General features: G+C 70.2%; 88 protein-coding genes and 2 pseudogenes (2 of these 90 cut by a window edge). 32 read left to right on the top strand and 58 right to left on the bottom strand.

Features of this window, described 5'->3' with window-relative positions; genetic code table 11:
• On the bottom strand, positions 1 to 647 hold the beginning of the coding sequence (locus tag ACFYP5_RS30925) for an LVIVD repeat-containing protein (RefSeq protein WP_389042072.1). It extends 844 nt beyond the left edge of the window; only the first 647 of its 1,491 coding nucleotides appear in the window; it begins with the start codon at positions 645 to 647; the stop codon falls past the left edge of the window.
• Between the two features lie 203 nt (positions 648 to 850).
• Here ACFYP5_RS30925 and ACFYP5_RS30920 point away from each other — a divergent pair, with 203 nt between their 5' ends.
• Both ACFYP5_RS30920 and ACFYP5_RS30915 read left to right on the top strand, forming a co-directional pair.
• Positions 851 to 1,489 carry a DUF305 domain-containing protein gene (locus ACFYP5_RS30920; RefSeq protein WP_389042092.1) on the top strand — a complete coding sequence of 213 codons (639 nt, stop codon included), beginning with the start codon at positions 851 to 853 and terminating at the stop codon, positions 1,487 to 1,489.
• A gap of 78 nt (positions 1,490 to 1,567) precedes the next feature.
• Positions 1,568 to 2,950, top strand: a complete 1,383-nt coding sequence (locus tag ACFYP5_RS30915; protein WP_389042071.1) for an FAD-dependent oxidoreductase — start codon at positions 1,568 to 1,570, stop codon at positions 2,948 to 2,950.
• A gap of 30 nt (positions 2,951 to 2,980) precedes the next feature.
• Here the strand turns inward: ACFYP5_RS30915 and ACFYP5_RS30910 are convergent, their stop codons facing one another.
• Together ACFYP5_RS30910 and ACFYP5_RS30905 are read right to left on the bottom strand one after the other, a co-directional pair.
• Positions 2,981 to 3,367 (bottom strand): ArsR/SmtB family transcription factor, encoded by a 387-nt coding sequence (locus tag ACFYP5_RS30910; RefSeq protein WP_389042070.1) that lies wholly within the window; start codon positions 3,365 to 3,367, stop codon positions 2,981 to 2,983.
• 197 nt (positions 3,368 to 3,564) lie between these two features.
• Positions 3,565 to 3,981, bottom strand: a complete 417-nt coding sequence (locus tag ACFYP5_RS30905) for an acyl-CoA thioesterase (RefSeq protein WP_389042091.1) — start codon at positions 3,979 to 3,981, stop codon at positions 3,565 to 3,567.
• 305 nt (positions 3,982 to 4,286) lie between these two features.
• Here ACFYP5_RS30905 and ACFYP5_RS30900 point away from each other — a divergent pair, with 305 nt between their 5' ends.
• The 4 genes from ACFYP5_RS30900 (at position 4,287) to ACFYP5_RS30885 (ending at position 9,195) form a co-directional block, all read left to right on the top strand.
• Positions 4,287 to 6,047, top strand: coding sequence for a glycoside hydrolase domain-containing protein (locus ACFYP5_RS30900; protein WP_389042069.1), 1,761 nt, complete (start codon positions 4,287 to 4,289; stop codon positions 6,045 to 6,047).
• A gap of 37 nt (positions 6,048 to 6,084) precedes the next feature.
• Positions 6,085 to 7,164, top strand: coding sequence for a peptidoglycan-binding protein (locus ACFYP5_RS30895; protein WP_389042068.1), 1,080 nt, complete (start codon positions 6,085 to 6,087; stop codon positions 7,162 to 7,164).
• 214 nt (positions 7,165 to 7,378) lie between these two features.
• A complete protein-coding gene (locus ACFYP5_RS30890) occupies positions 7,379 to 7,741 on the top strand; it encodes a hypothetical protein (protein WP_389042067.1) in 363 nt (120 codons plus the stop codon).
• 8 nt (positions 7,742 to 7,749) lie between these two features.
• Positions 7,750 to 9,195, top strand: a complete 1,446-nt coding sequence (locus ACFYP5_RS30885) for an ABC transporter substrate-binding protein (RefSeq protein ID WP_389042066.1) — start codon at positions 7,750 to 7,752, stop codon at positions 9,193 to 9,195.
• Between the two features lie 133 nt (positions 9,196 to 9,328).
• Here the strand turns inward: ACFYP5_RS30885 and ACFYP5_RS30880 are convergent, their stop codons facing one another.
• From ACFYP5_RS30880 to ACFYP5_RS30790, 19 genes are all read right to left on the bottom strand, one after another.
• Entirely contained in the window at positions 9,329 to 10,768 is a 1,440-nt protein-coding gene (locus ACFYP5_RS30880) for an aldehyde dehydrogenase family protein (protein ID WP_389042065.1), read from the bottom strand.
• A 36-nt stretch (positions 10,769 to 10,804) separates the two neighbouring features.
• Positions 10,805 to 11,584, bottom strand: coding sequence for an SDR family oxidoreductase (locus ACFYP5_RS30875; RefSeq protein ID WP_389042064.1), 780 nt, complete (start codon positions 11,582 to 11,584; stop codon positions 10,805 to 10,807).
• Positions 11,584 to 12,489 carry a dihydrodipicolinate synthase family protein gene (locus ACFYP5_RS30870; protein WP_389042063.1) on the bottom strand — a complete coding sequence of 302 codons (906 nt, stop codon included), beginning with the start codon at positions 12,487 to 12,489 and terminating at the stop codon, positions 11,584 to 11,586. The genes ACFYP5_RS30875 and ACFYP5_RS30870 overlap by 1 nt, the downstream gene beginning before the upstream one ends.
• A gap of 13 nt (positions 12,490 to 12,502) precedes the next feature.
• Positions 12,503 to 13,300 (bottom strand): enoyl-CoA hydratase-related protein, encoded by a 798-nt coding sequence (locus tag ACFYP5_RS30865; RefSeq protein ID WP_389042062.1) that lies wholly within the window; start codon positions 13,298 to 13,300, stop codon positions 12,503 to 12,505.
• Positions 13,297 to 14,484 carry a CaiB/BaiF CoA transferase family protein gene (locus ACFYP5_RS30860; protein WP_389042061.1) on the bottom strand — a complete coding sequence of 396 codons (1,188 nt, stop codon included), beginning with the start codon at positions 14,482 to 14,484 and terminating at the stop codon, positions 13,297 to 13,299. Before ACFYP5_RS30860 ends, ACFYP5_RS30865 begins: the two co-directional genes overlap by 4 nt.
• Positions 14,481 to 15,872, bottom strand: coding sequence for an FAD-dependent oxidoreductase (locus tag ACFYP5_RS30855; RefSeq protein WP_389042060.1), 1,392 nt, complete (start codon positions 15,870 to 15,872; stop codon positions 14,481 to 14,483). Before ACFYP5_RS30855 ends, ACFYP5_RS30860 begins: the two co-directional genes overlap by 4 nt.
• A 13-nt stretch (positions 15,873 to 15,885) precedes the next feature.
• Positions 15,886 to 17,202 carry an MFS transporter gene (locus tag ACFYP5_RS30850; protein ID WP_389042059.1) on the bottom strand — a complete coding sequence of 439 codons (1,317 nt, stop codon included), beginning with the start codon at positions 17,200 to 17,202 and terminating at the stop codon, positions 15,886 to 15,888.
• A 107-nt stretch (positions 17,203 to 17,309) separates the two neighbouring features.
• Positions 17,310 to 17,918: a helix-turn-helix domain-containing protein gene (locus ACFYP5_RS30845; protein WP_052189904.1), complete on the bottom strand. Its 609-nt coding sequence runs from the start codon at positions 17,916 to 17,918 to the stop codon at positions 17,310 to 17,312.
• A gap of 327 nt (positions 17,919 to 18,245) precedes the next feature.
• Entirely contained in the window at positions 18,246 to 19,184 is a 939-nt protein-coding gene (locus ACFYP5_RS30840) for an LD-carboxypeptidase (RefSeq protein WP_389042058.1), read from the bottom strand.
• Positions 19,181 to 20,320, bottom strand: coding sequence for a M20/M25/M40 family metallo-hydrolase (locus tag ACFYP5_RS30835; protein ID WP_389042057.1), 1,140 nt, complete (start codon positions 20,318 to 20,320; stop codon positions 19,181 to 19,183). Before ACFYP5_RS30835 ends, ACFYP5_RS30840 begins: the two co-directional genes overlap by 4 nt.
• Positions 20,321 to 20,324: 4 nt before the next feature.
• Entirely contained in the window at positions 20,325 to 21,455 is a 1,131-nt protein-coding gene (gene menC, locus ACFYP5_RS30830; protein WP_389042056.1) for an o-succinylbenzoate synthase, read from the bottom strand.
• Positions 21,452 to 22,252 (bottom strand): hypothetical protein, encoded by an 801-nt coding sequence (locus tag ACFYP5_RS30825; protein WP_389042055.1) that lies wholly within the window; start codon positions 22,250 to 22,252, stop codon positions 21,452 to 21,454. Before ACFYP5_RS30825 ends, menC begins: the two co-directional genes overlap by 4 nt.
• A complete protein-coding gene (locus ACFYP5_RS30820) occupies positions 22,242 to 23,228 on the bottom strand; it encodes an ABC transporter ATP-binding protein (protein WP_389042054.1) in 987 nt (328 codons plus the stop codon). The genes ACFYP5_RS30825 and ACFYP5_RS30820 overlap by 11 nt, the downstream gene beginning before the upstream one ends.
• Complete coding sequence (locus ACFYP5_RS30815) at positions 23,225 to 24,217, bottom strand: ABC transporter ATP-binding protein (RefSeq protein WP_327123314.1); 993 nt, start codon at positions 24,215 to 24,217, stop codon at positions 23,225 to 23,227. Before ACFYP5_RS30815 ends, ACFYP5_RS30820 begins: the two co-directional genes overlap by 4 nt.
• A 2-nt stretch (positions 24,218 to 24,219) precedes the next feature.
• Positions 24,220 to 25,134 (bottom strand): ABC transporter permease, encoded by a 915-nt coding sequence (locus ACFYP5_RS30810; protein WP_030925471.1) that lies wholly within the window; start codon positions 25,132 to 25,134, stop codon positions 24,220 to 24,222.
• Positions 25,131 to 26,201 carry an ABC transporter permease gene (locus ACFYP5_RS30805; RefSeq protein WP_078878987.1) on the bottom strand — a complete coding sequence of 357 codons (1,071 nt, stop codon included), beginning with the start codon at positions 26,199 to 26,201 and terminating at the stop codon, positions 25,131 to 25,133. The genes ACFYP5_RS30810 and ACFYP5_RS30805 overlap by 4 nt, the downstream gene beginning before the upstream one ends.
• Positions 26,202 to 26,277: 76 nt before the next feature.
• Entirely contained in the window at positions 26,278 to 28,122 is a 1,845-nt protein-coding gene (locus tag ACFYP5_RS30800) for an ABC transporter substrate-binding protein (RefSeq protein ID WP_389042053.1), read from the bottom strand.
• 145 nt (positions 28,123 to 28,267) lie between these two features.
• Positions 28,268 to 29,632: a M20/M25/M40 family metallo-hydrolase gene (locus ACFYP5_RS30795; RefSeq protein WP_389042052.1), complete on the bottom strand. Its 1,365-nt coding sequence runs from the start codon at positions 29,630 to 29,632 to the stop codon at positions 28,268 to 28,270.
• Positions 29,629 to 30,531, bottom strand: coding sequence for a MurR/RpiR family transcriptional regulator (locus ACFYP5_RS30790; protein WP_389042051.1), 903 nt, complete (start codon positions 30,529 to 30,531; stop codon positions 29,629 to 29,631). The genes ACFYP5_RS30795 and ACFYP5_RS30790 overlap by 4 nt, the downstream gene beginning before the upstream one ends.
• 114 nt (positions 30,532 to 30,645) lie before the next feature.
• On the opposite strand from ACFYP5_RS30790, the gene ACFYP5_RS30785 reads away from it, so the two are divergent.
• From ACFYP5_RS30785 to ACFYP5_RS30775, 3 genes are read left to right on the top strand one after another with little or no spacing between them, the layout of a single operon-like run.
• On the top strand, positions 30,646 to 31,269 hold the full coding sequence (locus ACFYP5_RS30785; protein WP_389042050.1) for a helix-turn-helix domain-containing protein: 624 nt from the start codon (positions 30,646 to 30,648) through the stop codon (positions 31,267 to 31,269).
• 5 nt (positions 31,270 to 31,274) lie between these two features.
• A complete protein-coding gene (gene lysA, locus ACFYP5_RS30780; protein WP_389042049.1) occupies positions 31,275 to 32,648 on the top strand; it encodes a diaminopimelate decarboxylase in 1,374 nt (457 codons plus the stop codon).
• Complete coding sequence (locus ACFYP5_RS30775) at positions 32,645 to 34,675, top strand: prolyl oligopeptidase family serine peptidase (RefSeq protein ID WP_389042048.1); 2,031 nt, start codon at positions 32,645 to 32,647, stop codon at positions 34,673 to 34,675. Before lysA ends, ACFYP5_RS30775 begins: the two co-directional genes overlap by 4 nt.
• 88 nt (positions 34,676 to 34,763) lie before the next feature.
• Here ACFYP5_RS30775 and ACFYP5_RS30770 read toward each other — a convergent pair whose 3' ends face one another.
• The 6 genes from ACFYP5_RS30770 to ACFYP5_RS30745 form a co-directional block, all read right to left on the bottom strand.
• Positions 34,764 to 35,918, bottom strand: a complete 1,155-nt coding sequence (locus ACFYP5_RS30770) for an anhydro-N-acetylmuramic acid kinase (RefSeq protein ID WP_389042047.1) — start codon at positions 35,916 to 35,918, stop codon at positions 34,764 to 34,766.
• 79 nt (positions 35,919 to 35,997) lie between these two features.
• The gene (locus ACFYP5_RS30765; protein WP_389042046.1) at positions 35,998 to 37,020 is read right to left on the bottom strand and encodes an ABC transporter ATP-binding protein; all 1,023 of its coding nucleotides are present in this window, start codon (positions 37,018 to 37,020) and stop codon (positions 35,998 to 36,000) included.
• Positions 37,017 to 38,057: an ABC transporter ATP-binding protein gene (locus tag ACFYP5_RS30760; RefSeq protein ID WP_389042045.1), complete on the bottom strand. Its 1,041-nt coding sequence runs from the start codon at positions 38,055 to 38,057 to the stop codon at positions 37,017 to 37,019. Before ACFYP5_RS30760 ends, ACFYP5_RS30765 begins: the two co-directional genes overlap by 4 nt.
• Complete coding sequence (locus tag ACFYP5_RS30755) at positions 38,057 to 38,968, bottom strand: ABC transporter permease (RefSeq protein WP_389042044.1); 912 nt, start codon at positions 38,966 to 38,968, stop codon at positions 38,057 to 38,059. The genes ACFYP5_RS30760 and ACFYP5_RS30755 overlap by 1 nt, the downstream gene beginning before the upstream one ends.
• A gap of 2 nt (positions 38,969 to 38,970) precedes the next feature.
• Positions 38,971 to 39,969, bottom strand: coding sequence for an ABC transporter permease (locus ACFYP5_RS30750; RefSeq protein WP_389042043.1), 999 nt, complete (start codon positions 39,967 to 39,969; stop codon positions 38,971 to 38,973).
• Between the two features lie 132 nt (positions 39,970 to 40,101).
• Positions 40,102 to 41,934 (bottom strand): ABC transporter substrate-binding protein, encoded by a 1,833-nt coding sequence (locus tag ACFYP5_RS30745; RefSeq protein WP_389042042.1) that lies wholly within the window; start codon positions 41,932 to 41,934, stop codon positions 40,102 to 40,104.
• Between the two features lie 282 nt (positions 41,935 to 42,216).
• Here ACFYP5_RS30745 and murQ point away from each other — a divergent pair, with 282 nt between their 5' ends.
• Positions 42,217 to 43,125 carry an N-acetylmuramic acid 6-phosphate etherase gene (murQ, locus tag ACFYP5_RS30740; protein WP_389042041.1) on the top strand — a complete coding sequence of 303 codons (909 nt, stop codon included), beginning with the start codon at positions 42,217 to 42,219 and terminating at the stop codon, positions 43,123 to 43,125.
• Between the two features lie 62 nt (positions 43,126 to 43,187).
• On the opposite strand, the gene ACFYP5_RS30735 is transcribed toward murQ, so the two are convergent.
• Positions 43,188 to 44,135, bottom strand: a complete 948-nt coding sequence (locus ACFYP5_RS30735; RefSeq protein WP_389042040.1) for a MurR/RpiR family transcriptional regulator — start codon at positions 44,133 to 44,135, stop codon at positions 43,188 to 43,190.
• An 86-nt stretch (positions 44,136 to 44,221) separates the two neighbouring features.
• Positions 44,222 to 45,298: a serine hydrolase domain-containing protein gene (locus tag ACFYP5_RS30730; RefSeq protein ID WP_389042039.1), complete on the bottom strand. Its 1,077-nt coding sequence runs from the start codon at positions 45,296 to 45,298 to the stop codon at positions 44,222 to 44,224.
• A gap of 136 nt (positions 45,299 to 45,434) precedes the next feature.
• Here ACFYP5_RS30730 and ACFYP5_RS30725 point away from each other — a divergent pair, with 136 nt between their 5' ends.
• The 3 genes from ACFYP5_RS30725 to ACFYP5_RS30715 all read left to right on the top strand — a co-directional run bounded on the left by ACFYP5_RS30725 (position 45,435) and on the right by ACFYP5_RS30715 (position 51,275).
• Positions 45,435 to 46,355 (top strand): GNAT family N-acetyltransferase, encoded by a 921-nt coding sequence (locus ACFYP5_RS30725; protein ID WP_389042038.1) that lies wholly within the window; start codon positions 45,435 to 45,437, stop codon positions 46,353 to 46,355.
• A 67-nt stretch (positions 46,356 to 46,422) separates the two neighbouring features.
• The gene (locus ACFYP5_RS30720) at positions 46,423 to 47,955 is read left to right on the top strand and encodes a glycoside hydrolase family 3 N-terminal domain-containing protein (protein WP_389042037.1); all 1,533 of its coding nucleotides are present in this window, start codon (positions 46,423 to 46,425) and stop codon (positions 47,953 to 47,955) included.
• 293 nt (positions 47,956 to 48,248) lie between these two features.
• Positions 48,249 to 51,275 (top strand): carbohydrate binding domain-containing protein, encoded by a 3,027-nt coding sequence (locus ACFYP5_RS30715; RefSeq protein ID WP_389042036.1) that lies wholly within the window; start codon positions 48,249 to 48,251, stop codon positions 51,273 to 51,275.
• Between the two features lie 62 nt (positions 51,276 to 51,337).
• Here the strand turns inward: ACFYP5_RS30715 and ACFYP5_RS30710 are convergent, their stop codons facing one another.
• The 6 genes from ACFYP5_RS30710 to ACFYP5_RS30685 form a co-directional block, all read right to left on the bottom strand.
• Positions 51,338 to 52,420 (bottom strand): aldose epimerase family protein, encoded by a 1,083-nt coding sequence (locus ACFYP5_RS30710; RefSeq protein ID WP_389042035.1) that lies wholly within the window; start codon positions 52,418 to 52,420, stop codon positions 51,338 to 51,340.
• Positions 52,421 to 52,544: 124 nt separating this feature from the next.
• Positions 52,545 to 53,579: a LacI family DNA-binding transcriptional regulator gene (locus ACFYP5_RS30705; protein WP_389042034.1), complete on the bottom strand. Its 1,035-nt coding sequence runs from the start codon at positions 53,577 to 53,579 to the stop codon at positions 52,545 to 52,547.
• Positions 53,580 to 53,667: 88 nt separating this feature from the next.
• Positions 53,668 to 54,732 (bottom strand): ABC transporter permease, encoded by a 1,065-nt coding sequence (locus ACFYP5_RS30700; protein WP_389042033.1) that lies wholly within the window; start codon positions 54,730 to 54,732, stop codon positions 53,668 to 53,670.
• On the bottom strand, positions 54,729 to 55,703 hold the full coding sequence (locus ACFYP5_RS30695; protein WP_376268052.1) for an ABC transporter permease: 975 nt from the start codon (positions 55,701 to 55,703) through the stop codon (positions 54,729 to 54,731). Before ACFYP5_RS30695 ends, ACFYP5_RS30700 begins: the two co-directional genes overlap by 4 nt.
• On the bottom strand, positions 55,700 to 57,340 hold the full coding sequence (locus tag ACFYP5_RS30690) for a sugar ABC transporter ATP-binding protein (protein WP_389042032.1): 1,641 nt from the start codon (positions 57,338 to 57,340) through the stop codon (positions 55,700 to 55,702). The genes ACFYP5_RS30695 and ACFYP5_RS30690 overlap by 4 nt, the downstream gene beginning before the upstream one ends.
• 108 nt (positions 57,341 to 57,448) lie before the next feature.
• Positions 57,449 to 58,534: an ABC transporter substrate-binding protein gene (locus ACFYP5_RS30685; RefSeq protein WP_389042031.1), complete on the bottom strand. Its 1,086-nt coding sequence runs from the start codon at positions 58,532 to 58,534 to the stop codon at positions 57,449 to 57,451.
• 521 nt (positions 58,535 to 59,055) lie between these two features.
• Between ACFYP5_RS30685 and ACFYP5_RS30680 the strand changes: the two genes are divergently transcribed.
• The gene (locus ACFYP5_RS30680) at positions 59,056 to 61,506 is read left to right on the top strand and encodes an RICIN domain-containing protein (RefSeq protein ID WP_389042030.1); all 2,451 of its coding nucleotides are present in this window, start codon (positions 59,056 to 59,058) and stop codon (positions 61,504 to 61,506) included.
• 76 nt (positions 61,507 to 61,582) lie between these two features.
• Here the strand turns inward: ACFYP5_RS30680 and ACFYP5_RS30675 are convergent, their stop codons facing one another.
• Positions 61,583 to 64,864, bottom strand: a complete 3,282-nt coding sequence (locus ACFYP5_RS30675; protein ID WP_389042029.1) for a LamG-like jellyroll fold domain-containing protein — start codon at positions 64,862 to 64,864, stop codon at positions 61,583 to 61,585.
• 196 nt (positions 64,865 to 65,060) lie between these two features.
• The gene (locus tag ACFYP5_RS30670) at positions 65,061 to 67,502 is read right to left on the bottom strand and encodes a GH92 family glycosyl hydrolase (RefSeq protein ID WP_389042028.1); all 2,442 of its coding nucleotides are present in this window, start codon (positions 67,500 to 67,502) and stop codon (positions 65,061 to 65,063) included.
• A gap of 294 nt (positions 67,503 to 67,796) precedes the next feature.
• Here ACFYP5_RS30670 and ACFYP5_RS30665 point away from each other — a divergent pair.
• A pseudogene (locus ACFYP5_RS30665) lies at positions 67,797 to 67,940 on the top strand (DinB family protein); the annotation flags it as partial.
• Positions 67,941 to 68,035: 95 nt separating this feature from the next.
• Here ACFYP5_RS30665 and ACFYP5_RS30660 read toward each other — a convergent pair.
• The 10 genes from ACFYP5_RS30660 to ACFYP5_RS30615 all read right to left on the bottom strand — a co-directional run bounded on the left by ACFYP5_RS30660 (position 68,036) and on the right by ACFYP5_RS30615 (position 82,596).
• Complete coding sequence (locus tag ACFYP5_RS30660; RefSeq protein ID WP_389042027.1) at positions 68,036 to 69,133, bottom strand: NADH:flavin oxidoreductase/NADH oxidase; 1,098 nt, start codon at positions 69,131 to 69,133, stop codon at positions 68,036 to 68,038.
• Between the two features lie 156 nt (positions 69,134 to 69,289).
• Positions 69,290 to 69,670 carry a hypothetical protein gene (locus ACFYP5_RS30655; RefSeq protein WP_389042026.1) on the bottom strand — a complete coding sequence of 127 codons (381 nt, stop codon included), beginning with the start codon at positions 69,668 to 69,670 and terminating at the stop codon, positions 69,290 to 69,292.
• 29 nt (positions 69,671 to 69,699) lie between these two features.
• A complete protein-coding gene (locus ACFYP5_RS30650; protein WP_389042025.1) occupies positions 69,700 to 72,882 on the bottom strand; it encodes a glycosyl hydrolase 115 family protein in 3,183 nt (1,060 codons plus the stop codon).
• Positions 72,883 to 72,976: 94 nt separating this feature from the next.
• Positions 72,977 to 74,512, bottom strand: coding sequence for a sodium:solute symporter family protein (locus tag ACFYP5_RS30645; protein WP_389042024.1), 1,536 nt, complete (start codon positions 74,510 to 74,512; stop codon positions 72,977 to 72,979).
• Between the two features lie 62 nt (positions 74,513 to 74,574).
• Positions 74,575 to 75,843 carry a glucarate dehydratase family protein gene (locus tag ACFYP5_RS30640; RefSeq protein WP_389042023.1) on the bottom strand — a complete coding sequence of 423 codons (1,269 nt, stop codon included), beginning with the start codon at positions 75,841 to 75,843 and terminating at the stop codon, positions 74,575 to 74,577.
• A gap of 37 nt (positions 75,844 to 75,880) precedes the next feature.
• Positions 75,881 to 76,981: an endo-1,4-beta-xylanase gene (locus ACFYP5_RS30635; protein WP_389042022.1), complete on the bottom strand. Its 1,101-nt coding sequence runs from the start codon at positions 76,979 to 76,981 to the stop codon at positions 75,881 to 75,883.
• Between the two features lie 95 nt (positions 76,982 to 77,076).
• Positions 77,077 to 79,467, bottom strand: coding sequence for a glycoside hydrolase family 3 N-terminal domain-containing protein (locus tag ACFYP5_RS30630; protein ID WP_389042021.1), 2,391 nt, complete (start codon positions 79,465 to 79,467; stop codon positions 77,077 to 77,079).
• Positions 79,468 to 79,518: 51 nt separating this feature from the next.
• Positions 79,519 to 80,412, bottom strand: a complete 894-nt coding sequence (locus ACFYP5_RS30625) for a carbohydrate ABC transporter permease (RefSeq protein WP_389042020.1) — start codon at positions 80,410 to 80,412, stop codon at positions 79,519 to 79,521.
• 4 nt (positions 80,413 to 80,416) lie between these two features.
• Positions 80,417 to 81,346 carry a carbohydrate ABC transporter permease gene (locus ACFYP5_RS30620; RefSeq protein ID WP_389042019.1) on the bottom strand — a complete coding sequence of 310 codons (930 nt, stop codon included), beginning with the start codon at positions 81,344 to 81,346 and terminating at the stop codon, positions 80,417 to 80,419.
• Between the two features lie 2 nt (positions 81,347 to 81,348).
• Complete coding sequence (locus ACFYP5_RS30615; RefSeq protein WP_389042090.1) at positions 81,349 to 82,596, bottom strand: extracellular solute-binding protein; 1,248 nt, start codon at positions 82,594 to 82,596, stop codon at positions 81,349 to 81,351.
• A 213-nt stretch (positions 82,597 to 82,809) separates the two neighbouring features.
• On the opposite strand from ACFYP5_RS30615, the gene ACFYP5_RS30610 reads away from it, so the two are divergent.
• Entirely contained in the window at positions 82,810 to 83,868 is a 1,059-nt protein-coding gene (locus tag ACFYP5_RS30610) for a LacI family DNA-binding transcriptional regulator (RefSeq protein WP_326602125.1), read from the top strand.
• 368 nt (positions 83,869 to 84,236) lie between these two features.
• Positions 84,237 to 86,909, top strand: coding sequence for a SpoIIE family protein phosphatase (locus ACFYP5_RS30605; protein ID WP_389042018.1), 2,673 nt, complete (start codon positions 84,237 to 84,239; stop codon positions 86,907 to 86,909).
• A 102-nt stretch (positions 86,910 to 87,011) separates the two neighbouring features.
• Here the strand turns inward: ACFYP5_RS30605 and ACFYP5_RS30600 are convergent, their stop codons facing one another.
• Positions 87,012 to 87,728 carry a cupin domain-containing protein gene (locus ACFYP5_RS30600; protein ID WP_389042017.1) on the bottom strand — a complete coding sequence of 239 codons (717 nt, stop codon included), beginning with the start codon at positions 87,726 to 87,728 and terminating at the stop codon, positions 87,012 to 87,014.
• Between the two features lie 240 nt (positions 87,729 to 87,968).
• Here ACFYP5_RS30600 and ACFYP5_RS30595 point away from each other — a divergent pair, with 240 nt between their 5' ends.
• From ACFYP5_RS30595 to ACFYP5_RS30580, 4 genes are all read left to right on the top strand, one after another.
• Complete coding sequence (locus tag ACFYP5_RS30595; RefSeq protein WP_389042016.1) at positions 87,969 to 89,057, top strand: WD40/YVTN/BNR-like repeat-containing protein; 1,089 nt, start codon at positions 87,969 to 87,971, stop codon at positions 89,055 to 89,057.
• A 34-nt stretch (positions 89,058 to 89,091) separates the two neighbouring features.
• Entirely contained in the window at positions 89,092 to 89,769 is a 678-nt protein-coding gene (locus tag ACFYP5_RS30590) for a uracil-DNA glycosylase (protein ID WP_389042015.1), read from the top strand.
• 50 nt (positions 89,770 to 89,819) lie between these two features.
• Positions 89,820 to 90,797, top strand: a complete 978-nt coding sequence (locus ACFYP5_RS30585) for an N-acetylglucosamine kinase (protein ID WP_389042089.1) — start codon at positions 89,820 to 89,822, stop codon at positions 90,795 to 90,797.
• Positions 90,798 to 90,916: 119 nt separating this feature from the next.
• Entirely contained in the window at positions 90,917 to 91,840 is a 924-nt protein-coding gene (locus tag ACFYP5_RS30580) for a sirohydrochlorin chelatase (protein WP_389042014.1), read from the top strand.
• A gap of 126 nt (positions 91,841 to 91,966) precedes the next feature.
• Here the strand turns inward: ACFYP5_RS30580 and ACFYP5_RS30575 are convergent, their stop codons facing one another.
• On the bottom strand, positions 91,967 to 93,034 hold the full coding sequence (locus ACFYP5_RS30575; protein ID WP_389042013.1) for a lactonase family protein: 1,068 nt from the start codon (positions 93,032 to 93,034) through the stop codon (positions 91,967 to 91,969).
• A gap of 134 nt (positions 93,035 to 93,168) precedes the next feature.
• Positions 93,169 to 94,683, bottom strand: coding sequence for an FUSC family protein (locus ACFYP5_RS30570; protein WP_389042012.1), 1,515 nt, complete (start codon positions 94,681 to 94,683; stop codon positions 93,169 to 93,171).
• Between the two features lie 794 nt (positions 94,684 to 95,477).
• Here ACFYP5_RS30570 and ACFYP5_RS30565 point away from each other — a divergent pair.
• Together ACFYP5_RS30565 and ACFYP5_RS30560 are read left to right on the top strand one after the other, a co-directional pair.
• Positions 95,478 to 96,911, top strand: a complete 1,434-nt coding sequence (locus tag ACFYP5_RS30565; RefSeq protein WP_389042011.1) for an APC family permease — start codon at positions 95,478 to 95,480, stop codon at positions 96,909 to 96,911.
• A gap of 87 nt (positions 96,912 to 96,998) precedes the next feature.
• A complete protein-coding gene (locus ACFYP5_RS30560) occupies positions 96,999 to 97,484 on the top strand; it encodes an Lrp/AsnC family transcriptional regulator (protein ID WP_389042010.1) in 486 nt (161 codons plus the stop codon).
• Between the two features lie 32 nt (positions 97,485 to 97,516).
• Here ACFYP5_RS30560 and ACFYP5_RS30555 read toward each other — a convergent pair whose 3' ends face one another.
• Both ACFYP5_RS30555 and ACFYP5_RS30550 read right to left on the bottom strand, forming a co-directional pair.
• A complete protein-coding gene (locus ACFYP5_RS30555) occupies positions 97,517 to 97,717 on the bottom strand; it encodes a hypothetical protein (protein WP_389042009.1) in 201 nt (66 codons plus the stop codon).
• 18 nt (positions 97,718 to 97,735) lie between these two features.
• Positions 97,736 to 98,395 carry a TetR/AcrR family transcriptional regulator gene (locus ACFYP5_RS30550; RefSeq protein WP_389042008.1) on the bottom strand — a complete coding sequence of 220 codons (660 nt, stop codon included), beginning with the start codon at positions 98,393 to 98,395 and terminating at the stop codon, positions 97,736 to 97,738.
• Positions 98,396 to 98,464: 69 nt separating this feature from the next.
• Between ACFYP5_RS30550 and ACFYP5_RS30545 the strand changes: the two genes are divergently transcribed.
• The 5 genes from ACFYP5_RS30545 (at position 98,465) to ACFYP5_RS30525 (ending at position 108,487) form a co-directional block, all read left to right on the top strand.
• Positions 98,465 to 101,671: a carboxyl transferase domain-containing protein gene (locus tag ACFYP5_RS30545; protein WP_389042007.1), complete on the top strand. Its 3,207-nt coding sequence runs from the start codon at positions 98,465 to 98,467 to the stop codon at positions 101,669 to 101,671.
• A gap of 560 nt (positions 101,672 to 102,231) precedes the next feature.
• Positions 102,232 to 102,459, top strand: a complete 228-nt coding sequence (locus ACFYP5_RS30540) for a hypothetical protein (protein WP_030977360.1) — start codon at positions 102,232 to 102,234, stop codon at positions 102,457 to 102,459.
• A gap of 73 nt (positions 102,460 to 102,532) precedes the next feature.
• Positions 102,533 to 103,339: an HlyD family efflux transporter periplasmic adaptor subunit gene (locus tag ACFYP5_RS30535; RefSeq protein ID WP_389042006.1), complete on the top strand. Its 807-nt coding sequence runs from the start codon at positions 102,533 to 102,535 to the stop codon at positions 103,337 to 103,339.
• On the top strand, positions 103,336 to 105,615 hold the full coding sequence (locus ACFYP5_RS30530) for an NHLP family bacteriocin export ABC transporter peptidase/permease/ATPase subunit (protein WP_389042005.1): 2,280 nt from the start codon (positions 103,336 to 103,338) through the stop codon (positions 105,613 to 105,615). Before ACFYP5_RS30535 ends, ACFYP5_RS30530 begins: the two co-directional genes overlap by 4 nt.
• A 1-nt stretch (position 105,616) precedes the next feature.
• Complete coding sequence (locus ACFYP5_RS30525) at positions 105,617 to 108,487, top strand: NHLP bacteriocin export ABC transporter permease/ATPase subunit (RefSeq protein ID WP_389042004.1); 2,871 nt, start codon at positions 105,617 to 105,619, stop codon at positions 108,485 to 108,487.
• A 16-nt stretch (positions 108,488 to 108,503) separates the two neighbouring features.
• Here ACFYP5_RS30525 and ACFYP5_RS30520 read toward each other — a convergent pair.
• A pseudogene (locus tag ACFYP5_RS30520) lies at positions 108,504 to 108,830 on the bottom strand (amino acid permease); the annotation flags it as partial.
• A 221-nt stretch (positions 108,831 to 109,051) separates the two neighbouring features.
• Between ACFYP5_RS30520 and ACFYP5_RS30515 the strand changes: the two are divergent.
• Positions 109,052 to 109,624 carry a hypothetical protein gene (locus tag ACFYP5_RS30515; RefSeq protein ID WP_389042003.1) on the top strand — a complete coding sequence of 191 codons (573 nt, stop codon included), beginning with the start codon at positions 109,052 to 109,054 and terminating at the stop codon, positions 109,622 to 109,624.
• A gap of 162 nt (positions 109,625 to 109,786) precedes the next feature.
• A complete protein-coding gene (lepB, locus tag ACFYP5_RS30510; protein WP_389042001.1) occupies positions 109,787 to 110,404 on the top strand; it encodes a signal peptidase I in 618 nt (205 codons plus the stop codon).
• Positions 110,405 to 110,448: 44 nt separating this feature from the next.
• On the opposite strand, the gene ACFYP5_RS30505 is transcribed toward lepB, so the two are convergent.
• The 3 genes from ACFYP5_RS30505 to ACFYP5_RS30495 are packed head-to-tail and all read right to left on the bottom strand — an operon-like array spanning position 110,449 to position 113,052.
• Entirely contained in the window at positions 110,449 to 111,462 is a 1,014-nt protein-coding gene (locus ACFYP5_RS30505) for an NAD(P)/FAD-dependent oxidoreductase (RefSeq protein WP_389041999.1), read from the bottom strand.
• The gene (locus ACFYP5_RS30500) at positions 111,459 to 111,980 is read right to left on the bottom strand and encodes an isoprenylcysteine carboxyl methyltransferase family protein (RefSeq protein WP_389041997.1); all 522 of its coding nucleotides are present in this window, start codon (positions 111,978 to 111,980) and stop codon (positions 111,459 to 111,461) included. The genes ACFYP5_RS30505 and ACFYP5_RS30500 overlap by 4 nt, the downstream gene beginning before the upstream one ends.
• A gap of 7 nt (positions 111,981 to 111,987) precedes the next feature.
• On the bottom strand, positions 111,988 to 113,052 hold the full coding sequence (locus tag ACFYP5_RS30495) for a type III polyketide synthase (protein WP_389041995.1): 1,065 nt from the start codon (positions 113,050 to 113,052) through the stop codon (positions 111,988 to 111,990).
• 42 nt (positions 113,053 to 113,094) lie between these two features.
• On the opposite strand from ACFYP5_RS30495, the gene ACFYP5_RS30490 reads away from it, so the two are divergent.
• A complete protein-coding gene (locus ACFYP5_RS30490) occupies positions 113,095 to 114,021 on the top strand; it encodes a UbiA family prenyltransferase (protein ID WP_389041993.1) in 927 nt (308 codons plus the stop codon).
• A 124-nt stretch (positions 114,022 to 114,145) separates the two neighbouring features.
• Complete coding sequence (locus ACFYP5_RS30485) at positions 114,146 to 114,541, top strand: nitroreductase family deazaflavin-dependent oxidoreductase (protein ID WP_389041991.1); 396 nt, start codon at positions 114,146 to 114,148, stop codon at positions 114,539 to 114,541.
• A 32-nt stretch (positions 114,542 to 114,573) separates the two neighbouring features.
• Here the strand turns inward: ACFYP5_RS30485 and ACFYP5_RS30480 are convergent, their stop codons facing one another.
• A protein-coding gene (locus ACFYP5_RS30480) for an aldo/keto reductase (protein WP_389041989.1) crosses the window boundary here: on the bottom strand, positions 114,574 to 115,343 show its 3' portion. 223 nt of this gene lie beyond the right edge of the window; only the last 770 of its 993 coding nucleotides appear in the window; its start codon lies off the right edge, out of view — the gene reads right to left on this strand; the stop codon is at positions 114,574 to 114,576.

Here is a 115,343-nt window from a genome sequence, read left to right as displayed (position 1 = left end):
GAGTACGAGGACACGTACACGTACACGCTGCTGCGCTCCGGAACCAGCGTGTGGGTGTGCGAGCCGCACGCGGTCTCGACGGCGGCGACGTACTTCGGGTTGCGCTTGTCACTGATGTCGAAGATCTTCATGCCCTCCCAGGAGGACTTCTCCGTGGCGGGCTGGGTGGTGCTGGCGCACGAGTTGTCGCTGCGCGAGGAGTCGGTGGACAGGAACAGCAGGTTCCCGGAGACCGAGACGTCGTTCTGTGATCCGGGGCAGAGGACCTGGGCGACGGTCTTCGGGGACTTCGGGTTACTGATGTCGAAGATCCGGAAGCCGTCGTAGTTCCCGGCGAAGGCGTACTTCCCCTGGAACGCCAGGTCCGTGTTGAGGCCCTTGAGCGCGTCCTTCGGGATGTTCGCCAGCGGGGTGATGTTGTCGCTGTGGACGATCTCGTCCACGCCGGGTATCTCGCCGTCCTGGATGGCGGCCGCGGCCACAGCTTCCTGGCTCGCGGAGAGACCGGCACCGGTGGCTGGGTGATCACCGGGGTCGGGTGTCGCGGCCGCTGGTCCGGCCATCAGCAGAGTGGCGAAGAGCCCGGCGGCGGCTGCCGCCACACCCAGACGTCTGCGCCGCACTCGGGTGGTGTGCAACGAAGTCACTGCGTCCTCCCCTGTACCAATGCGTGGTTGAACGGTTGACTGACCCCGGCAGTATCGTCCTTCCCATGGGTATCCCAACAGATGGCAACAGGAACGTAATGAAAGTTCCCGCCACCTGAGATCGCGCAAGTGCGCCGAACGATTTGCAACCACCCCATATACCGATGGAGACAACCTTGTTGATATACCGTCAGGTGGAGCAGATGCGCAGATCCCTGGTCGTCGCCGTCGTCGCGGCCGCCACGCTCTCACTCGGCGCGTGCGATGCGGGCGGCGGAGACCATGACGCGAAATCACGGGCAGGCGGGGGCCCTTCGGTCGTGGCACCGGGCAAGCCCGGCGAGCCTGCGCAGACGCTGTCCGCCGAGGAAGCGGCGAAGGCCACCGTCGACGACACCCCCAACTCGGCGGACTTCCGCTACGTACAGCTGATGATCCAGCACCACGCCCAGGCCCTGGAGTTGACGGCGCTGGTGCCGTCCCGTTCCTCGTCCATCCCGGTCAAGCGGCTCGCCGAGCGCATCTCCGCCGCCCAGAAGCCGGAGATCGGTGCCATGGAAGGATGGCTCAAACACAATGGCGGCGAGAAGCGTGCGGGTGGCCACGACCATGCCGGGATGCCCGGCATGGCGTCGCAGGCGCAGCTGAAGCAGTTGCGCGCGGCCGAGGGCAAGGCCTTCGACGAACTCTTCCTGAAGCTCATGATCACCCACCACCAGGGAGCGATCACGATGGCGACCGAGGCCCTCGCGGAGGGGAACAACGTTCTGGTCGAGGAGATGGCGGGCGACGTCGTCGCCCAGCAGACGGTCGAGATCGACCGGATGCGCGCACTGACCTGACGCGCCGCGCGGCCGCGTCTCTCCCCTGCCCCGCCGACCGGTGCGATGCTGGAGGCACACTCCGGGAAGAGGTGCACCGTGCTCCGTGTCGCCGTCGTCGGCTCCGGGCCCAGCGGGGTCTATACCGCGCAGTGTCTGGTCCAGCAGTCCCGGGTGCCCGGTGTCCGGGTGGACGTGCTGGACCGGCTGCCCTGCCCGTACGGCCTCGTGCGTTACGGCGTCGCCCCCGACCACGAGAAGATCAAGTCGCTGCAGAACAGTCTGAGGACCGTCCTGGAGCACGAGCGGATCACCTTTCTCGGCAACGTCCAGGTGGGCGGGGAGGCACTGCCGCCCGATCGGCTGGGCGAGCTCTACCATGCGGTGGTCTACTGCGTCGGGGCGGCGACCGACCGCGGTCTCGGCGTTCCCGGCGAGGATCTGCCCGGCAGCCACTCGGCGACCGAGTTCGTCTCCTGGTACAGCGCGCACCCCGATTCGGCAGCCGGCAACTTTGCTCTGCAGGCCCGTTCGGTCGTGGTGATCGGGGTCGGCAACGTGGCGGTCGACGTGGCGCGGATCCTCGCGCGCAGCGCCGAGGAGCTGCGGCCCACCGATGTCCCGCACCCGGCGCTCGGTGCGCTGGCCGGCAGCCAGGTGCGCGAGGTGCACATGGCGGGCAGGCGCGGACCGTCCCAGGCCAGGTTCACCACCAAGGAGCTGCGCGAGCTGGGCGGGCTGCCGGGAGCGCGGGTCGTGGTGGACAGCGCGGAGCTGGCCCGCGATCCGGCCTACGCCTCCGCCGGGGCGCCGACGGATTCACCGGTGCCGCTGCCGGCGGTGGCGCGGCGCAATATCGAGGTGCTGCGCGGGTGGGCGGAGGCCGATGTCCCTGCCGCCGGGCCTGACCCGGTGCGCACGATCCACCTGCGGTTCTTCCTGCGCCCGGTCGAGCTCCTCGAACGGGACGGGCGGGTCGCCGGGGTGCGGTTCGCGCGTACCGCACCGGACGGCGGCGGGGGCATACAGGACACCGGTACCTACGAGGAGATCGACGCCCAGCTCGTGCTGCGGGCCGTCGGCTACCGCGGGCTGCCGCTGCCCGGTCTGCCGTTCGATCCGGCCCGCGGCACCGTGCCCCATCTCGCGGGGCGGGTGCTGCGCGACGGGGTTCCGTCGCCCGGCGAGTACGTCGCGGGGTGGATCAAGCGGGGGCCGACCGGAGTGATCGGCTCGAACCGGTCGTGCGCGAAGGAGACGGTCGAGTCGCTGCTGGACGACGCGCCACTGCTCGAGGGGCGGCCGGCGGCCCCCGATCCGGTGGCCGCGATGCGGGCGTGGGGACTGCGGCCGGTGGAGTGGGACGGCTGGCAGTCGATCGAGCGGGCGGAAGCGGCACTGGGGCGGTCGCTCGGCCGTGGGCCCGTGAAGATCCCCGACTGGGCGGGACTGCTGGAGGCCGCACACAGCGACCGGCACTGAATCGAGGACCGTGGACGGACCCGCGCGCTGTCAGCCTTCGCCCAGCCGGTCCGCCTGCCGGGTCGCGGCGGCGAGAACGCTGTCGAGCAGTCCGGGGAAGAGTGCGTCCAGGTCGGCGCGGCGCAGCCCGTTCATCTTGGCGGTGCCCCGGTAGGTCTGGCTGATGATGCCGCTCTCCCGCAGCACCCGGAAGTGGTGCGTGGTCGTGGACTTGGACACCGGCAGTTCGATACGGGAGCAGGTGAGCTCGCCCTCGGCGGCGGCCAGCTCGCGGACCACCCGCAGCCGCATCGGGTCGGAGAGCGCGTGGAGCACCGCCTCGATGCGGATCTCCTCACGTGCCGGGTGGGCCAGCACGCGGGCACCGGTGCCCGGGGTGGCGGTGCCACTCGCGGCGGTGGCGCTGGTCGCGATCACGTCGGCTCCTGTCGTCGCTTCGTCCGGAACCCCCATGGTACGAGACTCATCGTACTTTGCCGCGCATCGCACCACGGGCACGGGACCGGCTGAACAGATCCTTCGCCCCTTGAACGAGAGCGGGCGCTCCGCCGACGTCACACATGAGGCGGGGCCACCATGCGCACCGCCTCTCGTACAACCGGGCCACCCTGCGGTCAGCCGCTGAGCAGGTCCGGGTTTCCGGCGAGAGAGGCGAGATGGCCGGCCGGATCGGCGATGAGTCTGCGGGCGGCCAGGTCGAGCATGCCCGCCACGCCCGTCACCTCCGCCGCGACCGTGCCGTCCTCCTTGATGATCTTCTGCATCACCTCGAAGGTCTTCCCGCTGCCGTAGACGAACTGACAGGTCACCCGCACCTGTTCGCCGCCGCGCAGCTCCCGCAGGAACTTCACCGTCACTTCGAGCGCGACCGGACCCACGCCGCTGGCCAGCAGTTTCTCCTGCGGCAGGCCGGCGGCTCGCAGCAGCTCCCACCGGGCGTGCTCGGCGTACTGGAGATAGACGGCCTGGTTCAGATGTCCCTGTGTATCGAGCTCGTAGCCGCGCACCGTCACGTCGACAAAGAAGGTCATGGACATCGCAACATCGCTGCGCAGTCCGTCATTCCCGGGGCGGGGACTTCCGAAACCGCCACACCCGGGAGCTGCGCTCCGTGAGCTTCGGCTCGAACTTCCGGACCGCTAGGCATGGTTGGTGATCGCACGGCTTCGCCAGCTTGGTAAGAAATTTTCGGCAATAGGTAGTGCAGTGCAACTCAATGACGCGCTACCTTTCGCCTGCCTTGCCCACGGCGGCGCCGCACGGCGGTGCGAGCCGACCCCGTGGTCCGGGTGAAAGGCGCATGTCCTGTCCATCCCAGAAGCCGACCTGGAGTGCCATGAGACTGCCCGGACCACCACGAGCACGCCTGCGCGCCGCGACCACGGTGCTCACCGCGCTGGCCGCACTGAGCACCGCCGCCCTGGCCACCGCCGCAGCACCGGCCGACGCCGCCGACGGCGCCAAGGATGTCTCCTACCGGGGCTATCACATACGTGTGCCCAGCAGTTGGCCGGTCATCGACCTGGCCGCGCAGCCGGACACCTGTGTGCGCTTCGATCACCACGCGGTCTACCTCGGCCACGCCACCGACGCCGGTCAGGCCACCTGTCCGGCCGGGCTGGTCGGCCGCACCGAAGCGCTGGTGATCGAGCCCCTGGACGCGACCGGCCGGAAGTCGGTGGACGGCTCCACCCGCATCGCGCCCAAGGGCGCCGCCAGGGCCGCGTCTCCGCGGACCGGCGGTACCCCGTCCGGGCGGATACGCCAGGCTGTGCCGGCAGCCGGAGTGCTGGTCACCGCCTCGGTGGGCACGGACGATACCGCCGCGCAGACCATTCTGGACAGCGCCGACCTGGACGCCGACGCCGAGGCGGTGACCCTGTCCGCAGCCCCGGCGGGCCGGGCCGAGGCCATGTCCGCGTCCGCCGTCGCTGCACAGCCCGGCACGTACACGGGGCTCGGCTTCGATCCGTGCGCCGCACCGTCCGGCGCGCAGATGTCCGCCTGGTCCGCCTCGCCGTTCCGGGCCATCGGGGTGTACATCAGCGGCATCAGCGCCGCCTGCGACCAGCCGAACCTGACCGCGCCGTGGATCCAGACGCAGACCTCGGCGGGCTGGCACATCATCCCCATCCATGTGGGACTCCAGGCGCCGTGCAACTCCTTCAGCCACAAGGTGTCATCCACCCTCGCCACCGCCGCGAGCCAGGGTCACAGCGAGGCGCAGGAAGCCGTCGCCGCCGCTGCCGCGCTGGGGCTGCCGCAGGGCAGTGTGCTCTACGACGACATGGAGGCGTACGACCAGACCAACACCGCATGCAGCAACGCGGTGATGACCTTCCTCAGCGCCTGGACCGAGGAACTGCACACCAGCGGCTACCTCTCCGGCGTCTACACCTCCGCCACTTCCATGGCCGACCTGGCCGGGGAGTACACCACCGGCACCTACACGATGCCGGACCACATCTGGTTCGCCCGCTGGAACGGCAAGGCCGACAACGACGCCACGCCCTACGTACCCGACGAGTACTGGGCCGACCACCAGCGCATCCACCAGCTCAGCGGGGACACCGACGAGACCTGGGGCGGCGTGACCATCAACATCGACCGCGACTACCTGGACGTCGGCGAGGGACCGTTCGCCGGTTCCTGCACGGCGAGCCTCGACTTCTCGGCGTACGGATCGATTTCCGCGGGCGCCTCCGGCGGTCTGGTCAGCGCCGCCCAGTGCCTGCTGACGCGCCAGGGGTACTTCAACGGCACCGTGGACGGAGCCTTCGGCTCGGGCACCACGAGCGCCGTACAGTCCTTCCAGAGCGCCAAGTCGCTGCCGGTCACCGGCACCGTCGACTCGCACACCTGGACCGCCCTGCTGTCCGCGGGCACCAGGCCGACCCTCCAGTCCGGCTCCACCGGCACCGACGTCAAGCGCCTGCAGCGTGCGCTGATCGCGGCCCGCGGTCAGACGCTCTCCATCGACGGCGACTTCGGCCCGGCGACCACCACCGCGGTCAAGGCGTACCAGACCGCCCAGGGCCTGACCTCGGACGGGATCGTCGGCAATCTGTCCTGGTCCGCGCTGCAAGCCGGCAAGTGACCCCCGATCCATGGCGATTCAGACTCCTGGGAGAACCATGCCTGCATACAGAGACCTCCGCCGGGCCGGCCGCGGTCTCGCGGTCGCGGCGGCAGCGGGACTGCTCGCGCTGAGCACCGCGATGCCCGCGGCGGCCGCGACCATTCCCGCACGGACCAATCTGCTCTCCTCCGACTGCCCGAGCACCGTCAAGCAGGGCCAGCTGAGCGGCTGTGTGACCGAGCTTCAGACACTGCTCAACTTCGGCGGCGCCTCGCTGACGGTGGACGGCGACTTCGGCCCGGCGACGACTGCGGCGGTCCAGGCGTACCAGACCTCCAAGGGCCTCACCTCGGACGGTCTGGTGGGCCCGGCGACCAAGTCCGCGCTGTACTACGAGGACCCCACGGTCGCCATCGACCTGCGCACCCTGCGCTGCCCGGTGGACCTGGAGCCCAACGAGAACGACGGCTGCGTCACCGAGCTGCAGAACAAGCTCAACGCCCATGGCGCCTCGCTGACCGTGGACCATGTACTCGGCACCGGAACCACCGGCGCGGTACGCACCTACCAGTCCTCGGTGGGGCTGCCGGCCACCGGTGTGGTGGACCCCGCCACCAAGGCGAAGCTGTACGGCGACCCGGCGCCTCAGCAGCCGACCGACCTCGGCTCGGGCCGCTACGCGGCGGTCGTCAACTTCGGCGAGCAGGCCGCCGGTCAGAACATCCAGTACGTCTGGGGCGGCGGCCACGAGGAGGACTTCGGTCCGTCGATCGGCATCTGTGACGGCTACGGCGGCTCGATCACACCGTGCCCGGCCGACAAGGAGGTGGGCCTGGACTGCTCGGGATTCGCCCGCTGGCTGTACTGGCGGGCGGGGGCCGGCGACATCGGCCAGACCACCAAGGACCAGGTGGTCAACCCGCGCTTCACCAAGGTCACCGCTGCCACCGCGATCCCTGGTGACCTGGTGTTCTTCGGCGGCTCGGCGGCGACCGTGCACCACGTCGGGGTCTACACCGGCACCGTGAACGGGGTGGCGATGATGGTCAACGCCCCGGAGACGGCCTCGTACGTGCGCGACGACACCATCGCTTCGCACAGCGACCTGCTCGGTTACTACCACCTCACCGGCTGACGCTCAGCGCGACTCAGCTCAGGCGGCCGGCTCCGCACGATGGGGGCCGGCCGCCGCGCCTTCGCCAGTGGATCTTCGTAAGTGGATCCCCATAAGTGGATCTTCGTAAATTTCTGCCGTTGCTATGGACTTTGACGCATGTCACTTACGAAGATGCACACCAGCCAATGCGCCTCCGCTGCATTCCCGTCCCCGCCAAAGGGAGTTGCCCCCTGTGAACGTGCGCATCCCGCGCAGAGCCGCCGCCACCCTCGCCGCTCTCGCCCTGCCGATCCTCGCGCTTCCCGTGCCCGCCGCCCAGGCCGACGGCGCCGGCACCACCCTCCGCGTGACGATGGACACCTCCGGAGTGGACACCCTCAACCCCTTCCTCGCGTACTTCGACGGCGCCCTGGACATCTTCGGCCAGGTCTACCCGTCGCTCAACTCGCTCCGCCCGGACGGCAGCGCGGCGCCCTACCTCGCCGACTCCTGGACCACCTCCGCCGACAAGCTCAGCTGGACCTTCAAGATCCACAAAGGTCTGAGTGGTCCGACGGCCGGCCGATCACGGCCGAGGACGCCGCCTGGACGCTGAACCTGATCATGACGAACGAGACCGCCGCCACCGCCAACGGCTCGCTGGTCCGAAACTTCGCCAAGGTCGAGGCCACCGACGCGAACACCCTGGTGATCACCACCAAGGATCCCCAGTCGAACATGCTGTACGTCTCCACCCCCAGCAGCATCCCGATCGTGCCCAAGCACATCTGGGAGAAGCACACCGGTGACCTGAAGAGCTTCAAGAACGACAGCTTCCCGCTCGTCGGTTACGGCCCCTGGAAGCTCGTCACCTACAAGACCGAGCAGTACGCCAAGCTCGACGCGAACAAGGACTTCTTCCTCGGCGCCCCCAAGTTCGACCACCTGCTCGAGCAGCAGTACAAGACCACCGACGCCGCGGTGGCCGCGCTGCGCAGCGGGCAGCTCGACTACGTCACGAAGATGAACTCCACCCAGTTCAAGGCCCTGCAGAGCGAGAAGAGCGTCACGGCCTTCCAGACGCCGGGCCACCACTGGAGCGCCATCGAGATCAACGCGGGGGCGAAGACCCGTAACGGGAAGGCGATCGGCACGGCGAATCCCGTGCTCGCCGACCAGGCTGTGCGCACCGCCATCGCCTACGCGACGGACAAGAAGACGCTGGTCAAGAAGGTACTCAACAACCTGGGCGCGCCTGGCGTGGGTTACCTGCCGCCCGCCTGGAGCCAGTGGGCGTGGACTCCCGAGCCCGGTGAGGCGACGCACTTCGACCCGGCCAAGGCCAACGCGCTGCTCGACGAGGCCGGTTACAAGAAGGGCAAGGACGGCATACGAACGGCCCCGAAGTCCGGCAAGAAACTGAATCTGCGCCTGGGTATCCACTCCGACAGCACCGGCGACGCGCAGATCTCGTCCTACGTCAAGGGCTGGCTCAAGGACATCGGCATCGAGGTCACCATCCAGCCGTTCGGCATGACCAAGCTGAACGACAACCTCGCCAAGGGCGACTGGGACATGCTGATGGACAGCTGGGGCACCGGCCCCGACCCGAGCTACATGCTCGGCATCCAGACCTGCGACACGCGCCCGCAGGACGACGGCACCAGCGGCTCCACCGACGCGTTCCACTGCGACAAGGAGTACGACAGGCTCTTCCAGGAGCAGATCAAGGCCTTCGATCCGGCCGAGCGCGCTCGGATCGTCGGTCAGATGCAGGACATCCTGTACCGGCACAACCAGGACATGATCCTGTACTACGACAACGGCCTGTACGCGGCCCGTACGGACACCGTGAAGGGCCTGGTCTCCGGCAAGGCCGATGCGGCAGGCGTGATGCCCACCCAGCTGACCTTCTGGAACTACGCCAAGGCCGCGCCGGCCGCAAAGAGCGCCGAGTCCTCCATGTCCACCGGGACCGTGGCCGCCGGTGTCGGTGCGGTGGCAGTGCTCGGCGTCGTCGGCGGGCTGGCGGTCCGCCGCCGCAAGGCCGGCGCGGGCGACCGGGAGTAGCCACCGCACCGGGTCGGCACCGAGGCCACCACGGCCTCGGTGCTCCGGCCGACGACAGAACCGCTGCGGTTGCGGGGCCCGAAGGGGCTCCGCAACCGCAGCGGTCCGAGGGATCGTACGGCCCGTCGGTGGCTCAGTCGTCCCAGCCCATGTAGACGGACTTGGACCAGGAGTAGAACTCGGTGGCCACGGCTCCCTGCTCCCGGAAGGTGTTGCTGGACGACTCCTTTACACCTCCGAAGGGCACGTTCAGGTCGAGTCCGGTCGTCGGGCGGTTGACCTTGATCACGCCGGCCCGGACCCGCGCGGCGAACCGCTGGGCGTGGGCGAGGCTCCGGGTGCACACGCCTGCGGCCAGCCCGTACCGGGAGTCGTTGACCAGCTCGATCGCGTCGTCGAGATCCTCGGCGACGAGCACGACCACCACAGGGCCGAAGATCTCGTCACGCGCGACGGCGCTGTCCCGGCCGACACCGGTGAGCACGGTCGGTGCCAGCATCAGACCGTGGGGGGTGTCACCGCCGGCTGCGACGGTCCCTCCCTCGTCGCGGGCTCGCTCGATCGCCGCCGCGATACCGGCGAGCTGTTGCTCGCTGACCACCGGACCCATCAGCGTGCCGTCGTCCAGACCGTTGCCCGGACGGTAGCGCTCCGCCTGCTTGGTGAGCGCCGCGACGAAGGCCTCGTACACGCCCGGAGTACAGATGACCCGGGAGGACGCGGTGCAGGCCTGTCCGGTGAGGGCGAAGCCGCCGGCCGCGGCGATCTGTGCGGCCTGCTCGACGTCCGCGTCGTCGAGCACCACCAAGGCGTTCTTGCCGCCCATCTCGACCTGCACCCGGCCGCGTCGCTCGTGGACGGTGCGCTCGATGTGCATACCCACCGTCGTGGACCCGGTGAACGACACCGCCGCCACCCGGGGGTCGGTCACCAGCGCTTCACCGACGACCGGTCCGGCGCCGTGCACCACGTTCAGCACGCCGGCCGGCAGACCCGCCTGCACCAGCGCATCCGCGAGGTGACGGGTCGACACCGGGGTGAGCTCGGCGGGCTTGAGGACCACCGCGTTGCCCGCGATCAGTGCCGGCGCCGTCTTCCATGCCGGGATGGCGATCGGGAAGTTCCACGGCGTGATCAGTCCGACCACGCCCAGCGCCTCACGGCGGGTGTGCACCAGAGTGTCGGGCTGCGAGCTGGGCAGCGTCGGGCCGCCGAGCCGCCAGCCCTCGGAACCGAAGAAGCGGAACACATCGATCGCCCGGCGGACTTCGCCCCGCGCCTCGGCCAGCGTCTTGCCTTCCTCCCGCACCAGGTCACGGGCGATCTCCTCGTGACGGCCACGCAGAATCTCCGCCGCGTCCATCAGGATGGCGCCGCGCGCGGGTGCGGGCAGTGCCGCCCAGCCCGGCTGGGCATCGCAGGCCGCCGTGACCGCGGCGTCCACGGCATCCGCGCCCGAGGCCGGTGAGACGGACACCAGGTCGGACGGGTCCGCGGGATTGCGACGGGCGAAACCGTCACCGGGGAAGTCCTTGCCACCGATCAGGTTGCTGATCCGATGCACAGTGCTCATGATTTTGTGGTCCTTCATCGGGTGGGTTCCGGCCGGTCACAGGCTGCGGACGAGGCCGCCGTCGCACCGCAGTGCCGTTCCGGTGACGTATGAGGCGGGCGCGCTGCAGAAGAAGGCCGCTGCCGCCGCGAACTCCTCCGGGGTGCCGTACCGGCCGGCGGGGATGGCGGCCCGGGAGTCGGCCGTGACGTCGGCGACCGGCCGCTGCTCCCGCTCGGCGCGCGCGGCGTCGAGCTGCGCGACCCGGTCGGTGGCGATCCGGCCCGGCAGCAGCAGGTTGACGGTGACTCCGTCGCGGGCGACCTCGGCCGCGAGGGTCTTGAGGTAGGCCGCGAGGGCGGCCCGGCCGGCGTTGGACAGCACCAGGCCGGCCAGCGGCTCGGCGACACCGCTGGAGCCGACAGCGAGGATCCGCCCCCAGCCGCGCTCCCGCATGCCGGGCAGCACCTGTGCCACCAGACGTTGTTGGGCGAGCAGGAGCGAGTCCACGGCCGATCCGAGGTCCGTGCCGGCGCCGTCGAGGTCGACGGCGCGGCCGGGTTTCGGGCCCGGGCCGTTGAGCACCAGGATGTCGGGGTCGCCGTACGCCGCGCGGGCGGCTTCGATCAGTTGCCGTGGCCCGTCCGGTGCGGTGAGGTCGGCCTGGACGCCCACGGCCTCGGGCAGCCCGGCGGCGATCTTCTCGGCCAGGTCACCGCGCCGTCCGGCGACGACGACAGCGGCCCCTTCGGCCGCGAGCGCCTCGGCCACCGCGCGGCCCAGGCCACCGGTGGAGGCGGCGACGACAGCGGTACGTCCACGGATTCCGAGATCCATCACCGCACCCCCTTCTGCAGAGCGGTCAGGACGGGCTCCAGGTGCCGCTCCAGTTGCGGGAGGAGCGACTCCGGCATGGCAGCGGCCGGCGGCCTCACGCCGGACTCCATGACCAGCCCGCGACGCCGGATCGCCTCCTTGCGGACGGCCAGTCCGATTCCCGCCTGGGCCTCGAAGTTGACCAGCGGCAGATACGGCAGATACGCCTCGCGGGCGGCGTCGTAACCGCCGCTGCGCCAGGCTTCGACGCAGGCGACCAGGCCCTCCGGGCAGGAGAAACCGGTCATCGCGCCGGCGGCCCCGGCCGCCAGCTCGTCCAGCAGACCGAGCCCCCCGAGGCCGCCGAAGACGGGCACATCGGTCCGGGCGGTCAGGACCGCGACGGCCGCCGGGGTCGGCGGGGCCTCGGCCTTCACACCGACCGCCGAAGGGACTGCCTGTACGGCGAGGACCAGGTCGGCCGTACGGATGGCGACCTTGCTGGCCTCCGGGTAGTCCTGGACGACGATGCCGGCGCCGGTGGCGTCGTGCACGGCGTTCAGGTGCGCGGAGACGACGCGCGGGTCCGGGGAGTTGACCTGAACCATGAGCCCGGCGAGGCGGTCCCCGACCACCTCGCGTACCAGCCGGGCCTCCTCGATCACCGGTGCCGTGGCGAGTCCGGTGACACCGACGACGAGCGGCAGTTCCACGGATGCGGCGACCACCTCCAGCACCGTGCGGCGCTCCTCGGCGGACAGCCGGGCGGCCTCGCCGAAGACGCCGAGCACGGTGAGGCCGGTGACACCGATCCCCTCGTAGTGCTTGACCAGCCGGGACAGGCTGGTCCCGTCGACCTCCAGGGACGGGCCGAGGAACGGTGTGGCGACCACTCCCCAGACGCCGGAGGACAAATTGTCGACCATGAGTTGCTCTCCTTTACCGGCCCGGCCAGACGGGCGCACGCTTCTCCTGGAAGGCGAGCACGCCCTCCTTCCCGTCCTCACTGTCCAGCGCCTCGGTGAGGGCCGGCAGCCTCATCGCATGTGCCTCCCGCGCCGACAGGTGCTCGGTGCGCTGCACCATCTGCTTGATGGCGCGCAGCGAGGTGGGGGCGCAGGCGAGGATGTCGGCGACCCAGCGGTCGACGGCTTCGTCCAGCTCCTCGGCCGGTACCACCTCGTTGACCAGTCCCATACGGTGCAGTTCGGCCGCGGGCACCTTGCGGCCGGTGAGCAGCAGTCCCATGGCCTGAGTGTGCTGCAGCCGGCGGACGAGCCGGAAGACGCCACCGTCGAGCGGAATCCGGCCGACGCGCGGTTCGGTGAGACCGAACCTGGCGTTCTCGGCGGCGACGACGATGTCGCAGCCGAGCACCATCTCCATGCCGCCGCCCAGCGCGTAGCCGTTGACCCGGGCGATGACCGGGACATCGAGGCTGGTGCGCAGGCTCAGGCCGCCGAAGCCGTTGGGATCGAGGTCGGCCCAGTACTGCAGGCCGGTCTTGTCGACCGCGTCGGCGGACATGTCGGCACCGACGCAGAACGCCCGGTCTCCGTCACCGGTGACCACGACGACGCGCACCTCCCGGTCGGCCTCGATCTCGGCCCAGATCTCGTTCAGCCGGGCCAGTGTCTTCGCGTCGACGGCGTTGAGCACCTTGGGGCGGCTGATGGTGACCCGGGCGACGTGCCCGTCGCGGTCGTAGCGCACCTCGTCGGTGTGCGGCTCGCTCATCGCAGGATGCCCTTCTCGCGCAGCACGGCTATCTGCTGCGTGTCGTAGCCGAGTTCGCCGAGGATCTCCTCGCCGTGCTCGCCCAGCTGCGGCGGCACCCGCCTGATGGTGGCCGCGCCCTCGGACAGGTGGATCGGCGCGTTGAGCGCGCGGATGCGGCCCGCGACCGGGTGGTCCATCTCGACGATCATGTTGTTGACCGCGGTCTGTTCGTCGTCCAGCGTCTGCTCCAGACTGCGCACCGGGGCGCAGAGGATGTCCTCCTCCTCCAGGCGCTTGACCCAGTAGTCGGTGGATTTGCCTGCGACCGCCTCGGCGAAGATGCGCTGCAGCTCCGGCCTGTGGGTGAACTGCTTCTCGAGGGTGTCGAACTCGGAGCGTTCGCCCAGGTCCTCGTCGAGCTCCAGGGCACGGCTGATGTGGTGCAGCGGGTTGGCCTTGAAGCCGCCGACCATGATCAGTGCACCGTCGCTGGTGGGAAGCACGGCGGTGAGCGGCATGGCGGCCCAGTTGATCTCGGATCCACGGTTGAGCTGCTGGCACGCCTCCTGCATCTGCATGTGGAGCATGGAGTCGTACATCGACACCTCGACCTTCTGCCCCTCGCCCGTCCGGTCGCGGTGCAGCAGGGCGAGCAGGATGCCCTGGAGCAGGTGCATGCCGGTGGTGTAGTCACACAGCGTGGTCGGGTAGAGCGTCACGGGGTCGTCGTCGGCGACCCGGCGCCACATCACACCGCTGTACGCCTGGGCGATGGCGTCCTGGCCGCCCTTGTGCGCGTAGGGCCCCGAGGTACCGAAGCCGGTTCCGGATGCCCAGATGATCCGCGGGCTCAGCTCCCGAAGCGCCTCGTAACCGAGGCCGAGACGCTCCATGACACCGGCCCGGAAGTTGCTGACCACGACGTCGGCGCCGCGCACCAGCTGCTGGACGGCCTTGAGACCCTCCTCGGTACGGGTGTCGATGCTGATGCTCCGCTTGTTGCGGTTGATCGACAGGAAGATGGGGTTGTCCAGGCCCGCCGGGTCCGGGATGGAGGTACGGGCGATGTCGCCCGTGCCGGGCCGCTCCACCTTGATCACATCTGCGCCGTAGTCGCCGAGCAGCTGCGTGCACGACGGGCCCATGAAGACCTGGGTGAAGTCGACGACGGTGATGCCGCTCAGCGGCTGTACGGTGCTCATGCGTGGGCCTCCACGGTCGCGTCGACGGTAGCGTTCTCGGCGGGGATGTCGCCCGGGTCGGCGCCCTGGTCGCGCATCCGGCTCTGGATCACGGCCGGGTCGACGTCCCGCACCGGCACGCCCTGCTCGACCGCGGTCGCTGCGGCGATACCGGCGGCCTGGCCCATGGCCATGCAGGGCGGAATCTCGCGCGAGATGCGCTGTGCCTCGGGAGTGGCCGAGTAGTGGCGGCCGGCGACCAGCAACTGGTCGACACCGCGCGGCAGAAGCGATCGGTACGGCGTGTAGTAGTCACGGCCGCGCGAGACGCTGTCGGCGAAGTGACGACGGGAGGTGACGTCGTCCTTGGTGACGACGTACTCGCCCTGCAGCAGACGGGTCTGGCGGACACCCATCTGCTCGGCGACATCGAGCAGGTACGCACTCTCGAAGCCCGGCAGGTCCGACCTGATGTGGTCGAGCACGTTGCCGATGCGGTTCCGCGCCTCGAACTCGGCCTCGGTGAGCGACTCCGGGTCGGTGCCGTCGAAGCCGGTCATGTGCGGCGCGTTGCACCACACCACGCCGGGCACGGGCGTCTTGAGCCACCACAGCTCCCAGGCGCCGCCGAGCAGCCGCTTGATCTTGCGATTGATCGCGCGGGCCTCCCGCGGGTTCTCCTGCTCGAAGCGCTCCGCGGCCGCGGTGTCCACGCCGCCGAGCCGGAAGACCAGGGTGACGAGGTAGTTGTCCTTGTCGTACGTGGCGCCGGCGCGGGAGGCCACGTCGATGTCACCTGTGGTGTCGATGACGACGTCGCCCATGACCGCCTGCGGACCGGACTTGGTCTCGCAGACGACACCCTTGACCGCCCCGTCCTGGACGATCGGCCGGGAGAACCAGCTGTGCAGCCGGAGGTCGACCCCGCTCTCGCGGACGAGGTCGTTGGACACGCGCTTCCAGCCGTCGGGGTCGAAGGCGACCGCGTAGCAGATCGGCTTGGGGCTGGTGTGGGAGTGGAAGTCGAATGCCCCCCAGCGGCCCCACTTGTTCCACATCTCCTGGGAGGAGACGCGCTCCTCGGCGGGCGGGTAGACCGCGAGTCCCAGCTTGGCCATCCGCTCGACGTACTCGTCGACGATGCCGGTGACCGTGATCTCGTTGCCGTTGATCATGTCGTCCAGGACGAGGACCATGCCGCCGGAGGCGAGCCCGCCGAGGGCCGAGTAGCGCTCCAGCAGAGTCACGCTGGCCCCGCTGCGGGCGGCGGAGACCGCGGCGCTCACACCGGCGGGGCCTCCGCCGACCACGACCACGTCCGAACGCCGGACGACCGGGGCCTCGATGGCGTCAAGTGTGACGGACTGTCCGTGGCCGAGTGCGCCGGACGGCGCGGCTGTTGTGGACATGGTGAGACTCCTTTCAGCTTCCGGCACGAACGGAACCGCGGCGGAAGGCGAGCATGTAGAGCAGAACGCTGAGCAGGCACAGCACGGCGACGTAGACGGGGAAGGCCCATCCGGCGCCGGCGTCCTGAAGCCACAGCAGGATGTACGGGGCGGTGCCGCCGAAGCCGGCGACGCCGACCGCGTAGCCGAGACCGACGCCGGTGACGCGACAGCTCGTCGGCATCAAGGTGGCGGACACCGTGTTGTAGAGGCCCATCGTGAAGGCCAGTACCGGGGCGCCCACCAGCATCACGAGGGCGAAGGTGGTCATCCCCTTGCCCTGGTAGGCGAGGACGACGAACACCAGCGGGACGACCGCGAGGCGGGTGGCGATGAACGTCCGCGAGATCCGCTTCCGGTCGGCGAGCCGGCCGACCAGAGGGTAGAGCGCGCCGACGACCACGCCCGACAGGGTGGTGACCGCGAACACGGTGCTGGGGTCCTCCGCGTATGCGGAGCGGGCCAGGTTGGGCAGCCCGGTGGTCCAGGTGTAGTTGATCGCCTGGGCGGCTGCGACGACGAAGATGATGGTGAGCAGTGCCAGCTTGTGGTGGGCGACCTCTGCCCACACCTCCCCCGTCTTCCGGGGCTTCCCGGCGGGGTCGGGGTCCGCGGCCTCCGCCGCGGTGTGCAGGGTCTCCGGCAGGGAGCGGCGCAGCCAGAGGAAGAAGAGGCCGCCCAGGGCGCCGATCACGAACGGGATGCGCCAGCCCCAGTCACCCATGGCCTCGGGGCCGACGGCCTCGCTGGTGAGGAAGCAGACCAGTGACGCCGCAACGATGCCGACCTGGACGTAGATGCTGATGATGCTGCCGAAGTGGGCGGTACGGCCCTCCGGCGCCATCTCCACGATGTAGGCGGAGTTGAGCGGTGCCTCGATGCCGGTGGACAGCCCTTGCAGTATCCGGCAGGCGAGGAGGATCACGCCTGCCCACACGCCGATGACGGCGTGGGAGGGCAGCAGTGCGATGACCGTGGTGGTGAGGACCATCGATCCGATGGACAGCAGCATGACCAGCCGCCTGCCCAGCCGGTCGGCCAGCGTGCCGAACACGATGGCGCCCAGTGGCCGGGCGGCGAACCCCACCGCGAAGACGGCCAGGGCGGACATGGTGGATGAGAGGCCGTCGGTGGCGGGGAAGAACTGCGGTCCTATGGAGGACGCGAGCAGGCCGTAGACCATCCAGTCGTACCACTCGACGGCGTTGCCGCCACCGAGGGCCAGCAGTGCGCGCCGCTGGGAGAGGGGAGTACGGACTGCGGGAACTGATCTTTCGTGGAGCGATGCCATAGCGGGGGCACCTCGCGGTGAAAGGCGCACGGCTCAGGCCGTGCGGGACCTGCGCCCGGGCCGACGGCCGGGGCGTTTAGGGAGCGGAGTGCGGCGGAGGCCGGGGCCTACCAGCTGGGCGGGGTGATGACCCAGACGGAAGTGGACGGCTCGTCGCCGGGGTTGGCGTACCAGTGCGGGACGCTCGACGAGTAGGTGATCGAGTCACCGGCCTCGAGCCGGTGCCGGACGCCGTCGAGATAGACGTCCTTGACACCGGAGAGAACGATTCCGAACTCTTCGCCGTTGTGACGGAAGGGGGTGCTGCTGGTGTCGTGCCCCGGCTGGGTCTCGACCCAGAGGACCTCGAGCGCGCCGTTCAGCGTAGGGGTGAGCAGCTCGTAACTGGCGTCGTCGGGGCCGTCGGTGCCGTGGAAATCGAGAGTGCGCCGTTCGGCACGCCGCACCACGGGGCTGATCTGTTCGGTCAGGTGGAAGAGCCTGCCGATGGGGATGTCCAGCCCGTGCGCGATCTGGACCAGGGTGGCGAAGGACGGATTGCCCTTGCCCCGTTCGATCTGACTGATGAGGCCGGTGCTCACACCGGATCCTCGGCTGAGGTCGTCGAGGGTGTAACCGGCTTGCTTGCGCAAGGCCTTGATCTGGATTCCCACTGTGGCGACGAGCGCGTCCAGATCCGGCTGACCGTCCTGGGGTACGTAGGTTGCGTCACTCACAGCTTCGACCTGCCTCAGTGGCGTGGGGACGGAAGGAGCTTCGCCGTTGAAGAACGAGCGCTTCGGCGGAGCGTGTGCGGCCTCGGCGATCCGGGCTTGGTCATATTGAAGAGCTTCACTAGATTGAAAACAACCCTTCAGAGTGAAGAACTTCAACCGAATAGGCGGTGGTCCGTACCGCGTCCCTCGCAGCTGGTCGCCGGCGAATGATCAGACCTGGTCGGAACATGCGGACGCGGCGGGGAACTCCTCCCCGCCGCGTCCGCACTTCTCCATCCGGTGTTCCCGGCCACCGCCCGAAGGGCACCTGACCGGCCGTCGGTCCGTTCAGGCGAGCACCGGTCCGTCGAAGGTGAGCGTGCCGCCGTCCGCGTCGAGACGGGCAGGCACTCCCACCGGGAAGGTCTGCATCGGGACGCCGTGGCCGATGTCGGCGCCGGCCAGCACAGGGGCGCCGAGGTCGCCGAGCCGGTCGATGAGCAGGGCGTCGATCTCGGCCGGGTCACCGCAGCCGGTGAAGGTGCCGCAGAGGATGCCCGCGACCCCGTCGAGGTAGCCGGACCGGCGCAGCTGGGTGAGGATGCGGTCCAGCCGGTACGGCTCCTCGTCGACGTCCTCCAGGAAGAGGATGCCGCCGCGTGCCGGGCGCGAGGTGGGGGTCGCGAGCGAGGAGCAGAGCAGGCTCGCGGTGCCGCCGAGCGTGACGCCCTCGGCCTTGCCGCCCACCAGGGTGCGGGCTGCGGGGAAGGTGAGACGGGTGGCCTCGGCCGGCGTGAAGAGGGTCCTGGCCAGGGAGTCGAAGGCGTACGAACCAGGGGTGAAGTCGTCCGAGACGGGCATCGGGCCGAACAGCGACACCCATCCCAGGTGTACCGAGACCGCCTCGATGAGCGCGGTGACGTCCGAGTAGCCGACGAGCACACGCGGCGTGGGTGTGCCCAGGGAAGCGAAGTCGACTCCCTCCAGGGTGCGTTGGGCGCCGTAGCCGCCGCGGGCCATGAACACGGCGCGGTAGCGGGGGTCGGTGAGAGCGGTGGTGAGGTCGGCGGCGCGGGTGGCGTCGTCGCCTGCCAGATAGTCGAGTGGGACGCCGGCGGCGCGCGCCGAGGGCAGTACGTCGACGATCAGGCCGAGACTCTCCAGGGCCGCGACGCCCTTCTCCAGGTCCTCGGCGCGCGGCGCGCCCGAGGCGGCGGTGACGGCGACCCGGTCACCTGCTCCGAGAGCGGGCGGGCGGAGCAGGCCGGTGTTTTCGGGGGAGGTCATGCGGACTCCTCGGGTGCGATGAGGTAGGCGGCGAGCAGAGCGGCACGGTCCAGCAGTGAGGCGACCGAGGCGCGTTCGGACATGGAGTGGGCGCCCGCACCGTCCGGGCCGAGGCCGTCGGCGGTGGGTATGCCGAGCGAGCCGGTGAGGTTGGTGTCACCGGCGCCGCCCGAGGTGCCGGTGAGCAGATCGGTGCCCCGCTCGGCGGCGAGCGAGGCGAGTCGCGCGGCGAGGCGGTTTGCCGGGTCGCGCTCCCAGGCGGGGCGGTACGACAGCCGGGTGACGGTCACCTTTGCGCCGGGGCGGACCGGGGTGAGGGTGTCGAGGGCGCCGAGTACGGCAGCCTCGGCGGCAGGCGTGGCGAAGCGCAGACCGACCTCGGCCGAAGCGGTCCCTGCGACGACGTTGGCGCGGGTGCCGCCGCTGATGGTGCCGATGTTGAACTCGGCGGCGGGCGACGCCGGGACGGCGTCCCGTACAACCGCGATCTGGTCGATGAGTTCGTCGATCGCGGAGGTGCCTAGTGAGGCGTCGAGCCCGGCGTGCGCCTCCACGCCCTGGACGTCGATGCGCACCCGGGCCACTCCCCGCCTGCCGGTCTTCAGTGTGCCGCCGGGCAGCGGCGGTTCGAAGCCGAGGGCTGCGAAGGCGCCCTCGGCGTGGGCGGCGATGATGCGGCGGCCGTCCGGGGAGCCGATCTCCTCGTCGTTGACGACGACCAGGCGCACCGGGCGGGACGGGGAGAGGCCCTGTTCGCGAAGGAGAGCAAAGGCAAGCTCGATGGCGACGAGAGAGCCCTTCATGTCGTACACGCCGGGGCCGGTGACCGTGTCGCCGTCCTCGTGGAGCGTGAAGGGACGCTCGACGGTGGTGCCGACGGGAAGGACGGTGTCGCTGTGGCCGATGAGGAGTACGTGTGCGTCATCGGGGGCCGTACCCGGCCACTCGCAGACCAGGTGATCGCCGTCCGGTCCCCTCTCGCGGGTGACCCGGGCTCCGAGAGCCCGATAGGCCTGCTCCAGATCGGCGTTCACGATCCGGAGGAGTTCGGGTTCTCCCGACGGGCTCTCGGCCATGACGAGGGTATCCAGGCGGGCGAGTGCCCGCTCGCGCAGCTGCTCGGCGTCGAATCGCATCGTTTCAGCCTTCCTTCAGTACGGCGTGCCGCAGCCGGTTCGCCCGGATCAGGGACTCGTCGATATGGACACCGAGGCCCGGGCGGGCGTCGGGCACCGGAACCAGGCCCTCGGTGGCGCGGATCGGCGGGGTGACGATGTCCTGGCGGTAGTACTTGTCGGAGCCGGAGACGTCCGAGGGCAGGGTGAAGCCCGGCAGCGAGGCGACGGCGAGGTTGGCCGCGCGCCCGATGCCGAACTCGTGCATTCCCCCGCACCACACGGGGACTCCGGCCTCGCGGCACACGTCGTGCACTGCGACGGACGGTCCGATTCCGCCGAGCCGGGACACCTTGATGTTGACGATGTCGGCGGCGCCCAGGTGCAGTGCGGTGGCCAGTACGGCGGGTGAGGTGATCGACTCGTCGAGACAGACCGGGGTGTCGAGCCGGGCGGCGAGGCCGGCGTGGCCGAGCAGGTCGTCCTCGGCGAAGGGCTGCTCGATCATCAGCAGGCCCTGGTCGTCGAGGGCGGTGAGGGCGTCCAGGTGCTCGGCGGAGTCGGCCCGGTAGCCGGTGTTGGCGTCGACCTGGAGGGCGATACCGGGGAAGGCCGCGCGTACTGCCCGTACCGGCTCCAGGTCCCAGCCCGGTCGGCACTTGAGCTTGATGCGGCGGTAGCCGTCGCCGACATGCCGGGCGACCTGATCCAGCAGGGCGTCGACGGTCGGCTCGATGCCGAGACTGACACCCGCGCTGATCCTCTCGGCGGTGCCACCGACGAGGGTCGCGAGGGTCTCGCCGCGGGCCTGCCCGTACAGGTCCCAGCAGGCCATGTCGAGCCCGGCGCGGGCGAAGTGGTTGCCCGAGAGGCGGTTGGTCAGCACCGCCGCGTCGTCGGGGTGCTCCCAGGGGCGGCCGAGGACCATGGGGGCGAGGTGCTCGCTCAGTACATACCAGCAACTCTCGGTGGATTCGCTGCAGTAGTAGGGGTCGCTTGGCGAGGCGCACTCGCCCCAGCCGACCGTGCCGTCGGATGCGGTCGCCCTGACCACGATGTGGTCGAGGTGCGACTTGCGGTGAGAGCTGGTCTCGAACTCATGGATCAAGTCCAGCCGTACAAGGGAGAGTTCGATCTCGGTGATGGTGATCGTCATGAGGCGCCCTCCTGGTCGGTGCCACGCGGAACGAACCGGTAGACCGCGAGGTCGTCGGTGACACGCAGGCAGGAGACCCCGACATGGGTGGTCAGGGCCTCGATGAAAGTTTCCCTGAGCGAGGTGCGCAGCGCGGCGGCCGCGGCCGCCCCTATGACGGTGCGGTGCAGATCCCAGCGGGCGGGTACGGCGATCAGCAGGTCGTCGCCGTGGGCGAAACACTCACCGGGTCGCCAGGCCCGCTCGGGGAGTCCGGGCTGGACCGTGGCCGGTCGCGTCAGGTCCCAGTCGAGGAGGAACCGGTCGGTGGGTTCGCCCGCGTCGTCGCCGAAGCCCTCGCCGCCGTACATCGACGGCTTGAGCACGCGGACCCGCCCGCCGAGCACATCCAGGTTGAAGTGCGCGTTACGGGTCTTCAGGGGGTCGTACGACCAGCGGATCCGGGTCAGTCCCATGGCCAGGGTCCGCTCCCGCTGCGCATGCTTGAGGAGCCGCCCCATCCCCTGCCCCTGGAGGTGGCGGGCGACCACGGCGAGCTGCGAGAACTGGAACAGCTCGCCGCCCCCCTCGCGGGCCAGGAAGCTGTATGCGAATCCGACCGGCCGCGTCGGGTCGCCGTCGTCCTCGTACGCGGCGACGACGATGCCTCCGTTGGACTGGAGCGCGGTCAGCAGGCGGGGGTTGAGGCCCCCGTCCGACGGCCGCAGCCCCATCACCTGGGCATACAGGCCGATACAGGCCGCCATGGCGGCAGGACCTTCGACGTCGCGTACGACGAGTGCGGGCTCAGCGGCCATGGGCGAGATGGCAGGCCGCCTGGGCGGGAGCCGGGTCGGCGGTCAGTACGGGCAGCTCGCGTGTGTCGCAGCCGGCGGCGGCCCGCTCGGCGCCTTTCAGTTCCGGCCAGAGCGGGCAGCGCGGGTGGAAGCGGCAGCCGGACGGGATCCGGGTCGGGTCCGGGGGCTCACCCGTCAGTACGGTCGGCCGCTGGTCACGTCCGGCCTCGGGCAGCACCGAGAGCAGGGCCTTGGTGTACGGGTGCTTGGGGTGCAGCAGCACCTCCTCGACGGTGCCGACCTCGACGATCCGGCCGAGGTACATCACGGCGACCCGGTCGGCGATGTTCCAGGCCAGGCCCAGGTCGTGGCTGACGACGAGGGCGGACAGGCCCAGGCTGTCGCGGAGTTCGAGTATCAGCTTGAGGATCTCGCCGCGCACCGAGGCGTCGAGGGATGCGACCGGCTCGTCGGCGACGATCACCGAGGGGTCCAGGGCCAGGGCTCCCGCGATGACGACGCGCTGCTGCTGGCCGCCGGACATCTCGTGCGGGAACCGGTGCAGGAACCGCTCCGGAGGACGCAGTCCGGCACGTGAAAGAGCCGTGTGCACACGGGAGTTGAGCTCTTCCGTCGTGCCGTGCAACCGGGGCCCCTCGGCGACGGCGTCGTAGACGTTCTGCCGCGGGTTGAGGGCGCCGCCCGGGTCCTGGAGTACCAGCTGGGCGTGGCGGCGGTACTCCTTGAGCGCCCGGGCGGAGTAGGTGAGGGGCTTGCCCCGGTAGCGGATCTCGCCGCTGGTGGGCTTGATGAGGCCGACGAGGGCGCGGGCGAGGGTGGACTTGCCGCAGCCCGACTCGCCGATCAGGGCGACGATCTCGCCCTGGCCGACGGTCAGGTTGGCTCCGTCCACGGCGCGGGCGGGCCCACGGCCCGCGCGCGCCGGGTAGGTGATGCGGAGGTCGCTGACCTCCAGGGCCGGGGCGGCGGTACTCATGCCTGGCTCCCTTCGGTTACGGGTGTGTGGGCGTCCAGAACGCGCAGACAGGCGGCGCTGCGCCGATCGCCCGCGGGCCACAGCTCCACGGCCTTCGTACGGCAGGCGTCGACGGCGTGCACACAGCGCGGGACGAAGGCGCAGCCCGTGCCGAGCGCCGCGACGTCCGGCGGGTCGCCGGGCAGTCCGGACGGTGCGAACCGGGACGCCGGGTCGCCGATGGTGGGGAACGCCCTGGCCAGTGCCTCGGTGTACGGGTGCCGGGGAGCTTCGATGACCTGCTGCGAAGGGCCGGTCTCGACGATCTCGCCGGCGTACATCACGGCGAGCCGGCCGCACATCTCGGAGAGCACCGAGAGGTCGTGACTGATCATGATGACACCGACGCCGGAGTTCCGTACCAGCTCGGTGAAGAGCTCCATGATCTGCGCCTGCACCATCACATCGAGGGCGGTGGTGGGCTCGTCGGCGATGATCAGGTCGGGGCGGCAGGCGAGGGCCATGGCGATCATGATGCGCTGACGCTGGCCGCCGGAGAACTCGTGCGGGTAGCTGCCCATGCGCTGCCGCGATATGCCGACGCTGTCGAGAAGTTCGGCGGCGCGTTCGCGGGCGGTGCGCGGGGACACCTTCTCGTGGAGCAGGATCGGCTCGCAGATCTGCTCACCGATGGGGCGCACGGGATTGAGCGCACTCATTGCGCCCTGGAAGACCACGGACGCGCCGTTCCAGCGCACGGTGCGCAGTGCGGACCACTTGGCGGCGAGCAGGTCCTCGCCTTCGTACAGCACCTGTCCGGTGACCTTGGCGCTCTTGGGCAGCAGCCGCAGCAGGCTGAGCACCATGGTCGACTTGCCGGAGCCGGACTCGCCGGCCACGCCGAGGGTCTCGCCCCGGTCCAGGGTGAAGCTGACACCGCGCACGGCGGGGATGAGGCTGTCGCCGTCGCGGTAGGTGACGGAGAGGTCGCGTACGTCGAGCAAGGTCATGGTCAGCCCACCATCCGCGGGTTGAGGACGTGTTCCACGGCACGCCCGGTGAGGGTGAAGCCGAGGACGACGAGAAGGATCGCGATGCCGGGCGTACCGACGTACCACCAGGCACCGGAGGTCATGGCGCCCTGGTAGAAGGCGGCATTGAGCATGGAGCCCCAGGAAACGCCGGTCGGGTCGCCGAGACCGAGGAAGGTCAGGGTGGCCTCGGAGAGGATCGCCGAGGCGACGGTGAGGGTGGCGGAGACCAGGATCAACGGGGCCACGTTCGGCAGCACATGGCGGACCATCACCTGGCGGTTGCCCGCGCCGAGGACCTTGGCGCGCTCGATGAACGGGCGGGCCTCCACGGCGAGGGTCTGGGCACGGACCAGGCGGGCGGTGGACGTCCAGGAGGTCACCGCGATGGCGATGGTGATGGACGCGGTGCCCTGCCCCAGGACCGCGGCGAGGGAGATGGCCAGCGGCAGGCTGGGCAGCGCGATGAACCAGTCGGTGACGTGCATCAGGGCCTTGCCGAGCTTGCCCGGGTAATGGCCTGCGAGCAGTCCGATCGTGGAGCCGAGCACCATGGTGAGCACGGTCGCGATGACACCGATGGACAGCGACGAGCGCGAACCCCAGATCAGCAGGTCCACCACGGAGCGGCCGGCCTGGTCGGTCCCGAGGAGGTAGCCGGAACCGGGCGCGGAGAGCAGCGGGCCGTCGACCTTGGTGACGTCGAGCTGCTCGGGGCCTATGAAGAGCGGGGCGCAGAGCGCGAGGACCGTGGCGACGAGCAGGATGCCCAGGCCGACGAGACCGGACGGACGCTTGGCGTAGGCGCGCATGAAACGGCCGACGGAGGCCAGCCGGGGAGGTGAACCGGCCGGGGCTGCCGCGGCGGTGATGTCAGTGGTGTCGGAAATCGTCATCGCACACGCACCCGGGGGTCGAGGAAGCGGTAGAGCACGTCGGCGAGGAGGTTCATCAGGATCACACTGGCGCTGAAGATGATGAACGTGCCCTGCAGTACGGGGATGTCGGGCACCTTGAGTGCCTCGATGGTCAGCGAGCCGAGACCCGGCCAGCTGAACACGGTCTCGACCGTGATCGCTCCGCCGACCATCGTGCCCAGGTGAAGAAAGATCACGGTGACCGAGGGAAGCAGCGCGTTGGGCACGGCGTGCTTGCGGCGGACGGCGTCGTCGACAAGTCCCTTGGCCCGGGCCGTCAGCAGATACGGACTGCCCAGCTCATCGATGATCGACGAGCGCATGATCGACACGTACTGGGCGAACACGACGAGCACCATCGTCAGACACGGCAGCACCATGTGGCGGGCCACGTCGAGGACATGGCCGAAGCCGGTGGCACCGAGCGACGGGTCGGACATGCCGCCGGAGGGGAACAGATCGAGGCCGACACTCAGCCAGATCAGCAGGATCATGCCGAGCCAGTAGGTGGGGACCGACCAGAAGGTGAGCGCCGCCGAGGAGGTGATCTTGTCGAAGAGGCTGCCGTGCCGCCATCCGCTGCGCACCCCCAGCCACAGGCCGACCACCACGGATATCGCGGTGGCCGTGCCCATCAGGAGCAGGGTGGGGCCGACGCGTTCGCCGATGAGGGAGGAGACATCCTGCTGGTACTGCCAGGAACGGCCGAGATCCAGGTGGACGATGTCGTTCACGAAGTGCAGGAACCGCTCCCACACCGGCTGGTCCAGGCCCAGCGTCTGGCGCAGATGAGCCATCTGCGCATCGCTGGTGGGCCGGCCGCGGGTCATCGTCTGGACCGGGTCCGAGGGCATCAGCTGGAAGATCACGAAGCCGATGCCCAGGACGATGACGAAGCTCACGGCAGCTGCGGCGAGCTTGCTGCCCAGGAAGCGGAGGAAGTCTGCCCGCCCCGAGCCCGGGCGGGAGGCGGCGTCGGCCGCGTCGCTCCCGGGCACGGGGCCGACGGCGCTCGCGCTGTCGGACGTATCGGACGTAATGGTCATGAGTTCTCGATCTGCTCGGTCTGGTGGACCCCGCGCACCCGGTGCTGCGACCGGGTGCGCGGGGCGGGCGAGGTGGTTACTCCCGCTCGTCGGCCGACGAGCGGCGCTTGATGCCGAAGGCGAGGCCCGCCACGACGAGCACGCCGATGCCGATGCCGGCCCACAGAGTGGTGGAGCCCGACGAGGCTTCCTTCACGGCGGCGACCGGGGTGGCGCTGCGGAACTGGCCGAAGGTGTACTGCATCGGGTAGACGCCCGCGGAGTCCGCCTTGCCGACCGCGAGGTTCTTCACGGTGCGGGCGTTCGTCGCGCTCAGGCCCGTGGCGTAGTACAGGATGACGTTGTTGTCGGCCTTGTAGAGGATGTCCTGCATCTTGCCGACGGTCGCCGCGCGCTGCGCCGGGTCGAACTCGGTGACCTGCTGCTTGAAGAGCTTGTCGAACTCCTTGTCGCAGTGGAAGGAGTCCGTGGAGCCATTCGTGCCGTCGTCCAGCGGCAGCGCGTCGCAGTTCTGGATGGAGAGCAGGTACGTCGGGTCGGGGCCGGTGCCCCAGCCGTCCATCAGCAGGTCCCAGTCGCCCTTGGCGAGATCGTCGTTGAGCTTGGTGGAGCTCAGCGGCTCGGCGGTCAGCTCGACACCGATCTGCTTCATCCACCCGGTGAGGTAGGTGGCGATCTGGGTGTCGGTGGCGGCGTCGGAGTGGGTGCCCAGGCGCAGCTTCAGCGGCTTCTTAGTCTTGGGCGAGACCCGGATACCGTCCTTGCCCTTGGCGTACCCGGCCTCATCCAGCAGGGAGTTGGCCTTGGCGATGTCGTACGACTGCTCGTCGCCCGGGGCGGGCTTCCACGCCCACTGCTTCCAGGTGGGCGGGATGTAGCCGGAGCCGACCTGACCCAGGCCGTCGAGCACCTTGTCGACGAGGGTCTGCTTGTCGGTCGCCAGCGCGACGGCGCGGCGCACGGCGGCGTCGGCGAGAGCCGGGTTACCGGTGCCGATCTTCTTGCCGGAGCGGGTACGGGCACCGGAGTTGATCGCGACGCTCATCCAGCGGCGGCCGGCGTTCTGGAAGGCGGTGGTCCGCTTGTCGCCCTGCAGTGCCTTGAACTGGGTGGAATTCAGATCGGACACGTAGTCGAGCTGGCCGCTGCGCAGTGCGGCGACAGCGCCGTCGACGGCCTTGTACCGCTGCTGGACCAGGTGGTCGAACTTGGGGGCACCGAGGACGAAGTCCTTGTTGGCGTCGTACTTGACGTACTGCTCGGGCTTGTAGGCCGTGAGCGTCCAGGGACCGTAGCCGACGATGTCACCGGAGTCGTTCTTGAAGTCCTTCAGGTCCGTGACGTGCTTCTCCCAGACGTGCTTGGGGACGATCGGCACACCGCTGTAGGGGATGGACACGAACGGGGTGTTCGCCTGGGGCTTCTTGGTCTTGATGACCAGCGTCGTGGCGTCGGGCGCGGTGACCGAGGCGAAGTTCTCGACGAGTGAGCCGTTGGCAGTGCCTGCCACCTCGTTCGTACGGATCAGATTGAGGGTCCAGGCGGCGTCCTCGGCGGTGATCGGCCGGCCGTCCGACCACTTCAGTCCCTTGCGGAGGGTGAAGGTCCAGGTGAGCTTGTCGGCCGACGGCGTCCACTTGGTGGCCAGGTACGGCGCGGGGGTGCCGTCGGTGTTCAGGGAGTTCAGTGAGGGGTAGACGGCGCTGAAGACGTCCAGCGATCCGGCGAAGTACGCCAGGAACGGGTTCAGCGAGTCGATGCCGTTGCCGGTCATCGCGGCGCGCAGGGTGGTGCCCTTGGTGTCGGCTGCGGCCCCGGGGGCCAGGGCGACCGAGCCGAGGGCGAGGGCGCCGGTGAGGGCTGCGGCGGCCAGTGCGGTGGCACGTCGGCCTATCGCGCTGCGGACCATGGTGTGTGTCATTTCGTGCCAATCCAGGAGCGTGGGCTGGACGCGGACCACGAGGGTCCGCGTCGTACCGGTGAACGTGCTGTGTGCTGCCTTGCTGTGGCGAGCCGGGGCAATGCCGCGTGGCCCGCCTGTCGTGCGGCCGGTGACGGCCGTCGAGTCAGTCCGATGCGGGGCCGGCGGGATCCGCCCGGAGGAAGGTGTCCAGGACCCGGACACCGAAGGCGAGGCTGTCGGTGAGGACGTGCTCGTCGACGCCGTGTACGTAGTCCCAGCTGTTGAAGCCGGGCGGGGTGGTGCCCGGGGCGAAGCCGTAGCCGGCGATGCCCAGCCGGGCGAAGGCTTTGGCGTCGGTGCCGCCGGACATGCAGAACGGCAGGACCAGGGCCTGCGGGTCGTGGGCCCGCAGGGCGTCCGCCATGGCCGCGAACTCGGGCGAGGTGTGGTCCGCGGCGACCGGCTCGGTCCAGCTGGCGAACTCGCGGGTCACCTTGGTGCCGAGCACCGCGTCGACGGCAGCGAAGAACTCCTTCTCGGCGCCGGGCAGGACCCGTCCGTCGATGCCGGCGGTGGCTTCGCTGGGGATGACGTTGTGCTTGTATCCGGCGTTCAGTCGGGTCGGGTTGAGGGAGTTGGACATGGTCGACTCCACGAGCCGGGCGGCCTCGCCGAGCTGGGCGACGCTCGCCGGGTCGGCAGGGTCGATCGTGATGCCGAGTTCCGACCCCAGCCCGTCGAGCAGCGCCCGGACCGGCGGGATGAGATGAACCGGCCAGGTGTGCGCGGCCAGTTCGGCCACAATGCGGACCAGAGTGGCCACCGCGTTGTCGGGGTTACGGCGGGAGCCGTGGCCCGCGGTGCCGTGCGCGCGGAGGGTCATCCAGGCACTGCCGCGCTCGCCGGTGGCGACCGGGTAGAGGCGGCGGCCGTTGGGCAGATGGACGCTGTATCCGCCGGATTCACTGATGGCGGCGGTGACGCCCTCGAAGAGTGCGGGATGCTTGTCGACGAGGAACCCCGCTCCGTACGCGCCGGTGTCCTCCTCGTCGGCGACGAACGCCATCACGATGTCGCGCGGCGGGCGGGTTCCGGTCCGGGCGAATCCGGTGGCGCAGGCCAGCATCATCGCGTCCATGTCCTTCATGTCGAGGGCGCCGCGGCCGCGTACCGCGTCGTCGGTGATCTCGCCGCTGAACGGATCGAAGGACCAGTCGGAGGGTTCGGCGGGCACGACGTCCAGATGGCCGTGGACCAGCAGTGCGGGGGCCAGCGGGTCGGCGCCCGGGATCCGGACCACGGTGGAGGCGCGGCGCGGCTCCGACTCCAGGACCTGCGGCGCGTATCCGGCGTCGGCGAGGACTTCGGCCACCCACTCGGCGGCTTCCCGCTCGCCTCGCGACTCGCCGCCGCCGTAGTTGCTGGTGTCGAAGCGGATCAGCCGCGAGCAGTGGTCGATCGTGTCGGTGGCCAGTGTCTCGTGGTGGGAGAACTGTTCTGCGGAAGGGTCGGTGGGCTCCTGGATCACGGAGCAGTCCTCTCAGGAGGGTCGGCGGGAGTGGTGCCCTCGCCGTCGCTCAGGGCCCAGGTGAGCGCGTGACGGCGCTGGGCGCGACGGGCCGCGCCCTTCGCGCCGGCCGCGGCCAGTGAGGCGAGCAGATGGCCGGTGGCGGTGACGGCGGTCGGCGAGTGGGTGCGCGACTCGCTCCGGGTGTTCACCGCGAGGACGTGGGTGGCGTATGCGCACACCGGGCTGTCGTAGCCGTCGGTGATCGCCACGACCGTGCCGCCCAGCGCATGGAACTCACGGGCCACGCGCACGGTGTGGCGGCTGTAACCGCGAAAGCTGAAGGTGATCAGTACGTCCTGGTCGCCGGCGTCCGTGAGGGCGGTGACGGCCGCTCCCACTCCCGGCTGGACCAGCGTGACGTCACGGAGCGCGGCGGAGAGATCGGCCGCGACCAGTGCCGCGTACCCGATGGACTTCATGTCACCGAACACCCAACGGCGGCGGCCCGCGACCACGGCGCGCGCGGCGAGTTCCAGGGCTCCGTTGGCGTGGAGCGCGTCGAGGGTGCCGGCCAGGTTCTCCTGCTCCCGGGCGAGGATCCGGCGCAGCGCGGTGCGATCCCCGGGTTCCCCTTCCCGGTCGGCGATGCGCTGGTCGGGAACGGGCAGCCGGCGGCCCGTCTCACGGGCGGCGCAGGCACGCAGGTCCTCGGTGTCGGCGAAGCCCGCCATGGCGAGCAGTTGGTCGAGATCTTCGGCGTTCGCGTCGGCGGTCCGCAGGAGTTGGGCGGGGCGCCGGGACAGTGCGGCAGGGAAGTCCGCAGCGAGTACGGCGTGCAGGCGGGCTGCCCCGGGGCCGCAGTGCGCGGCGGCGCGTTCCAACAGGCGGAGCACAGGATCGGGTGTCAGGACAGACATCAAAACCTTCCTCCATGCCGTGAACTCCACCGCTGCGACCAGGGATTTCTTCCCTGAGTATCACTTGCTGGCGGATACATTGATCTAAGGTGGCGCGAGTATTACTGTCACCGCATGCCTGAGTCAAGGGATGTTCCAGCCCCCGCCCCGACGACCGTCGACTCACCGGTCGAGGCGTCCGCAGCCGATCGGGCAACCGCCCGACTGGCCAAGGTCGTTGCCTCGGCGCGCAGGACGTCAGGCCTCACCCTGGCCGCCACCGCGGCCGGGTCGGGCCTCTCGCCCGCGTATGTCTCGCAGATCGAATCCGGCTCGGCGAATCCGACCGTCCGCAGCCTCGCGCAGCTCGCCGGAGTGCTGGGTCTCGAACTGCACGAGCTGCTCGGCGCCGGACGTGTCGATATTTCCGACAACAGCCCGTTTCCGGCACGTTTCACCACACTTCCCGGCTTGACCGCGATGTCGGGCGGTCAAGGAATCTGGAACATGACGGCGCATGACGCGACCATGCTCCACTCACGTCTGATAAGGGGCGAACCGGGCGACCACGCCCGACCGATCCGGCACGCCGGAGAGGAACTCGTGGTGGTGCTGGCCGGACAGTGCCGGCTCCGCGTCTCGGACACCGCGCGCGTGCTCAATCCGGCCGACGCCTGTCATTTCGCCGCATCCGAAGAGCATCAGATCACGCAGACCAGCGACGACTTGCTTCTGCTCGTCGTCCTCACGAAGGAGTGACGCAGGTGGTTCCACCCGCCGACAACTCGCCCGACGCCGCCCCCACCCGCGCCGCGGGCCCGGACGAAGCACCGGACATCTGGCCGCTCACCGCGAAGGACATGGACGGCGAACTGCACGTGGGTTCCGTGCCGATGACGGACCTCGCTCAGGCCTGCGGCACTCCGCTCTACGTCGTGGACGAGGCGGACTTCCGCGAGCGGGCCCGCCAGTGGCGGGAGTCCGGCGCGGACCGCGTCCACTACGCGTCCAAGGCCTTCCTCTGCCCGGAGATGGTCCGCTGGGTCGGCGAGGAGGGTCTCCACCTGGACGTGTGCAGTGTCGGCGAGCTCGAACTCGCCGTCGCCGCGGGCTTCGACCCCGCCCGCATCGTGCTCCACGGCAACAACAAGCTCCCCTCCGAGCTCAGGTCGGCCGTGGCACACGGCGTCGGAGTGATCGTGGTCGACTGCGCCGAGGAGATCGACCGGCTCGCCGGCTACGCGGCCGACGCCGGCCGGGTCCAGGACGTGTATCTGCGCATAGCGCCGGGCGTCGCCGCCGACACCCACGACTACATGGCCACCGGCAGCGACGACGTGAAGTTCGGCTTCCCGGTCAACGGTGGGTTCGCCGAACGGGCGGTCCTCACCGTCAGCGCCATCCCCTCGTTGCGCCTGACGGGCATCCACTCCCACCTGGGTTCGCAGATCCTCGACCCGTCCGGCATCCGGCGGGCCGCCTCGCGGGTGGCCGCATTCGTCCACATGCTCGCCGAGCGCCACAGCATCGGCATCGAGGAACTGGATCTCGGCGGCGGCGCCGGGATCGCCTATGTACCCGGCCAGCGACGGCTGGCGCCCGCCGAGTTCGTAGCAGCGCTGCGGGCCGGGGTAGCCGAGGAGCTGGACCCTGCCTCCGTCCGGCTCGCGGTGGAGCCGGGCCGTTCTCTGATCGGCACCGCCGGTGTCACGCTCTACGAGGTCGGTGTGGTCAAGCAGGGACTCGAGCGACGCTTCGTCTCCGTCGACGGCGGTATGAGCGACGCTCTGCGCCCCGCCCTCTACCAGGCCTCGTACACCGCCTGGACCGCCAACCGCAGGCTGACCGGCCGGCCCGTGCACTCACTCGTCGTCGGCCGGCACTGCGAGAGCGGCGACATCGTCGTACCCGACATCGCGCTCCCGGCCGATCTGGCCGTCGGCGATCTCCTGGCGGTGCCCGCGACCGGCGCCTACCACCACGTCATGGCCAGTAACTACAACTTCCAGCCGCGCCCCGCCGTCGTCGCCGTACGTGACGGGCAGGCGCGCCTCCTGGTGCGTCGCGAGACCCCCGCCGACCTGTTGCGACGCGACGGTGCCGGCGCCGCCATAGACCTCTCAGGAGACCATCGATGACCGAGCGCCGCGTCCTCCCCCACGGCGAGTGGCCCTCCCCCTTGACCGCCGATTCGGTGGCGGCAGGATCCGGGGCCACGAGCTGGCCGTCCGGCGTCGGCGAGGAGACCTGGTGGTGCGCCAACGACCCGGCGACCGCCACCGTACGGCTGTTGCGCACCGGACCCGGGCGCGCCCCCGAGCCGGTGCTGCCGGCGGGAGTCAGTGTGCGCAACCGCTCGCTGGGCTACGGCGGCCGCCCGTACACGGTCCGGCCCGGCCAGGACGGCGCCCCGCATCTGCTGGTCTACACCGACCACCGCGACCAGCGGCTGTACGCGGCCGGGACCGCCCCGTCGGGAGCGGGCGGGGCAGGTGACCTGACCCCCCTGACCCCTGCCGACCCGCCCGAGTACGAGACCTGCTGGGCGGACCCGGTGTTCGCGCCAGGCGGTACCGAGGTCTGGCTGGTCCGGGAGGTCACCCGGGCAGCCCGGGAACCGGGCGAGGATCCGGCACCCCGCACCCGTCGCGACATCGTCGCCGTGCCGCTCGACGGCTCGGCCGCCACCGCGCCGGACCGGCTGCGGGTGGTCGGCGGCTCGCATCACTTCCTGTCCACCCCGCGGATCAGCCCGGACGGACGGCACCTGGCCTGGCTCGGCTGGGACCACCCGAAGATGCCTTGGGAGACCACCGAGTTGATGGTCGCGCCGCTGGCCGACGGCGTCGCGGGTGAGCCGGTGCGGGTGCTGGGCGGCGGTGCGGTGTCCGTACCGCAGGCGGCTTGGGCGCCCGACGGCACGCTGTACGCGATGGCCGACCCGGACGGCTGGGCGAACCTCTTCCGGATCACCCGGACGCCCGACGGGGACTGGCTGCCCGAGTGCGTACTTCCCATGGAGCGGGAGTGCGCGGGTGCCCTGTGGCGGGTGGGCGGGAGCTGGTTCGCGGCCACGGCGGCGGGAGTGGTGCTGCGGCACGGCGTCGGTGAACAGCGGTTCGCGCTGTGGGATCCTGCCGACGGCACGCTGCGCGATCTGGCGCCCGGGTGGACGGAGTTCGGCTCCGACCTGTGGGCCGACGACCACGCCGCCGTGGTGCTTGCGGCCTCCCCCACGCTCGGCCACGCCGTGCTGCGGGTGCCGTTCGACGGCGGCGCTCCGGTGCGCTGCAACGGTGAGCGCGACACCACGTACGACGCCTGGCGGGCAGTGCCGGAGCGGCGGGTCGCCAAGGCCGCGAACGGTGGCGAGGTGCAGTACGTCTACTACCCGCCCACCAGCCCGGACTGCACCGGCCCGGCGGGCGAGGCACCGCCACTGCTGATCCACATCCACGGCGGGCCGACCAACTCCAACGGAGCCGCCCCCGATGCGGAGTTCTCGCTCTTCTGCAGCCGCGGCTTCGCCGTCGCCGCCGTCGACTACGGCGGTTCCACCGGCTACGGCCGCGCCTACCGTGACCGGCTGCGGCACACCTGGGGTGTCACCGACGTCGAGGACTCGGTGACGGTCGCCTCGGAACTGGCCTCCGCCGGGCTCGCGGATCCTTCGCGCACCGCGATCCGCGGCGGCTCGGCGGGCGGCTGGACGACACTCGCGGCGCTGACGTCGACCGACGTCTTCTGCTGCGGAGCGGTGTACTACCCCATCAGTGACCCGGAGGCCTGGATCTACGGACAGACCCATGACTTCGAGTCCCGCTACATGGAGTATCTGGTCGGGAAGTTGCCCGAGGACCAGGAGCGGTTCGACCGGGTGTCGCCGATCCGGAAGGCCGGGCAGATCACCCGCCCGCTGGTGATGCTGCAGGGAGCCGATGACTTCATCTGCCGCCCCGACCAGGCCGAACGCATCGTCGACGCAGTGGCCCGACGCGGCCTGTGGCACCGCTACCTGCTCTTCGAGGGCGAGGGACACGGCTTCCGCCAGGCGTCCAGCGTGAGCGCCTCACTGCGCGCCGAGGCAGAGCTGTACGGGCACGCGATGCGCATCCAGGTCGACCTCTCCGACACCAGTGGCGCAGCGGCGGGGGCGCAGGGCTGAGCAGCCTCCCACGCCCGGAGGAGCGTCGCGCTTCGCCCCGCCCGGCCGGCTGGTTCGCCCTCCGGGCCGGGCGGGCACGAGGCCGAAGTCAGCAGCTGAAGCGGGCGGCAGCCGGGGCCACGGTCAACGGCTCCGGCAGCCGCAGCGGCCCGTGGCCCGGGGTGATCCGGCCCAGCAGCCGCCCTCCTGTCGCGCCGGTGCAGCTGGGCAGTGTCCCCGGCAGGCCGTGCGCGGTGAACCAGCCGAGCAATGCGAAGGCCACCGCCTCCTTGGCGGCCGAGGGCAGTCCCAGTGCGTCGGAGCGCAGCAGCTCGACTCCCGGCAGCAGTGCGCCGATCCGCTCGGTCAGCACCGGGTTGTCCGCGCCGCCACCGGACACCACCAGGGTTCGCAGGCCCCGCTCCCGTACCGCGTCCGCGACCGTGCGTGCGGTCAGTTCGGCCAGGGTGGCCAGGAGGTCCTCGGCCCGGAGCGGGAGGCGTCCGGCCAGGTGCCCGGCCAGGTAGTCGGCGTGGAAGAGCTCCTTGCCGGTGCTCTTCGGCGGCTCGCGCCGGTAGTACGGTTCGGCGAGCAGGGCGGCGAGCAGCGCCGGGTCCACCCGTCCGGCGGCGGCGAGCCGGCCGTCCTCGTCGTACGGCCGGCCGGTCCCGGCCAGCGCGGCCGCGTCCATCAGAGCGTTTGCGGGACCGGTGTCGAAGGCGACCGGCGCGCTCTGCCCGACCGCTGTCAGATTGGCGATCCCACCGAGGTTCAGCGCCCCCGCCGGACCCGGCAGTCCGCTGAGCAGCAGCGTGTCCAGCAGCGACACCAGGGGTGCGCCCTGGCCGCCCGCCGCCACGTCCGCGGTGCGTACGTCGGATATCACCGGCACGCCCAGGCGCTCGGCGATCCAGGCGGGCTGGCCGAGTTGCAGGGTGCCGCGCACCGTCCCGTCGTCCACCCAGTGGTAGAGGGTCTGGCCGTGCGAGCACACCAGGTCGACCGGCCCTGCCGCGGCCACTGTCGCCGCCGCGGTGCCGGCGAAGGACTGCCCGATGAGGGTGTCCAGGCGGCACACCGCCGCCAGGGTCACATCCCGCGGGGGCAGCGCGTCCAGGATCTCGGCGCGCAGTTCGGCCGGGTAGGGGTGTGCAGCCGCGTGGACGAGGGTGCCGTGCACGGTGTCGCCGTCGAGGCGGAATTCGACGACGGCCGCGTCGATCGCGTCGTGCGAGGTGCCGGAGCTGAGTCCCAGGACTCTCACAGGCTTCCTTTCTGAACATGGGTGCGGGCGGGCCCGCCCCATGGATGGAGCGGGCCCGCCCGATGCCGGGGGCCGGAGGTCAGACGGCGGCCGACGCGATCTCCACACCGACCACGCGCCGCGCCGTGGGGTGGAAGCAGGCGTGGAGCTGCCCGGACTCCCCCACCGCTTCGAGGACGGGCCGTTCGGTCGTGCAACGTTCGGTGGCGAACGGGCAGCGGGGTGCGAACAGGCAGCCGTCCGTGGTCACCTTCTCGTCCAGCGGGGCCAGTGGCGCCAGCCGGTCGGGGCCGGGCTCCTCCAGACCTCGCATGATCGGGATCGCCGACAACAGGCACTGCGTGTAGGGATGGACGGGCCCCTGGATGACGTCGTCGGTGAGGCCGCTTTCGATGACCTGCCCGCGGTAGATGACGTGCAGCTCGGCGCCCTCGCCGACGTAGCGCGCCGTCGCCACGTCGTGGGTGATGAAGACCAGCGAGATGCCCAGGCGTTCGCGCAGGTCGTGCAGGAGGGCGAGGATGCCCAGGCGCATCGAGACGTCGATCATCGACACGGCTTCGTCGGCGATGAGCACCTCGGGGTCGACGGTGAGCGCGCGGGCGATGACCACACGCTGACGCTGACCGCCCGAGAGCTGGTGCGGGTACTTGGGGAGGACCCCGTCCGGCTCCAGACCCACCAGTTCCAGGAGTTCCGAGGCCCGTGCCCGTACAGCGGACGCCGAGGCGGCGCCGCCCGTCTCCTTCGCCCGCATCCGCAGCGGGTCGCCGAGGATCTGCTCGATCGTACGGGTGGGGTTCAGGGCCGAGTACGGATCCTGGTGGATCATCTGGATGCGGCGGAAGTACGGGGCGCGCTTACGCGGCGAAAGCTTGGAGAGCTCCACGCCGTCGACCACGAGTTCGCCGCCGTCGAAGGTCTCGATCCCCGTGAGGATCTTGCCCAGCGTCGTCTTGCCGCAGCCCGACTCGCCGATGAAGGCGACGGCACCGCCCTTGGGGAGTGTGAAGTCCACGCCGCGCAGGGCGTAGACCGTGCGCTCGCCGGTGAAGGCCCCGCGGGAGTGGTAGGTGCGGGTGATGCCGCGCGCCTCGATCACGACGCGTCTCCCTTCGAGGTGGTGGGGCCGACCACGGCGGCGTCCGCGTGGCACGCCCGCCGGTGGCCGGCCGAGTGCTCCGCGAGCTGCGGCTCGTCCTCGGCACAGATGTCCATCTTGAAGACGCAGCGGTCGCGGAACACGCAACCCGTCCTCGGGATGGTGGTGAGATCCGGCGGGCGGCCCGGCAGGGCGCGGGCCGCTGCCGGGTCGCCGACGATGCGTGCCGTGGCGCCGATCAGAGCCTTGGTGTACGGGTGGGTGGGGTTGCGGAGGAGATCCAGCGTCGGGCCGTGCTCGACGATCCGGCCGCCGTACATCACGGCCAGGTTGTCGGCGAGTTCCGAGACCACACCCATGTCGTGGGTGACGATGAGGGTGCTGAGGTTGTTCTCGTCGTGCACCTGGCGGATGATCTTCAGCACCGCGGACTGGGACAGTACGTCCAGAGCCGTGGTCGGCTCGTCCAGGATGAGGACCTTGGCGTTCAGAACGAGAGCGAAGACGATGCCCAGGCGCTGGCGCATGCCGCCGGACAGCTCGTGCTGATAGGAGTCCAGAACGCGGTTGCCGTCCAGGCCCATCCGCTCGGCGAGCTGCTTGGCGCGGGAGAGCAGGCCCGGGAGGTCCTTGACGTCGTGCGAGCGGCCCAGGTCCAGGATCTGCTTGCCGATGGTCTTCAGCGGGTTCATGGAGTTCTGCGACGCCTGGAAGACGTATCCGAGCGCCGAGCCCCGTACCGCCCGCATCGACTTGGCGCCGAGCGTCGTCACGTCACCGATGCCGTCGACGTGGATGGCGCCTCCTGCGATCCGGCCCGGCTCGGGCACGGCGTTCATCAGGGACAGGGCCAGGGTCGACTTGCCTGAGCCGGACTCCCCCACCAGGCCGGTGATCTCACCGCGACGCAGGTCGAGGGAGGCGTTAGCGACAGCCGGGTACTCCGTGCCGTTGATGCGGTAGTGGACCCTGAGGTCGCGCACGCGGACCTCGGCCTCCCCGGCCTCGGGCGCGGACTTCTCCGTCGTCGTGGTCATCAGCGCTCCCTCAGTCGCGGGTTGAAGAGCTCGTCGATCGCGTCCAGGAACAGCACCACGCCCATGATCAGGAGCAGGATGCAGGTGAGCGGGGCCAGGAGGTAGAAGATTGCCTCGGGACTCTGCAGCGCTCCTCCGGAGAACACCGCCTGGTTGATCATCACGCCCCAGTTGGTGCTGGTGAACGGCACGATGCCGAGGAAGAACAGCCCGACCTGGGCCTCGACGAAGCCGATGACCGACAGGAGCAGGTGCATCGCCACGTACGGGGCGATGTTCGGCAGGAGTTCGCGCACGATGACGTGCCGGCTGGGCAGCCCGAGGCCGCGTGCGGCCTCCAGGAATCCGCGCTCGCGCAGGCTCAGCGCCTGGGAGCGCACGGCGCGGGCGATGCCGCCCCAGCCCACCACGCCGAGCACGAATCCCATCTCCAGCGGGCTGTCGAACTTCCACACCGTGGTGAGCACGACGAGCAGCGGCAGGCCGGGGACCGTGAGCACGAAGTCGGTGACGCGCATCAGCGCGGAGTCGGACAAGCCGCGGTGGAAGCCGGCCAGGAGCCCGACGGCGGTACCGATCGTCGAGGCGAACAGGGCGGCGAGGGAGCAGGTGAGCAGTACATAGCGGCTGCCGACGACAGTGGCCTGGAGCACGTCGGAACCGGCGAAGTCGGTTCCGAGCCAGTGCCCCGCGCTCGGCGGCTGATAGATCGCGTCCGGGTCGATGGCGAGCTGGTCGCCGTAGAGCATCGGCCCGAAGGTGCCCATCAGGACGAAGAACACCAGGATGGACAGGCCGATGATCCGGCCGGGCTTGCGCGTGAGGACGCGCCAGATGCCGGTCCAGCGGCTACGTCTCGCTGAGAGGGCATCAGCCGGACGGGACGGCTCGGTGAGCGTCGCGGTGGTCATGGTCAGCGCCTCACTCGGGGGTCGATCACGGAGTAGAGGAGGTCCGCGACGATGTTCGCGAGCACCACCGCGGTGGTGATCAGCAGGAAGGCACCGGTCATCAGGGGGTAGTCGCGCTTGCCGATGCTGTTCAGCAGCAGCTGCCCGACGCCGGGGTAGTTGAAGGTGGCCTCGATCAAAATCGCTCCGCCGAACAACGTGCCGAACGAGAGGGCGAGGGTGGTGAACAGCGGCAGGATCGCGTTGCGGCCGATGTAGCGCATCCGCGTGCCGGGGGTGATGCCGCGCAGCTCCGAGGCGAGGATGAAGTCGTCACCGAGGACGGACACCACGCTGGAACGCATGCTGAGCATCCAGCCGCCGTAAGAGATGAGGACGTACGTGGCGACCGGGAGGACCGCGTGGTACGCGACGGACGACATGTACTCGACGTTCCATCCGGGGTCCACCAGGAGCGTCTCGGAGACGGTGCCGCCGTACGGCAAGGTCCCCAGGTTGGTGTAGAAGACGGTGATGAGCAGGATCGCGATCACGAACGACGGGATGCCGGCGATCATCGAGGCGGCCAGGCTCAGCCCGCTGCCCAGGCGGGACGACCGCTTCACCGCCGCGACCACACCACTGCTGACACCGATGCAGAAGCTGATCAGCAGGCCGCTCATGATGGGGATGACGGTCCACGGCAGGGCGTCGCCGATGACGTCCCCGACCGGCACTCCGCTGTAGGAGATCGAGATCCCGAGGTGACCGTGGAGCAGGTCGCCGATGTAGTGCGTGTACTGCGTGAACAGCGGGTCCTGCGAGGTGAACCCGTAGATGATCGAGGCCTTGGCCTTGGCATCCTGGGAGTTCATTCCCATGGCGACGTACTTCTCGTACGCCACGTCGCCCGGTTTGCCGGGCAGGGCGTGGACGAGGAAGAACGTAAACGTGGCCACGATCCAGATCATGACCGCGCCGCCGACCAGTCGGATCGCGATGGTGCGCGCCAGTCCCTTCACGTTCCTGCACCTCCTTCCTTGTCGTAGGGGTTGTTGTGGATCAGCGCGCGAGCGGGGCGACGGCCTGGTGCGGCTGCCGCCCCGCGGTGTTGCGCCATACGGAAGTCGCCAGGTGGGGTCACCCGGCCTGGATCACTTGCCCTTGGCCTGGATGTAGCCCTGCATCATCCACACGCCGGGCTGGTTGGCGAGGATGTCGTCCTGCCCGGACTTCGGCCAGTTGGTGAAGTTCTTGTCGTAGGTGAACTTCACGTTGGTGTAGTCCCAGATCGGGATGACGGGAAGTTCCTGGTTGGTGGCCTGGACCAGCTGCGTGATGACCGGCTTCTTGGCCTCGATGCCGAGGCCGGCGAGGCTGGCCGTGAGCTGACCCGGGTTGATGGTCTTCCCGTCGAGCGTGAAGGTCTCGTCGCCGTGCATCCAGTTGCCGTCACCCTTCTTCTCGGTGTGGGTGACCTTGTTGCCGTTGGCGACGAAGCCGTCGCTCTCGCCGTACAGGCGCTGGAAGTTCTGGCGCGGGTCGGCGCCGACGGCGGTCAGCCACCAGCCGACGTCGAACTTCTCGGCGGCCATGTCCGTCTGGTAGGCGCCGAAGTCGGCGGAGAGGGCCGGCTTGGTCTCGATACCGAAGGCGGTGAGCTCGTTGGCGACGACGGTGGAGGCGGCGATCCAGTCACTGAAGCCGTTGACGGTCTGCAGCGTGATCTTCCACTGCTTGCCGTTCGCCAGGTACCACTTGCCGCCCTTCTGCTTCAGGCCTGCGCCCTTCAGCAGCTCGGCGGCCTTCGCCTCGTCGTGGGCGTACGGGTTGAGCTTGCCGACCGCGTCGGCGCCCAGCCACTGCTCGGTCGACTGGCGGATCATGCCGGCGGGCGCGGTGGAGGCCATGCCGCCGACCGGCTGGCCCACCTTGGTGATGGCCTCGCGGTCGAGGATGTACGCCAGGGCCTGGCGCACCTCCTTCTTGTCGTACGGTGCCTTGCTCTGGTTGAAGGCGATGGAGGCGTTGACGTAGGAGGTACCGTCGGCGCGCTTGTAGCCCTTGGCCAGGATCTGGTTCAGGACGTTCGTCGGGATGGCGGTGAAGGGCGCGGCGTCCAGGTCACCGTTCTTCATGAAGCCCCAGATCTGCTCGTTGCCGGAGTAGTGGCGGATGACCACCTGGCTCGGAGCGATCTTGTCGAGGGCGAAGAAGTACTTGTTGCGGACGAGGATGGCCGAGCCGGGGTTGACGCGCTTGACCACGAACGGGCCGGCCGAGACGTCGTTCTTCGGCGCGAAGGCCGCGATGGCCTTGCCGGTCTCGTTCAGCTTGTCGACAGCGGCCTGGGCGTCCTTCGCCTTGGCCGCGTCCACCTGCTGGCTGGCCGCGATGGTGTCCCAGATGTCGGCCGGCACGAGGTGGCCGTAGACCGACTTGGGGACGATGGACTGGCCCAGGATCTGCTTCGCGAAGTTCGCGTTGTTGGTTCCGGCGGCCTGCTTGAACTCGATGTCGTACTTGCCGACAGAGGTCACGGAGGCGACGTTGAGGCCCTCGCTCAGCTGGCCCGAGCCGACCGAGGCGGTGCCCTGGGTGAGCGCGATGGCCATGGACATCTTGATGTCCTCGACGGTGACCGGCTTGCCGTCGGACCACTTGGCGTCCGGCTGCATGTGCGCGACCAGCGTGTCGCCCTTGATCTCCCAGCTCTTGGCAAGGCCCGGGAAGGCGTCGTTCGCGTCCATCGGATTCTTCTTCTCGAACCCGAGGCGCATCGAGTTGTAGCTGAGGAACGTGTTTCCGTTCGGGCTGTACGGGTTCATCGGCGTGCCCGGGGTGATCGGGTTGTTCGCGTCGACCGTGGTGAAGACGCCACCGCCGTTGGCGCCGTTCTTCGCACCGGAATCCGGTGCGCACGCGGCGAGGGAACCGAGGGTCGCGAGGGCGGCGGACGCTGCGACGAAGTGCTTGAACCGGACCATAGCGCGTGGTCTCCGATCGGCAGACAGAAGTGGAGTGTGTGGGACAAGGCCTGGGGGGTGTGCAGACCGTAGGAGCGGCGCCATGGGTATGTCAATGAATTGCGTTGGCTGAATCCAGTTCGTAATTTACCGCCACACGTGCGCGCCGAGATCGCCCGAATCGCGGCGAGAGGTCGACAACAGCCCCTCTCGTGCTGGCGAAAACTTACGCTCAACTTTCAATTGATGTGGCAAAGTTACGCGCGCTCGTCCGCCCCGCCCTCCCACCGAGAGGAAACCGCGATGCACCCGCAGCTTCCGGTACGAATCGACGCCCCCACCGAACGCCGTAACCCCCGCACCCGCGACATCGACGACGTGCCCACCCTGGAGGTGCTGCGTCTGCTCAACGCCGAGGACCGGATCCCGGCCGAGGCAGTCGCCGCAGTACTGCCCGACATGGCCCGGCTGGTCGACGAGACGGCGCGCCGGATCCGGGCCGGCGGCCGGCTGCACTACTTCGGCGCGGGCACATCGGGCCGCCTCGCGGTGATGGACGCCGCCGAGCTGATCCCCACCTACAGCCTCCCGCCCGGCGTCGTGGTCGCCCATCACGCGGGCGGACTGCGCGCCCTGGTCGAACCGGTCGAGGGCGTCGAGGACCAGGAGTCCGCCGGGGCGGCCGACGCCGCCGAGGTGGGGCCGGGCGACGTCGCGGTCGGCGTCGCCGCCAGCGGCCGCACTCCCTACGTCGGCGGCGCCCTGCGTGCCGCTCGGGCGGCGGGCGCCTTCACCGCACTGCTCAGCGCCAACCCCGGGGCCGAACTGGCGGATCAGGTGGACGTCCACCTGGGGGTGGACACCGGTCCGGAGGCGATCGCGGGCTCCACCAGGCTGAAGGCCGCCACCGCGCACAAAATGGTGCTCAACAACCTGTCCACGGCCGTGATGGTGGCGCAGGGTCGTACCTACTCGAACCTGATGGTCGATGTGGCCGCCACCAACGACAAGTTGCGCGGCCGGGTCCTCAACATCGTGGTGGAGGCCACCGGGCTGGACGAGGACCGCTGCGGCGCTGCCCTCGCCGCCTCGGGAGGGGAGCTGAAGACGGCCCTGGTCGGCCTGCTCGCCGACTGCTCCCCGCAGCAGGCGCGCGAGGCGCTGGATGCCGGCGGCGGGAGCGTCCGCGCGGCCCTGCGCACCCTCGTCTGAGAGCGTGCGAGGATGCCCCGCGACCCGGTGGGTCGCGGGGCATCCTGGTCACCGGGGGCCGGTCACTGCGGGGATCGCCGCCGGTGCACCGCCGTGTAAGTGCGCTCCAACGCACGTGTCGTACGGCTGTAGTTGCGCTGGGCCACCCCGACGAACAGGCAGTCCACCAACGTCAGCGCGGCGATCCGGCTGGACATCGCGCCGGACCGGAAGGTGGTCTCACGCCCCGCGGTGGTCAGCACGTGGTCGGCCACGTCGGCGATCGGCGAACGCGGGAAGTTGGTGATCGCGATCGTGGTGGCCCCGTTGTCCCAGGCCTCGCCCAGCGCTGCCACGGTGTCCGTGGTGGCGCCGGTGTGTGAGATGCCGATCGCCAGGTCCCCGCGGCCGAGCAGGGCGGCGGACGTGAGCGCACCGTCGGGGTCGGGCCAGGCCGTCGCCCGGCGCCCGATGCGGTGCAGCTTCTGCTGGAAGTCGAGCGCGATCAACGCGCTCGCGCCGACGCCGTACAGGTCCACCGCGCTCGCCCCGACCACCTCGTCGATGGCCCGCTCCAGGACGTGCAGGTCGAGCTGGGCAATGGTGTCCTCGACCGCGCGGGCGTCGGCGAAGCCCAGCTTGCCGACCACGTCGGCCAGCGAGTCGCCGGGCCCGATGTCGCTTCCGGCGCTGGACCAGGCGGGGCCGCTGTCCTCGCTGCCGGCCGCCGAAGCCAGTTTGATCCGCAGGTCGGGGTAGCCCTTGAGGCCCACGGCCCGGCAGAACCGGACGACGGTGGTCTCGGAGGTACTGCATTCCGCGGCGAGTTCGCTGATGGTCTTCCCGGCCACCCCGACCGGATCGGCGATCGCGGCTTCGGCGACCCGCCGTTCCGAGGGTGGCAGAGAAGGCAGCAGCGCCCGGATCTGCACCAGCACCGTCTGTGGCGGCGTCGCGCGCTCTGCGGTGGGTGCTGCGGAGCGCCGGGGGGCGTCGCCGCCTCCGCGCTGTCGGTCACGTGGGGCAGCCATGTGGGAATCCTACGGGTTCGTTGGGGTACGCGTCGCTGGGTATCCGGGATATGTACGATTCGGGCGCTTGATGCACCACTTGGCGCTCAGCCGCGCACGGGCTCGGCGCGAGCCGCCACGGCGGCGTGCACAGCACGTCGCAACTCCTTCGCCCGCGCCCCGCGTCCGTAGTGCACCGCGTTGGTCAGCAGCACCACCCAGATCCCGGTGACCGGGTCGAGCGCCAGGCTGGTGCCGGTGAAGCCGGTGTGCCCGGCGCCGGTCGCGGGCCAGTGCGGGGACATGTGGTCCCAGACGTCGCCGGGCAGCGTCCAGCCCAGCCCCCGTGCGCCGTCCATCCCCACCGTCTGCAGGCTGAGCGCCTCGGAGCGGGTGCGGGCCGACAGCGGCGACTCGTCGGTCAGCCAGCAGGCACGAAGGTAGTGCGCGAGGTCCGGCGCAGTGCCGAACAGGCCGGCGTGCCCGGCCACGCCGCCCAGGCTCTCGGCGTTCTCGTCGTGCACCACACCACGCTTGGGCTCTCCGCCGGGCGGCGCCTCGGTCGCGGCGGTGACCGCCCGCCAGTCCGCGGGCGGCAGGTAACGGGTGGCGGTCAGGCCCAGCGGGTCGAGCACCAGCTCCCGTACGGCGGTGTCGAGCTGCTGCCCGGCCACCGAGGCGACGATCTCGCCGAGCAGGATGAACCCCAGGTCGGAGTAGTTGACGGCGGTGCCGGGCAAATGATCGAGGGGCTCTGCGAGAACGGCGGCGATCCGGTCGGCCGGGCCGCCGGGAAGCTGCCAGAAGTCCCGGTGCGGAGGCAGTCCGGAGGAGTGCGACAGGAGATGACGGATCGTCACCTCACTCTTGCCCGCCCCGGTGAAACCCGGCAGGTGGCGGCGCACCGGGTCGTCCAGTCGCAACGCCCCGGTGTCGGCGAGCCGCAGCACAGCGGGCGTGGTGGCCACCACCTTGGTGAGGGAGGCCAGGTCGAAGACCGTGTCCGTGGTGACTGGACCCCCCGACGGGCCGTCGGCGGTGGTGCCGAACGCGGCGGTACGGACGGGCCCGTGCGCACCGCGACCGGTGATCAGGACGGCTCCGGGCACGACACCCTGCTCCACCGCGTTCCTGACGAGGCCTGCTGGATCGGGGAGACTTTCGGGATCTTCGCGGTCGGTCATCACGGCCTGCTTTCCGGTGGGGTGCGGGGGGCTGACAGTCCGATCATCCCGCTGGTAAATTTCCACCGCAATACCGAGCCCCGATGTCATTCACTTACAATCCGGTGTCCCCGGAGCTAACTCGAGGTGAGCAGGCATGATGAACCTTCCGGCGGCACGCACCGCGACCGAGCACGACCTGCCCGCCCTGCGAAGCCTCGCCCGCGCAGCCCTCGTTCACGACAGCGACGCCGAGGACGTGTTCGATCTGCTGTGGTCGCAGGCCGCGGGCCACCCGCAGCTGCGGATCGTCGCCGAGGAGGAGGGGCAACCGGCAGGCGTCGCCCTCGCCGCACTCCGCCCCGCCACTGCGAACGCCCCCGCCACGGGCCACGTCGATCTCGTCGCCGTGCACCCCGGGGCACAGAGCCGCGGAATCGGCCGTGCTCTGCTCACCCGTGCGGAGGAGCTCCTCGTCGCCGCCGGGGCCGGCCGGCTGATGATCCGCGGCAGGCCTCCGTACTACGCATGGCCCGGCATCGACATCCGCTACACCCGCGCCGTCTGTCTGGCCGAATCCAGTGGCTACACCCGGGGCCCCGAAGGCCTCAACCTGGGCGTCGACCTGCGCACCGCCCCGCTCGGCACCGCCGAGGACGAGGCGCGCCTGGCCGCTGCCGGGGTGCAGGTCCGCCGCCTCGCACCCGCGGACGAGAAGCCGTTCCTCGCCTGGATGAACCAGTGGGGCGGCTCCTGGGACGGAGAAGCGGCTCGCGCCCTGACGTACTCCCCTCCGCGCGGCCATGTCGCCGTCCGCGAAGGGGCCGACGGCCCGGTCTACGTCGGCTTCGCCTGCCACGGCGTCAACCGCCGCTCCTGGTTCGGCCCGATGGGCACCGAATCCTCGGAACGCGGCCTCGGCGTCGGCACCGTGCTGCTCCGCCGCTGCCTCGCCGACCAGCGCGCGTCCGGACTCGACCAGGCGGAGATCGGCTGGACCGCCCCCATCCACTTCTACGCCCGCGCCGTCGACGCACAGCTCGGCCGGGTCTTCTGGACCTACAGCAAGGACGTCTGACCTCCCGGTGGCCCCGACCGCCCGGGCCGCGCCGAGGAACCGACCGCCCAGCCCGAGAGGAACCACCATGCCGCCCACCCCCGCCCCCCGTCCCGCCCGGGCCGACGGTGAACTCCTCACCCTCGCCGACCGAGTGCTGCAGCCCGGCTTCCGTGGCACCACGGCCCCCGACTGGATCCGCCGCCGACTGGCCGGCGGACTCAGCTCGGTCCTCCTCTTCGGCCCCAACATCCGGGACCGCGCGCAGACCGCCGCGCTCACCGACGCCCTGCGCGCCGAGAACCCCGAGGTACTGATCGCCGTCGACGAGGAGGGCGGCGACATCACCCGGCTGGAGGCCGTGACCGGGTCCTCGTATCCGGGCAACCTCGCCCTCGGCATGGTCGACGACCCCGAACTCACCGCCGCCGTCGCCACCTCCATGGGCGGCGAACTGCGCGCCGTCGGCATCGGCCTCGACTACGCCCCGGACGCCGACGTCAACTCCAACCCCGACAACCCGGTCATCGGCGTCCGCTCCTTCGGCGCCGACCCCACGCTGGTCGCCCGGCACACCGCCGCCTGGGTGCGCGGGCTGCACGACGCGGGGGTCGCCGCCTGCGCCAAGCACTTCCCCGGCCACGGCGACACCGACACCGACTCCCACCTCGACCTGCCCACCGTCGCCATGGACGCCGACCGCATCGCCGAGCTGGCCCTGCCGCCGTTCCGTGCCGCTCTCGCCGCCGGCGCCCGCGCGGTGATGACCGCCCACCTGCTCATCCCCGCCTACGACCCGGATCGCCCCGCCACCGTCAGCCCCTGGGTGATCAACCGACTGCTGCGCGAGGAGCTGGGGTTCGACGGACTCGTCATCAGCGATGCCATCGAGATGCAGGCGGTCCGCGCCCGCTACGGACTGGCGGGCGCGGCCGTCCGCGCACTGTCCGCCGGGGTGGATCTCATCTGCCTCGGTGACCGGTCCGGCGACATGGAGTTCGCCGGCCTGCGGGCCGCCGTCGCGGACGCGGTGCTCTGCGGCGAACTCCGCGAGGAGCGGCTCGCCGAGGCCGCGGCCCGTACCGCCGAGTTCGCCACCTGGCAGCGAGCCCTGGCCGGGTCCGTTCCCGCGCCGTCACCCGATCGGGCGCTCGGACTGGCCGCCGCGCGCCGCGCGCTGCGCGTCAGCGCCGATGACCCTGCCGCGCTGCCGCTGCAAACCCCTGCCCTCCTGGTTGAGTTCGGCGTCCCCGGCACCGTGGTCCAGGGCGACGCGGTGCCGTGGGGTCTGGGTCCCGCCCTCACCGCGCTGATGCCAGGAACCGTCCGCACCACCCTGCCCGCCCTCGCCCCCTTCGACCCGGCACACGCCGACCGGATCCTCGCCGAGGCCGCGGGACGGCCGCTTGTCCTCGCCGTCCGCGACGCCCACCGCCGGCCCGCCGTGCGGGACTGGCTGCGTGTGCTGCTCGCCCGCCGTCCCGACGCGATCACGGTGGAGCTCGGCGTCCCGCACCCCGGCCCGGGCGGCGCCGTCCGTATCGACACCCACGGCGCCGCCCGCGTCTGCGGGCAGGCGGCCGCGGAGGCCCTCGCAGGGCGGACGCTTCCCGGAGTGTGACCTTCGCTGTGCTGTGATGCCGGCCGGCCCGGCCGGCATCACAGCACAGCGTGGTGCCGGCCGGTCGCGACCGGCCGTGCCGCGACTCTTTACGTACCTGTCGTGCACGGGTAATTTCCTGACCGCAAAAGATTGCAGCAAAATTCTGACAGCTCTTGCTGACGGGATGCACTGCTCGCCCGAACCCCGAGGCGCGTCAGGGTTCTCCGGCGGGACCGCGGTTGCTCGATGAGCAGCCGCGCTCTTGGCTGCCGCGGCCCACCGGCCGCTGCCCTCCCCCTGGAGATACGCATATGAGACGCTCCCCCCACCGCCTGCTGAGACGCCCCCTGGCGGCAGCCGTGGTGGCCGCCGGGCTTCTGGGGCTCCTCGCAGCGGTACCGCACCCTGACGGTCCCGCCGCCTCCGTCCCGGCCGCGGCCTCGGAGAACACGGCGACGGTCTTCTACTACACGAAGACCCGCAACTGGTCGGCGTACAACCTCCATCACGCGCCTGACGGCGGTTCGTGGACCACCGTGCCCGGCGTACAGATGGAAGCCGCGTGCACGGACTGGGTGAAGAAGACCGTGAGCCTGGGCGGTGCGAGCGGGCTCGCCGCCACGTTCAACAACGGTTCCGGGGTCTGGGACAACAACGCCGGAAACAACTATGCGTTGGGCACCGGAACCATCACGGTCAAGGACGGGGTCGTGGCCCACAGCGACCCGTGCGCCGACGGCGGCACCGACCCGACGCCCTCGCCCACCCCGGGTGACACACACACCGCGTCGGTCTACTACTCCACCGCGACGGTGGGCTGGACGACCACCAATCTGCACTACCAGCCCGAGGGCGGTTCATGGACCGCAGTCCCGGGCGTCGGCATGGAAGCGGCCTGTACGGGATGGGTGAAGCGCTCCGTCGATCTGGGCACCGCCACCAAGATGCAGGCCGCGTTCAACAACGGCAACGGTGTCTGGGACAACAACAACGGCAGCAACTACACGATCCCCTCAGGCGTTTCCACGGTCGAGAACAAGAAGGTCACCGCCGACGCCGAGGATCCGTGCGCCACCGAGCCGCCGGACACCGAAGCCCCCACCGTGCCGACGAAGGTGACCGCCGACGCCGACGGCGTGTCCGTCGTGCTGTCGTGGGAACCGTCCACCGACGACCGGGGGGTGACGAAGTACCAGGTCACCCGGACGGGCGGAGCCAAGGGCACGATGGTGACGGACGTCGGCTCCACCGTCTTCTCCGATGCGAACCTGGAGGAGAGGACCGCGTACAGCTACACCGTCGAAGCCGTGGACGCGGCGGGCAACACGTCGGCGGCGTCGACCGCCGCCACCGCCACGACCGGGGACAGGCCGGCCGCACCGGCGGCCGGAACACCGCTCGGCACCGACCCGCGCAAGGACCCGATCTATTTCGTCCTCACGGCCCGGTTCGACGACGGCGACAGCTCCAACAACCGGGGCGGCAGCCAGCATGTGAAGTCCGGCAACGCGGCGAACAACGACCCCATGTTCCGAGGTGACTTCAAGGGCCTGGTCGACAAGCTCGACTACATCAAGGGGCTCGGCTTCTCCGCCGTCTGGATCACTCCGGTGGTGCTGAACCGATCCGACTACGACTACCACGGCTATCACGGCTACGACTTCTACAAGGTCGACGCCCGCCTGGAGTCCGCGGGCGCCTCGTACCAGGACCTGATCAACGCCGCCCACGCCAAGGGCATGAAGATCTACCAGGACGTCGTCTACAACCACTCCTCGCGCTGGGGCGCCAAGGGTCTGTTCACCCCGACGGTCTACGGCGTCCGGGACGACCAGTGGAGCTGGTACTACGACGAGCGGAACGAGGGCTTCGAGTACGACGGTCTGAGTGTCGAGTCCAAGTCCGGGAAGTCGTACTACAACGGCGATCTCTGGTCGACCGCGGAACCGTCCGGTAACACCTGTGTCAACTGGGGCAAGCCGACCGGCGGCACCTCCGCCGAGGGATACAGGATCTACAACTGCCAGTGGCCGAGCCCGACTTCCGGCATGTTCCCGAAGGCTTACTACCACAACTGCTGGATCGGGAACTGGGAGGGTGAGGACTCCCGCAGCTGCTGGCTGCACGAGGACCTCGCCGACTTCAACACCGAGAGCGCTCCCGTCCAGAACTACCTGATCGGCGCCTACGACAAGTACATCGACATGGGGGTCGACGGCTTCCGTATCGACACCGCCGTCCACATTCCCCGCACCACCTGGAACCGCCGCTTCCTGCCCGCGATCCAGGAACGCGTCACGTCGCGGTTCGGCGCGGAGGCCGCAAAGAACTTCTTCGTCTTCGGCGAGGTGGCCGCCTTCGTCAACGACAAGTGGAACCGCGGCTCGGTCAACCACTCGGCGCAGTTCTACACCTGGAAGGAGCGCAAGGAGTACGACGCCGACGACGCGAAGGCCGCCCTGGAGATGTACGACTACGAGCAGCAGCAGGGCACCGGGGCCCAGCCCACCTCCACCAACGCCTTCCTGAACGGAAATGCCTACCACACGCCGGACCACAGCCGGTTCTCCGGCATGAACGTCATCGACATGCGGATGCACATGAACTTCGGGGACGCCGCCAACGCGTACAACAACGGCAAGGACTCCGACGACAGTTACACCGACGCCACGTACAACGTGGTGTACGTCGACAGCCACGACTACGGGCCCAACAAGAGCAGCGAACGCTACTCCGGCGGGACCGACGCATGGGCCGAGAACATGTCCCTGATGTGGACGTTCCGCGGCATCCCCACCCTCTACTACGGGTCGGAGATCGAGTTCCAGGCGGGCAAGAAGATCGACTGCGGGCCCACCTGCCCGCTGGCGACCACCGGCCGCGCGTACTACGGCGACCACCTCACGGGCACGGTCGAGGCATCCGACTTCGGCAAGGTCTCCTCGGCGACCGGCGAGGTCGCCAACACGCTCGGCAAGCCGCTGGTCAAGCATCTGCAACGGCTGAACGAGATCCGGCGGGCGGTGCCGGCCCTCCAGATGGGCCAGTACTCCACCGACGGCATCACCGGCTCGATGGCCTACAAGCGCCGCTACACCGACACGGCGAGCGGCGTCGACAGTTTCGCCCTGGTGACCGTCACCGGAGCGGCCACGTACACCGGCATCCCCAACGGCACCTACAAGGACGCGGTGACCGGGGACACCCAGGTGGTGACGGGCGGCACCCTCGCCGTCCCGGCACCGGGCAAGGGCAATCTACGGGTGTACGTACTAGACCTCGGCGGCAGGAACGCGGCGCCGGGCAGAATCGGGACCGACGGTCCCTATCTGAAGTAGGGGCGGGAAGCGACAGGCGTGACGGGCGTGCTCCGGGCACGCCCGTCACCCGCTGCGCCGGCTCAGCGCGCGGACGCGTCGAGGTGCGGGAACCGGAACTCGGTCCGGCTGCGCGCGACGTCCCCGGGCCGCAGCACGGTGCTGGGGTAGGCGGAGCGGTTGGGTGAGTCGGGCAGGTGCTGGGTCTCCAGGCACAGCGCGCCGTGCCGCTCGTGGCGCCGGCCTGCGGTGTCGGTGAGCGAACCGTCGAGCTGGTTGGCGGTGTAGACCTGGATCCCCGGTTCGGTGGTCCAGACCTCCAGGATCCGGTCCGTCGTGGGGGCGGTGAGCCGGGCGGCCCGTCGAAGGTCTTCCGGGGTCCCGGGCGCGCGGACGATCCAGCAGTGGTCGAAGCCGCCCGCCATGCGCAGCTGTTCGTCCGGCAGCGCGATCCGCTCCCCGATGGTCTGCGGGGCGGTGAGGTCGAACGGCGTGCCGCGCACGTCGGCGGCGGGGCCTTGCGGGATGCCCTCCGCGTCGACGGGCAGGTAGCTGTCGCCATCCACCTGCAGCGTGTGGTCGAGGATGTCGCCCTCCGCGGTCAGGGCGAAGTAGGCATGGTTGGTGAAGTTGACGACCGTGGGGCGGTCGGTGGTCGCGGTGTAGTCGAGGGCGAGTGTGCCCGCGGTGTCGAGGGTGTAGGTCACGGTGACGTCGAGCGCTCCGGGGAATCCCATGTCGCCGTCGGGGCTGTGCAGGGTCAGCCGGACGACCGCGGTGTCGTCGCTGGTGTGACCGGTGGCCTGCCACATTCTGGTGTGGAAGCCCTCGGGGCCGCCGTGCAGTGCGTGGCCGCGGTCGTTGGCGGGGATCTCGTGGGCGGTCCCGTCGAGGGTGAAGCGGCCGTGGGCGATGCGGTTGGCGAAGCGGCCGATGAGAGCGCCGAAGAAGGGGTTCTTCCCCGTGTAGTCGTCGAGCGTGGCCAGGGACCGTACGACCGAAGCGGCGGCTCCGTCGGTGTCGGGCACGGTGAGGCTGTGCAGGATGCCGCCGTAGGTGAGGATCTCGGCCTGGACTCCCGTACCGGAGTCGAGTGTCCAGACATCGACGTCGGTGCGGCCGTGGGCAGCGCCGAACGGTTGGTGGTGCACGGTGGGGCGAGGCATCGGAGATCCTTCTTCGGAGAACCTGGTGACGGGCGGCGGACCAGGCAATTTTAGGGACAGGCCCCGGACAGGCCCGGGGGTGTCAGGCCGGCGGGCCCGGCTCGACCGGCCGGACGGGACCCCCTCAGGGTCCGGACTGCTCGGCGGGCGGCCGCAGCACGGTCGATTCGCGGACGATGAGCCGGTAACCGGGGCGGGGCCGTCGAGGTTCGGGTACCGGACTGCCGGAGAGCCGTTCGACGAGACTGTCGACGGCGAGCCGGGCGATGGCTTCCTTGTCCGGTGCGATGGTGGTGAGTGTGGTGGCTCCGTACAGGCTCTCCTCGATGTTGTCGAAGCCGACGACTGCGACGTCGTCGGGAACCCTCAGCCCGCGCTCGGAGAGGGTGCGCATGGCACCGATGGCGATGAGGTCGTTGTACGCGAATACGGCGTCGGGCCGTTCGCCGCGGTCGAGGAGGGCCGCCATGGCGACGGCCCCGTCCTCGCGGCCGTATCCGTCGGTGACGACGACCAGGGACTCGTCGGCCTCGATGCCCGCGGCGGCGAGCTCCTCGCGCCAGCCCCGAAGCCGCAGGTGGGCGGGCTGACGCTCGCGTCCGGTGCGTGAGCCGAGGAACGCGATCCGGCGGTGCCCCAGGTCGATGAGATGCCGTACGGCTTCGCGGGCGGCCGCCACGTTGTCGATCGCGATGTGGTCGTAGGGGGCCTCGTACTCACGCTCGCCGAGCAGGACCAGTGGGGCCGTCTCGGTGCGCGCCATCAGGTCCTCCGTCTCCAGATGGATGGGGCTGAGGATGAGGCCGTCGATGACATGGGACCGGAAGCCCTGGCTGACCAGGAGTTCCTTCTCCCGGAGGCCGCCGGTGTGGTCGACCAGCACGGTGTAGTCGTGCCGGGCCGCCGCGTCGACGACCGCGCCGGCCAGCTCCGCGAAGTACGGGTTGCCGAATTCGGGCACGGCAAGGGCGATGATGCCGGTGCGGCCCTTGCGCAGATGGCGTGCGGTGAGGTTCGGACGGTAGCCGAGCTCGTCGATGGCCTGCTGCACCTTGGCACGCATCTTGGGTGTGACGTGCTGATAGTTGTTCACCACGTTCGACACGGTCTTGATCGACACGCCCGCCCGTTGCGCAACGTCCTTGAGGCTGACGCCCACGGCACTCCCTGACTCGACTCGGCGCGCGGTGTCGCGCATGGGATCGCTTGCTCCGGCCCGGGACCGGCGGACCCGGGCCCGGCACGGTTCAGGTGGTTCTGCGGCTACGCGCCAGATAGCTCTGTGCCACGACGACAACGATAAGGAACCCACCGCTGACCACCGACTGGTAGGAGGAGTTCAGCGAGCCGATCTGGTTGATCAGATTCTGGATGACGGCGAGCAGCAGTACACCCCAGAGCGTGCCGCTGATCGATCCGGCGCCGCCGATGAGGAGGGTGCCGCCGATGACGACGGCGGAGATCGCGTCCAGTTCCATGCCGACGCCGATGATGGTGACGCCGGAGGACAGTCTGGCCGCGTTGAGCGCTCCGGCGAGTCCGGCCAGCAGACCGCTGAGCGTGTAGACGAGCATCTTCGTACGGGCGACGGGGAGGCCCATCAGGGTGGCCGCGTCGCTGCTGCCGCCGACGGCGAACAGCGTCTGTCCGAACGAGGTGCGCTGCAGGAGCAGACCGCCGCCGCCGAACAGCACCAGCGCGATCAGGATCGGATGGCCGAAGCCCCAGATGCTGCCCTGCCCGAGCTCGGCGAAGGCGGAGTCCTTGGGCACCAGGTACGTGGTCGCACCCTCGTCGGTGAAGGCGAGGAGGATGCCGCGGGCGGCGAGCAGGGTGGCGAGCGTGACGATGAACGGTGCCATCCCGGCGCGGGCGATCAGGAATCCGTTGAGCAGACCGATCGCCGCACACACCAGGAGCGGTACGAGCAGGGCGGGCAGGAGACCCCACTGCGAGGCCCAGGCGGCGAGTACTCCGCCCAGGGCGAAGACGGATCCGACGGACAGGTCGATACCACCCGTGATGATGACCATCGTCATGCCGAGGGCGACGACGGCGAGGAAGGACGCCTGCACGGTCACGCCACGGGCGTTGTCCAGGGTGGCGAACGTCGGATACACGAACGAGGCGACGATCACGACCGTGAGCAGTACGGCGAGCACGCCCTGGCGCTGCACGAGTTCGGCGAGGCGCTGTGCGCGGGTCGGCCCGGTGCCGCCGGACGGCGGGCGGGGCACGCCGCGGCCGGCGGACGCGGGCGACTTCTGCGGCGCGAGCGCCGGGGCTGCGGGGGCGGGTGTGGTTTCGTTCATCGGGACCGACGCTCCCGGGCGACGTAGACGGCGGCGATGATGATCGCCGCCTGGGCGATCTGTGCGGTGGAGTCGGGCAGGTCGTGCTTGACGAGGGTGGCCCTCAGCAGCTGCATCAGCAGGGCGCCGGCGACGGTGCCGAGCACCCGGATGGAGCCGCCGTTCAGCGGGGTGCCACCGACGACGACGGCCGTGATGGCGGAGAGTTCCATGAGGGTGCCGAGCGAGGAGGGGTCGCTCGCGGTGAGCCTGGCGGTGGCGAGGATGCCGGCCAGGGCGGCGAGCACCCCGCAGAGCACGTACACCCCGATCAGTACGCGCCGGACGGGCAGCCCGGCGAGGGCGGCGGCGGGCCGGTTGCCTCCGACGGCGACGATCTGACGGCCGAAGGTGGTGCGCTGCACGAGGAACGCGACGGCGACGGCGAGCACTGCGGCTATCAGCACGACCAGCGGGATGCCGAGGAAGGACCCGGTGCCGAGCGAGAGCAGGTCGGGGTTGACGATCTGCTTGAGCTGACCGTCGGCCATGACCAGGGCCAGTCCCCGGCCGCCGACGAAGAGGGCGAGCGTGGCGACGATCGGCTGCAGCCCGATCAGCGAGACCAGGGCCCCGTTGACGGCTCCGACGACCGCTCCGGCGAGCAGCGCGACGGCGAGCGCCGGCACGAGCCCGTATCCGAGGTAGAGCGGGAGGAGGGCGGCCGCCAGCGCCATGGTCGAGCCGACGGACAGGTCGACGCCCTCGGTGCCGATGACCAGGGCCATGCCGAGGGCGACGATGACGATGGGGGCGACCTGGACCAGCTGGGTACGGAGATTGTCGGCGGTCATGAAGTGCTCGGTGAACACGGCGTTGAAGACCAGCAGCACGGCCACGGCCGCGTACACGCCGTACTCCTGGTACCACGCGGGGTTCCGCAGCCACGCGAACGGACGGGCGGGTGAGGCGAGTGTCGCCTGGGTGGTCATCGCGGGTCCTCCTGAGCTGCCGGGGCCTTCCCGGTGGGCGCCGGCGCCGGATCCACGTCGGGGCGGGGCGCCGGTGAGTGGTCGGCGAGCACTTCGAGCAGTTGGCTCTCGCCTACGTCGTCGCCCGTCAGTTCGCCCGCGACGGATCCGCCGCGCAGGACGACGATGCGGTCGGCGCCCTCGATGAGTTCCTCGATGTCGGAGGAGATGAGCAGGACGGCCAGCCCCTCGCCGGCGAGGTCGTCGATGAGGCTCTGGACCTCGGCCTTGGCGCCGACGTCGATGCCACGTGTCGGCTCGTCGAGCAGGAGGACTTTGGGCTCCAGGCAGAGCCAGCGGGCGAGGAGGACCTTCTGCTGGTTGCCGCCGGAGAGCTCACCGACCTTCTGCTCCGGGCTTGCCGCCTTGATCCGCAGTCGTTTCATGAAGATGTCGACGATGCGGTCCTGCTTGGCGCGGGAGACCACACCGGCGCGGGACAGGCGGGGCATGGCGGCGAGCACGATGTTCTCGCGCACGGAGAGGCCGGGGACGATCCCTTCGGCCTTACGGTCCTCGGGCAACAGACTGATGCCCGCGCGGATGGCGCCCGCGGAGGTGAGCCGGCGCAGCCTGCGGCCGCCGACGGTGAGCTCGCCGGCGTCCAGACTCAGGGCGCCGGCCAGTGCCTTCGCCGTCTCGCTGCGGCCCGAGCCGAGAAGGCCGCCGAGTCCGAGTACCTCACCGGCGTACAGCGACAGGGATATGTCGTGGAGCTGGTGGTCGCGGGAGAGCCCGTTCGCGGTGAGTACGGGGGTGCGTGCGGCGTCGTGTCCCTCGGCGGCGAAGCTGGTCGTGCCGTTGCGGCGGACCTCGGCCAGGTCGCGGCCGAGCATCATCGAGACGAGTTGCATGCGGTCGAGGTCGGCGAGGTCGCCGGTGTGGATGTGGCGGCCGTCGCGGAGCACGGTGACGCGGTCGCAGATCCGGTAGAGCTCGTCCATGCGGTGGCTGACGTAGAGGACGGCGATGCCCTGGCCCCGCAGGTTCTCGATGACCCGGAAGAGCGTCTCGACCTCGCGCGGTTCGAGCGAGGAGGTGGGCTCGTCCATGACGACGACCCGGGCGTTGACGGAGACGGCGCGGGCCAGCGCGACCATCTGCTGGGTGCCGATGCCCAGGGTGTGCAGGGGGCGCCGGGGATCGACACGTACGCCGAAGCCGTCCAGCAGGTCGGCCGCCTCGCGGTGCATACGGCCGAAGTCGATGAGGCCGAGGCGGTTCTTGGGCTCGCGGCCCAGGAAGATGTTGCGCGCCACGCTCATCAGCGGGACGAGGTTCACCTCCTGGTAGATCGTGGAGATACCGGCCTGCTGGGCCTCGAACGGCCGGACGAACCTGACCTGTTGGCCGGACATCCGCAGTTCGCCCTCGTCCGGCCGGTACACGCCGGTCAGTACCTTGATCAGGGTGGACTTGCCGGCGCCGTTCTCACCCACCAGCGCGTGGGTCTCCCCCGCGCGCAGGGAGAAGGTCACGTCGTCGAGAGCGACGACGCCCGGGAACCTCTTGCTCACCGAGCGGGCTTCGAGGACGGTGTCGGCCGCGGGCGGGGCAGTCGCCTCCGGTGCCCGAGGTACTGCTTCGGGTGGTGCCATGGGTCTTGGCCTTCCGCTGTTCCAAGGTGTGGGCCCGGAGCCGCCGTGGCGGGTGGGAGCGCCACGGCGGCGGTGAACCTCAGGAGTGGGTACGGGAGTCGGTACGGCTCAGTACGCGCCGCCGAGCGAGGCCTTGGCGTTGCTCTCGTCGTACGCGCGGTCGGAGATGATCACGTTCTCCGGGATCGCCTCTCCGCCGTAGAACTTCTGAGCGGTTGCGAAGGCCAGCGGGCCGAAGCGCGGGTTCGACTCGATGACGGCGTTGTACTCGCCGTTGACCAGTGCCTGAACGGCGTTGCGGGTGCCGTCGACGGAGACGATCTTGACGTCCTTGCCGGGCTTCTTCCCGGCGGCCTTCAGCGCCGTGACGGCGCCGAGCCCCATCTCGTCGTTCTCCGCGTAGACGGCGGTGATGTCGGGCTTGGACTGGATGAGCTGCTCCATGACCTGCTGCCCCTTGTCGCGGGCGAACTCACCGGTCTGCTGGGCGACGATCTCCATGCCGGGCGCCTTCGCCTTGATCTGGTCGACGAAGCCCTTGGTGCGGTCGGTGGTGACGTTGTTGCCCGACGCTCCGAGAAGGATGGCGATCTTGCCCTTGCCGCCGGTCGTCTTGATCATCGCGTCCGCGGCGCGCTTGCCCTGCTCCACGAAGTCGGAGCCGAGGAAGGCCACGTAGTCCTTGCAGGCGGTGGAGTTGACCTTGCGGTCGATGGTGAGGACGGGGACCTTCTTCGCCGCGGCCGCCTTGAGGGCCGGTTCCAGGCCGTCGGAGTTCAGGGGCGCGACGATGAGGAACTGGGCCCCCTGGGACAGCATGTCCTGGATGTCGCTGATCTGCTTGGAGAGTTGCGACTGCGCGTTGGTGGTGAGCAGCTTCTTCACGCCGATCTTGGCGGCCTCGTCCTTGATGGACTGGGTCTCGGCGATACGGAACGGGTTGGCCTCCTTCTCCGACTGGGAGAAGCCGACCACCGCGTTCTTCAGGTCCAGCTTCGGCGCGCCATAGGTCTGCAGCGAGCAGCCGGAACCCGAAGATGCCTCGGGGGTCTTGGCGGCCTGGGCTTCCTGGCTGCTGTCGCCGCCGGCGTTGTTCGAGGTCTCCGACTTGGAGCAGCCGGAGGCGGCCAGCGTGGCGGTGGCGGCGAGCAGGCAGGCCGCGGCGAGGGTACGGGTTCGACGCTGGATCATCATGCGCGGGGACGCTCCTTGGCGGGATGACGGCACACCGGCGGGCGTGCGGTCGGGGCATGGCTGGACGATGCATCAGCCACTCGGCGACTGATGTCACTGCATTCCTCACGGCCCCGCTTCGAGCTGCACGAACTGCTGCTTCCAGCTGTGGTCGTGAGAGCCTGCGCGGCCTGTCGGCGGCTCGGTTTACAACGTTATATAGGCGGTGCGGCACAGGCGGCAAGAGCGTTGTCGGTGCGTTTCCAAAATGTGTCGGCGTTGCACGCCCACGACTCCCCGAAGCCGGCCCGCGGGGGGCGAATCGATGGCGCGACACCTCTGGACAGCCTTCCAACGGCGTGCTGTCATACGGCCGAACGCCAAGTTTCCAACGTTGCAATGCAGTTGACGTCCGAGCCATGCCCGGCGCGACGGCAGTTCTTGTCATGCGCGGAAACGGCGGCCGGTCCGGGACCGGCTCGTCACGGCCGTACCACGCGTCCCCCATCCCGCTCGAGCCGCCAGAACAGGAGCTCCCCCCTATGCCCCTGAACCGCAGACAGCTCATGACCAGCGCACTGGCCACCGCGGCCGCCACGACAGCGACCGGCCGCTGGGCCACGGCCGCGACGGCCACCGAGAACCGGATGGCAGCCGCCCACGGGGGCCACTACTCCCCCAACGCCGCACCTCTGCATCCGACGGCATTCCTGAAGCTCCCGCCGGGCCGGATCACCGCACGCGGCTGGCTTGCCGGCCAGCTCAAGCTCCAGCTCGACGGGTTGTGCGGTCACTACGAGGAGTTCTCGCACTTCCTCGACTTCACCGCCACCGGCTGGGTCCGCCCCGAACTGGGCGGCTGGGAGGAGGTCCCGTACTGGCTGCGCGGGTACACCGATCTCGCGATCGTCACCGGGGATGCCAAGGCCCTGGCATCGGTACGCCGCTGGTTCGACGCGGTCCTCGCCACGCAGCAGCCCGACGGCTTCTTCGGCCCCAGGGCGCTGCGTACCTCACTGAACGGCGGCCCGGACTTCTGGCCGTTCCTCCCGCTCGTACAGGCGCTGCGCTCGTGGCAGGAGTACAGCGGGGACGGCCGCATCATCCCGTTCCTCAGCAGGTTCTTCCGCTATATGAACGCCCAGGGTCCGGGCGCGTTCAACACGAGTTGGATCGCGCTTCGTTGGGGCGACGGCCTGGACAGTGTGTTCTGGCTCTTCAACCGCACCGGTGACACCTTCCTGCTCGACCTGGCCGACAAGATCCATGCCAACGGAGCGGACTGGGGCGACAATCTGGTCAACCTGCACAACGTCAACATCGCGCAGGGCTTCCGCGAGCCCGCCCAGTACGCGCTGCGCAGTGGTTCGTCCGACGGCACCCGGGCCACGTACGGGACGTACGGCAAGGTGATGGACCAGTACGGGCAGTTCCCCGGCGGTGGCTTCGCCGGTGACGAGAACGCGCGCCCCGGCCACCGCGATCCGCGGCAGGGGTTCGAGACCTGCGGCATCGTGGAGTTCATGGCCAGCCATCAGCTGCTGACCAGGATCACCGGCGACCCGCTCTGGGCCGACCGCTGCGAGGAGCTGGCCTTCAACTCGCTGCCCGCGTCGCTTGATCCGTCGGGGCGGGCGATCCACTACATCACCAGCGCGAACAGCGTGGACCTGGACGACGTCCCCAAGAGCGGGCGGCAGTTCCAGAACGGCTTCGCCATGCAGGCGTATCTCCCGGGCGTGGACCAGTACCGCTGCTGCCCGCACAACTACGGCATGGGCTGGCCCTACTTTGTCGAGGAGCTCTGGCTCGCCACCCCGGACGGGGGGCTGGCCGCAGCCATGTACGCCGCGTGCGAGGTCACGGCAAAGGTCGCAGACGGCACGGAGGTCACCGTTACCGAGGAGACCGGCTATCCCTTCACGGACACGGTCTCGCTGACCGTGAGGACGCCGAAGCACCTGCGGTTCCCCCTGGTGCTGAGGGTTCCCGCCTGGTGCTCCGAGCCCGAGATCAAGGTCAACGGGCGCCGCGTCGGCGCGCCGGCGGGCCCGGCCTTCACCCGTATCGAGCGGAACTGGTCCGACGGGGACAAGGTCACCCTGCACTTCCCCCAGCGCACCACCGTGCGCACCTGGGCGGACAACCACGGCGCGGTGAGCATCGACCGCGGACCGCTCACATACTCGCTCCGGATCGGGGAGGAGTACCGGCGCATCGGCGGCACCGAACAGTTCCCGGAGTACGAGGTGCACGCCACCGGTGCCTGGAACTACGGGCTCGTACTGGACAAGCAGCAGCCGTCCGCGTCATTGCGGCACCGCTCCACCGGCCGCTCGCCCGGCGACAACCCCTTCACCCTCGAAGGCACGCCGCTGACCATGACCGCACGGGCGCGCCGCATCCCCGAATGGACCGCGGACGGCGAGCACGTCGTGGCACCGCTCCAGGACAGCCCCGCGCTGAGCACCGAGCCGGTGGAGGAGATCACGCTCGTCCCCATGGGGGCGGCGAGGCTGCGCATCACGGCGTTCCCGACGGCTGAACCGGACGCTCCCCGGTGGCTGTCCGACGGCTGGTTCCGGATCCGCAATCTGCACTCGGGCAAAGTCCTCGGCGTCGACAACATGTCCACCGCCGACAGCGCCCACGTCGTCCAGTTCAGCGACAACGGCACCGACGACCACCTCTGGCAACTCGTCCCCGACGGCGACGACTGGTACCGCATCCGCAACCGCCACTCCGGCAAGGTCCTCGGCGTCGACAACATGTCCACCGCCGACAGCGCCCACGTCGTCCAGTTCAGCGACAACGGCACCGACGACCACCTCTGGCAACTCGTCCCCGACGGCGACGACTGGTACCGCATCCGCAACCGCCACTCCGGCAAGGTCCTCGGCGTCGACAACATGTCCACCGCCGACAGCGCCCACGTCGTCCAATTCGGCGACAACGGCACCGACGACCACCTCTGGCAACTGCTGGCTCCGTGACCTGACGGACCGCTCCCGACAGCGGCCGGCCCGGCACCGACGGTGTTCCGTCGCTGCCGGGCCGGCCTCCGTCGTGCTACGGCTGCTCGCTGTCGTGGAGTGCGCTCACCTCGTTGGCGGTGAGAGCCCTGTCGAACACGCTCACCTGGTCGATGGAACCGTTCCAGAAGTCGCCCTTCTCCGCCGCGTACTGGGCACGCCCCACGGAGAGCGGCCCGGTGCTGACGTCGGCGGGACCGGCGGCGGCGGTCGACACGAGCTTCCCGTCGAGGTAGAGCTTCACCTCGTCACCGTCACGCACACCCACGAGGTGGTACCAGGTGCCGAGTTCTGGCTTCATCTCCAGCCGCGCCCGGTTGCCGCCCGGCGTACTGAACGCGAAGGCGCCCTGCCCGTACTGGAGGTAGAACGGATTCTCGGTCCGCCTGCCGTCCTGGCTCACGGCGGTCGCGTAGTTGCCCGGGAGCGAGTCCAGCGACACCCAGGCCGAGACCGTGTAGTTCCCGGTGGTGTCGACGGCGGGACCACTGGTCTGGGCGTACTGTCCCTGACCGTTGAACTTCAGCGCGGAACCGTGCACACCAGGTGTCCAGGAGGTGCCCTCGCTCAGCGTGAGGGTGCTGTGGTTGGGGCCGAGGTCGGCGGAGGTCGTGCCCTTGCCCTCGTCGAGCGGCCAGCCGGCGCCGCCCTTCACCTCGTCGCGGTGTCCGGCGGCCGCACCGGCGGCGATGACCTGCTGGTTGATCTCCCGCACCTTCCCGGGGTCGACCTTGATCTCGCGCCGGTCGTAGGTCCAGAGTCCGTTCAGCTCGTTCTCCAGGTCGCTGACCTGGGTGTAGACCGAGCCGGACAGCTCGGCGTCAGCCGCCGCCAGGTAGTACGTACGGGTGTTGTCGACGTACTTCGCCGTCAGGGCGTCCTTGTCCGCGACCCCGCTGTAGATCGCGGCGGGCGCCCCCGGCCACAAGTGTCCGGGGGTACGGAGCGTGAAGCCGCCGTGCTCACCGTCCATCGCGGCACGGTCGTCCGGGAACGGCGCCTCACGGTTGAGGTAGTCGTGGTGGTCGATGATGTCGCCCTTGCCCGAGTCACCCTTCGAGGAGCAGCAGTTGACGCCGCTGTGGGCGTTGACGACACGGGACGGGTCGGCAGCCTTGACCGACTCGGCGATCTTCCCGGTCTCGGTGCGGTCCCACTCGCCCCAGCCCTCGTTGAAGACGATCCAGCCGCCGATCGACGGCGAGTTGTGGAGCTGCTGCATCATCTGCTTGCCCTCGGAGAGGAAGGCCTGCCGGCCCTTCTCACCGGTGATGTCGCTGGAGACGAAGTCCTGCCAGACCAGCAGGCCGAGCTGGTCGGCGTGGTAGTACCAGCGGGCGGACTCCACCTTGATGTGCTTGCGTACGGCGTTGAAGCCGAGGTCCTTCTGCGCCTTGAGGTCGAAGGTGAGCGCGGCGTCGCTGGGCTGTGTGTAGAGACCGTCGGGCCAGAATCCCTGGTCCAGCATCGCGAGCGAGTAGAAGGGCTTCCCGTTGAGAACGAGCTTCTGGTAGCCGCCCACCTTCGCGATCCCGATGGAGCGCATCCCGAAGTAGCTGTCGACGGTGTCCTTGGAACGGCCGTCCGTCAGGGTGACGTCGAGGTCGTAGAGGTACGGGTCGTCGGGGGTCCAGAGGTGCTGCTTGCTGACGGGCAGGCTCAGCGGGGTGTTGGCCCGGCCGCTGACCGTGCCGACGACCCGGCCCTTGGTGTCGCGGGCGACCGCCGTGACGCGGGCGCCGGACGAGGCGGCGGCGGAGTCGACGGTCAGGGCGAGGGTGCTCCCGTCGATGTCCGGCGTCGTGGTCAGCGAGTCCACGGAGGCCTCGGCGACCGGCTCCATCCACACCGTCTGCCAGATTCCGGAGGACGGGGTGTAGACGATGCCGCCCGGGTTGCCGGACTGCTTCCCCTTCGGCTGGTCGGGGCCGGTGGTGTCGGTGACGGCGACGACGATCTCCTGCGGGCCGTTGCCCTTGATGGCGTCGGTGATGTCAGCGCTGAAGGAGGTGTAGCCACCGGTGTGTTCGGCGACCTTCGCGCCGTTGACCCAGACCACCGACCGGTAGTCGACGGCACCGAAGTTGAGCTTCAGCCGCTTGCCGTCCTTGCCCTTGCCGACGGACCAGCTCTTGGGAATCGTCACGAGTTTGCGGTAGAACATGTGGTCTTCATGGCGTTCGAGTCCGGAGAGCTGCGACTCGACCGGGAACGGCACGATGATGCGCTCGCCGAGCTTCTTGCCGAAGACCGGCTGCTCGTCGGCGGTGGCGCCGGCGAACTCCCACGGGCCGTTGAGGTTCTTCCACCGGTCACGCACCTGCTGCGGCCGGGGGTACTCGGGCAGCGGGTGGTTGCGGTCGAGCTTGTCGCCCCAGGTCGTGGTCAGCCGGTGCGTGGAGAGGTTCTTCGCCGTGCGGCTGATCTGGGGAACCGTCTCGCCGCCGGCCTGGAGCCCGCCCTTCCCGTCGTACGCCACCCGGACCTGCTGGCCCTTCTGGACGGGCGCGGCCAGGTCGACGATCACGGCGTGGGAGTTGTCGGACGCCTTGGCCACGGACTTCACCGGCATGGGCGAGGTGTCGGCCTCGACGGCAAGATGGTCCTGCACGGAGCCGAGGTTCTTGACCTCGTCCTTGAAGGTCGCCTGCAGGCGCTGTCCGTCCTCCGCAACGCTCAGCGCGACCGGGTAGACCTCGAAGTCGGCCGGCGGCGTGAAGGCGGACTCGGGAACGATCTGCTTCTTGAGTTTCGCGCTGGACCAGCGCAGGAACATGTTGGCGCCGCCGGTGTCCTGGAACATCTCCAGGCGGAACTGGTGCGGCTCGCCCGCAGTCAGCGAGACGGGCTTGCCGGTCTGCTCGTTGTCCCAGTCCGGCAGCCAGTGGTCGATGACGACGTTTCCGTCGATGGAGAGCCTGAAGCCGTTGTCGCCGCTGGCGGCGAAGGTGTAGTCACCCGTCTCGGGGGCTGTGATGCTGCCGGTCCAGCGGGCCGTGGTGTTCTCCGTCCTGCCCGTAGTGGACTCGAACGCCCCGGTCAGACCGGGAAAATTGATCTCCGGGTCGAGTGCGACTCCGCCGAGCTCGGCGAAGTCGCGGGCGCCCGGGGCGGACATCCGGAAGTACTCGCCCTTCAGCCCGTGCACATCGGCGGTCGGGTCGTCGTCGGCGAATGCCTTCGCGGTGGCGCTCGATGCGGCGCTCGCGGGGACGGCGGCAGCGGCAGGGACCAGAGTGGCCCCGAGGGGGATCAGCAGCGCGGCCGTACAGGCCATCGATTTGAACAGGGCTCGGGGGCGGGGCAGTTGTCGTCTCAAGGCGTCGTCCTCGTCGAGAGCTGAAGTGCCTCGCACACAACGAGGCACGCACACAATCGAACATTGAGCCACAACACCAAACGCATAACAACGGTCGTGCAGAGAGAATTTTCAACGATAGAAAACGGTGACCGGCACCCCGGCGAGCAGGCCGCGCGACCCGCTCGCCGGGATCCGGAACCAACCGGTACGCCCCCTACCGCGGCAGTCCGGAAGTGGCCGTGCCCCAGCTGGAGTCGGGCGCTTCAGCCAACCGGAAGGCGAGGGTGCCGCCACGGGTGACCAGGCTCGCATCCGTCCAGGAACGGTCGCTGGTACGCCCGTTGACCCGGACCGCGTCGACGTACGGATGGCCGGCATCGGCGTCCGGCGCACCGATCGTGATGCCCCTGCCGTGTGCGCGGTCGATCGACGCGTCCGGGAAGAGCGGGGTGCCCAGCAGCATCGTGGCGCTTCCCGGCGTCTGCGGGTACAGCCCCAGCGCCGAGAAGACGTACCACGCGGACATGGTCCCCAGGTCGTCGTTGCCGGGCAGGCCGCCGGGGCCCGTGCCGTACACGGTGTCGAGGATCTGACGGACCGTCGCCTGTGTCTTCGACGGCTGCCCCAGGGCGTTGTAGAGCCAGGGGGCGTGGATGCCGGGCTCGTTGGTCGGGTCGTAGCGCAGCGCGTCGCCGCCCTTCACCGACCAGGATCCATCGGCCTTGTGGAAGAAGGCGTCGAGCCGCTGAGCGGCCCGGTCCCGACCGCCCATGGCCTCGGCCAGCCCCTGGACGTCCTGCGGAACCATCCAGGTGTACGTGGCGCTGGTCCCCTGCGCGAAGCCGAGGTCGCTCCCGGGGCCGAACGGGGTCACCCACGAACCGTCGACGTTGCGCGCCTGGACGTAACCGGTGGTCCCGGCGCCGTCGGTGGCCGCGGGGTTGAACACGTTGCGCCACCAGCCGCCGCGCTCCTTGAAGTACGTGGCCTGCTCGTCACGTCCGAGCAGTTCGGCCCAGCGGCCGAGAGCCGCGTCGGCCACCGAGTCCTCCAGTGTCTCCGCCGCGCCGCCCCAGCAGTGACACACGTCCTGGGGTGCGTAGTGCGACGTCAGGTACTGCGCCAGATTGGGCCGCTGTCCGGTGCACTGACCGGGGCATCCCGCATCGGAGAGACCGTCGTCGACGGGGACGGTCGCCTGGCGTGCGAGGGAGTCGAAGGCGCCTTCGTAGTCGAAGTTCCGTACGCCCATCGCGTAGAAGGTGGCGAGGGTCGCCGCCGTCGGGTCGCCGGTCATCACATGCGTGGCACCGTTGATGTGCACCCAGCGGTCCCACACCCCGCCGTTCTGCTGGGCGAAGTTGTACAGCGACTGGGCGAAGTCCCCGGCGATCTCGGGCTTGAGCAGCGCCAGCAGCTGGATCTGGGCGCGGTACTGGTCCCAGCCGGAGAAGTTGCTGTACTGCGCTCCCTGCCCGCGCTTCACCCGGTGCGGTGCGCCGTCCATGCCCGGGTAGCGGCCGTCTGTGTCGCTGATCAGGTCGGGCTGCATGAGGGAGTGGTACAGCGCGGTGTAGAACGTGGTGCGCTGCGCGGTGCTGCCGCCGCCGATGCGCACGGAGCGCAGCTCCCGGTCCCAGGTGCGGAGCGCGGCGGCCGCCACGTCGTCGACCCCGGCGTGCGGGGCCACTTCCCCGTCGAGGTTGGCCTCGGCCCCTGCCAGGCTGACGTACGAGATGCCGATCCGCATGTGGACGTCGTTGTCGGCACCGGTGTCGAACCCGACCCAGCCGCCGGAACCTCGGCCGGCCCGGTCGGCACCGGTGGCGTAGCCCTCACCGCCGCTGCCCGTGGTCGCGCCCGGTGAGAGCGTGCCGTCCCTCCAGGTTCCGGTCGAGGAGAAAGCACGGTCGAAGGAGGCGCTGAAGTAGAGCCGGTAGTAGCTCTTGCGGTTGTTGGTGCCGCCGTTGGCGCGCCGCCCGCAGAACGCGCCGGTGAGCACCGAGCCGGTCACCTTGTGGTGTACGGCATCGATGGCGACCTCCGCGTCCTCGCTGCCGTTGAGCGAGTTGGAGACCCGGAAGAGCAGGTTGGCCGGCTTGCCGGCCGGGAAACTGAAGTCGGCCACGCCTGCGCGGCGGCTGACCGCCAGGTCCGCGGTGGCACCGTTGTCCAGCCCGAGGGTGTAACGGCCCGGCACGGCACGCTCGTTGTCGTGCGAGAAGTTGGCGGAGTAGACGGCGTCCTTGGTGTCGGCGGACGGCGAGGAGGTGACGTCCCCGACGAACGGCATGATGGGTACGTCACCGGCGGCGCCCGGGTTGCACCCGGCGCCGTTCACATGGGTCAGGCTCAGCCCACGCAGCCGGGTGGTGCCGTAGTCGTAGCCATTGGCCGCACCGGTGCTGGTCTGATCGCCTCTGGTGCTCGTCGGCGACCAGCCGATCATGCCGTACGGGAGTGTGGCGCCCGGGTACGTGTTGCCGCCGTTCGCGGTGCCGATCAGCGGATCGACGTAGGCGGCGGGGTGCGGGACCAGGCCGGTGGCCGCCTCGGCGGCCGGGGGCATGACCGCGGCAGCGAGCGCGCCGGTCAGGATCACGGCGGCCGTTCGCGCGCCGAAGCGCCTCGCCACGGGCAACGGTCTGAGGGGCATGTCGCTTTACCTTCCGCGAAGTTGGACAACGTTGTCGACGGCCAGGGGTCCGGCCGGGACGACGTCGATCGATGCGCGGCCGAGCGTAGATGCCGGCGGCGTGCCGGGGAATGCGCCGAACGGTGTGCCCGGTGAACGAGCGATGAACGAGGACGGCGGGCTGCCGTATCGCCTACCGATGTCCATATGCGCTTCCAGCAGGCGGAGTTGAGCCGTCGGGGCGGTGGAGGCGGGCAGCCACGGCACCATGGGGAACGCCGTACCACGGGCGCCCACGGCCATGCCGCGCCCGGCACCCTGGGGCACAGCACGTACCCGCATGGCAGCGACCAGGAGGATCCGTTCGCCGAAACGGTCTGGTGGGTCGATCAGGAACTGGTGCACCACGGGGCCGAGATCGCCCTGATCCGCGACCTGTTCCGCGCGCGGCAGCGCTGACGCGGAGCCCTGCGTCGCGGCCGTCCGACACGACGAGCCCCTGCCCGGACGTCCGGGCAGGGGCTCGTCGTGTCGGACGGCACGAAGGTGCGGTGTCAGACGGCTCGAAGGTACTGCGCGGGCTTGTGCACCTCACCGCCCAGTGCGCGCGCCGCGTGCTGCGCCCACGACGGGCTCCGCAGCAGCTCCCGCCCGAGGAGCACGGCGTCCGCGTGCCCGTCGGCCACGATCTTCTCCGCCTGCTGCGGCTCGGTGATCAGTCCTACGGCCGCGACGGGCAGCGAGGTCTCCTCACGCACCCGGGCGGCGAAGGGGACCTGGTATCCGGGGCCCGTCGTGATGCGGGCGTTCGGGGCGTTGCCGCCGCTGGAGACGTCCAGCAGGTCGACGCCGTGGGCCTGCAGCTCCTTGGCCAGCCGTACCGTCTCGTCGACGGTCCAGCCCTCACGGTCGTCCTCGTGGTTCTCGGTGAGCCAGTCCGTCGCCGAGATCCGGAAGAAGACGGGCAGGCCCTCGGGCCAAACCTCGCGGACGGCGTCGACGACCTGCAGGGCGAACCGGACGCGGTTGTCGAAGCTGCCGCCGTACTCGTCCGTGCGCCGGTTGCTGTGCGGGGAGAGGAACTGTCCGACGAGATACCCGTGGGCTCCGTGCACCTCGGCGACCTCGAAGCCCGCGTCGAGGGCCCGGCGTGCGGCTTCGCGGAACTGGCCGACGACGCCGTGGATCTCGTCCACGGTCAGCTCGTGCGGAACGGGATGACCCGCGTCGAACGGGAGCGGGCTGGGGGCGACGGGCTGCCAGCCGTGCTCGTCCGGTCCCACGGGCCCTCCGCCAAGCCAGGGGGCAGCGGTCGACGCCTTGCGTCCGGCGTGGGCGAGCTGAATGCCGGCGACGGAGCCCTGGCCCCTGATGAAGGCGGTGATCCGCCGGAGGGCGGCCACCTGGGTGTCGTTCCAGATACCGAGGTCGGCGGGGCTGATCCGGCCTTCGGGGCTGACGGCCGTCGCCTCGGTGAGAACGAGGCCGGTCCCGCCGGCGGCGCGCGCCGCGAGGTGGGCGAAGTGCCAGTCGGTCGCGACGCCTGCATTCGGCCCCACCGCTTCCGCGCTGTACTGGCACATGGGCGCCATCCACACCCGGTTGGGTATGACAAGCGACCGCAGGGTGCAGGGCTCGAACAGGACACTCACGGCGGACTCCGTTTCGCCGGGACGACAGGATCGCTAGTACGATACATCTCGTACTACGACGCCCGTCAAATTACGATGGTTATCGTATGACGCAACCACGCCGACGAGGCCCTCCCCCGACTCCGGGAAGGGCCTCGTCCGCGAGCCGTTCGCGACTCAGACGCGTCGGCGCAGCGTGATCTCCACGTCCACGTCGTAGCCCTGGGTCCAGCTGCGCCCGGCGCCCGACTTCCAGGTGACATAGGCGGTGGCCCCGTCGACCCTGACGGCTTCCACCGTCATGGCCCGGTCGCCGTCCCGTACGTCACCACGGCGCAGCTCCTGCGCCGTGACGGTGACGGGCTCCGCCGACTGTGCGCTCTCCACCTCGTCCGCCGCGCGGGCGAGAGCCGCAGCCAGTTCCCGGGACCGGGCAGGGGTGCAGATCAGTGAGAACTCGCCCGCCGGACCCGCCACCCGGACCTCGACCCCCGCCCCAACGGGGGCCACGCCCAGGATCGCACCGTGCCCGTCGGCGGCCTCGGTCCCACTCTTCATCGCTCTGCTCCCCTTGCCCGTCCCATGGCTCACTTGAGCCGGAGACTCTCCTGCGGGCCCAGGTAGCTGGGCTTGAGGCCGCCGGTGTCGACCACCAGGTTCTGCAGCACCACCGTCGGGTCGACCATCCAGAATTTCAGCACATGCACACCGGCCCGGCCGATCTGGTGCACCGTACTGGTGCGGTTGACGTTGTCGGAGGTGTTGCGCGCCCACTGGACGTTCATGGTGCCGTCGTCGGATCCCGTCACCGCCGTGACGTTCACGCTCTGCGGCGCGTCGTCGTCGAAGGAGACGGCGTACGTGAGGCCGTCGGACGCCAGCGCGTTGTTGCGGGGTGACAGGTACGCGTGCACCGTGACCGGCCCGGTGGTGAACAGGCTGACCCGGTACTCCAGCCGCGGGCTGCCGCCGCCCGGAGCCTGGCGGGCGGCGGTGACCGGGAAGGGCTCCATACCGGCGCCGGTCCGTCCGATACCGGGGATGCGCTGCCAGGTGATCCCGCTGCCGCCGACGGAACGCGAGTAGTGGTCCGCCTCGATGGAGATGTACCCGTTGGCCTCGACGAACCCTGCGAGCTGCGAGCGCCGCTCCGTGGGGTGGTCGATCACGGCTTGCACGACGACCTCCCGGCCGTCCGGACCGCTGACCGTGACCGGCACCTCCGTCACACCCTTGGGCGCCCGTGACCAGTCGACGCGGAAGGTGATCCGGTCCTGCTTGTCGACCCGGCCCCTGACGCGGTCCGCGACGAGCCAGGAAGCCCCTGTCCGGACCCGGTAGTCGAACGGGGCGGCGCCCCGGTTGAACACCTCGATGTACTGCGCTGCCTGGCTCTGGTACGGGCTGAAGGCCGGCAGCACCGCCGGAGAGCTCTCCTCGGGCCACCACTTGTCCGAGCCGTCGACGGCCACGCCCATCTCGGCACGGGCCGGGAGGTCGATGCGCTTGACCGCGGGGAACAGCACATCCTTGATGGCGACGTTGTTGAGCTCGGGCTGCTGCCAGGGGGCGTTCGGCCCGTAGCGGGCCACATCGCCGTAGTCGATGTGCGGCTGGGTCTGGAATCCCTGCCACTTGCCGTCGGCGACCTTCGTGTTGAAGCGGTCCGCCAGCGCCAGGTCGTCGGCGAGCCGGGCCTCGGCGGCGGCCGCCAGATCGTTGGTGAGGGCCCGGCCCTGTGCCGCGTAGTGCAGGTTCTTGAACTCGGCCTCACGCAGGGCGTAGAGGTTGGCGGTGGCCTGCACCTCGTAGCCGACCAGTTCGTACCAGGCGTCCTGGACGGAGGCGGGCAGCTTGCGACCGATCCGTTCGGTGTCGGCCCCGAGCTGCTGCCACTCCTCGGTGACGCGCTCCAGCTCGCGGTAGTCCGTCAGGCTGAACGGGGTGGCCCGGTCGTCGTAGACGATCGCCGACGCGTCCTTGGCGGGGTCCTTGGCCGGGTCGAGGGTGATCTTGCGGTTGAGCAGCTCGGGCTTGCGCCGGGACTGCAGCTGCGCATACCTGCGGAGCACCTCGGCGATGTCCTCGGCCTGCTGCTCGCCGAAGTTCTGCCGGGCGTACCGCTCCTCCCACTCCGGCAGCCGGTCGAGGGTCCAGCGGTCGGGGTTCCAGGCGTACTCCAGGAAGAACTGCGTGGGCAGTTCGTTGCCCTTGAGGTCGCCGACGTTGGTGACCCAGAGGCCGTGGTTCCCGTAGGCGACGGACTGGTGGAGCTGGTCCCACATGTTCGGCAGCGAAGTGGTGTCCACCCACTTGTAGTTGCGGCCCACCCCGACGTAGTCGAAGTGGTAGTAGAGGCCGTAACCGCCCTCGCGCGCATCGTTCTTGAGGTCGGGGAGCTTACGGATGTTGGCCCAGTTGTCGTCCGTGAGGACGACGGTGACGTCGTCGGGCACCCGCAAGCCGCGGTCCCAGTACCGCTGGACCTCCTTGTAGAGGGTCCACACCTGCGGAATCGTGGTGACGTCCTTGCCGGAGACCTCCGCCAGGATCTGCCGCTGGGTGGCGATGATCTCGGTCATCAGCTCGATGCCGTCGCCGTCCGGCAGGCTGACATCGCCGTTGCCGCGCATGCCGAGGGTGACGACGCCCTCGAAGTCCTCGTCCTTCATCCGGCGGATGCCGTCGGCCCAGTACGTCTTGATCGCCTCGGCGTTGCGCCGGAACGACCACTCGCCGGTGCCGCCGTAGGGGTCGTGACCAGGGGTGGTGATGTTGCCCGCGCCGTCCCGGACGGCGGCGACGGCGTGCCGGTTCCACTCCTCGATACCACGCATCATCGGCGCCTCGTGCGAGGTGCCCATGACGACGCCGTACGCCTTCGCGGTGGCATGGTTCTTCGGGTCGTCCTCGGCGAACGCGCGGCCCCAGACAGCCGGCCAGAGGTAGTTGGCCTTGAGGCGCAGCATCACTTCGAAGATCTTGGCGTAGAAGTCGGCGTTGAAGCCGCCCTCGAAGCCGGGGGCCTTGCCGGGACCGAAGAACGCCGGTGCCCACGTGCCGAGCGCCGGGTTCTCGTCGTTGATGAAGAACCCGCGGTACTTCACGGCCGGGGTGCCCTGGGTGTGGCGGCCGGGCAGCACGTACAGACCGTCCCGGTGTACGGGGGTGACGTCGTCCCACCAGTACCAGGGCGATACGCCGATCCCCCGGGAGACGTCGTACGTACCGTAGATCGTGCCGCGCTGGTCGCTGCCCGCGATCACGAAGGCGCGGTCCACGCCGGGCAGAGGCTTCTCGACGACGGTCTGGAGGCTGGTCTCCCACTTGCCCTTGATGCCGGAGACGTTGAGCTTGCCCGCAGCGATCAGTCCGTCGATCAGCGGGCTGCGGCCGACGGTTCCGACGATGACGATCTCGCGGCCCTTCGGTGTCGCACCCCGCGAGAGCACGGGGCGGACACCGGTGACGCGCTCGATGTCGGCCTGGAGGTCACCGGCCACCCGGACGACACCCGCGTAGTCCCGGTCGCTGACCAGGATCGGGGCCGCTGCGCCCGCCCGGAAGAGCGGGAAGCTGCCGGAGCGGGGCGTGAAGGAGATGTACGCGCCGGGGTCGGTGGGCAGTCCGGCCGCGCCCGGTGCGGCGGCCAGGGCCTCCGACGAGAGACCGAGCAGCGAGCCGAGGGGGGTTGCTGTCAGGGCGGTGAGCCCCAGTCCGAGCCCCAGAACCGATCTGCGGCTGGCATGTTGCGGGAAGTGCTTGTCCATACTGCTCTCCCAGTTTTGTTCACACTCATGACAAATTGGATGGGTGTGCACCTTGACGGGTTGTCGGGTAGGGGGTAGGGGATCCGGAGCCGGGTCAGTCGGAGGCGCCGGGCACGGCGGCCTGCGGCACCGCGGCAGCCACCGGCTCGCTGTCGCCGTCGGAGGCGGGCGACACCGCGGCCACGATCGCGTCCGCCGTCGCGTCGGGCTCCGGGCTGAGCAGGCCGACCACCACGTACACCACCAGCGAGGTCACCAGCGGGGTCACGATGACGACGGTCTGATCCGTGCTCTCCAGCACGAACTTCACCAGGACGTAGCCCAGCAGCCCCAGCGCCCAGGAGGACAGGGCGGCGCGCGGCCCGCACTTGCGGAAGAGGGGCAGCAGTCCCAGCAGCATGGGGATGGAGATCGGCCCCATCACGGCCGCGACCAGACCGACGATGATGCCCAGCACCCCGCCGAAGTGATCCGCCTCGATGGCGACGAGCATGCTCACGGTGATGAAGACGACCGTGCACACGCGGGCGATGAGCAGTCCGGTCGCCGGCGGCAGTTCCTTGGCGCGACGCACGACCGCCGGGATGATGTCCCGGGTGACGACCGCGGAGACGGCGTTGGCGTCCGACGAGGCCATGGCCATGGTGTGCGAGAACATCCCGGCGAGCGTCAGACCCACCAGTCCGGCCGGCAGGTAGGACTCCGCCATCAGCGCGTAGACCTTCTGCGGGTCGGTGATGTCCGGCAGCAGCACAGCCGCGGCGACGGGCGGGAACAACAGGACCGCGGGCCAGATCACGTACAGCAGCGCGGAGAGCCCGGCCGAACGGCGGGCGGCCTGCGGGGTGTCCGTGGCCATGTAGCGCTGGGCCAGGTTCCACATGCCGCCGTTGTACTCGAAGAGCTTCACGACGACGTACGCACCGAGGAAGGTGGCGGTGTAGGGGCCGACCAGCGGGTGGCCGTGTCCCTCGGGCAGCTTGTGCCAGATCGTGGCCAGACCGGTGATGCCGTCGCCCAGACGGTCCAGCACCACCCAGACCATGGCGAGCGCCGCGATGCCCTGGATGACGAACTGCCCGAAGTCGGTGAGCGCATCGGCCCAGAGCCCGCCCACCGTGCAGTAGAGCAGGGTGACGACACCGGTGATCAGGATGCCGGCCGTCATCGACATGCCGGTGAACACATTGAGCAGCACGGCGACGGAGGCCCACTTGGCGGCCACGTCGAACACCTTGAGCAGGGCGCCGCTCCAGGCGAGCGCCTGCTGGGTGGGCACGTTGTAGCGCTTGGCGAGATATTCGAGCGGCGAGGCGACCGCGTACCGCTGCCTCAGCCGGTTCCAGCGCGGCGCGAACAACCAGGCACCCACACCGGTGGCCAGCGCGAGCGGCAGGAACGCCCAGATGTAGACGGTGATGCCGACGCTGTACGCGATGGCCGCGTAGGCGACGAACACGGCGGCGCTGTATCCGGACATGTGGTGGGAGATGCCGGACAGCCACCAGGGCATCCGGCCGCCACCGGTGAAGTAGTCGCTCACATCACCGACGCGGCGGTGCGACCAGAGGCCGATGAGAAGCATCACCAGGAAATAGCCGCCGAGGGCGGCCCAGTCGAGCCAAGCCATGAATGCTCCTTGTCATGCTGTGATGCGCGGAGGTTCTGCGGCGGCCCTCGGGCCGCCGTCGCTCACCAGCGCGGAGTCTTCTTCTCGTAGTGGGGGTCGATCCGCCGCATGTAACCGGTGTCGTCCCGGTTGCGCAGACCGCACTTGAGGTACTGCTCATGCAGGCGGGCGAGCGCGTCGCGGTCGAGTTCGACGCCGAGCCCCGGCGCCCGCGGAACCCGCACAGCCCCGTCGGTGAACGTCAGCGCGCCCGGTTCCACGACTTCCTCGGTCTTCCACGGCCAATGGGTGTCACAGGCGTAGGTGAGGTTCGGCGTGGCGGCCGCGAGGTGGGTCATCGCGGCCAGACTGATCCCCAGATGCGAGTTGGAGTGCATGGACAACCCCATCGCGAAGTTGTCGCAGATACCGGAGAGCAGCTTGGAGCGGTGCAGGCCACCCCAGTAGTGGTGGTCGGAGAGCACCACCTGGACCGCCCCCTGCTCGACCGCGGGCGCCAGGTGGTCGAACGCCACGACACACATGTTGGTGGCCAGCGGGATCGGTGTCCGCCTGGCCACCTGCGCCATGCCGTCCAGCTCGGGCGTCGGGTCCTCCAGATACTCGAGGACACCCTCGAGTCGGCCGGCCACCTCGACCGAGGTCCCCACGCTCCAGGCGGCGTTGGGATCGAGCCGCAGCGGCACGTCGGGGAAGGCCTCGCGCAGTGCGAGGACCGCCTCGACCTCCTCCGCGGGCGGCCGGACACCGCCCTTGAGCTTGATCGCGGTGAAGCCGTACTCGGAGATCATCCGGCGCGCCTGGGCGACGATGGCCTCCGGATCCAGTGCCGCACCCCAGTCGTCCGGCTCCTGTCCCGGGTGCGCGGCCCACTTGTAGAAGAGGTACGCGCTGAACGGCACGGATTCGCGTACCGCTCCGCCGAGCAGGTCGCTGACCGGACGGCCGGCAGCCTTGCCCTGGAGGTCCAGGCAGGCCACTTCGAACGGGGAGAACACCCGGTCCACGGCGCTGCTGGTGGTGATCATCCCGGTCAGTCCGGAGCCGCCGACGCCGTTGTCCGAGGCCAGGACTTCGGCGACCTTGCGGTGCATGGCTCCGAGCGCGTACACGTCCATTCCGACGAGGGCGCCCGCAGCCGCCCGCAGCCGGCGCAGATGTCCTTCGTCGGCGTAGGTCTCGCCGAGGCCGACGAGGCCTTCGCCGGTGTCCACCTCGACGATCGCACGCAGCGCGTACGGTTCGTGCACGCCGACCGCGTTGAGCAGGGCAGGGTCACGGAAGGCGACCGGGGTGATCTTCACCGCATGGATCCGGAGGCCCGCCGTCACAGCGCCGCCTCCACTGTGCTGTCGATCATGTGCGCTATCAGTCCCTGCCTGCGGCCAGCGTCAGGTCCTGGCTCATCGCGTTGTACGCGGCCTTGGCCTTGTAGTTCTCGTCGAGGATGTTCGCCGCGCCCTCACCCGTGAAGACGCCGGGAACCCAGGAGTACTTGTCGGTGAAGCCCCACACCGTGAAGTCGGTGCAGTGCTCGGTCAGCAGGCAGCCCCGCAGCAGTACGTCGTAGGCCTCCGCCTGCGCCTCCAGTTCGGTGTTGTCGGCGGGCATCGGGATGCGGACGTCGGCCTCGGTGATCGCGGTCTCCAGACCGAGGTCGTCGAAGCGCTTCATGTTGGTGGCGATGTCGTGCGGGGCGCTGTACTGGACGTCCAGGTGTCCCTGGATGCCGACGCCGTGAACCGGCACGTGTTCCTTGCGGAGCTGTGCGACGAGGTCGTAGAGGGCGGTGCTCTTCGCGTTGACACCCTCGATGTTGTAGTCGTTGATGAAGAGCGTGGCCTTGGGGTCGGCCTGGTGCGCCCAGCGGAAGGCGTCGGCGATGTAGCCGGGGCCGAGCTTCTGCAGCCAGATGCTGTCGCGCATGGTGCCGTCGTCGTTGAAGGCCTCGTTGACGACGTCCCACTGCCAGATCTTGCCCTTGAAGTGGGTCACCTCGTCGGTGATGTGCTTGTGCAGGATCTCGCGCAGCTCATCGGCCGTGAAGTCGCCGTTGTTCAGCCAGCCGGGCAGCTGGCTGTGCCAGACCAGGGTGTGACCCCGGACCAGCTGTCCGTTCTCCTTGGCGAAGTCCACCAGCTCGTCGGCGGGAGCCCAGTTGTACGTGCCGCGCTGCGGCTCGACGGCCTCCCACTTCATGACGTTCTCCGGGGTGACCGAGGAGAACTCCCCCGCGGCCTTGGCCCGGTAGGGCGCGTCGGAGGCGAGCGCCGACATGTCGACCGCCGTGCCGATCCGCAGGTCGGCCCGCTTGCCCAGGGCCCCGAGGGTCTTGGCAGCGGCGTCGCTCTTCGGCTTGGTGTGGTGGGCGGCGTTCTCCGGGGTGGCGCTGGCCGCGACGGTGAACGTGGAGACCAGCAGGGCTACGGCGGCGGCGCCGACAACGGCAGCCTGAGTTGGCTTGCGCATGACATGTCCCTTCGATGGAATGTACCGAGTCGAAAGTTTCGGGATCCTCCCCGCAGCTGGCGCGGGGAGGCCCGGGCCCTCAAGTGAGGGCGGATTCAGATCAGTTCGATCGACGTGTCGCAGACGAGGCGGCGCCGGTGATCGACCGTGCGCTCGGGACCGGTGAGCCGCAGCTTCACGGTCTGTTTGACGTCGTCGGCCGCGCTGGATGTCGCGAGCCGCAGTTCGAGATCGCCGGGTTCGACGATCCGTCGACCGCCGATGCCGGTGAAGGACACCAGATCGGCATGGAAGTGGAACCGCACGCGTCGGGTCTGCCCGGCGGCGAGCTGCACCCGGGCGTACCCGATCAGCTTCGACTCCGGGCGCGTGGTCTGGGCGACCGGGTCGTGCACGTAGAGCTGCACCACCTCGGCGCCTTCGCGGTCCCCGCTGTTGCGGACGGTGAGTTCGATGTCGGTGGAGCCGTCGGTGGGGAGCTCGGCCGGGGCAGCGGCGCCCGCCTCCCACTCGAACGAGGTGTACGACAGACCGTGCCCGAAGGGGTAGAGCGGCGTCGGGTCCAGGTTGCTGACCCCGCTCGCCAGCCCCAGCGGCGGTTGCAGATACGTCCACGGCTGGCCACCAGGGCCGTGCGGGACACCGACCGGCAGCCGGCCGGAGGGGTTCACCCGGCCGGAGAGCACACCGGCCAGTGCCGGACCGCCCTCCTCGCCGGGGAAGAACGCCTGCACGGTGGCAGCCGTACGGTCCGCCCAGCGGCCCAGCGCGTACGGACGGCCCGTCAGCAGCACCAGGATCACCGGGGTTCCGGTGGCCAGCAGTGCGTCGAGCAGCTCGCCCTGGACCCCGGGCAGGGCGAGGTCGGCGGCGTCGCAGCCCTCGCCGGAGGTGCCGCGGCCGAACAGCCCGGCCCGGTCGCCGAGCACGGCGACGCACACATCGCTGTCGCGGGCGAGTTCGGCCGCCGCCTCGATGCCGGAGGTGTCCGTGCCGTCCACGTCGCAGCCGGCCGCCGAGCCGACTTCCGCGCCGGGGAACTCCCCCCGCAGCGCTTCGAGCACGGTCGGAATGTCGATCCCCATCGGCACCTCGGGGTGCGAGACCCCGACGTGGCTGGGGAAGGAGTAGCAGCCGAGCATGGCCAGCGCGTCGTCGGCGCGCGGCCCGACGACCGCGATCCGGCCGTCACCGCGCAGCGGCAGCGCATCGCCGGGGTTGGCGAGCAGCACGACGGCCTGCTCGGCCAGCTGCCGGGCGAGTGCCCGGTTCTCCGGCGGGTCGAGGTCCACCGTGGCACGCGCCTGCTCGGGGTCGCCCCCGATCAGCGCGGCCGGCAGCGGCGACCACTCCGGGTCGAGCAGTCCGAGTTCGCACTTCTGCAGCAGGACCCGGTTCAGCGCCCGGTCGACCAGCCCCTCGTCCACGGAGCCGTCCCGTACGGCGGCGACGAGCGCATCGCCGTAGCTGCGGACGGTGGGCAGTTCCACGTCGACCCCGGCGCGCAGCGCGAGGCGGGCGGCGTCGCCACGGTCCGCGGCGACCTTGTGCAGTGTCTCCAGGAAGCCGATGCCGAAGTAGTCGGCGACGACGGTGCCGTCGAACCCCCAGGTCGCCCTGAGCAGTTCGGTGAGCAGCGCCGGGTCGGCCGCCGCGGGCACACCGTCGATCTCGGCGTACGAGTGCATCACCGAGCGGGCACCCCCTTCCCGCAGTGCCATCTCGAAGGGCGGGAGGATGACGTCGGCCATCTCGCGCGTACCGGCCCGGACCGGAGCGAGGTTGCGGGCGCCCGCCGAGGCGGCGTATCCGGCGAAGTGCTTGAGGGTGGCGACGATCCCGGCAGATTCCAGGCCGCGGACGTACGCGGTGCCGATGGTGGCGACCAGGTACGGGTCCTCGCCGATGGTCTCCTCCACCCGGCCCCAGCGCAGGTCGCGCACCACGTCGAGGACGGGTGCCAGCCCCTGGTGGATGCCCACCGACCGCATGTCGCGGCCGATGCGGTGGGCCATCTCGGTGACCAGTTCCGGGTTCCAGGCGGCTCCCCAGGACAGCGGGACGGGGTAGGCGGTGGCGCCCCAGGCGGTGAAACCCGCGAGGCACTCCTCGTGGGCCAGCGCCGGGATACCGAACCGGCCGGCCTCCACGATCCGCTCCTGGGCGCGGGCCAGGGAGACGGCGCCGACGCCGGGATCCACCGGGGCGGTGCCGAACGGCCTGGTCAGCTGGCCGAGGCCGCGGGTGGTGAGCTCGTCCAGGTCGACCGGGTCGACCATGTCGTTCTGGTGCGGTGCGACCCCGTCACCGTCCACGTCGGCGCCCACCCAGACTCCGTACAGCTGCGCTGCCTTCTCCTCCAGCGTCATCCGGGCGACGAGGTCGGCCACCCGTGTCTCAGGGGTGAGTGAAGGGTCGCGCCACGGGCCGTCGACGGCGGTGGGCCGGGAGGCCTGGTGGGCATGCGGGGCAGGGGGGATTGCCATGGGGGCAGGGTTCCTCTCATGAGTGCGGTGGTGCGGGGCGGCGTGGGTGTGTTACTTGCCGCCCACCCCCATCAGTCCGTTGACCAGGGCCTTCCGTGCCACGAGGTAGACGGCGAAGATGGGCACGACGGAGAGGACGATCGCGGCCAGAACGGCAGGGATGTTGACTCCGAACTGGGTCATGAAGTTGAAGAGACCGAGGGTCAGTACCCGGTTCTCCTCGGACTGCGTCAGGATCAGCGGGAAGAGGAAGCCGTTCCACGCCTGCAGCGCCGTGTAGATCGCCACCGTGCTGATGCCTGCCTTGGACATGGGGATCGCCAGCTGCCACAGCATCCGCAGGGGCGAGGCGCCGTCGAGCGCCATCGCCTCGTACATCTCCTCGGAGACATCGCGCATGGTGCCGCTGAGCACCAGTACGGCCACCGGCATCGCGAAAGCGGCGGTCGGCAGGATGATCGCGGGCAGGGTGTCGTAGAGCCCCATCTTGCCGATGAGCAGATACAGCGGCACGATCACCGCCTGCGCCGGGATCGCCACGCCGAGCAGGAAGGTCCGGAAGGCGAGCGAGGAGAGCCGGCTGCGGGTACGCACCGCCACGTAGGCGACGGGCACCGCGAGCAGCAGCACGATGGCCACGGTGGACGCGGCGACGATCGCCGTGTTCACGAGCATCGTGGAGAAGCCGCTGTCCAGCACGGTGCTGTAGTTGTCGAGCGTCGGGTGGGTGGGGAAGGCCAGCGGGTCCCCGTTGAGCGCCTCGTCCTGGTGCATCAGCGACGAGGAGATCAGCGTGTAGAGCGGTACGACCACGATGATGAGCCAGACCAGCGAGCCCAGACCGGCCAGTGGGTTGCCCCAGCTCTTGCGGCGGCGGGCGGCGGCCCCACGGCGTCGGATCGCGGGCGACATGGCCGGCGCCTCGGGGCGGGTGTCGATTGACATCTCGTCACATACCTTCCCGGGTGGACCGCATGTTCCCGAAGCCGCTGAAGCGGACCAGGATCAGCGACAGGGCGGTGGCCACCACGACCAGGGCCGTGGCGATCGCCGCGGCATAGCCGAGGTCATAGGTCTGGAAACCGGTCCGGTACATCAGGTACGGCAGGACCGTGGTGTCCGTGCCGGGACCGCCCTTGGTCATGATCAGCACGGTGTCGAAGTACGTCAGCGAGCCGACGATCATCAGAACCGACGAGGTCGTGATGGTGTGGCGCAGCTGCGGCAGAGTGATGTGGAAGAACTGCCGGAACATGCCGGCGCCGTCCATCTCGGCCGCCTGGTACAGCACCTCGGGTATCTGCCGGGCGCCGCCCTGGTAGATCAGGGTGTGGAACGGCATGAACTGCCAGCCGCCGACGAACGCCACGGTGAGCAGGGCGCCGGTGGAGGATCCCATGATGTTCGGGTCGATCCCGAACCAGGGCCCTATCTCCGTGATCACGCCGAAGTTGGGGTCCAGCAGGGCGTGGAAGAGCATGGCTATGGCGGTGGTCGAGAGCAGCAGCGGGACGAAGAAGACCGCGGAGAGCACGGCCCTGCTGCGCTGCCTGCCCGCCGCCCAGACACCGAGGAGCAGTGCCACAGGGGTCTGGAAGGCCCAGCTGATGGTGGTCAGCAGAAGGCTCAGCCAGGCGGCCTGGCGGAATTCCGGGTCCTTGAACAGCCGGGTCCAGTTGTCCAGGCCCGTCGGGGTCGGGGAGTTCAGCCCGTCCCACTGGCAGAAGGAGAGGTAGACGGCGATCGCCAGCGGGACGATCGCGAAGACGGCGAAGAAGAGGATGCCGGGCAGTGCCCAGCTGACCGGAGGACGGCCGACGTTGCCGACGGCCGTCTTCCTGCCCCCACGCGTCTTCACGTGCGGAGTGTGGTGGGACATGCTTACTTGACGGCCTTCATCGCTGCGACGAACTGCTCAGGGGTGGACTTGCCGGCGAACAGCTTGCTGAGCTCGGTGAGCAGCGGGGTGGCGTACTGGGACTCCAGTGCCTGGTCCCACGAGAGCGTGAAGCTGGGCGCCTTCTGGACCAGGCTGTACTGGTCGTTGGCGAACTGCGGGTTGGGCGACGTGCTGAGCATCGAGGCCGCGTTGGACGTGGTGGGGATGTCCCCGTTGTCGACCAGGGCCTTGGCGTACTCCTGCGAGGCCATCGTCTTCAGGAAGGCGATCGCGGCGTCCTTGTGCTTGGTGCGGGCGTTGATCGACCAGTAGTTGGTCGGGTTGCCCACCACGTCCGCCGCGTCGCCGACGCCGCCGGCCACGGTCGGGAAGGCGGTCCAGCCGAGGTCCTTCTCGGCGAACTTCGGCGCCTTGCCCAGCTGGGTCGAGTACTCCCACGAGCCCATGAGGTGCATGGCGGCCTTGCCCTTGTTGAGGAGCGTGGGCGCGCCACCGTTGCCGTAGTCGACGGAGTTGAAGTTCTTGCCGAAGGCACCCTGGTCGACGAGCTCCTTGACGGTCTGGGCCGCCTTCAGCACCGCCGGGTCGCCCCAGCCGGAGGTGTCGCCGTTCTGGATCTTCTGGAAGACCTCGGGTCCGCCGATCCGGTCGAGCAGGTACTCCATCCACATCAGCTCGGGCCACTTGTCGGCGCCGCCGAGAGCGAAGGGCGTGATGCCCTTGGCCTTGAAGGTGGTGATGGCGCTCTGCAGGTCCTCCCAGGTCTTGGGGGCCTCGATCTTGTTCTCGGCGAAGAGCGACTTGTTGTAGAAGAGCATCACGGGCTGCATGCCGCGCATCGGCACACCGTAGATCTTCCCGTCGAGACTGCCCGCCGTCATGATCGACGGAAGGAATCCGTCCTTGAGCGTGGCGTCGTTCTTCACGGTGGAAGTGAGGTCGACGAGCTGGTTCGCGTCGACGTACGGCTTGATCGAGCCGCCACCCCAGTTGAAGAACACGTCCGGCGCGCTGGGCGAGCCCATGGCGCTGCGGAGCTTGTTGACATAGTCGGTGCCGGGGACGGACACCAGCTTGACCTTGACCTTGGAGGTCTTGTTGAACTTCGTGACCGCGGCCTGCTGAACCTTGACCGCGTCATCGCCGTAGACGTATGCGGTGATGGTTCCACCGTCGCTACCGCTGTCCCCGCTCGTACCGCAACCCGCCAGCAGACCGGCCAGTACCATGGCCGCACCCGCTGCGGTCCATCTCGCCGTACGCGTGCCCTGAGTGAAAATGCCCGACCGCATGACCGCACCTCTGTCGAATGTTTCGGGGTGTCTTTCGAATGTTGCCGGAACCGTACGGTCGTGTTTCGGGCACGTCAAGGGGTTCGTGGAAGGATTTTCCGAACCCTGGCCCCTTCCCCGATCCGAGCGACATGAAGCTACGATTCGCGCATGAGCCCTGCAAAGGTCCAGTCACCACAGGAGAAGGCATCTGCCGACGTGCCGTCGCAGAGCACCGCCACGCTGGCGGAGATCGCTCGCGCTGCCGGAGTCTCGGCGCCGACAGTTTCGAAAGTGCTGAACGGCCGAGCCGATGTCGCCCCCGGTACGCGCACCAGGGTGGAGGAGTTGCTGCTGCTCCACGGCTACCGGCGCAGGCGGGGTTCCACGGCACAGTCGCAGCTGATCGATCTGGTCTTCCACGAGCTCGACAGCGGCTGGGCCATGGAAGTCGTCCGGGGAGTCGAGAACGTCGCCCGGGAGGAAGGGCTGAGCCTGGTGCTCTCCGAGAGCGCCGGCCGGCTTACACCGGGCCAGACCTGGGTGGACGGCGTGCTGGCCCGTCGGCCGGTGGGCGTGATCCTGGTGCTCTCGGATCTGACCGCGGCCCAGCGCGCCCAGCTGACCAGCCGCAACATCCCGTTCGCGGTGGTCGATCCGGCGGGCGACCCGGGTGACGACGTGCCGTCGGTCGGAACGACCAACTGGCAGGGCGGACTGGCCGCCACGCGCCATCTGACCGGCCTCGGACACCGGCGGATCGGTGTCATCAGCGGCCCGTCGCGGATGATGTGCAGCCGAGCCCGGGTCGACGGCTACCGGGCCGCCATGGAGACCGCGGGACTGCCCATCGATCCCGATCTGGTCCGGGAGGGCGAGTTCTCGCACGAGGACGGCTACACCGCGGGCCTGGAACTCCTGCGGCTGCCCGAGCCGCCCACCGCCATCTTCGCGGGCAATGACCTGCAGGCACTCGGCGTCTACGAGGCCGCTCGCGAGCTGGGCCTGCGCATCCCGGAGGACCTCAGCGTCGTCGGCTTCGACGATCTGCCCCTCACCCGGTGGATCGGGCCACCGCTCACCACGGTGCGCCAGCCGCTCATAGAGATGGCCGAGACCGCGGCCCGGCTGGTCCTCGATCTCAGCCGGGGCCAGCAGCCCGCGACCACTCGGGTCGACCTCGCGACCAACCTGGTGGTGCGCAGCAGCACGGCGGCCCCCCGCCTCTGACGTCTCGCACGACCTGCGGCCGGCCCCCCGACGGATTCACCGCAGAGGCGACCGTCCGGGGGCGGGCAGCAGGTCGCGGGCGATGCCGACGACGGCTCGGTGGCAGCGGTGGGGCACCCGGGGACCGGGCCACGGCCGGGCAAGCCGGGCGGACCGGGCGTCTCCGACGAGGACAGGGATCGGCAGGAGCCACGATCCGTCGGAGGGGGCCAGTGACGGCCCCGCCCCCGGGGTACCGCGCCTGTGGCCCATGCAAGCGAAACTCCTGCGAATTCCCGTATGGACATAGCTGGTAAAAATGAGCTATGGGCGGCTTTGGCAGATATGTGGCAAGGCTCCGGTCATCGCGCCCTGGACACTCCCATACCTTGCTCGGCGTACGCACCGTGGCCGGGCAGGTGCTGCTTCTGGAGCTGGCGCTCGTGGTGCTGCTCGTCGCCGCGGCGGTGGTCTCGCTCGTGGTGCAGGGCCGGCACGCCGCCGTTCAGGAAGCCCGAAGCCGTTCGTACGCCGTCGCCGTCACGTTCGCCCACTCCCCGGGCATCGTGGCGGCGCTGGACGGCCCGGATCCCACCGCCGTACTGGAACCGCTCACGCAAGCGGTCCGGAAGAGCACACACGTCGAGTACGTCGTCGTGTCCAACACACGCGGTATCCGCTACACCCACCCCGATCCCGCGATGATCGGCAAACACATCCTCGGCCCGTACAAGGAAGCGGTTCTGGGGCACGGCTTCACCCGCACCTATCCGGCGAGCCGGGGGCCGGCCGTGAACTCGGTGGTGCCCGTACCGAGGCCCGACGGCTCGACCGCCGGCCTGGTGTCCGTGGGCATCAAGGTCACGAACATCAACAAGATGGCCGACCGCGAACTGCCGGTGCTGGCCGGCTCCGCGGTGACCGCACTTGCCCTCACCTCGGGCGGAGCGGCGCTGGTGAGCCGACGTCTGCGGCGGCAGACGCGTGGCCTCGGCCCCGCCGAGATGACGCGCCTGTACGAGCATCACGACGCGGTGCTGCACTCCGTACGCGAAGGGGTGCTCATCATCGACGGCGACGGACGGCTGGTGCTGGCCAACGACGAGGCACGGCGGCTGCTGCGCCTGCCTGCGGACGCCGAGGGACGTCCGATGACGGATATCGGCCTGCCTCGTCCCCTCGCGGAACTGCTCGCCTGCGGCCGTGTCGCCTCCGACGAGGTGAGCGTGGCCGGCGACCGGCTGCTGGCCGTCAATCTGCGGCCCACCGACGAACACGGCGGACCCGCCGGGACCGTCGCCACCCTGCGGGACACGACGGAACTGGCCGCCCTTGCCGGCCGGGCGGCAGAGGTACGGGGGCGGCTGCTTCTGCTCCACTCGGCCGGTGCGCGCATCGGGACGACCCTGGATGTGACCCGGACCGCGGAGGAACTGGCGGAAGTGGCGGTCCCCCGTTTCGCCGACTTCGCCTCGGTCGATCTCGCCGAGTCCGTGCTGCACGGTGAGGAGCCGGCGGAGCCGCTCGGCGCCGTGCTGGACATGCGGCGCACGGCCACGGCAGGCGTGCGCGACGACCACCCCTTCTATCCGATCGGGAGGATCATCGGGTTCGTTCCCACCAGCCCGCCGGCCCTGGGTCTGATCAGTGGGCACACGATGCTGGTGCCGGACCTGTCCGCCGAGCCGCGCTGGCAGGGGCCCGACCCCGAACAGGCGGCGCGAATCCTCACGTACGGCGTCCATTCCCTGCTCTCCGTCCCGCTGCACGCCCGCGGTGCGGTCCTGGGCATGGCGAATTTCTGGCGCGCGGAGAATCCGGAACCCTTCGACGAGGACGATCTGACGTTCGCCGAGGAACTGGTCGCCCGGGCAGCCGTCTGTGTCGACAACGCCCGCCGCTACACCCGCGAGCACGAGATGGCGGTGACGCTGCAGCGCAGCCTGCTACCGCGCGGCCTGCCCGAGCAGGACGCCCTCGACGTCGCATACCGCTATCTGCCGGCTCAGGCCGGGGTGGGCGGCGACTGGTTCGACGTCATTCCGCTGCCCGGTGCCCGCGTCGCACTGGTGGTCGGCGACGTAGTCGGACACGGCCTGCACGCCGCCGCGACGATGGGCCGCCTGCGCACCGCCGTGCACAATTTCTCGACGCTGGACCTGCCGGCCGACGAACTCCTCGCGCGCGTCGACGAACTGGTGGCGCGCATCGACCAGGAGGAGCACGTCGACGGCGACCGCGCGGAGGTCACGGGGGCAACCTGCCTGTACGCCGTCTACGACCCGGTGTCCGGCACCTGCTCCGCCGCCCGGGCCGGCCATCCCGGTCCCGTCCTGGTACTGCCCGACGGCACGGTGCAGTTCCCCGACGTCCCCGCAGGTCTGCCTCTGGGCATCGGCGGACTGCCTTTCGAGGCAGTGGAGTTGCCGCTGCCGGAGCGAACACGTCTGGTGCTCTACACCGACGGTCTCGTCGAGTCGCGCGAGCGGGATTTCGATACCGGGCTCGACACCTTGCGCGACACGCTGGCCGGACAGCACCGCACTCCCGAGGAGACCTGCGACGACCTGATCACTGCGCTCCTGCCCACCCCTCCGGGCGACGACGCCGCCGTCCTGGTGGCCGCTACGCGCATCGTCGCCCCCTCCCGGATCGGTGAATGGGACATCGAGCCCGACCCGTCGGCCGTCGCCGGGGTCCGCAAGAAGGTGTCCCAGTGGCTCGCCGACCAGGGGCTGGAGGAAGAGATCTTCACCACCGAGCTGATCCTCAGTGAGCTGGTCACCAACGCCATCCGCTACGGCGGCGCCCCCATCCGCGTCCGGATGCTGTACGACCACTCGCTGATCTGCGAAGTGTCCGACTCCGGGAGCACCGCACCGCATCTGCGCTATGCGTCGACGACGGACGAAGGCGGCCGCGGCCTGTATCTCGTCGCCCAGTTCGCCGACCGCTGGGGCACCCGCTACACCACCGAGGGGAAGGTCATCTGGTCCGAACAGACGCCGGGCGCGGGTGGAGCGCCCGCATTCGATTGGGCCGACGACGCCTTGGGGCTCTGATCGTGCGATCAGGGGCACCGGAGGCCATGGAGCACGGCGGGGCGCTCACCAGCTGCGGGCCGCACCCGGTGAGCACGGCCTGAGCCACCGCCTTCCGTGGCATCAGCCGCTGTAGACGTCGAGACGGCCACACATCCCGAACTTTCCGTACGCCGACGGCTGTTCGGCGTGCACACAGGCACGGGCGAGGTGACCACCGTCCCCTTGTGCCAGGGAGTCCAGCTGCTCACCGGTTGCCCGGGACGCTGCGGCGGCGCCCTGTTCCCAGCGCCCCCGCCAGTCGTCCGTCCGAGGCCTCACGAGTGCGGCGGCAGCCCGGTGGAAGGCGGCGAGCGGCTCGGGGTCGCCGGCCTCGGTGGCGCGGCGCAGCGCGAGAAAGCCCTCGACGGCGAGATCGCGGCGGGCGCGGGCGGCGCGTTCCTGTTCCGGCTCCGCCGCGTCGGCGGGGAGCGCGGCCGCCGCGCGGTAGGTGTCCGTTTCGGTCAGGTAGCGGGGCGGCAAAGTGAGTACGGCGTCCCCGGCTTCGGGCAGTCCGCTGTTCTGCATGAGGACGACGATGCGCAGGGCGTCGTCGTTGACGAGGCGATGGATCGTGCCGGGGGTGAACCACACCAGGGACCCGGCGGCCAGGGGCGTCTGCCGGAAGCCGGACGCCGTGAGGGTCTGCACGGAGCCGGCGCCGCCGACCACCACGTACCCCTCGGAACAGGTGAGGTGAAGGTGGGGCGTGCCACCGCGCAGCCCGTCCTCGGTGGGCCAGTCGTAGACCCGGAGGTGGGAGACGGCCACGGCGCCGGGCAGTCCTTCGAAGGTCACCACGGGTGCTCCTGGGTCCGGATCGACGACGGGGCAAGCGCTTTCCACCCGACGCTACGGCCCGCTCCGGACGGTGGTCAAGACGGCCCGCGCGGGTGCGGCCGCACCCCCTCCGCCGGATGCCCGCCCTCCGCCCGCCACCCCCGTCCGACCTGCACAGACATCGTCTCTGCACCCCACTGTCAGTGGCCGGGTGCAGACTGACCCCTGTCCGCGACAAAGGCGTTTCGGGAGGTGTCGGCCATGACCGACGTACTGCTCACTGTGGGAACCCGTAAAGGACTTTTCATCGGCCGAAGGCGTGGTGGCGCATGGGAGTTCGGCGCTCCACACTTCAATGCGCAGGCGATCTACTCGATCGCCATCGACACCCGCGGTCCGGTGCCCCGACTGCTGGTCGGCGGGGACAGCGCGCACTGGGGGCCGTCGGTGTTCCACTCCGACGACCTGGGCGCGACATGGGTCGAGCCGCAGCAACCTGCGGTGAAGTTCCCGCCGTTCACCGGCGCCTCCCTGGAGCGAGTCTGGCAGCTGCACCCGGCGGGGGCCGAGGCTCCCGACGTCGTGTACGCGGGGACGGAGCCTGCCGCGCTCTTCCGCTCGGAGGACCGCGGGGAGACCTTCGAGCTGGTCCGCCCGCTGTGGGAGCACCCGACGCGTTCGAAGTGGGTGCCGGGCGGGGGTGGCGAGGGGCTCCACACGATCCTGACCGATCCGAGGGATGCGCGGGACGTGACGGTCGCGGTCTCCACCGCCGGTGTGTTCCGCACCAAGGACGGCGGTGGGAGCTGGGCCCCGTCGAACAAGGGGGTGTCGGCGGTCTTCCTGCCGGATCCGAACCCGGAGTTCGGCCAGTGCGTCCACAAGGTCGCCCGGGACGCAGTCGATCCGGACCGGCTCTATCTGCAGAACCACTGGGGTGTGTTCCGCAGCGACGACTCCGGGGACAGCTGGACGGACATCGGCGTGGGGCTGCCGTCCGACTTCGGCTTCGCCGCCGCGGCCCACCCGCACCGGGCGCAGACGGCGTACATCTTCCCGATCAATGCCGACGCCGACCGAGTCCCGGCCGAGCACCGCTGCCGGGTGTTCCGCACGAGCGACGCCGGCAGCAGCTGGGAGCCGCTGTCCGCCGGACTGCCCGAGGAGACGCACTACGGCACGGTGCTGCGTGACGCGCTCTGCACGGACGACGCCGACCCGGCCGGGGTCTACTTCGGCAACCGCAACGGCGAGGTGTACGCGAGCAGGGACGACGGGGACAGCTGGGAGCAGCTCGCCTCGCATCTGCCGGACGTTCTCTGTGTTCGGGCGGCGGCCATCGGCGGTTGATCGGTCCGGTCGTATGAGCAGTAGAGTGCGGCCCGTGGCAGCAAGACCGTTGAAAGAAATCATCGAGCCGGGATGGGCTCAGGCCCTGGAACCCGCGGCCGAACGCATCGCCGCGATGGGCGACTTCCTGCGCGCGGAGATCGCCGCGGGGCGTACCTACCTGCCCGCGGGACCGAATGTGCTGCGGGCGTTCCAGCAGCCCTTCGACGAGGTGCGGGTCCTGATCGTCGGTCAGGACCCCTACCCGACGCCGGGGCATGCCGTGGGGCTGAGCTTCTCGGTGGCACCCGAAGTGCGGCCGCTGCCGGGCAGCCTGGAGAACATCTACCGGGAGCTGCACACGGATCTGGGACTGCCCCGACCGTCCGACGGCGACCTGACGCCCTGGACCCGGCAGGGGGTGCTGCTGCTCAACAGGGCACTGACCACGGCACCACGGCGGCCCGCGGCGCATCGTGGCAAGGGCTGGGAGGAAGTGACCGAGCAGGCGATCCGGGCGCTGGTGGCGCGGGGCACGCCGCTGGTGTCGATCCTGTGGGGGCGTGACGCCCGGAATCTGCGGCCGTTGCTGGGCGACTTCCCGGCGATCGAGTCCTCGCACCCCTCCCCCATGTCCGCGGACCGGGGGTTCTTCGGCTCGCGGCCGTTCAGCCGGGCCAATGAGCTGCTGGAGCGCCAGGGAGCACAACCCGTCGACTGGCGGCTGCCGTGACCGCCGCCGCGGGGCCGTTCGTCCTCGGGGTGGACTCCGGCGGTTCGGGGATGCGGGTGGCGCTCGGCGTGGTCGGGGCCGAGAAGCCGGTGGCCACCGCGGTCTGCGCCGCACCGGTGCGTACCGGACCGGCCGGGATCGATGCCGGACACCTGCTGGAACAGCTGCTTCCCGCCACCCGGGAGCTGCTCGCCCAGGCCGGTGAGCAGGAGCGGGCCGCCGAGGGCGCGTCCATCGCCGCCGTGGCGATCGGCGCCGCCGGCATGGCGACGCTGGGGGGGCAGCTGCGTGCCGAGCTTCCGGCAGCCCTGGAGAGCGCGCTCGGGGTGCGACTGCTGGCGCTGGCCGCCGACGCGGTGACCGCGTACGCCGGAGCCGTGGGACAGCGTCCGGGGGCGGTCGTCGCCGGCGGCACGGGCATGATCGCACTGGGCACTGATCTGACGAGCTGGCACCGGGCCGACGGCTGGGGTCACCTGCTGGGCGACAGCGGTGGCGGCGCCTGGATCGGCCGGGCCGGACTCGATGCCGCCATGCGCGCGCACGACGGTCGGCGCGGCGGGTCGGCCGCACTGCTCGCCCGGCTGGAAGCGGTGTTCGGCCCGGCGCCGGACCTGCCCGGCGTGCTCTATCCGCGTACCGACCGGCCCGCGCTGCTGGCTTCGTTCGCCCCCGAGGTCGCCGCGTGCGCCGGGGACGATCCGGTCGCCGCCGGCATCCTGCGGGACGCCGCCGGACACATCGCGGAGGCGGCCGCGGCGGTGTGCCCGCAGCGCGGGGCGGACGACGAGCCGTGCGAAGTGGCCCTGACAGGTGGCTTGTTCCGGATGGGCGACCCGCTCCTCGTACCGCTGCGCGAAGAGCTCGCCCGGCAACTCCCGCAGGCGCGGACGGTCCCCGGTTCGGGTGATCCACTGACCGGTTCGCTACGCATCGCCGAGGCGCTGGCCACCGGTGACCTGCGGTTGCCGCTGCACCCGACGATGCTGTGCGTACCCGCCTACGGGCCCGGACAGGAGGGGCCGTAAGGAGCGACAGAGCAGGGCAGTTGGCCGGTAAGCCATTCATCGGATAAAAGCGGACAGATAACGCCCGACTGGGCCCTCCCCGAACAGCGGGGCACCCAAAACCAGTAGCATGCGGCGCCATGAGCACCCCCACTGGGCCCGCTTCCGGCCTGCCTGTACGAATGCCGCGACCTCGCCAGTCCGGACGGCACCGCCGCCCGGAGCCCGTGGTCGCACCTGAGGGCGCTGCCGCGCTCGTTCTCGCCGTTCCCGGTACCCCCTCCTCGGCCACCCGGAGCCTGGCCGAAGAGGTCATCAGCATCGCCCGGTCCGAGCTGCCCGGTCTCAACGCACGGATCGGTTACCTCGACGGCGACGACGCCGAATACCCCACGCTCGCCTCCGTGCTCGCGAACGCAGCCGCCGAGCGCATCGCGCGCTTCGAGCAGGCGAAGGCCGCGGGCCGTGAGGTCGCCGAGCCCGAGGGGCCGGCCGCCGTCGTGGTGCCACTGCTCGCGGGTCCGGACAGCGCCCTGATCCGGCGGATACGCCAAGCCGTCATGGACAGCCGCGCACAGGTCGAGCTGACCGATGTCCTCGGTCCGCACCCGCTGCTCGCCGAGGCGCTCCACGTACGCCTCTCCGAGGCCGGTCTGGCCCGCGCCGACCGCGCCAGGCTGTTCACCGTCGCCACGGCCGCCGACGGCATCGTGCTGGCCACCGTGGGCGGCGAGGAGGGCATCCAGGCCGCCGGGATCACCGGCATGCTGCTGGCTGCCCGGCTCGCGGTACCGGTGATGGCCGCGGCCCTCGATGTCGAGGGCTCGGTCGCGTCGATCGCCGAGCAGCTGACGGGCTCCGGTTCGGTGCAGCTGGCACTGGCGCCGTACCTGGTCGGTCCTGAGATCGCGGAGGGGCTGCTGGACGCCGCCGCGAAGGAGGCCGGCTGCGCGACGGCCGAGCCGCTCGGTGCGTACCCGGCGATCGGCAAGCTCGTGCTGTCGATGTACATGACGGCGCTGGGCATCGCCCCTGGAGCGCCGCAGGGAGCCCAGGCCCTCTGACCTGGCCGGCACGGAGCAGTGGGGCCCGTACCGGAGGATCGACCGGTACGGGCCCCGCTGTGTGCGGCGTGGACGCGTGTGCCCTGACGTGTGCTGCGCGCTCCTCGGCCGGGCGATCCGTCCGCGTCAGCCGAAAACGACGCAGGAAGCCGCTGGAGCCGTCAGGGAGCCCCTGTGGCGCGGGATGCCGGTCGTCGCGTCCACGGCGAACCAGCTGACGTTCCCGGACCGCTCATTGGCCGCGTACAGCCACTGGCCGGTGGGATCGAGGGCCAGGTCGCGCGGCCAGTGGCCACCGCATCCCACGTTCGTGACCAGGGACGCCTTCTCGCCCGACTCGTCGAGCGCGAGCACGGCGATGCTGTCGTGCCCCCGGTTGGCGGCCCAGAGGAACCGTCCGTCGTACGAGACGACCACCTCGGACGGGTAGACGACGGCCTCGGGGTCGGCGACCACGTCCTCGGGCACGACGGCCGTCTCGGCGAGCGGTTCGAGGACTCCGGTGGCCGGGTCCCAGCGGCAGACCGTGACGGTCGGTTCGAGCTCGTTCAGGACGTAGGCGTGCCCACCCGCGGGGTGGAAGGCCAGATGCCGCGGCCCGGTGCCCGGCCGCAGCACGGTCTCGCCGTGCAGCCGCAACGTCCCGCTGCTCGGGTCGAGCGCGCAGATCCGTACGGAGTCGGTCCCGAGGTCCACGCTAAGCACCCAGTTCCCCGACGGGTCGGGCTGCACCTGGTGGGCGTGCGGGGCGTGCTGGCGGTCGGTGCGCGGACCGCTGCCCTTGTGCTGGAGCACGGAAGCGGCGGCGCCCAGCGATCCGTCCCCGCACACCGGCAGGGCGGTGACGCTGCCGGAGCCGTAGTTGGCGGTGATCAGATGGCCGCGGGCGATTGCCAGATGCGTGGGGCCGTCGCCCTCCACGGGCCGCATCTCACCGAGGGGCTGCGGCACATCGCCGGTGATGTCGAGCGCGGCGGCCGCGCCGGTCTCGGTCTCGCTGACCGCGTAGAGGGCGGTGGGGCCCGATCCGGGGCCGGAGCCCAGGACGAGGTACGAGGGATCGGGGACTGCGTCGGTCGCGCCGAGAACGGTCAGCGCCCCGGTCTCCCCGTCCACGGCGGCGACGGTGACTCCCCGCCCGCCCGCCGATGTGAACGACCCGATGAATGCCCGTCCGGCACCGCTGCTGCTCACCGCTGCTGCCCCTCTCCGCCGACTGATCGCGACGGTCCGGGCCGTGGCGATCTTCCGGGGCGACGGTAGCAGTGCACCCCCTGCGGTCTAGACCAGGCCCGTGGCGTCGTACACCTCCTCCGCGGAGCCGCAGGTCAGGCGGGGACGAGCGGGGACCGCGGCGGGGTGTGCAGGGGTGTGGCCAGCTCTGCGAGGGCCCCCTCCAAGGCGTGCAGATGCGTGAGCGCGGCCTCCGCGCCGGGGTGGTGGTGCGGCGCGTGCCCGGGCGCGGCAAGCAGTTCCGTGGGGACCGGGCGGGGCTGCGCCAGAGCCAGTACCGCGGACTCGACCCGGCGGCAGGCGGCGTCGAGCCGGGCGTCGTGCGAGGCGTACGGGTCGGCGGCCACCGCGGCGAGGCCGCGCACCTCGCGTGCGCAGAGGTCGAGCAGTACGAGGACCTGCCGGGCGCGCGCCTTGCGGGCCCGCAGCGGGTTGAGGGGGTGCACGAGCGGTGCGAGCGAGAGCCGGACCCGGCCGAGCAGCGCCTCCAGTTCGGTCACGCGCGGGGCGGGGTCGGCGGTCGGGGAGCCGGCGAGGCGCGCGGCGGCCTCGGCGGTACACGCGTGCACGCAGTGCAGCACCCGCTGGATCCAGGCATCGGTGGTCGCGTGGAGAGTGACGGGCAGCACGAGAACGACGGCGAGCGCCGCCCCGAGAGCTCCCGCCCCGGTCTCCGTGAGCCGAAGGACGAGGAGTCCCGGGTTCAGTACACCGAGCAGCCCGTAGAGCAGTCCGGCCATCACGGTCACGAAGAAGACCATCCAGCTGTAGGAGACAGCGGCGGTGTAGAAGATCCCGAAGACGCAGACGGCGACGAGGACTGCGGTGAGAGCTGTGTCTCCGTGCAGCGGAACGGCGACCAGCAGCCCGACGGCGATGCCGACCACCGTGCCGAGGACCCGGCGGAAACCGCGGACCAGGGTCTCGCCCCGCGAGGCGGTGTTCACGAAGATCCACCAGACGGTGCCGACGGCCCAGTACCAGCGGTCCGCGGAGAGAAGCTGTCCGACACCCAGCGCGAAGGCAGCGGCAGCGGTCGCCTGGAGCGCCTGGCGCGTGGTCGTGCGGGCCAGACCGCTGCTGCCGTGAAGCGCGGGCACGACGGGCAGCGGCAGTCGCCGCTCGTAGCACCAGAGACCGAAGCGGACGGTCGACGAGGTGACCAGGGAGAGCGCGACGGCGGCGTACAGCTCGGGCAGCTGCCCCGGTACGGCGTGCAGGAACTGCGCCATGAAGAACGCCATGAACGCGAAGATCCCGAGGGCATGGCCGCGCGGCCCCCAGCGGCGCGCGTACACCCCGGCGCACACGACGGCCAGGAACGCCAGATCGCGCGCGACCGGATAGTCGTGCAGCGCCGTCGCCAGCGCCAGCACCGGGAAGCCGACGAGGGGCAGCAGCGAGGTGGTGAGCGCCTGGTCCCCGACCCTGGCGTCGGTGACCGTGAAGAGTGCGAGCAGTGCGGCGAGACCGCCGGCGACGGCCGCGGGGAGCGAGTGCGACGCGAGGCCCGAGAAGGTCACGGCGAGGCCGATACCGAAGACGGCCCGGGTCGCGTTGCGCAGCCGCAGCCGTCCCGGGTCCGGAGCCACCAACATCCGCTTCAGCACCGCTTGGCTCTCCCCACCGTGTCCTGGCATGAAAAAGGCGCCGCGGGATCCGCAGCGCCATCGACTGGGTTCATGACAGCATCCGAACACCATCCGGCTCAAGTCGTACCGGTCCGGCTGTGCCATTGGCCCAGCATGCTGCCCATTCGATGTGCCACGGGAACACCAATGGACGACGCCGGCCCCGGACGTCGTCGTCCCATCGACACGCCGCGGGGCTGCCGCCTGGCGGCGACGAGGGGGCCGCGGCAGCCGGGACGGATTCTCGGTTACGCAGGGCGTCCGCACGCTCCTGTGGCGTCCGGCCACGGGTCCTCCTCGGTCTCAGGCCCGCCCAGGGCCCGGTCACGGCGGCGAGCCCGCCGCACCCGGTCCCGGGCGATGCCGTCGAACCCGGCCCCGACGCCCCCTCGCCTCCCAAGGCAAAAACCACGCAACGTGACCGGTAACACTCTGCGATTCCCGTTGCCACCGGTCCACTGATCATCGCCACCGTCACGCCCTGCGCATCGCAGGCGGCAGTGTCACTGAACCTCACATTTGAAGGTCATGAGTGCGAAAGTGGCGCCGATTTAGGCGGTCATCAATATGGCGTCAACAAAGCCTCCATCTACGAATACCGCCAACAGAAGGCCATAAGACGACGAATTCCGAAGGTAATTGACGGTTGACGTGACGGATCCCACAGGTTTCGATAACGCGCCGGGAGCAGACAAAACCAACATCGCAGCAAGCCACGGAGGCGATAGCGCTCCCGCCGTCACCCGTCACACCCAGTCGATCGGAACCGCTTCATGACCGACATGCTCAGCCAGCCCGTCACCTCCGCCGTCGCACCGGCCGCAACCGATCCCGGCGGGCAGGGCGGCCCGCGCGCCCTCAAGCGTTCCATCGGCGTCGTCGGCGGAACCCTGCTCACCCTGTCCTGCGTGACGCCGGCTTCCACGCTCTTCGTCGTCGTGCCCGACCTGTTCGGCGACCTCGGGACCGCCACCGCGCTCACCATCGCGATCGGCTCGCTGCTCTGTATCGCCGTGGCGTTCTGCTACTCGGAGCTGGGCACGCTGATCCCCAGCGCGGGCGGCGAGTACGCCATGGTCACCACTCTGACGGGCCGGCTCGCCGGCTGGCTGGTGTTCGTGCTGTCCCTGCTGGTCGTGATGATCGTGCCGCCGGTGATCGCCATGGGTACGGCGGACTACCTCGCTCCACTGGTCCATGTACCGGCGGAGGCCGCCGGCGCCGGGGTGATGGTGCTCGCCACCCTGGCCGGGCTGCTGGACCTGCGTGCCAACGCCTGGATCACCGGCGTCTTCCTGGTGCTCGAAGTGATCGCGGCGGCCGTGGTGGCGGTGCTCGGCTTCGCCCACACCGAGCGCGGCGCCGGCAGCCTGGTGCACGGTGTGGTCGCGAGCGACGGCGGGGCGTCCCGCCCGGTCACCGCGATGCTGGTGGTCTCCGGTCTGGCCATCGCCCTCTTCATCACGCAGGGCTTCTCCACCGCCGTGTATCTCTCCGAGGAGCTGGAGGACCCGCGGCGCAACGTCTCCCGCACAGTCCTCGCCACCCTCGCCATCTCGACCGCGGTCATCCTCGTCCCGGTGGTGGCGATCACCATGGGTGCGCCCGACCTCGCGGCGCTCACCTCGGGCGACATCGGCCGGATGGTCACCACGTGGAGCAACTCGGCGGTCGGTACGTTCGTGAGCCTGTGCGTCGCACTCGCGATCATCAACGCGGGCATCGTCATGGTCATCCAGAACTCCCGGGTGCTGTTCGCGTCGGCCCGCGACAAGGCCTGGCCCGAGCCCGTCAACAACGCCCTCGCCCGCCTCGGCCGCTTCGGTTCGCCGTGGGTCGCGACGCTGGTGGTGGGGGTCCCCGGCGCGGCGCTGTGCTTCGTCAACCTCGACACCCTGTACGGCGTGACCGGCGTCTCCGTGACGGGCATGTACCTGCTGGTCGCGGTCGCCGCACTGGCGGCCCGGCGCGCCTCCCACAAGGACCTGCCCGCCTGGCGGATGCCGCTCTGGCCGGCGATGCCGGTTGCGCTGATCGCCGTGCTCGTCTACATCCTCAGCCAGCAGGAGGCCCAGTACCTGCTGTGGACCGGCGGCATCATGGCGGCGGCCACCCTCTACTGGGCGTTCTACCTCCGCCCCCGCAAGGACACCCGCTGGCTGGTCACCCTCCCCGAGGACACTCTCCCCGAGAACACCCGCCTCTGAGGCCGGTGGCGCGACCGGATGGTGCGACGGCGCGCCATGGGTACAGTCGGAGCCCGTACCGACCGACCGGGAAGGGGCCATCGGACCATGGCGGTGGACGCACTGGACACCCGCATCCTGCGGCTGCTCATCGAGCAGCCGCGGACCAGCGTCCGCGAGTACGCGCGGATCCTCTCCATCGCCCGGGGCACCCTCCAGGCCCGGATCGACCGGCTGGAGCGCAACGGCGTGATCACCGGCTCGGGTCCGGTCCTCTCCCCCGCCGCGCTCGGCCACCCGGTGCTCGCGTTCGTCCATCTGGAGGTCACCCAGGGGCATCTGGACGAGGTGGGCGAGGCCCTCGCCGCCGTCCCGGAGATCGTCGAGGCCTTCTCGACCACCGGCGGCGGGGACCTGCTGACCCGGGTCGTGGCCCGTGACAACGGGCACTTGGAGGATGTGATCCAGCAGCTGATCCAGCTGCCCGGAGTGGTCAGGACCCGTACCGACGTGGCCCTGCGCGAGCGGGTGCCCCACCGGCTGCTGCCACTGGTCGAATCGGTGGGCCGGGCAGCGGCCGGCCCGACCGGCTGATCACCGGCTCGGCAGCTGCTTTTCCGCGGCGGTCAGGGCGAGTTCACTGCGCCGGCCGCGTCTCCGGGGGCACCGGTGAGTGCGGAGCGGTCGGGGGTCTTCAGGGCCCGGTGCCGGACCTGGGCCGGCACGGTCCGCAGCCCCGCCGACGGGTCGGTGGTGTCCGGCTGACGGCCCTGCCTGGCCCTCGCCTGACGGGCACGCAGATCGCTCAGGTACTCCTGGGTTCGCATGGTGCGGCTCACTGCTCCTCACTCCGTAGGTATTGCTCCGGTTCCGTCTGCTCCGACTCCGAGCAGCTGCAGGTACATGGCGGTGACGTCCCGGACCGCGGCCTCGTGCTCGTCGGGCCGCACGGCGACCAGCCGGGCGAACTGGATGCTCATGCCCCCGACCGCGCGCGCCACGGAGAGCGCGTCCACGGCCGGCCGCGCACCGCCGTGCGCCACCAGCCGGCGGACGTAGCGGGCGGCGCGGTGCACCGGGCGCTCCTGGATCTCGTCCCACAGGGCGCGTACCTCGTCGTCCGACTGCGCCTGCTGCTCCAACAGCCTCAGCAGCGGGAGATGATCGGCATAGGCTCTGATGAATGCGGCCGTCGAGGCGTGGGCGACCGCGTGCGCGTCATCGGGGTCGACGCCCGGCACGTCCTGCGCGGCAAGGAACGTGTCCCGTACGCGTGCCGCCAGGACGCGGAAGATCTCTTCCTTCGAGGCGAAGTAGACATAGAAGCTCGCCCGCGAGAGGTCGGCCTCGGCGGTGATGTCGGCGATGGTGGCCGGTCCGTATCCGCGCAGGGCGAAGACGTTCTCGGCGGCGTCCAGCAGCCGTGCTCGTGCAGGGGTGTCGGTCCTGTCACGTGCGGTTCTGGTCGCCCAGGGTTCCGGCCGGGGTGCCTGTCTGCGTGCCACGCCGCGAGCCTATTGACGTTGACGCCAATGTCAATGACGCTGACGGGGCTGTCTTGACTGGAGGGGCTCATGGGTTCAGCTGCCGTGCTCGTCGCCAACCGCGGAGAGATCGCCGTACGGATTCTGCGTGCGGCGGCCGAGGCAGGACTGCGTACCGTCGCGGTGTACGCCGAGGACGACGCGGAGGCGCTGCACGTCCGACTGGCCGATGAGGCGCACCCGTTGCCGGGCACCGGGGCCGCCGCATATCTGGACCGAGCAGCCGTGCTCGCGATCGCCGGGCGGGCGCAGTGCGGGCTGCTGCACCCCGGCTACGGCTTCCTGAGCGAGGACGCGCAGTTCGCCGCCGAGTGCGCCGCCTCCGGCGTCACCTTTGTCGGTCCCTCCCCCGAGGTGCTCGCCCTCTTCGGCGACAAGGCGCGGGCCCGCGGACTCGCCCGGCGGCTCGGTGTGCCGGTGCTCGCCGGGACGCAGGGGGCGACGACGCTCGACGAGGCACGGGCGTTCCTGGCCGAGCTCGGTCCTGGCGGGGCGTTGATGGTCAAGGCCGTCGGCGGGGGCGGCGGGCGCGGCATGCGGGCGGTCCGCGACGGCGCGGAGCTGGCGGAAGCCTGGGAGCGCTGCCGGTCCGAGGCGCTGCAGGGCTTCGGGCGTGGCGAACTGTATGCGGAGCGGCTGCTCGACGGGGCGCGCCATATCGAGATCCAGGTGCTGGGTGACGCGAGCGGTGCGGTGACGCATCTGTGGGAGCGGGACTGCAGCGCCCAGCGCCGCCACCAGAAGCTGATCGAGATCGCACCGGCTCCCGCTCTGTCGGCCGCGCTGCGCGACCGGCTGATCGACGCGTCGCTGCGGATGGCGCGCGAGACGCGGTACACGGGTCTCGGCACCTTCGAATTCCTGGTCGCCGACGACGAGTTCCACTTCATCGAGGCGAACCCCCGGCTCCAGGTCGAGCACACCGTCACCGAGGAGGTGACGGGCGTCGATCTGGTCGCTGTGCAGCTGCGGCTCGCGGCAGGCGAGACGCTCGACACGCTGGGTCTTGCGGGTCCGCCGCAGCCACCGCGCGGCTTCGCGCTGCAGGCCCGGGTCAACGCGGAGGCGACCGGCCCGGACGGTTCCGTACGGCCGTCGGCGGGGACCCTGACCCGTTTCGACGTGCCGACCGGACGGGGGGTCAGGGTCGACACGGCGGCGCGGACCGGGCTGGAGATCGGGGTGCGGTACGACTCTCTGCTCGCGAAGGTGATCGTCCACGCGCCCGACCTCGCGACGGTGTGCGACCGGGCGCGGAGGGCGCTCGGCGAGTTCGCGGTCGAGGGGGTCCGCACCGGAGTGCCGCTGCTGCGTGCGGTGCTGGCCCACCCGGACTTCACCGCAGGAGGCACCGACACGCACTTCGTCGCGCGGTGGTTCGCCTCGGCGGTGACGGACGACGGCGTCCCGGAGGTGGTGCGGGAGCGTGCCGAGGGGGTTCTGACGGCCCCGATGAGCGGCACCGTCGTCTCGGTGGACGTCGTCGCGGGTGAGAGCGTACGCGCGGGTCAGCAGCTCCTGGTCGTCGAGGCGATGAAGATGGAGCATGTCGTACGGGCCGGATCGGCCGGGACCGTGCGGGCGGTACGGGTGTCCGTCGGCGAAACGGTCACCGAAGACCGTCCGGTGCTGCTCCTCGACCCGGCGGACGGTACGGAGGCCGCCAGGGCGGGCACCGCCGAGGTGGACCTCGATGCCGTCAGGCCCGATCTGGCCGAGGCCCGCCGCCGCCATGACATCGGCAGGGACGAACACCGGCCGGAGGCCGTTGCCGAGCGTCACCGGATCGGCCGCCGTACCGCCCGCGAGAACATCGCCGATCTCTGCGACGACGGCAGCTTCACCGAGTTCGGGGCCCTGGCCGTCGCCGCGCAGCGGCGACGGCGCACGCTGGAGGACCTGATCGTCTCGACCCCGGCCGACGGCATGGTCACCGGCATCGGAACTGTCGACGGCGAACCGTGCGCGGCCATGTCGTACGACTACACGGTCCTGGCCGGCACCCAGGGCCACCAGAACCACCGCAAGACGGACCGGATGCTCTCCGTCGCCGAGCGGCGCCGCCTGCCTGTGGTGCTCTTCGCGGAGGGCGGCGGCGGCCGTCCGGGTGATACGGACACCACAGCGGTCGCGGGACTCGATGTGATGACGTTCCACCAGATGGGAAGGCTCAGCGGGCTCGTCCCCCTGGTCGGTATCGCCTCCGGCCGCTGCTTCGCCGGGAACGCGGCGCTGCTCGGCTGCTGCGACGTGGTGATCGCGACTCCGGAGGCCACCATCGGTATGGGCGGCCCGGCGATGATCGAAGGCGGCGGACTCGGTACGTACCGGCCTGAGGAGGTCGGGCCGCTCTCCGTCCAGGTTCCCAACGGGGTCGTCGATCTCTCAGTCGCGGACGAGGCCGAGGCAGTGGCTAAAGCACGGCAGTATCTCTCGTACTTCCAAGGACCGCAGGGCGATTGGGAGGCTCCGGACCCACGCGCCCTGCGCCACACCGTGCCGGAGAACCGGCGGCGTGCGTACGGGGTGCGGGCCGCGGTGGAGGGCGTCGCGGACACCGGCTCGGTGCTGGAGCTGCGGGCCGGGTTCGGCACCGGCATCATCACGGCGTTGGTAAGGATCGAGGGCCGGCCGATGGGTCTGGTCGCCAACAACCCGGAGCATCTGGGCGGCGCGATCGACCACGAGGGGGCCGACAAGGCGGCCAGGTTCCTCCAGCTGTGCGACGCCTTCGCCCTGCCCGTGGTCTCGCTCTGCGACACGCCCGGCTTCATGGTCGGCCCGGATTCCGAACGGACGGCGACCGTCCGGCACTTCTCCCGGCTCTTCGTGACAGGCGCGAACCTCCGCGTACCGCTCGTCTGCCTGATCCTGCGCAAGGCGTACGGTCTCGGCGCGATGGCCATGATGGGTGGTTCGACTCGCACCCCGGTGGCCACGGCGGCGTGGCCGAGCGGCGAGCTGGGCGGCATGGGCCTGGAGGGTGCCGTACGGCTCGGCTACCGCAAGGAACTGGCCGCGATCGAGGACCCTGCCGACCGGGAGCGGGCGTTCGAAGCGCGGGTCGCTGAGCTGTACGAGCAGGGCAAGGCGGTCAACGCGGCGGCGGCGCTGGAGATCGACGCGGTGATCGACCCGGCGCAGTCCAGGTCCTGGATCCTTTCGGCACTGGACGGGTGGTCGGCCCAGGAGGAGTGGGAGGCGGGCAAGCGCCGCCCGTTCGTCGACACCTGGTGAATCACCACCGGGAGCCGAGGGTGGGGCCGGGCCACCACCGTCACGACAACGGCGGTCACGCCGTCGGCTCCGGAGGCCGTCCGCCTTCCCGGGACGTCGAAGGCGGGCCGGCCCGGTTCCCCGGTCCGCCGAAGGCTCTTCGTAGGTGCTCGTACCACCCCGCATCGATCGGGACGCATCGGAAGCAGCGCTCCTACCTGCTGTTTTCGTTCGTCAGCTCACCTTCCGTAAACCTGCACACCTCATGCTCAGACCGGTCACCCCCGCCCACCCGGACACCCTGGTCCGCACCGGCCGCAGGGGGGTTTGAACAGGAGTGTCCCAGTTGAAGCAAATGGACTTCCAGGCAAAGAGAATTCAGATGGTGAAGCTTGTGAAGAAGCCGCCGTCGATTCATGAACACATCTGCACGCAGCGCTAATTCATTGCATGAAGAACCCCTGATCAGCGCCGGTCCGATTAGCTGCACGCGGCGTCAACGTGCTTTGATCCTGCCCAATGCGGCGACCACACCAAGGGGTTACCGCTATGAATTACCAAGCTGAAAGGCAGCCTTCATCATGAACCACACCCCCCAGGTCGAGACCCTCGAGATTTCCGACAACGACCTCGACAACGTGTCCGGCGGTCTCGTCGGCGGCCTGCTCGGCAACGTCACGGGCACCGTCGACTCCGTGGCCCCGGTCTCCGGTGTCGTGGGCTCGGTCACCGGCCTCGCCACCTCGACCACCGGTGTGAACACCGGTGCCGTCACCGGCCTGGCCACCGGCCTCATCGCCGGTCTCTGAGACGGTCCGTGAGCCCCGGAACCTCATGGTTCCGGGGCTCACTGCTCACATCTGACAGCAAGGGAAGAGTCCCGTGCAGTTCCGCCAACAGGCCCTTTCCAAGCTGCAGTCGCCGGAGGAACTCGACCTGCCGGTGCGTTTCGCACGCCCGCAGGGCCGGCTCGCCCTCGGTGTCACCGTGCTCGTCATGGCCGCCGCCGGCTTCTGGGCGGTGACCGGAACGGTCTCGTCCACGCTCCGGGCGCCCGGCATCTTCACTCACGCACAAGGCAGTTACATCCTGCAGAGCCCTGTTGCGGGCCAGGTCACCGCAGTACTCGCCAAGGAAGGCGAGACCCTGCCCGCCGACGCGCCGCTGCTCAAGGTCCGTACCGAACAGGGCGACCGCGTCGTCCGCACGATCGCCGCAGGACGGGTGACCGCCCTGACGGCCTCGATCGGAGCGGTGGTCACCACCGGTGCTGACGTAGCGAGTGTGGAGCGGACGCGTGGCGCCGACGATCCCCTGATGGTGATGCTCTATGTGCCGGGCGACAGCGGGCCGGGCATCACGGTGGGCGCCTCCGTGGATCTCACCGCCCAGTCGGTGCCGGCCCAGAAGTACGGAGTGCTGCGCGGCCGGGTGGCCGCGGTCGGCAGGAATTCACAGACACCCCGGCAGATCAGTGGCTTTCTCGGCGACGGACAGCTGGGCGAGCAGTTCTCGCAGCACGGCAGGCCGGTGGCGGTCCTGGTGCGGCTCGACCGGTCGTCCGCCACGGAGTCCGGCTACCGGTGGTCGTCGGCCCAGGGCCCTCCGTACCCGATCGACTCCATGACCCTGGCCACCGGCGCCATCCACCTGGCCGACCAGCGTCCGATCGATTGGCTGCTCCCGTGACCGCACCGCACACCTCTCCCGCCGCACCGCAGCTCCCGCCTCCCGGCCGTGGCCGGCACCGGCCGGACAGCGCACCGGGCAGCAGGCGTCGTTCGGGTCCGCGGCCGGCACCGAAGGGCAAGAAGGCCAAGACCGTACGCAGCCCCACCGTTCTCCAGATGGAGGCACTGGAGTGTGGTGCCGCCTCGCTGGCCATGGTGCTCGGTCACTACGGCCGTCATGTGCCGCTGGAGGAGCTGCGCATCGCCTGCGGCGTCTCTCGCGACGGGTCGCGGGCCAGCAATGTCCTGAAGGCGGCCCGCAGTTACGGGCTGCAGGCCAAGGGCATGCAGATGGAACCGGCGGCCCTCGCCGAGGTGCAGGCACCGGCCATCCTCTTCTGGGAGTTCAATCACTACGTCGTGTACGACGGCATGGGCCGCCGCTTCGGCCGGCGTGGCGTGCACATCAACGACCCGGACAAGGGCCGCCGTTTCGTGACGGCCGAGGATTTCGACACCAGCTTCACCGGCGTGGTCCTGGTCCTCGAGCCCGGCGACGGCTTCCGTCGTGGAGGCAGGAAGCCCGGGATCATGGGCGCCCTGCCGGCGCGGCTGCGCGGCACCTCGGGCACGATGCTGGCCGCGCTGCTCGCGAGCCTGCTGCTCGTGGCCGTCGGCGCGACGCTGCCTGCACTGAGCCGTGCGTACATCGACATGTTCCTGATCGGCGATCAGACCTCGTTGCTGAGCGTGCTGTTCGCGGCCATGGGCACCATGGTGGCGCTCACCGTCGTACTGACCTGGCTGCAGCAGGCCAACCTGCTGCGCGGTCGCATCATCTCCTCCACACTCAGCAGCGCCCGTTTCTTCCGGCATCTGCTCAGGCTGCCGGTCACCTTCTTCTCCCAGCGCAGCCCCGCCGATCTCGTCCAGCGACTGCAGTCCAACGACGTCGTGGCCGAGACCCTGGCCCGCGACCTCACGGCCGTCGGCGTGGACGGAGTCGTCGTCCTCCTCTATGCGGCCCTGCTGTGGATCTACGACCCGCAGTTGACGGTCATCGGCGTGGGCCTGGCACTGCTCAATGTGGTGGCGATGCGCATCGTCGTGCGCCTGCGGGCCACCCGTGCCCAGAAACTGCGGGCCGACAGCGCCAGGCTGACCAACACCTCGTACACCGGGCTGCAGCTGATCGAGACGATGAAGGCCACCGGCGGCGAGAACGGATACTTCCGCCGCTGGGCGGGGCAGCACGCGACCACGCTGGAGGAGCAGCAGCGCCTCGGTGTGCCCAGTGCCTGGCTGGGTGTCGTCGCCCCCGCACTCGCGACCCTCAACAGCGCCCTGATTCTTTGGATCGGAGGGCTGCGGGCCGTCGACGGCCACATTTCGATCGGTCTGCTCGTCGCGTTCCAGGCGCTGGTCACCCGCTTCACGGCTCCGGTCGCACGGCTCAACTCGGTGGCAGGCCGGGTGCAGGACTTCGCCGCCGACGTGGCCCGTCTCAAGGACGTCGAGAACTTCCCGGTGGACTCGCTGTACTCACGCCCCGAACCGGCTGCGAGTACGCGCAGGCTCAAGGGCCATGTGACGCTGGAAGAGATCACCTTCGGCTACAGCCCGCTCGACAAACCGCTGCTCACCGGCTTCTCGCTGTCCGTCGGCCCGGGACAGCAGGTGGCGCTGGTCGGTGGATCCGGCAGCGGCAAGTCGACGGTCTCCCGGCTGATCTCGGGGCTCTACAGCCCGTGGGAGGGCACGATCCGGGTGGACGGACAACGTCTGGAGGACATCTCCCGCAGTGCGCTGGCCGCCTCGGTCTCCTTCGTCGACCAGGACATCTTCCTCTTCGAAGGCACCGTGCGGGACAACGTGGCACTGTGGGACCCGTCGGTCCCGGATGACGCCGTCGTCGCCGCCCTGGAGGACGCCGCCCTGTACGAAGTCGTCGCGCGGCGCCCCGGCGGGATTCACAGCCGGGTGGAGCAGGACGGCCGGAACTTCTCCGGCGGGCAACGGCAGCGTCTGGAGATCGCCCGGGCGCTTGTCCGCCGGCCGAGCATCCTCGTTCTCGACGAGGTCACCAGCGCTCTGGACGCCGAGACCGAGCAGATCATCATCGACAATCTGCGGCGGCGCGGCTGCGCCTGTGTCGTGATCGCGCACCGGCTGAGCACGGTGCGCGACAGCGACGAGATCGTGGTCCTCGACCACGGCTCCGTCGTGGAACGGGGCCGGCACGAGGACCTGGTCGCTGCCGGAGGTCCGTACGCCGAGCTGGTCAAGGAGCACTGAGGTGACATCCGTTCACCATCTCGCGGGCGCGGGCTCGAACCCGTCCCCCGCAGAGCACGACGCGGTCATCGGCGCCCTGGGAGGGCTCGGCGAACAGGTCGACTGCCACGGTCTTCGCAGGCTCTCGCTGGAGGGGCCGCAGGTGCTGTGGCTCGTCGTGGGCGGCGCCCTGGATCTGTTCGCGGTCGACGCTGCGGAACAGGGCCACTGGCACTTCCTCGGCCGGCTGGAACCCGGGACGCTGCTGTTGGGGCCCGTCGAGGGGCCGCGGCACACACTGATCGGCAGGCCCCTGCAGGAGTGCGTGCTGCGCCGCATCCCGCTGCGTGAGCTGTACCGGCCGGAGTACGCGGATGCCGCGGCGTACGACGGTCAGTACCGCAGCTGGTACGACACCGGGGACACGGCTCTGAGCCTGCTGGAGCACGCCGTGGCACTCGGCGTCGGGCGGAGTCGGCGGGTACTGTTCGAAGCACCGCTGGACGGCCGGACCGCCGTCGACGAGACGGCCGCCGACGACGACATCCTGTGGCTGCCGGTCTCCCCCGGCAGCATGCAGTACGGCGCCGCGTACAGCGCGGAGGCGGCAGGCGATCTGCTCATCGACGGCGCGATGTGGCAGGCCATGGTGAGCCAGCAGTACCGGCTGCTGTCCGCGCTGGACCGGTGGATCGAACGGCTGGAACTCGCGCACGAGGACCGCACGGCAGCCGGCATCAAAGCGGGCGAAGCCGTCCGCGACGAGGCCGACCGGACGCTGCTCTCCTCCATCGGGCATTCCCGGAGAACCTCGTCGCGTGCGGCGGGCGCAAGCGACGACGCGACGTACGCCGCGTGCCGGCTCGTGGCCGAGGCGTCCGGGATCACGCTCTCCGAGCCGTCGAAGAGCGGCGTGGTGAGCGACCGGGTCGATCCGGTCGAGCGTGTCGCGGTCGGCTCACGGATCCGTACGCGCCCGGTCCGGCTCGACCGCCGCTGGTGGCGGGAGAACACCGGGCCCCTGGTGGGACACCGGGCCGCGAGCGGAGCGCCGGTGGCTCTGCTGTGGCGCCGCGGCGGGTACGACGCGGTGAACCCGGTGACCGGCCGGCGCACCCGCGTCGACGCGGCCAACGCGGAAGAGTTCGAACAGCGTGCGGTCATGTTCTACCGTCCGCTGCCGGAGCGGCCCATGGGTAAGTGGCAGCTGCTGCGGTTCAGTCTGCGCGGTACCCGGCCCGACATGCGCAACCTGGCTCTGGCGGGAGTGGTGACCGTCGCCCTCGGCGCGCTGGTGCCGATCGCGACGGGACAGGTGCTGGGCGTCTACGTGCCCAACGCCGAGAACAGCCTGATCGTGCAGGTCTCGCTGGCCGTCATCGTCACGAGCATCGTCTCGGCCGTCTTCATGCTGATGCAGAATCTCACCATCCTGCGCATGGAAGGGCGCATCGAGAGCACGCTCCAACCTGCCGTATGGGACCGGTTGTTGCGTCTGCCGACCAAATTCTTCACCGAGCGGTCCACGGGTGAGCTGGCGAGCGCGGCGATGGGCATCAGCGCCATCCGGCGGGTGCTGTCCGGCATCGGTCCGATCGCTGTGCAGTCGGGCACCGTCGGGGCGATGAACCTCGTCCTCCTGTTCTGTTTCAGCGTCCCGCTGGCGTTCACGGCGATCGCGATGCTGATCGTCATAGCCGCGGTGTTCCTCACCATGGGGCTGTGGGAGTTGCGATGGCAGCGCCGGCTGGTCGAGCTCAGCAACAAGCTCAACAACCAGGCGTTCCAGACACTGCGCGGGCTGCCCAAGCTGCGGGTCGCCGCGGCGGAGAGCTTCGCGTACGCGGCGTGGGCGGGGGAGTTCGCCCGAAGCCGCGAACTCCAGCAGCGCGCGGGCCGGATCAAGAATCTGACGACCGTCCTCAACGCGGTGTATCTGCCGTTGTGTTCGCTGGCCATGTTCGTCCTGCTTGCCGGCCCGGCTCGCGGGTCGATGTCGGCCGGTGCGTTCCTGACCTTCAACACGGCGGTGACCATGCTACTGACGTCCATCACCCAGCTCACGGGTGCGTTCGTCTCGGCTGCCGCGGTGCTCCCCATGTTCGAGCAGATCAAGCCGGTGCTCGACGAGGCCCCCGAGGTGCGGGGCGCCAGCACCCAGCCGGGCGTGCTGTCCGGGGATATCGAGGCGCGCAATCTCTCCTTCCGATACACCGATGACGGTCCGCTGGTCCTCGACGACGTGTCTCTGCAGGTGCGCCCCGGCGAGTTCGTGGCGATCGTCGGCCCCAGCGGCTGCGGCAAGTCGACGCTGCTGAGGCTGCTCATCGGCTTCGACAGGCCGGTGTCGGGCAGTGTGCTATACGACGGCCAGGACCTGGCCTCCCTCGACCAGGCGGCCGTGCGGCGCAGCTGCGGCGTCGTCCTGCAGAACGCCCAGCCCTTCACCGGATCGATCCTGGACTGCATCTGCGGCGCCGAGGTCTTCACCCAGGAAGAGGCGTGGGAAGCCGCAGCGATGGCGGGTCTGGCCGAGGACATCAAGCGCATGCCGATGGGTCTGCACACCATGATCGCCGGTGGCGGCTCCATCTCCGGCGGCCAGCGCCAGCGCCTGATGATCGCCCAGGCGCTGGTGCGGCGTCCGCGCATCCTGTTCTTCGACGAGGCCACCAGTGCGCTCGACAACGAGACGCAGCGCATCGTGATCGAGAGCACCCGCTCGCTGAACGCCACCCGCATCGTGATCGCCCATCGGCTCTCCACGGTCCTGGACGCCGACCGGGTGATCGTCATGTCGGACGGCCGTGTCGTCCAGCAGGGACCGCCCGCCGAACTTCTCGCGGACACCAACGGTCGGCTGCACGAGCTGGTCCGGCGTCAGATGCGCTGAACGGTCCCTTCACACCGGCTCCGAGATGGACCTTGGCGACCGCGTAGCTGCCACCGCCGTCCGGGAAGGCGGCGATCACCTGACGGTACGAGGCGACCAGCACTGCCAGGAGTGCGGCGATCGCCACGGTGACCGGGAGGGTGAAGCCGAGCCCGTGCGCCCCGGCGGCGGCGAGGACCAGGACGATGGCCTCGGAGCCGTAGGCCACCGAGGCCATCGCGTCCAGCGAGAGCGCGGCAAGTCCGGTGACGGCGGTGAGCTTGTGCTGTGCGCCGGTATCGGGAGGTTCCTCGGCGCCGGGGCGCGCACCGCCCGGTGCGGCCTCGGTCGTCACAGCGGACATCAGGCGGACTCCTTCTGTTCAGGTCCGATCAGACTGCACCCGCCACCGGCCGGTCACACCCGGTCCTGGCGAGCTCTCGGCGCCGACCGGCCGCGTCTTCACGCGCCCTTGACGCCGGCTGCGGGGCGACCGTCAGGCATGCGTCAGGACATGCGGCACCGCCGTCAGCAGTTCGTCAGGACACGACGACCGGCCGGCTCCCCGTCCTTAGCCTCAGCGCCATGGAACGACGCATCACCCGCGCAGTGCCCGACGCCGGCTCCGGCCGTCGCGGCCGCGTCCTGTCTCCCCCGGGCACGACGGCGCACGACGAGGACTGGGCCGGCCACGTGCGCTTCGCGGTCGGCTGCGCCGCCTCGCTCCTGGGGCTCCTGCTGGCAGTCGACGCGGCCGCCGGCCGGCTCGGCTGGCTGCGCATCCTGCTGTGGACGGCCCTCGCCACGACGCTGTTCGTGGTCCTGGTGCCACCACGGGTCCGCGCGGGCGCCGGGTGGATCTCATCGCGCGGCCTGTTGCGCGCTCACACGGTGCGTACGGACCGACTGGTATCCGTCCGCTGGTCCGACGGCGTCTCGCAACGTCTGGTCCTCCGCGACGCCGATGGCTGCCGGGTCGAGATCGACCCGCGGGTGTTCGTCGCCAACCCGGCACTGTGGCACCGGCTGGACCAGGACAGCCGCGCCTGCGTGGAGCGCGGGACGCTGCTCTGCGGGGCGACGGCGCTGCGGCAGCTCGCGGAGCGTATCGACCGCCGGACGGCCCGAACGGTCTTCCAGGTATCCGGCTTGGAGTAGCGGCGCTCCTCCGGCCCGGCCGCATCTCCCCCGCCCCCTCTGCAGTCCCGCCGGGAGGGACCCTCTACGGTGTCGCTGCAGCCACATGGCTGGGGGTGAGGGACATGAGGGGGAGATCGGCGGATGCGGCGCGCTGGGCGTGGGTTGTTGATCACGGGGGCTGTGCTTGCCGTCCTGGGGGTCGTGCTGGCGGCGGGCGCCCTCTGGACCGTCCGCAGCGACTACACGACGGTCACCCCGTCCGGCGGGTCGATGGAGCCCACCTACGCTCCGGGCGACCTCGTCGTCATCGCGAAGACGTCGGGCGCGACGGTACGGCGGGGCGATGTGGTGCTCTTCGGCGTGCCGGAGCAGTTCGAGGGCAAGCCGGTGCTGAAGCGCGTCATCGGACTGGGTGGTGACCATGTGGTCTTCGACGGCACACGCCTGACCGTCAACAAGGGCACGCTCAAGGAGCCCTATCTGAAGGACGGAGAGGTCGACGGCGGGCACCGACCGTACGACGTGAAGGTACCGGCCGGGCGGATGTTCCTTCTCGGCGACCATCGTGCGAACTCCTACGACTCCCGCTACTACGGGGGCGAGGACTCCGGGACCGTACCGGTGACGGCCGTGCGGGGCCGGGTGCTCGACGACGCCACCGCGCCGGTGGTACTGGGCCTGGGCGTGTTGCTCGGCGTGGTTCTTTCGCTCGCGGGCGCCGTCTGCACGTTGGTCGGCTGGTTGAAGCGGCGGCGCAGGCCGGCGCCACCCGCGCTGATCGCTCACCCCGTGGCGTAGCCCGGTGCGACGGTCCCGCCCGGTTGGACGCTGCCGGACCGCGCTCAGGCCAGCTGGTTGACCAGGTTGGTGAAGACCGCGGGGAGACGGCTCGCGGCCGGGACGATGCCGCCGGCCAGTCGCGGGTGCTGCCGGGCCAGAAGCAGCGATTCGGTGAGCAGGCGGTGGCGCCGGGAGACCTTGCGCCACGCCCGCTCGTACGCCTGCGGTTGGTCGTCCCGGACACAGCGCACCAGTTGAGCGGCTCCGGCGAGAGCCAGCGAGACTCCTTCACCGGTCAGGGCGTCGATGTATCCGGCGGCGTCCCCCACCAGCAGGACCCGTCCCGCCACGCGGGAGCCGACCCGCTGGCGCAGCGGTCCCGCGCCACGCACCGGCGTGGTGGCGCTCGCGGGCAGCTGCCGGGCCAGGAGAGGGAAGCGGGCCAGGTGGCCGTCGAACGGGCCGCGTTCCGTGGTCAGGACGGCGACGCCGACCAGGCGCGGGCCTAGCGGGGTGACATAGGCCTCGGCCCGTGGTGACCAGTGCACCTCGACGCAGTCCGTCCAGGGCTCGATCGCGAAGTGGCGGCGCAGTCCGAACCTCGGGGGGCGTGGGTCCGGCAGGTCCAGGCCGAGTTGGCGTCTGATCGGTGAGTGCAGGCCGTCGGCGGCAGCGAGGTACCGGGCGGTGACACCTGCCGCGTACACGCTCTCGGCGCTCTGCCGGACGCCGACCGACCGCACGGGGATCACCCGCACGCCGAGTTCCGCGGCGCGGCGGGCCAGGGCGGTCTGCAGTTCGGTTCGGCGGACACCGCGACCGGGGCCGGGTGCGAAGAGGGCCTCTGCCCGGTGACGGTCGTCGAGGTAGCGGATTCCGTGCAGCGGGTGTCCGGCGACGGTGACGCCGAGTCCTGCCAGAGCGTTCACCGCGCCCGGCATGAGCCCCTCGCCGCAGGCCTTGTCGATCGGGGTGGGGCGCGGTTCGGCGACCACCGCCTCGAGCCCGGCCTCGGCGGCGTGGATCGCGGTGGCGAGGCCGGCGGGTCCGCCGCCGACGACAAGCAGGTCGATCACGGCGCCGCCGGTGCGGCCCCGGCGAGGGCGGTGTTCTCGCACCGTACGCGGGTCGCGAGGAGCGGCAGGTTGAGCAGGGTGAAGGCGGTCGCGGTGAGCCAGTCGGTGTGGACGAGTGGCAGTGCGACGCCCTCGACGATCACGGCGACGTAGTTGGGGTGGCTCAGCCACCGGTACGGTCCGGCGGTGACGAGCGGCAGGTCCGGCACCACGATGACGCGGGTGTTCCAGCGCGGCCCCAGCGTGGTGATGCACCACCAGCGCAGGCCCTGGGCGCCCAGGGCCAGGGCGAGCATGGGCCAGCCGAGTGCGGGCAGGAAGGGCCGGCCGCCGAACCAGGTCTCCGCCAGGCAGCCGGCCAGCAGTCCGGTGTGCAGGGCGACCATGACGGGGTAGTGGCCCTGCCCGTACTCCGCTGCGCCGTGGAGCCGGCTCCAGGCGGCATTGCGCCGGGCCGTGACGAGTTCGGCGAGGCGCTCGACGGCGACCAGAAGGACAAGGACGGTGTAAGGGATCACGGGGCGGCTACCAGCGGAGCAGGACGAGTTCGGTACAGAAGCCGGGCCCCATCGCAAGGAGGAGTCCGGGAGTTCCGGGCGGTGGTGAACGCAGCGCCAGGGTGTCTCTGAGGACATGCAGGACGGAGGCGGAGGACAGATTGCCGACCTCGGCCAGCGAACGCCAGGTCAGTTCCAGTGCGCGGGCGGGCAGATCCAGTGTCTCGCGTACGGCTTCGAGTACCTGGGGGCCGCCCGGGTGGCAGACCCAGGCCGTCACGTCCTGCGTCTTGAGGTCGTGGTCGGAGAGGAAGGAGTGCACCTCGTCGCCCAGGGTCTCGCGTACCAGGTTCGGGAGGTCGGCGCCGAGTACGATCCGGAAGCCTTGGTCACCGATGTCCCAGCCCAGTGTTCGTTCGGTGCCGGGGTAGAGGCTGCTGCGGGTCGCGACCACGACGGGCCCGGACCGTTCCTGACGGTGCGGGTGGTCCCGGCCGACCGCGAGGACGGCAGCGGCGCCGTCACCGAACAGTGCGCCCGCCACCAGGCTCGGCACGGATGTGTCGGTACGTTGCAGGGTCAGCGAACAGAGCTCGACGGAGAGCAGCAGCGCGACCTGGCCGGGGTGGCCCTCGAGGTAGTCGTGGAGCCGGGCGAGGCCGGCGGCCCCGGCCACGCAGCCGAGCCCGAAGATCGGTACGCGTTTCACGTCGGGCCGTAGCCCGATCCGTCCGGCGAGCCGGGCCTCCAGGGACGGGGCGGCGATGCCGGTGACGGAGGTGGAGATGACCAGGTCGATGTCGCCCGGGCCCAGGCCCGACCGGTCCAGGGCGCCGCGCACGGCCTGTTCCCCGAGCTCCAGGGCGACTTGGATGAACGCGTCGTTGGCCTCGCCGAAACCGCTCAGCGCGGCGTACCGTTCCAGGGGCAGTGCCAGATGGCGGCCGCGTACGCCGGCGGTCCGGTGCAGGCGTTCCAGCACACCGCGGTCCGCGCCCGGCGGCAGGCACATGTCGGCGAAGGCGTCGGTGATCCCGGACTGCTCGTACCGGTGCGGCGGGAGCACACCATGGATCGCGATGATTCGCGTCATGCTGTCACCATAGGTGCGGAAGGGATGTTTTGATCGAACATCATGAATCAGACTTTTCAGGCGCTTTCCTTGTCTGCCGCTCCGCCGTCGCCGGCCCCCGTGCCCGCGGAGGCGGCAGCACGTGCGGGTGGCCCCGGCCTCGGCCGCAGCACCTTGGCGCTCCTCCTGTCGGCCCACCCGGCCCCCGCGCTGGCCGTGACCGCCCTGATCACCGCCCTGGGCGTCGCAGCGGGGCGCGACATCCCGGGCAGCTGCCTGGTCGCCCTGGCCGTGCTCACCGGACAGCTCTCCGTCGGCTGGAGCAATGACCGCATCGACCTCGCGAGGGACACCGCGGCACACCGGCGCGACAAGCCGCTCGTGACGGGCGAGGTGCGGATGCGCAGCGTGTCGGTCGCGGCGTGTGCTGCGCTCGTGCTGTGCGCTCCCCTGTCCCTCGCGAACGGCGCGGCGGCGGGCGGCGCGCATCTGATCGGGGTGGCCGCCGCATGGTCGTACAACCTCGGCGTCAAACGGACGCGGTGGTCGTGGCTGCCCTACGCGCTGGCCTTCGGACTTCTGCCCGCCTTCCTCACCCTCGCGCTGCCGGGCCGCCCCTGGCCCGCCGCCTGGGCGGTGGCCGCGGGTGCCCTCCTGGGGGTGGGTGCGCACTTCACCAACGTCCTCCCCGACATCGACACCGACCTGGCCGCGGGCGTCCGGGGCCTGCCCCAGCGTCTGGGCCGGCGCCGGTCCCGTACCGTCGCGGCACTCACGCTGCTCGCGGCCTCGGCCGCCCTCGTTCTCGGCCCGCCCGGACCGCCGGACGCCACGGGCTGGAGCGGCCTCGCGGTGACCGGGGCGCTGGCCGTCGTCCTGTGCCTCCCGCTGGGCACCTCCCCCGACAGCCGTCTGCCGTTCCTGGCCACGCTCGGCCTGGCCGGGGCCGACATCGCCCTGCTCGTCGCGCGTGGTACGTCTCTGGCCTGATCACGCGGCCGCCGCCGGATCCTGTGCGCGGCCCGGCACATCGGCCGAGGGCTGTCCCGATCACGGGACAGCCCTTAGGTTGACCTCCGGCGGGGGTCACCGGCAACGACGGGGAGAGTCACGCATGTCGAGGTATCACGAGATGAAGTTCCGGGCAGTCACGTCGTTCCAGCGGCGGATCGGCAATCCGATGATCCGACAGCTGCCGCGTCAGACGCTCCTGGAGACCACGGGACGCACCTCCGGACTCCCCCGCCGCACGCCGGTCGGCGGACGCCGCGTCGGGAACGAGTTCTGGTTGGTCTCGGAGTACGGCGAGAAGTCGCAGTACGTACGCAACATTCAGGCCGACCCGCAGGTCAGGATCCGGATCAAGGGCCGCTGGCATGCCGGGACCGCCCACCTGGTTCCGCAGGACGACGCCCGCGCACGGCTCAGGACGTTGCCGCGCCTGAACAGCGCCACGGTCCGGGCGGTCGGCACGAACCTGCTGACCGTACGGGTCGATCTCACCGGCTGACCGGGCCGGCCCCGGTCAGCCGCCCCTTCCGCCTACCAGCGGTGGTGGACCTCCGCGCGGATCCGGCGGTCGTAGAGGTCCCGTACCGCGTCCAGGGTGCTCTGCGGCAACGGCGGAAGCGATGCGGCCGCCGCATTGGCACGGGCCTGCTCCACGGAGCGCGCGCCGGGGATGACGCTGGTGACTCCGGGCTGCTGGATGATCCAGCGCAGCGCGGTCTGGGCCGGTGTCGCCCCCTGCGGTGCTAGTCCGGCGAACTCGGCGGCCGCGGCCACCCCGTTGCCGTACTCGATTCCGGAGAACGTCTCGCCCTGGTCGAACGCCTCGCCGTGCCGGTTGTACGAGCGGTGGTCCTCGGGGGCGAAGACGGTGTCCTTGGTGTACTTCCCGGAGAGCAGTCCGGAGGCGAGCGGGACCCGCGCGATGATGCCCACACCCGCCGCACGGGCGGCCGGGAGGACTTCGTCGAGCGGCTTGAGACGGAACGGGTTGAGGATGATCTGGACGCTCGCGACGCCGGGGCGGGCGATGGCGGTGAGCGCTTCGGCGCACGTTTCGACACTCACCGCGTAGGCGGCGATCCGCTGCTCGGCGACGAGGGTGTCGAGCGCGTCGTAGACCTCGTCCGAGGAGTAGACGGCGGTGGGCGGGCAGTGCAACTGCACGAGATCGAGCGTGTCGACGCCGAGGTTGGCCCGTGAGCGGTCGTTCCAGGCACGGAAGTTGTCGAGGACGTAGTTCTCCGGAACCTGGTCGGCGCGCCTCCCCATCTTGGTGGCGACGAACACACCGGCGTCCGGGC

This window comes from Streptomyces sp. NPDC005262, from assembly GCF_042872425.1.
In the GTDB taxonomy this organism is placed as follows: domain Bacteria; phylum Actinomycetota; class Actinomycetes; order Streptomycetales; family Streptomycetaceae; genus Streptomyces.
This window is presented reverse-complemented; position numbering and strand designations above follow the sequence as displayed.

Coding starts and splice junctions, on each gene's coding strand:
- ACFYP5_RS30495 (WP_389041995.1), bottom strand. CDS start 113,052: ATGACGCGAATCATCGCGATCCATGGTGTGCTCCCGCCGCACCGGTAC.
- ACFYP5_RS30810 (WP_030925471.1), bottom strand. CDS start 25,134: ATGACGATTTCCGACACCACTGACATCACCGCCGCGGCAGCCCCGGCC.
- ACFYP5_RS30585 (WP_389042089.1), top strand. CDS start 89,820: ATGCGGGTGGCGCTCGGCGTGGTCGGGGCCGAGAAGCCGGTGGCCACC.
- menC (WP_389042056.1), bottom strand. CDS start 21,455: ATGACGATCACCATCACCGAGATCGAACTCTCCCTTGTACGGCTGGAC.
- ACFYP5_RS30630 (WP_389042021.1), bottom strand. CDS start 79,467: ATGGCAATCCCCCCTGCCCCGCATGCCCACCAGGCCTCCCGGCCCACC.
- ACFYP5_RS30485 (WP_389041991.1), top strand. CDS start 114,146: ATGTCGAGGTATCACGAGATGAAGTTCCGGGCAGTCACGTCGTTCCAG.
- ACFYP5_RS30800 (WP_389042053.1), bottom strand. CDS start 28,122: ATGACACACACCATGGTCCGCAGCGCGATAGGCCGACGTGCCACCGCA.
- ACFYP5_RS30555 (WP_389042009.1), bottom strand. CDS start 97,717: ATGCGAACCCAGGAGTACCTGAGCGATCTGCGTGCCCGTCAGGCGAGG.
- ACFYP5_RS30820 (WP_389042054.1), bottom strand. CDS start 23,228: ATGAGTACCGCCGCCCCGGCCCTGGAGGTCAGCGACCTCCGCATCACC.
- ACFYP5_RS30885 (WP_389042066.1), top strand. CDS start 7,750: ATGACGAACGAGACCGCCGCCACCGCCAACGGCTCGCTGGTCCGAAAC.
- ACFYP5_RS30835 (WP_389042057.1), bottom strand. CDS start 20,320: ATGCGATTCGACGCCGAGCAGCTGCGCGAGCGGGCACTCGCCCGCCTG.
- ACFYP5_RS30865 (WP_389042062.1), bottom strand. CDS start 13,300: ATGAGCGAGCCGCACACCGACGAGGTGCGCTACGACCGCGACGGGCAC.
- ACFYP5_RS30905 (WP_389042091.1), bottom strand. CDS start 3,981: ATGACCTTCTTTGTCGACGTGACGGTGCGCGGCTACGAGCTCGATACA.
- ACFYP5_RS30695 (WP_376268052.1), bottom strand. CDS start 55,703: ATGACCACCCAGGCGACACTCGCCTCACCCGCCCGTCCGTTCGCGTGG.
- ACFYP5_RS30880 (WP_389042065.1), bottom strand. CDS start 10,768: ATGAGCACTGTGCATCGGATCAGCAACCTGATCGGTGGCAAGGACTTC.
- ACFYP5_RS30775 (WP_389042048.1), top strand. CDS start 32,645: ATGACCGAGCGCCGCGTCCTCCCCCACGGCGAGTGGCCCTCCCCCTTG.
- ACFYP5_RS30700 (WP_389042033.1), bottom strand. CDS start 54,732: ATGAACGAAACCACACCCGCCCCCGCAGCCCCGGCGCTCGCGCCGCAG.
- ACFYP5_RS30730 (WP_389042039.1), bottom strand. CDS start 45,298: ATGACCGACCGCGAAGATCCCGAAAGTCTCCCCGATCCAGCAGGCCTC.
- ACFYP5_RS30560 (WP_389042010.1), top strand. CDS start 96,999: ATGGCGGTGGACGCACTGGACACCCGCATCCTGCGGCTGCTCATCGAG.
- ACFYP5_RS30655 (WP_389042026.1), bottom strand. CDS start 69,670: ATGAAGAGTGGGACCGAGGCCGCCGACGGGCACGGTGCGATCCTGGGC.
- ACFYP5_RS30670 (WP_389042028.1), bottom strand. CDS start 67,502: ATGCCCCTCAGACCGTTGCCCGTGGCGAGGCGCTTCGGCGCGCGAACG.
- ACFYP5_RS30715 (WP_389042036.1), top strand. CDS start 48,249: ATGAGACGCTCCCCCCACCGCCTGCTGAGACGCCCCCTGGCGGCAGCC.
- ACFYP5_RS30785 (WP_389042050.1), top strand. CDS start 30,646: ATGCCTGAGTCAAGGGATGTTCCAGCCCCCGCCCCGACGACCGTCGAC.
- ACFYP5_RS30760 (WP_389042045.1), bottom strand. CDS start 38,057: ATGACCACGACGACGGAGAAGTCCGCGCCCGAGGCCGGGGAGGCCGAG.
- ACFYP5_RS30855 (WP_389042060.1), bottom strand. CDS start 15,872: ATGTCCACAACAGCCGCGCCGTCCGGCGCACTCGGCCACGGACAGTCC.
- ACFYP5_RS30580 (WP_389042014.1), top strand. CDS start 90,917: ATGAGCACCCCCACTGGGCCCGCTTCCGGCCTGCCTGTACGAATGCCG.
- ACFYP5_RS30710 (WP_389042035.1), bottom strand. CDS start 52,420: ATGCCTCGCCCCACCGTGCACCACCAACCGTTCGGCGCTGCCCACGGC.
- ACFYP5_RS30645 (WP_389042024.1), bottom strand. CDS start 74,512: ATGGCTTGGCTCGACTGGGCCGCCCTCGGCGGCTATTTCCTGGTGATG.
- ACFYP5_RS30625 (WP_389042020.1), bottom strand. CDS start 80,412: ATGTCAATCGACACCCGCCCCGAGGCGCCGGCCATGTCGCCCGCGATC.
- murQ (WP_389042041.1), top strand. CDS start 42,217: ATGCACCCGCAGCTTCCGGTACGAATCGACGCCCCCACCGAACGCCGT.
- ACFYP5_RS30540 (WP_030977360.1), top strand. CDS start 102,232: ATGAACCACACCCCCCAGGTCGAGACCCTCGAGATTTCCGACAACGAC.
- ACFYP5_RS30595 (WP_389042016.1), top strand. CDS start 87,969: ATGACCGACGTACTGCTCACTGTGGGAACCCGTAAAGGACTTTTCATC.
- ACFYP5_RS30490 (WP_389041993.1), top strand. CDS start 113,095: ATGAATCAGACTTTTCAGGCGCTTTCCTTGTCTGCCGCTCCGCCGTCG.
- ACFYP5_RS30720 (WP_389042037.1), top strand. CDS start 46,423: ATGCCGCCCACCCCCGCCCCCCGTCCCGCCCGGGCCGACGGTGAACTC.
- ACFYP5_RS30815 (WP_327123314.1), bottom strand. CDS start 24,217: ATGACCTTGCTCGACGTACGCGACCTCTCCGTCACCTACCGCGACGGC.
- ACFYP5_RS30515 (WP_389042003.1), top strand. CDS start 109,052: ATGGAACGACGCATCACCCGCGCAGTGCCCGACGCCGGCTCCGGCCGT.
- ACFYP5_RS30875 (WP_389042064.1), bottom strand. CDS start 11,584: ATGGATCTCGGAATCCGTGGACGTACCGCTGTCGTCGCCGCCTCCACC.
- ACFYP5_RS30920 (WP_389042092.1), top strand. CDS start 851: ATGCGCAGATCCCTGGTCGTCGCCGTCGTCGCGGCCGCCACGCTCTCA.
- ACFYP5_RS30735 (WP_389042040.1), bottom strand. CDS start 44,135: ATGGCTGCCCCACGTGACCGACAGCGCGGAGGCGGCGACGCCCCCCGG.
- ACFYP5_RS30790 (WP_389042051.1), bottom strand. CDS start 30,531: ATGTCTGTCCTGACACCCGATCCTGTGCTCCGCCTGTTGGAACGCGCC.
- ACFYP5_RS30755 (WP_389042044.1), bottom strand. CDS start 38,968: ATGACCACCGCGACGCTCACCGAGCCGTCCCGTCCGGCTGATGCCCTC.
- ACFYP5_RS30680 (WP_389042030.1), top strand. CDS start 59,056: ATGCCCCTGAACCGCAGACAGCTCATGACCAGCGCACTGGCCACCGCG.
- ACFYP5_RS30745 (WP_389042042.1), bottom strand. CDS start 41,934: ATGGTCCGGTTCAAGCACTTCGTCGCAGCGTCCGCCGCCCTCGCGACC.
- ACFYP5_RS30900 (WP_389042069.1), top strand. CDS start 4,287: ATGAGACTGCCCGGACCACCACGAGCACGCCTGCGCGCCGCGACCACG.
- ACFYP5_RS30610 (WP_326602125.1), top strand. CDS start 82,810: ATGAGCCCTGCAAAGGTCCAGTCACCACAGGAGAAGGCATCTGCCGAC.
- ACFYP5_RS30615 (WP_389042090.1), bottom strand. CDS start 82,596: ATGGTACTGGCCGGTCTGCTGGCGGGTTGCGGTACGAGCGGGGACAGC.
- ACFYP5_RS30650 (WP_389042025.1), bottom strand. CDS start 72,882: ATGGACAAGCACTTCCCGCAACATGCCAGCCGCAGATCGGTTCTGGGG.
- ACFYP5_RS30620 (WP_389042019.1), bottom strand. CDS start 81,346: ATGTCCCACCACACTCCGCACGTGAAGACGCGTGGGGGCAGGAAGACG.
- ACFYP5_RS30565 (WP_389042011.1), top strand. CDS start 95,478: ATGACCGACATGCTCAGCCAGCCCGTCACCTCCGCCGTCGCACCGGCC.
- ACFYP5_RS30635 (WP_389042022.1), bottom strand. CDS start 76,981: ATGCGCAAGCCAACTCAGGCTGCCGTTGTCGGCGCCGCCGCCGTAGCC.
- ACFYP5_RS30545 (WP_389042007.1), top strand. CDS start 98,465: ATGGGTTCAGCTGCCGTGCTCGTCGCCAACCGCGGAGAGATCGCCGTA.
- ACFYP5_RS30685 (WP_389042031.1), bottom strand. CDS start 58,534: ATGATGATCCAGCGTCGAACCCGTACCCTCGCCGCGGCCTGCCTGCTC.
- ACFYP5_RS30690 (WP_389042032.1), bottom strand. CDS start 57,340: ATGGCACCACCCGAAGCAGTACCTCGGGCACCGGAGGCGACTGCCCCG.
- ACFYP5_RS30725 (WP_389042038.1), top strand. CDS start 45,435: ATGATGAACCTTCCGGCGGCACGCACCGCGACCGAGCACGACCTGCCC.
- ACFYP5_RS30850 (WP_389042059.1), bottom strand. CDS start 17,202: ATGGCATCGCTCCACGAAAGATCAGTTCCCGCAGTCCGTACTCCCCTC.
- ACFYP5_RS30825 (WP_389042055.1), bottom strand. CDS start 22,252: ATGGCCGCTGAGCCCGCACTCGTCGTACGCGACGTCGAAGGTCCTGCC.
- ACFYP5_RS30840 (WP_389042058.1), bottom strand. CDS start 19,184: ATGACCTCCCCCGAAAACACCGGCCTGCTCCGCCCGCCCGCTCTCGGA.
- ACFYP5_RS30895 (WP_389042068.1), top strand. CDS start 6,085: ATGCCTGCATACAGAGACCTCCGCCGGGCCGGCCGCGGTCTCGCGGTC.
- ACFYP5_RS30870 (WP_389042063.1), bottom strand. CDS start 12,489: ATGGTCGACAATTTGTCCTCCGGCGTCTGGGGAGTGGTCGCCACACCG.
- ACFYP5_RS30860 (WP_389042061.1), bottom strand. CDS start 14,484: ATGAGCACCGTACAGCCGCTGAGCGGCATCACCGTCGTCGACTTCACC.
- ACFYP5_RS30805 (WP_078878987.1), bottom strand. CDS start 26,201: ATGACCATTACGTCCGATACGTCCGACAGCGCGAGCGCCGTCGGCCCC.